Source organism: Citrobacter sp. LJND-P06 (genome assembly GCF_058188415.1).
In genome coordinates this window covers 1,554,221-1,669,563 of the sequence record NZ_CP187317.1, presented here as the reverse complement: position 1 = coordinate 1,669,563, position 115,343 = coordinate 1,554,221, and the positions used below count along the sequence as shown (strand labels likewise).

The following is a 115,343-nucleotide window of genomic DNA, read 5'->3' as shown; positions in this document are numbered from 1 at the left end:
CATTTCAACACGCGCCTGACCCTGCCAGCTATGGCGAAACGCCCACGCATCAATATCCGCGCCAGAGAACTCCCCGGTCAGCGACATCTTCCCGGTCAGAGAGATGGGGTAATTAAAGGCTTTAAGAATGGTTCCAATCTCAACATTCTCGAGACGGGGATGAAACACCGCCTGCGGTTCCTGCGCCCTGGCATCCAGTTCACCCGGCAGCGAAACCAGACCGCCATCGAGTTTCCCTTCTAGCTTATCGATATTCAGCAGCCCTGACTGATTCGACATTTTGGCAGCAACATCGGTAAACGCCATGCCCCGCCAACGGACATCTGCCGCCTGCAACGAAATGTCCGCAGAAAAACCGTGCAAGCCGCTGTACGCCGGTTCATCAATCCGTGATGAGATAACCGGTCTTGCGAGCGTTGGCTGGCTCTGCCCCTGCTGCGTTATACCGTTTGCGCCAGGCACCTCTTCATTATGCGGGAGAAGATTATCAAGATTGAGCTTGCCAAACTGAAGGTCAATCACCCATTCCGGTTTATCATTGAGCGTTATCTCTGTTTTTCCGGTGAGCGTGCTGTCATTGGCCGTTAAATTAAGCTGGCTAAAAGAGAGTTTTTTGTCTTCTTCCTGCCACTGTGCCTGTAATTGTCCTTGCCCCTGAATCCCTTGTTTGGGTAAATCAGCGCCCTGCAATTGCCAGGTAAACTGTTGAATCGAGGCCTCCAGATTATGCGGATAATCAGAAGCATCAACCGTACCATTCAGGGCAAGGTTGAGATCGCGCTGGTCACGGTTGACGCGCCCGGAAAACTCGAACGAACCGCGATGTTGGGTATCCTGGTCCATTTGCAAATGGATATCGCGAACCGTGACCTGCTCATCGTTCTCATGCTGGAAAACCAGCACGCTGTCTGCCACGCGTAAACTGGCGATATCAAACGACCAACCGCGATCTTCAGCAATGTCCGGTAGCGTATTGTCTTTTGGCGCAACCGGCGCGTCTTTGCCAGGCATCGCTTCCGATTGCGGGGTCAGTTGGATCACGGCCCCTTTCAGCATCACCTGCTCAATATTGAGCTGATGGCTCAAAAGCGGCCATAAAGAGACGTCAAGACGCATGTTGTCAGCGCGAATTAACGGCTCACTTGCACCTTGCGCCGTTAAGGTCATCCGCCCGGAGAGGATGCTAAGCTGCGGCCAGACATGCCAACGCAGTGACCCATCCAGTTCGAGTTGATATCCGCTACGCGCAGCAACCTGCTGCACCATATATGCGCGGAAATCATTTGGATTGACCAACATAACTAACGCAGAAAAACCGGCCACCAGCACGACCAGTAAGATCATCAGCGTCGTCAGAAATCGTCTCATGCTATCCTCAATGGATCGGAAAAGGCTTAGTCTTTATCAATCCGACTGGCTACCGCGCCTTGTTGATCGCGATACTTCGCGTCTTCACGACGATTGTAAGGACGCGCTGCGGGGCCGGAAAGCGGCTCGAAGCTCAGGGCGCCAATCAACATACCAGGGCGCAGCGCCAGCGGTAATTTCCCGGAATTGTAAAACTCCAGCACAATACAACCCGACCAGCCGGGATCGATACGGTGCGCAGTCACGTGCACCATCAACCCCAGACGCGCCAGCGAAGAACGACCGTCCAGCCATCCCACCAGATCCGGCGGCAGCGTAACAGACTCATAGGTCACCGCCAGCGCCAGTTCGCCAGGATGCAGGAAAAAGGCCTCGCCTTCTTCCAGCACGATTTCATCGCTCATCACGCGATCCAGCGCGGCGCTCACTTCCGCTTTAGGGCCACTCAGGTCGATAAAGGCGGCCGTGTGGCCACTGAACGTGCGAAACTTATTGCCCAGGCGCACATCGACTGTCGCGCCGTTGATGCGCTCTACAGGAGGACGCGGGTTGATCGACAAACGGCCTTCATCCAGCCAGGCTTCAATATCTCGGTCACACAAACGCATAGTACTTTCTCCTTTTGAGCATCAATCCCTTGACGTCTGGTGCGTCAAGGGCGAACCAGGTTATCACTGAACGGTACACAATTCGCTGAACTTATTCAAAGAACTGACTGATTTTCGCTTTCAGAATATCGATAGCGATGCGGTTCTTACCGCCGCGCGGCACGATAATATCCGCATACTGTTTAGAGGGTTCGATAAACTGCAGGAACATCGGACGGACGGTTTTCTGATACTGCGCCATCACCGAATCCATAGAACGGCCGCGCTCATTGACGTCGCGTTTGATGCGACGCATCAGGCAAATATCCAGCGGGGTATCGACAAAAATAGAGAAGTTCATCTCTTCACGTAACCGCGCATCCGTCAGCAACAAAATACCTTCCAGGATGATGACTTTTTTCGGTTCCACGCGAACTGTTTCTTTCATACGGGTATGTTCAACATAGCTGTACACCGGCAGTTCAATCGGACAACCGCGTTTAAGCGTTTGCAGATGTTGAAACAGCAAGCTGTGATCCATCGCGTTGGGATGGTCATAGTTGGTTTTTACGCGCTCTTCCATCGACAGATGGCTTTGATCTTTGTAATAGCTGTCTTCGGGAATAACGCCAATATGTGCATCACCGACTTGTTCACGCAACTCACGATAAAGGGTACTGGCAATGAGACTTTTGCCGGAAGCGGACGCGCCAGCGATACCGATAATGACGCACTGATGAGACTGATCAGTCATAAATTTAGCGACCTGAATAACCTGGATGTTAGGGAGGGCGGCGTAGAAACGCCAAACGCGGCAATTATAGGGATTTCAGGCGCTCGATACCAGTCGAGATAGCAGATGGCGCAGCGGGTGCTAAATTACGCCCCAATATTTCCCTTTCGCAAATTAAAATGGTCAACTTTAAAGCAGGCAAGAAGGTTATTGCCATTAGTAAGGAATTATTAACCTAATCGTGTCATTTTATGAGCAGTTGGCGTATAAATTGTAAATTGTTTGTACTAGCATAACCACAGATAAAAACTGACGCGTCCGGGTGTTCCGTGACGGTACGGGCTATTCGGATAACGCGGTAATGAGTAAACCATTCCAACATGTTTTAGTTACCCTACCCCATCCTCTACTGCGTCTTGTCAGTTTAGGCCTGGTGGCCTTTATCTTTACGCTGTTTTCGCTCGAATTATCGCGTTTTGGTACACAACTGGCGCCATTGTGGTTCCCGACCTCGATTATGATGGTGGCGTTTTACCGCCACGCGGGCCGCATGTGGCCAGGGATTGCGCTCTCCTGCTCGCTCGGGAGTCTCGGCGCGGCGTTACTGCTTTTTCCTGATACCTCGCTGAACTTTACCTATACCGCAATTAACATTCTCGAAGCCGTCATCGGCGCAATATTGCTGCGTAAACTTCTGCCCTGGTATAACCCATTACAAAATCTGAGCGACTGGATCCGTCTGGCGATTGGCAGCGCGGTGGTTCCGCCTCTGGTGGGCGGGCTCCTTATCTGGCTGCTGGTGCCGGAAAGCGCGCAGTTAAAAGCATCTCTTATTTGGGTTCTTTCTGAATCAATTGGCGCGCTGGCGCTGGTTCCCCTGGGGTTGCTGTTTAAACCACATTATTTGTTGCGCCACCGTGACCCGCGTTTATTGCTTGAGACGCTGCTGACACTGGCCGTCACGCTGGTGCTGAGTTGGCTCTCAATGCAATATCTGCCGTGGCCGTTTACCAGCGTCATCGTGTTGCTGATGTGGAGCGCGGTACGTCTGCCGCGCGTGGAAGCCTTTTTAATCTTCCTCGTGACCGTGATGATGGTGTCATTAATGATGGCCGTCGATCCCTCGCTGCTCTCAACGCCAAAAGCCAACATCATGGCGAACGTCCCCTGGCTGCCGTTTTTAATGATTCTGCTGCCCGCCAACGTGATGACCATGGTGATGTACGCGTTTCGGACTGAGCGTAAACACATTTCCGAAAGCGAGGCGCGCTTTCGCAACGCCATGGAATACTCCGCCATCGGCATGGCGCTGGTCGGTACCGAAGGCCAGTGGCTGCAAGCGAATAAAGCGCTGTGCCAGTTTCTTGGCTATAGCCAGGATGAACTACGCGCGCTCACGTTCCAGCAACTGACCTGGCCGGAAGATCTCAATAACGATCTTGAACAGCTCAATATGCTGGTGCTCGGCGATATCAACAGTTACTCGATGGAAAAGCGCTACTACACCCGGGACGGAGAAGTGGTCTGGGCGCTGCTGACCGTCTCGCTGGTGCGTCATAGCGATGCCACCCCGCTCTACTTTATTGCGCAGATTGAAGATATCAACGACCTGAAGCAAACCGAACGGGTAAATAAACGCCTGATGGAGCGGATTACGCTGGCGAATGAAGCAGGCGGTATTGGCATCTGGGAGTGGGAGCTGCAGCCTGATGTGATCAGTTGGGATAAGCGTATGTTCGATCTCTACGAAATCCCGCAGCACATCAAACCCTCGTGGCAAGTCTGGTATGACTGCGTGTTGCCAGAAGATCGCGATCACGCAGAAAGAGTGATCCGGGATGCGCTCACCGCCCGCCGCCCCTTCAAACTGGAGTTTCGTATTGCGGTAAAAGGCGGCATCCGCCATATCCGTTCGCTGGCTAACCGGGTATTAAATAAAGACGGCGAAGTGGAACGCTTACTCGGCATCAATATGGACATGACCGAAGTGAAGCAGTTGAACGAAGCGCTATACCAGGAAAAAGAGCGCCTGCACATTACGCTGGATTCCATCGGGGAAGCCGTGGTGTGTATTGACGTCGACATGAACGTCACCTTTATGAACCCGGTGGCGGAAAAGATGAGTGGCTGGCAGCAAAATGACGCAATGGGGGTGCCGCTCCTGACCGTGCTGCGCATTACCTTTGGCGACAACGGCCCGTTAATGGAAAACATCTACAGCGCAGACATGTCCCGCTCCGCAATTGAGCAGGATGTGGTGCTGCATTGCCGTACCGGCGGCAACTACGATATCCATTACAGCATTACCCCGCTCAGTACGCTGGACGGTGGCAATATTGGATCGGTATTGGTTATCCAGGATGTCACTGAATCGCGCAAAATGCTGCGCCAGCTCAGTTACAGCGCATCCCATGACGCCCTGACCCACCTGGCGAACCGGGTCAGTTTCGAAAACCATCTGAAGCGTTTGCTGCAAACCGTTCACGACACCCACCAACGCCATGCCCTGATCTTTATTGACCTTGACCGTTTCAAAGCCGTCAACGACAGCGCAGGCCATGCCGCCGGTGACGCGCTGTTGCGTGAGATCTCCGCGCTCATGCTCAGTATGATCCGTTCCAGCGACGTGCTGGCGCGACTGGGCGGGGATGAATTTGGGTTGTTACTGCCAGACTGTAATATCGAAAGCGCCCGTTTCATCGCAACGCGAATGATTAACGCCATCAACGATTACCACTTTATGTGGGAAGGGCGCCTGCACCGTATTGGCGCCAGCGCCGGGATAACGCGGATTGACGAACGCAATTATCTGGCAACGGACGTCATGTCTCAGGCCGACATCGCCTGTTACGCCTCCAAAAACAGTGGCCGTGGTCGCGCCACCGTGTATGAGCCTCAGCAAGAAGAGACTCACAAAGAGCGGGGAATGATGTCGCTGGATGAGCAGTGGCATATGATTAAAGATCATCATTTGCTGATGATGGCGCGGGGAGTGGCATCACCGAGGATCCCTGAAACATGCAGCTTCTGGTTGATTTCATTACGCCTGTGGACCCGTGAAGGCGACGTCGTGGAAGAACAAGCCTTCCGCGCAGGATTGGTTGACCCGGCGCTCAATCATGCGCTCGACCGCCGCGTACTGCATGAGTTTTTCCATCATGCAGCCCAGCCCGTTGCCAGTAAGGGGCTGAGCGTCGCCCTCCCCCTTTCCGCCGCCGGGTTAAGCAGCGCGACCCTGATCGATGAGTTACTCACTCACCTTGAACTCAGCCCGCTCCCGGCACGTCTGCTGCACCTGGTGGTGCCAGCCGATGTCATGATCACACATCCAACTGAAACCACTTCTGCCATTCAAAAACTGCGCCAGGCGGGATGCCGGATTATTTTCAGCCAGGTCGGTCGCGATCTGGAACTCTTCAGCCATCTGACTCCACACATGGCTGACTATCTGCTGCTTGAAAGTGAACTCGCCACCAGCTTGCACGGGAATTTGATGGACGAAATGCTGGTTTCAATCATCCAGGGCAATGCACAGCGACTGGGGATCAAAACGCTGGTCGGCCCGGTGCAGACGCCGGTTATTATGGATGCGCTTTCCGGCATCGGGATTGACCTGATTTATGGCGATATCATTGCGGACGCTAAGCCGTTGGATCTGCTACTTAGCACCAGCTATTTCGCCATCAACTGACGGCTGCCAGCCTTCCGTATACCAGATATGCAACAACGCGTAGGAGCGCCAGGGTTTCCAGCGTTCGGCATAGCGCCGAATCTGCGCGGGCGTCATGCCGGGAAAGCGCTGTTTAATCAGATAATCGTCTGGCAAAAAAATGTCCTTTGCCTGCCAGCCGCGCAGCGCGAAGTAATTGGCGGTCCAGCGACCAATACCGGGAAACGTTTGCAGCGCTTTGACGCCAAGCTCAATGTCAGAGGGCGGCGTGACCGCTAATGCGCCATTAAGCGTCGCCTGAGCCAAATGAACCAACGCCTCACCGCGTTTGAGCGGCATTCCCAGGGCTTTAAGCTCGACCGGGTTCGCAGCGGCCAACGTTTCAGGGCCGGGAAAACAGACATAATCTGCGGCATCTTCCAGCGTCTCACCATAACGGCGAGCCACCTTCGCGGTCAGTTTAGCGGCCATCGCCACACTGACCAGTTGCCCCAGAATCGCCCGCACGCCCTGTTCAAACGCATCAACAGCGCCCGGCAGACGTAACCCTGGGCGTGCAGCCCCCAGTTCGCCAAGCGCATCACTCACCCGCAACGGATCACAGCGAAGATCGAAGAGACACTCGATTTTCGCCAGACATTCTGCTGCTACGGGCTGTAAACCAGGACTCAGGGTAATCTGCAATGAATGGGTCTGAGAGTCTGGCACCGCAGTCAGCAGTCCCCGATGCTCCCCAATAGCCAGACTTCGCACGTAGGACGACGCGCCCACGGTCTCCACGCCATCAACCGCACGCGCGGCGAGAAAACCCAACATCCAGGACCAGTCATACGGCGGTTGCCAGCTCAGGGTATACATTGCGACTCCTTTAACGGTAAGACTTCAGCATAAACGGTTTATCCGCGTTACGCCTTGCTTTCATATTCCAGTTGTCGGGGCGGCAACATTTCGTTAAAGTCACGCCCCTTCTTCACTGGCATGGGGATTTTTCAGTGTTTATTGGTTTTGATTACGGTACGGCGAACTGTTCAGTGGCCGTTATGCAAGATGGGCAACCACGCCTGCTCCGAATGGAAAATAACAGCACGTTGTTGCCTTCTATGCTGTGCGCTCCCACGCGCGAAGCGGTGAGTGAGTGGTTGTACCGCCATCACGATGTTCCGGCAACGGATGCAGAGACGCAGGCGTTGTTGCGTCGCGCGGTGCGCTATAACCGGGAAGAAGATATTGATGTCAACGCGGGCAGCATCCAGTTTGGACTCGCCTCTCTGGCCCAGTACATTGACGATCCCGAAGAGGTTTACTTCGTTAAATCGCCCAAATCTTTCTTAGGTGCCACCGGACTTAAGCCACAGCAGGTTGCGCTGTTCGAGGATTTGGTTTGCGCCATGATGCTGCACATCCGCCTTCAGGCACAAAGCCAGTTGCCCGAATCGATACACCAGGCGGTCATTGGTCGCCCGATCAACTTCCAGGGATTAGGCGGAGACGACGCCAATGCCCAGGCGCAAGGGATTCTGGAGCGTGCGGCAAAGCGCGCGGGGTTTGCGGATGTGGTATTTCAGTATGAACCGGTTGCAGCAGGGCTGGATTATGAGGCCACGCTGCGCGAAGAAAAACGGGTTCTGGTTGTCGACATTGGCGGCGGTACTACGGACTGCTCCTTGCTGTTGATGGGCCCCCAATGGCATCAACGCGCTGACCGCGAAACCAGTCTGCTCGGACACAGTGGATGTCGCGTCGGCGGTAACGATCTTGATATCGCGCTGGCGTTTAAGAACCTGATGCCGCTGCTCGGCATGGGGGGCGAAACAGAAAAAGGCATCGCGCTGCCCATTCTGCCTTGGTGGAATGCCGTCGCGATAAACGATGTTCCGGCACAAAGTGATTTTTACAGCACCGCCAACGGTCGCTTACTGAACGATCTGGTGCGTGATGCGCGTGACGCAGACAAAGTTGCGCTGCTGCTCAAAGTCTGGCGTCAACGTCTGAGCTATCGCCTGGTGCGCAGTGCGGAAGAGAGCAAAATTGCCCTTTCCGAACAGCCCCATGTCACCACGTCGTTGCCTTTCATCAGCGACGAACTTGCAGCAGCGATCAGCCAGCAAGGGCTGGAAGCAGCGCTGAATCAGCCACTGGCAAGAATTCTGGAACAGGTTCAACTGGCGCTGGATAACGCACAGGAAAAACCGGATGTGATTTACCTGACCGGCGGCAGCGCACGTTCACCGCTGCTCAGGAAAGCACTGGCCGAACAGCTACCGGGAATTCCGATTGCCGGAGGCGATGATTTTGGCTCGGTAACCGCCGGTCTGGCACGCTGGGCGGACGTGGTTTTTCGCTAACCATCTCGCAAGCTGAACAGCGTGTGGATTGACTTTATCGTTGCCAACGATTAACGTCAGGAGTGAGGGTATGGGAGAGGTTTCCCCCTCCCCCTGGTGTCTTAGTATGCTGGCAAGCTGATCACTAAGAGTATCACCAGTATGATGACTAGCCTCATCATAACCCTTTCCTTATTTAAGGCCCCTTCCTCGGGAGGGGCTTTCCCGTTTCAGCGTCCTGCTGAAATCTGTGGCTTACCTCCTTCGCCGTGCCGCCACTTTAACGTAATACCCCGCGCGCTCTATTTTTGCCGATAATTGTTGCGTAACGCCTCGCAAAGCCCGTCGCCATTCAGACGAATCCAGACAGTGTTTCATAATTCCTCCATTATTCTCCCTTGTTAGATGGCTAAACTAGTATCATTCCGCGAAACGTTTCAGGATGAGAAACTTATAACGATGAAAGGCAGTAACAAATCCCGCTGGGTGTTCGCTATTGTGGTCGCAACGGTGGCCATTTCCGCAGTCTGGTTCTGGCACAATCGTGGTGAAACACAGGGAACAACGCCGGGTGCAACCGGGCATACACAACATCCCACCGGGCAAGGTCGACGCGGTATGCGCTCCGGCCCGTTAGCGCCAGTGCAGGCTGCAACTGCCGTGGAACAAGCGGTGCCGCGCTATCTGACCGGGTTGGGAACCGTGACGGCGGCCAACACGGTGACGGTACGCAGTCGTGTAGACGGTCAACTGATGGCGCTGCATTTTCAGGAAGGACAACAGGTCAAAGCAGGCGATCTGTTGGCGGAGATTGATCCCAGCCAGTTCAGGGTCGCGTTAGCGCAGGCCCAGGGACAATTAGCCAAAGACAACGCCACCCTGGCGAATGCCCGCCGTGATTTAGCCCGCTTTCAACAACTGGCGAAAACCAATCTCGTTTCTCGTCAGGAACTGGACGCCCAACAGGCGCTGGTCAGCGAAACCCAGGGAACGATCAAAGCTGATGAAGCCAGCGTCGCCAGCGCGCAACTCCAGCTTGACTGGAGCCGTATTACCGCGCCGGTTGACGGGCGCGTCGGTTTGAAACAGGTGGATATTGGTAATCAGATTGCCAGCAGCGACACCACCGGGATCGTCGTTATCACTCAGACACACCCTATCGATCTCATTTTTACCCTGCCGGAAAGCGATATCGCCACGGTGGTGCAGGCACAAAAAGCGGGGAAAACCGTCACGGTTGAGGCCTGGGATCGCACCAACGCACAAAAGCTAAGTGAAGGCGTATTGCTGAGCCTGGACAACCAGATTGATGCCACAACCGGCACCATTAAGATCAAAGCGCGCTTTAATAATCAGGATGATACGTTGTTTCCGAATCAGTTTGTCAATGCGCGAATGTTGGTTGATACCGAGCACAACGCGGTTGTTATACCGACTGCCGCCGTACAAATGGGTAACGAAGGCCATTTTGTCTGGGTATTGAATGACGAAAACAAGGTCAGTAAACATCAGGTGAAACCCGGCATTCAGGACAGCCAGAAAGTGGTGATTAGCGCCGGATTGTCCGTCGGCGATCGTGTCGTCACCGACGGTATTGACCGTCTGACTGAAGGGGCGAAAGTTGACGTTGTGGAGGCGCACTCCGCAACCCCAACTGACGGTAAAGCCACTACGCGAGAATATGGCAAAAAAGGAGCGAACTCCTGATGCAGGTGTTACCGCCAGGCAGAACGGGCGGCCCTTCCCGTCTGTTTATTCTGCGCCCCGTCGCCACAACGCTATTGATGGTGGCAATTCTGTTGGCCGGGATTATCGGCTATCGGTTCTTGCCCGTTGCCGCATTGCCCGAAGTAGACTATCCGACGATTCAGGTGGTGACGCTCTATCCTGGCGCCAGCCCCGATGTGATGACCTCCGCCGTCACCGCCCCCCTTGAGCGCCAGTTTGGGCAAATGTCGGGTCTGAAACAGATGTCGTCGCAGAGTTCAGGTGGCGCATCGGTGGTGACGCTACAGTTCCAGCTTTCACTGCCGCTGGATGTCGCCGAGCAGGAAGTGCAGGCCGCCATTAACGCCGCCACCAATCTGCTGCCGGACGATCTCCCTAACCCTCCGGTTTACAGCAAAGTTAACCCGGCAGATCCGCCCATTATGACGCTGGCCGTCACCTCTACCGCCCTGCCCATGACGCAGGTAGAAGATATGGTCGAAACACGGGTAGCGCAAAAAATTTCGCAGGTTTCCGGCGTCGGTTTAGTGACGCTTTCCGGCGGACAACGCCCGTCAGTACGCGTGAAACTGAATGCGCAGGCCATCGCCGCATTGGGACTCACCAGCGAAACCATCCGTACCGCCATCACCGGCGCGAACGTCAATTCGGCAAAAGGCAGCCTCGATGGCCCCACGCGCGCGGTAACGCTCTCCGCCAACGATCAGATGCAGTCCGTGGATGAATATCGCCAGTTGATCGTGGCTTATCAGAACGGTGCGCCTGTTCGCCTGGGCGATGTCGCCACCGTTGAACAAGGTGCAGAAAACCGTTGGCTGGGCGCCTGGGCCAATAAAGAACAAGCCATCGTGATGAATGTGCAGCGCCAGCCCGGCGCAAATATCATCTCCACCGCAGACAGTATTCGTCAGATGCTGCCGCAACTGACCGACAGTTTGCCGAAATCGGTCAAGGTGACGGTACTGTCAGATCGCACCACCAATATTCGCGCCTCGGTGACAGACACCCAGTTCGAGCTGATGCTGGCCATTGCGTTGGTTGTGATGATTATCTACCTGTTCTTGCGCAATATTCCGGCCACCATTATTCCCGGCGTCGCCGTGCCGCTGTCGCTGATCGGCACCTTTGCCGTGATGGTTTTTCTCGATTTCTCCATCAATAACCTGACGTTGATGGCGCTCACCATCGCCACCGGTTTTGTGGTGGATGACGCCATTGTGGTTATCGAAAACATTTCGCGTTATATCGAAAAAGGCGAGAAACCGCTGGCGGCCGCGCTCAAAGGGGCGGGCGAGATCGGCTTTACCATTATCTCGTTAACCTTCTCATTGATTGCGGTGCTTATCCCTCTGCTGTTTATGGGCGATATCGTCGGGCGACTGTTTCGCGAATTTGCCGTGACGCTGGCGGTTGCCATTCTGATTTCCGCCGTGGTGTCGCTAACGCTCACCCCAATGATGTGCGCACGGATGCTGAGTCAGGAATCTCTGCGCAAGCAAAACCGTTTCTCGCGCGCCTCGGAAAAAATGTTTGAACGCATTATCGCCGGATATGGTCATCTGTTGGCGAAGGTGCTCAACCATCCCTGGCTGACGCTCAGCGTCGCCCTGGGCACGCTGCTCCTGAGCGTAATGTTGTGGGTATTTATCCCAAAAGGATTCTTCCCGATCCAGGATAACGGCATTATTCAGGGAACGCTGCAGGCGCCGCAATCCAGCTCCTTCGCCAACATGGCGCAGCGCCAGCGTCAGGTCTCCGACCTTATTCTCAAAGACCCTGCCGTCGAAAGTCTGACCGCATTTGTCGGCGTGGATGGTACCAATCCGGCACTGAACAGCGCCCGTCTGCAAATCAACCTGAAGCCCCTTGATGAGCGCGACGATCGCGTTTCGCAGGTGATTTCGCGCCTGCAACACGCGGTAGACACCGTGCCGGGCGTGGATCTCTATCTTCAGCCGACGCAGGATCTCACCATCGATACCCAGGTGAGCCGTACGCAGTATCAGTTCACGTTGCAGGCGACATCGCTGGATGCGCTAAGTACCTGGGTGCCGCAACTGGTGGAGAAACTGCAGCAGTTGCCGCAGCTTTCGGACGTGAGCAGCGACTGGCAGGACAAAGGTCTGGTGGCGTATGTCAATGTCGACCGTGACAGCGCCAGCCGGTTGGGGATCAGCATGGCTGATGTCGATAACGCCCTGTATAACGCGTTCGGTCAGCGGCTGATTTCGACGATTTATACCCAGGCAAACCAGTATCGCGTGGTGCTTGAACACAACACGGAAAACACGCCTGGGCTGGCGGCATTAGATTCCGTGCGCCTCACCGGTCGCGACGGCGGCATTGTGCCGCTCAGCGCTATCGCCAGTATCGGGCAGCGTTTTGCCCCACTTTCCATAAATCATCTCGATCAGTTCCCGGTCACCACCATTTCCTTTAACGTACCGGACGACTATGCGCTCGGCGATGCGGTACAGGCGATTCTGGACACCGAAAAAACGCTCAGCTTGCCTGCGGATATCACGACCCAGTTCCAGGGCAGCACCCTCGCCTTCCAGGCCGCTCTCGGCAACACAGTCTGGCTTATCGTGGCGGCGGTGGTGGCGATGTACATCGTGCTCGGCGTGTTGTATGAAAGTTTTATTCACCCCATCACCATTCTCTCTACGCTGCCAACGGCCGGCGTCGGCGCGCTACTGGCCTTGATGATTGCAGGCAGTGAACTGGATGTTATCGCCATCATCGGCATCATTTTGCTGATTGGGATCGTCAAGAAAAACGCCATCATGATGATCGACTTCGCCCTTGCCGCTGAGCGCGAACAGGGCATGGCGCCGCGGGAAGCTATCTTCCAGGCGTGTTTACTGCGTTTTCGTCCGATCCTGATGACGACCCTGGCGGCGTTACTGGGCGCGTTGCCGTTGATGTTAAGTACCGGCGTAGGCGCTGAATTGCGCCGTCCACTGGGCATTGGCATGGTGGGCGGTCTGCTGGTCAGCCAGGTATTGACACTGTTCACCACGCCGGTCATTTATCTGCTGTTTGACCGCTTATCGCTGTCGATGAAAAACCGCTTTTCGCGCCGGGAAGAGGAAGCGTAAATGAAATTTTTCGCCCTTTTCATTTATCGCCCGGTCGCCACCATTTTGATCGCTATCGCGATTACGCTGTGCGGCGTACTGGGCTTCCGGCTGTTGCCGGTCGCGCCGTTGCCGCAGGTAGATTTCCCGGTGATCATGGTAAGCGCCTCGTTGCCGGGCGCGTCGCCGGAAACCATGGCCTCTTCGGTCGCCACGCCGCTGGAACGCGCGCTGGGCCGCATTGCCGGTGTCACTGAAATGACCTCCAGCAGCTCGCTGGGCAGTACGCGCATTATTCTTGAGTTTAATTTCGACCGCGATATCAACGGCGCGGCGCGTGACGTACAGGCGGCGATCAACGCCGCACAAAGTTTGCTCCCCAGCGGAATGCCCAGCCGCCCGACCTACCGGAAGGCCAATCCGTCTGATGCGCCGGTCATGATCCTGACGCTGACATCGGATACCTGGACTCAGGGCGAGCTGTATGACTTTGCCTCAACGCAGGTTGCCCAGACTATCGCCCAAATCGACGGCGTGGGCGATGTGGACGTCGGCGGCAGTTCGTTACCCGCTGTGCGCGTTGGGCTGAATCCACAGGCGCTGTTTAACCAGGGCGTTTCGCTGGACGATGTACGTACCGCCATCAGCGATGCCAATGTGCGAAAACCCCAGGGCGCGCTTGAAGATCAGCACCAGCGCTGGCAAATACAGACCAATGATGAACTGAAAACAGCCGCGGAATACCAGCCGCTGATCATTCATTACAACAACGGCGCGGCGGTGCGCCTCGGCGATGTCGCCACGGTCAGCGACTCGGTGCAGGATGTGCGTAATGCCGGGATGACCAACGCGAAACCGGCGATATTGTTGATGATCCGTAAACTACCGGAAGCCAACATTATCCAGACGGTGGACGGTATTCGCGCGAAGATCCCTGACCTGCAAACGCTGATCCCGGCCTCCATTGATTTACAAATCGCCCAGGATCGCTCTCCGACGATTCGGGCCTCGCTGGAAGAGGTAGAACAGACGCTCATCATCTCCGTCGCCCTGGTGGTGCTGGTGGTGTTTTTGTTCCTGCGTTCCGGGCGGGCAACCTTTATCCCTGCTGTCGCCGTGCCGGTTTCGCTGATTGGCACCTTCGCCGCCATGTATCTGTGCGGATTTAGCCTGAATAACCTGTCGCTGATGGCGTTAACCATTGCGACCGGTTTTGTCGTCGATGACGCCATCGTGGTGCTGGAAAACATCTCCCGCCACCTTGAAGCGGGAATGAAACCCTTACAGGCAGCGCTACAGGGAACGCGGGAAGTGGGCTTCACGGTGCTCTCCATGAGTCTGTCGCTGGTGGCGGTGTTCCTGCCGCTGTTGCTGATGGGGGGATTACCCGGCAGGCTGCTGCGCGAATTTGCCGTGACATTGTCGGTGGCTATCGGGATTTCACTGCTCGTCTCGCTGACCTTAACCCCGATGATGTGCGGCTGGATGCTCAAATCAGGCAAACCACGCGAGCAGAAGCGTAAACGGGGTTTCGGACGTCTGCTGGTCGCATTACAACAAGGTTACGGCAACTCACTGAAATGGGTGTTAAAACATACCCGTCTGGTGGGCGTTGTCCTGCTTGGCACCATCGCACTGAATATCTGGCTCTATATTTCGATCCCGAAAACCTTTTTCCCTGAGCAGGATACCGGGGTGTTGATGGGCGGCATTCAGGCCGATCAGAGCATTTCGTTTCAGGCGATGCGCGGTAAACTCGAAGACTTTATGAAAATCATCCGTGACGATCCGGCGGTGAATAACGTCACCGGTTTTACCGGCGGTTCGAGAGTCAACAGCGGCATGATGTTTATCACCCTGAAGTCACGCGATGAGCGGCATGAAACGGCACAGCAGATCATCGACAGGCTGCGGGTTAAGCTTGCAAAAGAGCCCGGCGCCAATCTGTTTCTGATGGCAGTACAGGATATCCGCGTCGGTGGACGTCAGGCCAACGCCAGCTATCAGTACACGTTGCTGTCCGATGACCTGGCGGCGCTTCGCGAATGGGAGCCTAAAATTCGTAAATCGCTCTCCTCACTTTCGCAACTGGCCGATGTTAACTCCGACCAGCAGGACAATGGCGCGGAGATGGATCTGATATACGATCGCGATACCCTGTCACGGCTGGGTATCGACGTTCAGGCGGCGAACAGTTTACTGAACAATGCCTTTGGTCAGCGGCAGATTTCGACCATTTATCAGCCGATGAACCAGTATAAAGTGGTGATGGAAGTGGACTCGCGCTATACCCAGGACATCAGCGCTCTGGATAAAATGTTCGTGATTAACAATGACGGGAAAGCCATTCCGCTCTCAAGCTTTGCAAAATGGCAGCCCGCTAACGCGCCGCTGTCGGTCAATCATCAGGGGTTATCTGCCGCCTCGACCATCGCTTTTAACCTGCCGACCGGAACATCGCTTTCCCAGGCCACCGACGCTATCAACCGCGCCATGACACAGCTTGGGGTGCCGTCTACGGTTCGCGGCAGTTTTGCCGGTACCGCACAGGTGTTCCAGGACACCATGAACGCCCAGGTGATTTTGATTCTGGCGGCGATCGCGACGGTCTACATCGTGTTGGGGATGTTATATGAAAGCTATGTTCACCCGCTGACCATTCTCTCAACGCTCCCCTCTGCGGGTGTCGGCGCGCTGCTGGCGCTGGAACTTTTTGATGCCCCGTTCAGCTTAATAGCCCTGATAGGGATCATGCTATTAATTGGCATTGTGAAGAAAAACGCCATCATGATGGTCGATTTTGCGCTGGAGGCGCAGAGAAATGGCAATCTGACGCCGGAACAGGCGATATTTCAGGCCTGTTTGCTGCGTTTTCGCCCCATCATGATGACCACGCTGGCGGCGTTATTTGGCGCACTGCCGCTGGTGTTATCAAGCGGAGACGGCTCAGAGTTACGCCAGCCGTTGGGGATTACCATTGTCGGAGGGCTGGTCATGAGTCAGCTCCTGACGCTCTATACCACCCCGGTGGTGTATCTCTTTTTTGACCGTCTGCGGCTACGTTTTTCACGTAAAAACAGCAAAACCGTCCCGGTATAGAAAAATGACAGAACTTCCCGACAGCACCCGCTGGCAACTTTGGATTGTGGCATTCGGCTTTTTTATGCAGTCGCTGGATACCACAATTGTGAACACCGCGCTTCCCTCGATGGCGAAAAGTCTTGGGGAAAGTCCGCTGCATATGCACATGGTTGTCGTGTCGTATGTGCTGACCGTGGCCGTGATGCTCCCCGCCAGCGGGTGGCTGGCGGACAAAATTGGCGTGCGTAACATTTTCTTTTCCGCCATCGTCCTGTTCACGCTGGGATCGCTGTTTTGCGCGGGCGCCAACACGCTTAATGAGCTGGTGATGGCGCGCGTGCTACAGGGTGTTGGTGGCGCAATGATGGTACCCGTCGGCAGGCTAACGGTGATGAAAATCGTCCCGCGCGAACAGTATATGGCCGCCATGACGTTCGTGACGTTGCCCGGTCAGATTGGCCCGCTGCTCGGCCCGGCATTAGGGGGCATTCTGGTGGAGTACGCCTCCTGGCACTGGATTTTCCTCATCAACATTCCCGTTGGGATCGTCGGCGCTATCGCCACATTGCTGCTGATGCCCAACTACACAATGCAAACGCGGCGTTTTGATCTCTGCGGATTTTTTCTGCTGGCCGTCGGCATGGCAGTCCTCACGCTGGCGCTTGACGGCGGCAAAGGCTCGGGGATCTCTTACGCCGCGCTGGCGCTGCTTATCGCCAGCGGCTGCGTGGCAATCCTGCTGTATCTCCGGCATGCGAAGGACAATCCACGCGCCCTGTTTAGTCTGAACTTATTCCGCACTCATACCTTTTCACTCGGTCTGCTCGGCAGTTTCACCGGACGTATCGGCAGCGGTATGCTCCCCTTCATGACCCCGGTATTTTTACAGATTGGGTTAGGCTTTTCGCCCTTTCATGCCGGGTTAATGATGATCCCGATGGTGCTCGGCAGTATGGGGATGAAACGGATAGTGGTACAGGTAGTCAACCGGTTTGGCTATCGCCGGGTACTGGTCGCCACCACCCTCGGTCTGGCGCTGGTCAGTCTGCTGCTTATGGTCACGGCGCTGCTGGGCTGGTATTACCTCCTGCCTTTTGTGCTGTTCCTGCAAGGGATGGTGAACTCAACCCGCTTCTCCTCGATGAATACCCTGACGTTGAAAGACCTTCCGGACGATTTAGCCAGCAGCGGCAACAGTTTGCTGTCAATGATTATGCAGTTGTCGATGAGTATTGGCGTGACCATTGCCGGATTATTGCTGGGGATGTTTGGTCAACAACACTTCACCGCCGGGGCAGGCGAAACGCAAACCGTCTTTATGTATAGCTGGCTTTGTATGGCGTTCATCATTGCACTCCCGGCGATTATTTTTTCCCGGGTTCCTAACGACACACACAAAAACACGGTCATTTCGAGGCGAAAAAGGAGTCTGTGATGAAATTCTGGCGGCCCGGTATCACCGGTAAACTGTTTCTGGCTATTTTCGCCACCTGCATTGTTTTGCTCATCACCATGCACTGGGCCGTACGCATTAGCTTCGAGCGCGGATTTATTGACTACATCAAACAGGGCAATGAGCAGCGTTTGCAACTGTTGAGCGACGCATTAGGCGAGCAGTACCAGTTACATGGCAACTGGCGTTTTTTACGCAACAACGATCGTTTTGTGTTCCAGATCCTGCGCTCTTTAGAACATGATAAGGACGATGACAAACCCGGCCAGGGGATGCCGCCGCACGGCTGGCGCACCCAGTTTTGGGTCGTCGACCAAAATGCCCGCGTTCTGGTTGGCCCCAGAGCTCCTGTCCCCCCCGACGGCACGCGGCGGGCCATCCTCGCGAATGGCATGGAAGTCGGCGCGGTTATCGCCTCCCCTGTCGAACGCTTAACGCGCAACACCGACATTAATTTTGATAAACAACAGCGGCGAACCAGTTGGCTGATTGTGGCGTTATCCACGCTGCTGGCCGCGCTGGCGACCTTTTCACTGGCGCGTGGACTGCTGGCCCCCGTGAAACGCCTGGTGGAAGGTACGCACAAACTGGCAGCCGGTGATTTCACCACCCGCGTCGCCTCCACCAGCACAGATGAACTGGGCAAACTGGCACAGGACTTTAACCAGCTCGCCAGTACGCTTGAAAAAAACCAGCAAATGCGCCGCGATTTTATGGCCGACATCTCTCACGAACTGCGCACGCCGCTGGCCGTTCTGCGCGGTGAACTGGAGGCGATTCAGGACGGCGTGCGGCAATTCACGCCAGAATCCGTGGCCTCGCTCCAGGCCGAAGTTGGTACATTGACCAAGCTGGTAAACGACCTGCATCAACTGTCGATGTCCGATGAGGGGGCACTGGCGTACCAGAAAACCCCGGTCGATCTTATTCCTCTACTGGAAGTTGCTGGTGGGGCGTTTCGCGAGCGTTTCGCCAGCCGGGGGCTGACGTTGCAGCTTTCACTACCCGACAGCGTCTGCGTGTTTGGCGACCGGGATCGCCTGATGCAACTGTTCAATAATCTGCTGGAAAACAGTCTGCGTTACACCGATAGCGGTGGCGGTCTGCATATTTCCGCTGAACAATGCGACAAAGCGTTGCTGTTGACCTTCGCTGATTCCGCGCCCGGCGTTAGCGACGAACAGTTGCAGAAACTGTTTGAACGTTTTTACCGAACGGAAGGCTCCCGTAACCGCGCCAGTGGCGGCTCCGGGCTGGGCCTGGCGATTTGCGTCAACATTGTGCAGGCGCATAATGGCCACATCCGCGCAGCCCATTCGCCTTTTGGCGGGGTTAGCATTACAGTAGAGTTACCGCTGGAACGCGATTTACAGAGAGATGTATGACAGAGTTACCCATTGATGAAAACACACCACGCATTTTGATTGTGGAAGATGAACCCAAACTGGGACAACTGCTTATCGACTATCTGCGCGCCGCGAGTTATGCGCCGACCCTGATCGGTCACGGCGATCAGGTGCTGCCTTACGTACGTCAAACACCGCCCGATCTGATCCTGCTGGATCTCATGCTGCCCGGCACCGACGGTTTAACCCTGTGTCGGGAAATCCGTCGTTTTTCTGAAGTTCCAATCGTCATGGTGACGGCCAAAATTGAAGAGATCGACCGGCTGCTGGGGCTGGAAATTGGCGCTGATGATTACATCTGCAAACCCTACAGCCCGCGTGAAGTGGTCGCCCGCGTCAAAACCATTCTTCGCCGTTGTCGCCCCCACAAAGAGCTGCAACAACTGGACGCCGACAGCCCGCTGATTGTCGATGAAGGCCGCTTTCAGGCCTCCTGGTGCGGTAAGATGCTCGATTTAACGCCTGCTGAATTCCGCTTGCTGAAAACCCTTTCGCACGAACCGGGCAAGGTCTTTTCTCGCGAGCAACTGCTCAATCACCTGTATGATGATTACCGTGTGGTGACCGATCGCACCATTGATAGCCACATTAAAAATTTGCGCCGTAAGCTGGAATCTCTGGACGCCGAGCAGTCATTTATTCGTGCCGTCTATGGTGTTGGGTATCGCTGGGAAGCGGATGCCTGTCGGATTGTTTAACGTCATTCAAAAGGACGAAGGAACTGTTATGGATATAAGACATAGCGCATTACTGCTTGTGCTTTTCTCAGGTCTCACTCACGCAGAAATCTCTGAGCAACAAATTGCCGCCGATTGCGCAAAAATCCCCGACTATGCCCGTCAGGGTGAGCAACTCTACAAAGCGAAAAACTACGTCAAAGCGCGTGAAGCGTTTGAAAATCAGGTAACCAGGAGCGAAAGCTGTCGGCTTGACGACAAAGCCATCGCCACGGCGTACAACAACGTTGCGCTCACCTGGATGCGTGAAGGCCAGTGGCGTAAAGCCCGCGCCTGGCTCATGATCAAACCGGACGACAGCAAGTCTGCCTACAATCTGGGACTGATCAAAGATAAGCTGGCGGCGTTGCCCGCCCCCTCAACTGCGGCGGGTGAATACTGGAATTACGCGGGGCTGGGCTCGTGGGAAACGCTTATCATAAAACCACTGAAAAATAAAGACGAATACCAGGTAGATTTTCAGGGCTATTATTTTGGCATGATGGCGATATATTACGGTCCCAACATGGGCGAGTTTTCTGAGAAGGTCACGCTCAAAAACAATGGCGGCGTCATCGCGCTCAGAGAAGGCGATTATATCCATTGTGACATCGCGTTAACCGTCTCGCCCGACGCTATCGACGTGAAAACAGATGATCCCAACCAGTGCGGTTTTGGTGCTAACGTCAGCGCCGACGGGCGTTATCTTCGCGTTGACTGACGTTCACAAACCCGGCTGGGAAGGCCATGAGCGAAGAAAACGTTAAGACATACCAGCCCCGCAATGTCATCAATTCCACTGATGTCATGGCGACCATTACGTCGCGCAGTGAACAGCGCGGCGACAGCGAAGACATTCGCCGCTGGTTGACTAACCACTTTTATCGCTGGGCTATCGGTAGCTTTCCCCTCGTTTCCCCCATTCGAAACGCACTTGATTATGCCACCTGGTTCGGCGCGCAGACTGAAATGCCCGAATGGTTGCCGCCAAAACTCACCGGCGGCGCAACGTTCTACTACCTCGACCCGCAGCACACGGAATTGCACGCCACGGAGCGCAATTTGGTGGAGTTTCTCTCCCGTCAAAATGACACCCGACTGGCGGGTAAACTGCAGCGAATCAACTGTTTTACCGCTCTGGCGATGCGCGAAGCGGAACATAAAAAAATGCAGCGCCGCCGTCAACAAGGCTGGTATCCCGCCACCCAGGAGGCACTAAAAAGCGTGCTCAGCGTGGCCTGCGGGACGCTGGTTGAAGTTGACGCCACGCATCCGGCGCTGCGCTGCGAAATGGCCTATGAGTCCTGGCACATGCAGCACTGCGTGGGGCAATTTCAGGATAATAACGCCCTGACAGGCGGCTACGGTGACTACTACGCCAGACACATTGAACAGGGGACAATGCGCCTGTTCAGCCTGCGTGACGAAAATAATATTCCTCACGTCACCATTAGCCTGCGGGTAAAACCTGGTGGGCTGGAAATCGAGCAGATCAAAGGCAAACAAAACCGTCATCCGGTGAAAAAATACGCCACCGATGTTTTGCAATTCCTGCGTCACATTGCGCCACAACCGACGCGCCACGCCGACTGCGAAGGTATGGGAATTGTTTACGAAAATACGCCGGAGCATGAGGGCTGGAAATTCATTAACGATATCCACGATGAAAGTTTTCTGCTGAGCGTGCTGCACAATAATTTTCATCTGCTGCGACACGTCACGGCTCCGCCCGTCGCGCTACAGTGGCTGCTGCTACACAGTTCGCCGGGTGAACTACACCAGCTACAGACGATTGACCCCGCGGTCGCCACAGCAGCCGAAATGTTGTACCCACAGCAATTGTGGCATCCCACCGTTGCCGGAAAAAACACCTCCAGCGAACCGTTTGAAATTGAAAGCATCACGCTGCAAACCACCCGCTATTTAACCGCTGATGAGAGGAAATGACGTTGCATCTCCTCCTTTCACTGCTGGTCGCCATCGTATTGATTATCTGGAAATGCAAAAAAGCGGCGCGAAGAAAAACCCCCACTGCGCAAGAGCAAGAACAACAGCGGCTGGCAGAACGACGCCGCGACACCCGTCGCCGCAAATGGGCGCTGGCGCTGGCGGATATTCTCATTTTGCGCAACGGTCTGAAAACGAATGACGTCACGCTGGCGTTGCCAATTGATGAACATAAACGTCAACACCTGGCACAGCAGGTAAAAAAAGAGCTGGGGCTCGCGGAAAATCTGCGTGAAGACGCATTACGCCAGCAGGTTGCGGATATTTTGCAGCGCTGGCCAGCGGGCGTCGGTAAGACGCCACAGGGGTTTTATGAGCAGTTAGCTGCCCGGGGACAGGTGCGTGACGCGCTGGCTTTCGACTGCGCGCGTACCGCCTTTTTAACGCGTTGCATCGCCGGATTAGGCTGGTGTCGCGACGATCAGGCATGGCTGGTTTTACTCCTCAACGCCCAGCGTGCTCAGGACTGCTTTCACAGTTGGGAAGATTACGCTACCGCTTACGTTCGCGCGCGCCAGACATGGCTGGAGCTGCACCACACACCGACGACAATCACCGGGCGCGATCTCCAGGAAGTCATGCAGTATCTGGAAGATCCACTCAGCCACTGGCAAGAATTGCCGTGGAATGACTTTAAAATTTTTGAACTCAATTGAGAGACGAACATATGGAATTGAACGATCGCGTACTCAATGCTACCGCGACAATGTGCAACCACAAAATGGCGGAAAACAGCGGGCAACGGGAGTGGTTCATCGCCGATATCGCCAGTTTCCTGCGCCATAAGCGCTATGATGAGCTGGACGAGCTGTTTAACCATGCGCTGACGGAAAGCTTCACCAGCCGGGAAGCGGAAAAACGCTATTTCCTCGCCTGGACGCAGATGTGTAACTCCCTCTATGATCTGGAGCCGCTCGTTGAAGCCGGAGCAGAAGGCCTGGCGCTTATCAAAGCCTGGCAAAACGCGCGTCCGCGTTCCACACACGCCTGGCTTGCGCAAGTACAATACTGGAACCATCGCGCCTGGTTGTACCGCAGCTACGGCTGGGCGCGCGACACGTCGCACGCCATGTGGATTTGCGCCAGCGCCTGTAATGAACAGATGATGATCGCCGCCATCAACGCTATCGACTGCGATCCGCGCCAGTGGATGGCCGCGTCCCTCGCCAACACCAACGCGCAGGTCTTTGGTTTTCCCGACTGGATGGCCGATTTTCTTGAAGGCAAAGACACCGTCGGCACCGCAGGCGCCCCGAAACTTGCCGATTACCACCAGCGTTCGCCGCAGGAACTTGATGCACTGATGGCCCATTCTGGTTTGTCGCTGGAAAACGCCGTTTGCCCTTCCCTGCCGCGACCGTCTGTGCTGCTGACCGCTGACGATGACTTCAGCCCCAATTACTGGCTCACCGTATGTCTGAGGATTTTCCCAACGGCATACGCTGCATTGGGCGAATATCTTCCGTTTCGCATGCCGCGCTGGAACGGCTCCCATGAAGAAATTACTGCGTTTCTGGCGTCAGGCGCCTGTGCGCATCTCTCTGATAGCGAACGCGAACACCTGGAGCTACTGATCTGGTGGGATGAATATCGCGACCTGAGCGTCAAAGAGATTGACGAGCCAGAGATAAGAATCAAAACCATCGCGAAAGCGCAAGCCGTTGCCTGCCATGCCCGCAATCAGGAAGATCGCCATAATGCGCTGGGGTGGCTGCTTAACTGCTATGACGATTTAGACGATGAAGAGGCGCTCTGGGGCTGCATTCAACACGCGGTGATGGAGAAAAAGAAGTTAGACAATTACTTCACTTATCAGGCCCTGAGGTTTGCGCTACGTGATTTCCCCAACAGCCACTGGATCTATAATTTTATTTGTCAAAATTCAGAGCGTGCTGAAGGTTGGGCGGCGGTGATTTATCGCGGTTATTTCCAGCTCGCGGGACTGTTTGGCTTTGAGCAAAATACCGAACGAGGCAAGGCCTGGCTGGAGCGCGTTTCAGACATACAACACAGCGCGACCTGGAAATGGACGATTCGCTCCTTCGGCTGGCTCAACCGTCCTGAGCATTGCGTACCGTTGGCGGAGGTTGGCGCAAAGCGTAATATTCCCGGCGCGCTACACTGGCTGGCGGATGAATATAACAATCGGGACACTGGCACCCTTGTGCCTTATAAAACCACCACCGCGCTGAACTATTATCAGCATGCCGCACAGATTCTGCGTGACCACATCGCCCAGCGCGACAGCACGCCCTGGCGTCTAATAGCCAATGGCGGCTATAGCGGGTACGAAGCGGATTTACGCGATATTTATTTCAGTCTCGCCATCTGCAATCAGCGACTGTGCATGGAAGATGACGATCCCGCAAAGTGGGCAGGCTACGAAAAAAATCTCCTCGATTATCTCTTAAAGGCGCATCAACTGGGTCACGAACAGGCCTGGGGTTTGTTCCTGCTCAACATTTTTGAAGTTACCGATCTGACGCTGGCGCATTCTCATTTAGCAGTTATCCAGGAAGAGGCTCAAAAAGGGACGCTTCAGGCGATGGTGACGCTCGCGCGATTACACGGCAACAAGCAAGATAAGGTGCTGTTTAATATAAAACAAAGTGCTCGCTGGACTCACTTTGCCGATACGCTGTACCCCGACAATGAGCTGGTCAGAGATTGTCTTTACAGGCTGCATTTCGATACGCGCTGGAAACGCATGCGTTATACCTGGCATACCGTGCGTATCCCGGCCTCGGAATTGCCCGGCCAGGTCAACCCGATGGTGTAGCCGTTTACTCACAGGCCCGCTAGCGCTACAATGCCCGCCCTTAAAGTGGGGGCACTCCCCTAACCGTCCCACCCGTTGGGACGGATCTGACCTGTCATCAGAACGAGAAAACTATGTTTAAACCGGAACTCCTTTCCCCGGCGGGAACGCTGAAAAATATGCGTTACGCTTTCGCTTATGGCGCAGATGCTGTTTATGCGGGCCAACCGCGTTATTCACTGCGCGTGCGCAACAATGAATTCAACCACGAAAATTTGCAGCTCGGCATTAACGAAGCCCATGCGCTTGGCAAAAAATTCTACGTGGTTGTTAACATCGCCCCGCATAACGCGAAACTGAAAACCTTTATCCGCGACCTGAAACCGGTGGTGGAAATGGGTCCGGATGCCCTGATCATGTCCGATCCCGGGCTCATTATGCTGGTGCGCGAGCACTTCCCGGAAATGGCCATTCACCTCTCTGTTCAGGCGAACGCCGTCAACTGGGCAACGGTAAAATTCTGGCAGCAAATGGGACTGACCCGCGTGATCCTCTCCCGCGAACTGTCGCTGGAAGAGATTGAAGAGATCCGCAGCCAGGTGCCTGAAATGGAGATTGAAATCTTCGTTCATGGCGCACTGTGCATGGCCTACTCCGGCCGCTGCCTACTTTCCGGTTACATCAACAAGCGCGACCCGAATCAGGGAACCTGCACCAATGCATGTCGTTGGGAATACAACGTGCAGGAAGGGAAAGAAGATGCGGTCGGTAATATCGTCCACAAATACGAACCGATCCCTGTCCAGAACGTTGAACCGACGCTGGGTATTGGCGCGCCCACTGACAAAGTATTCATGATCGAAGAAGCTCAGCGTCCGGGCGAGTACATGACCGCGTTTGAAGACGAACACGGCACCTACATCATGAACTCGAAGGATCTGCGCGCCATCGCCCACGTTGAACGTCTGACGCAGATGGGCGTACATTCGCTGAAAATCGAAGGTCGAACCAAGTCTTACTACTACTGCGCACGCACCGCGCAGGTGTATCGCAAGGCCATTGATGATGCCGCAGCGGGTCGTCCATTTGACCCGCAACTGCTGGAAACGCTGGAAGGTCTGGCGCACCGCGGTTACACCGAAGGTTTCCTGCGTCGCCACACTCATGACGATTACCAGAATTATGAGTATGGATTCTCCGTTTCGGAGCGTCAGCAATTTGTCGGTGAGTTTACCGGCGAGCGTAAAGGTGAGCTGGCAGCGGTAATCGTGAAGAATAAATTCACCGTCGGCGACAGCCTCGAGCTGATGACGCCGCAAGGCAATGTGAACTTTACCCTTGAGCAGATGGAAAATGCGAAAGGCGAAGCAATGCCGGTGGCGCCTGGTGACGGTTACACGGTCTGGATGCCAATCCCGCAGGATATCGACCTTAACTATGCATTGTTAATGCGTAATTTTGCCGGTGAATCCACGCGTAACCCGCATGCTAAGTAATTAATTCGTGTTATTTTTTCATGATGGAATGATTTTTAGAAACCGATCACATACCGCTTCGTTTATTAAGGGTATTATCCATCCGCTGAAAAACATAACCCATAAATGCTAGCTGTACCAGGAACCACCTCCTTAGCCTGCGTAATCTCCCTTACGCAGGCGTATTTTTTTAAATACTTCAATAAAATAAAAAGATACCTTTCGGGTCACATCTATTTATTGGCCACAACAAAACCTAAAGCCTCGCTCAAGCGGGGCTTTGATATTTTTAGAGAATCTAAAGGGATAGCGGCCCTGTGAGTCCTTATCGCTTATGTTTTGAACGTCTGCGGGGAGCGGAAATACTGATTTGTGAACAGCACAGATAATCAGCCAATACTAAACACCTGCACGTTATCAGTATTATAAAAGCACCTGCTTAGCAGGTACTTTTATGGCTCAAATACAATAAATCAAACTTTACCCAGCAGAATATTCAACATGCGACGTAAAGGTTCCGCCGCCCCCCACAAAAGCTGATCGCCGACTGTCAGAACTGAATAGATGGGTTCATTGTTAAGCGCCATTTTCTTGTAACGACCAATCCCCACCTGAAGAGAACCGCTGATATGAGCGGGAGTCAATTTACTGACACTCTCTTCCTTGTTATTTGGCACATAGCTAACCCAGGGGTGGGCACCCGTAACGAGCTCCATAAATTCTGATTCACTGACTTCACGCTTAAGTTTCATGGTGATTGCAGCACTGTGACAGCGGATCACGCCGACCCGAATACACAAGCCGTTAACCGGGATTGTCCCGGGAGCAAGGCCAAGAATTTTGTTGGTTTCAGCCTCGCCTTTCCATTCTTCGCGACTATTCCCATCCCCTAAGTCACTGTCAATCCACGGAATGATACTGCCCATTAAAGGAGCACCGAAGTTCTGGATTGGCATACCCGTACTGTTAATCAACTCACTCACTTTATTGACTAAAGGAAGCACTGAGTCTGAAGAAGTCAGTTCATCGCTGGATAAAAAGTTGCTTATATAAGCGCTTTGCGCAATTAACTCTCTTACATGCTTAGCCCCGGCACCGGATGCCGACTGATAGGTCATCACACTCATCCATTCAATCAGGTCAGCCTTTATTAGCCCTGCAAGCCCCATCAGACTCAGCGTAATTGAACAGTTGCCACCAACAAAAAGTTTAATACCCTCTTTGATTGCGCGATCAATATTTGTGCGGTTTACGGGGTCGAGAATAATACAGGCTTTTTCATCCATCCGCAGCGCTGAGGCGGCATCAATCCAGTAGCCCGCCCAGCCATGTTCAATTAAAGCAGGATATATTGACTTGGTATAATCCCCGCCCTGACACGTTATGATGATGTCCATTTCTGCAAGCGCATCAATAGAGTTAGCGTCTTTGAGAGTATAGCTAACGCCCCCGATGACTGGGCCGGCGATTCCCGCACTGGAGGTACTATAAAAATGAGCAGAAATACCCTGAAAATCGTTCTCTTCCACCATGCGCTGTAGCAAAACAGAACCGACCATTCCTCGCCAACCAATAATACCAACTTGCTTCATTTACCAACCCCTGAAATGTTATGAAAATGTTAATTTCAGTGCATGTTATATCTCATTCCTTAATTAATGTCATTACGAATTACGTCCCTCCCCCTCATTATTAAAATATTTCATCAAGGGTTAGTCGAAATGATGAGCAACATCAGCGATAAGAACCCGATCCCGGGGTATAAAATATTAAAGGAGATAGATTCGTGTGTTATTCACATGAAAGGGTTAAACGTGAGGATACCGGATGGATAGTTAAGGCCAGAGATTTAAATTAATATAATTTCTTTTTGGAGATAGCAGTTTTTATCTATTTTTTATAATAAAAACATCTGGCCAGATATGTTTTTATAACAGCGTTATAAGATTAAAAAATCTGCCATAATGACAGATTTCTTTAATTTATAATTAGAGATTTGCAACGTTATGATATACTTTTTGAACATCATCGTCATCTTCAAGGGCATCAACAAGTCCTTCAAAGATTTCTAAATCTTCTGGTGAAAGTTCAATTTCTGATTGAGCAATCATTTCTAATTCTGTTGTTGAGAACTCGGTAATTCCAGCCGCTTTCAGAGCTGCAATTCCTTTATGAAGGTCTGTAGATTCGGTATAAATAACGATGTTACCTTCTTCTTCGGTTACATCACGAACCTCAACTTCAGCATCAAGCAAAATTTCAAAAATATGGTCAGGGTCTGTTCCTTTAAATACAATCACCCCAGTATTGTCAAACATATAGCTGACAGCACCTGCCGCACCGATATTCCCGCCTTTTTTATTGAAAATTGAGCGGATATTAGCAATCGTACGGTTAACATTTGAAGTCAATGTTTCAGCAATAATCATTGAACCATTTGGTCCAAAGCCTTCATAACGGCCTGGCACGAATGTTTCATCTCCGCCACCTTTGGCTTTATCAATTGCTTTATCAATAACGTGTTTTGGAACTTGTGCTTGTTTCGCACGTTCAATAACGAATTTTAAAGATGAGTTTGATTCTGGATCTGGATCACCTTGTTTAGCAGCGGCATAGATTTCTACACCGAATTTTGCATATACGTTAGACGTTGCACCGTCTTTAGCCGTTTTTTTAGCAACAATATTGGCCCATTTACGTCCCACTGGAATAGTCCCCTCAAAAATTTATTTACATTACCGGCAGGTTAATAATCTGCACGTTTTTCTGTCACATTATATCATGATATGTAAATTCTCGTCTACGAGAAATAAAAAATTCCGATTTTATGAGATGTTACTTTAATTTCATCAATAGTTAACATTGCGGATAAACTATTTCAAAAACTCTTTCTGGTTCTTTTGTTTTTTACTCTCAATATTGAACTGCAGCAATAATACATAGGACAAGAGAAACAAAAGTGATAATCCAGGCAAAAACACCGACTATTACAGTTGCCGCTGCACTGCTTACAGAGCGCTACAGCCCATTGTGCGAAGCGCCTTATGGATGGTTACTCATCGGCTTACGGGGTTAGTGGTCAGTCCAACGTTGAGGTGATTCTGTCCAGCGCAGGTTGACCTGCTGATGATCTCAGTTAACCAGGCACAGAATCTAAACGGCAGTTGTGAGCGAAGAGCTGACTCGCAAGGCTAAAATGCACATAATCTGTTGGCAGCAGGGAACGGCTTTAAAGAATGATTCACGACATTTTCTGGAAGACTATTTTTGCTTATGAGCAATGAGAGCCAATCTGAGGTGATGCTCAATGAATCCCGCCTTAAAAGCACTATAGCGACGAATATCGTTTTCACTTGCTAATGCCGCAGCACGTTTAATTTCAGCATACTGCTTCGCTATCTTTTTATTTTTAATAAGATAATCTCGAAACGCAAGAAGCTTTATGATGTGTTCATCGCTGATGACAAAAGCATGGACCTGGTGACTGCGTTGCTCCCCACCCTTAGAAAAATATCTGCGATTTGGAATCCCGTATTCTCCACGTGCCATATAACCGGCGCTTTCCATTGCGGGATTTAAGTTATCCAGAGCGTCAAGATCAACGACCTCCAGTAAAATGTCGATAACGGGTTTTGCTGCCATACCAGGTATCGAAGTGCTCCCGACGTGATGGATTCCCGAAATCTTCTTTTTAAGTGCAGTTCGCAGCAGAGCGGACTCCTCAGCAAACAGACTTAACCACTGGGTATTGTATGCAACAACTTCTATTTTTCTCATTGCACCCTCGGCAAATACGCTTTTATTCATTAATGGAGCTTTAAATGACTATTTTCTACCTGGTCGACTTACATGGGAATAGCACCGCTAACCAGCCGGGCATCATATAGACTGCTATAAGCAAAGGCGAGTTGCGTTCAAGGTTTGAATGGTTATTGCAAACATTTCAACTACGGCTTTGGATGAAACAGCTATGCCCGCGCCTGGCACGATGCCGCCCTTCATGTCAGGCAGCAAGCGGTCCAAAATGAATGTTGATGAAGTACGCTTTCGGCTTCAAATAAAACCGGTCGATGCGGTAAATTAACAAAATCGGTCAGAAGACTTGCTCCTCAGTTACCGTTTGAAGGCGATGCGCGCGGTAGCGTTCTTCAAACACTATGACTACACCAGGATAGTGCTTTCCATTCAGCGAATAATGCTGATTACCTAATTGCGGGAAGATGAAGGCGAAGTCGGTACGTTTCATGGATGCACCCAAAAAACCAGCCTGATCGGTTAACCAATCCTTAATCGCTCGCTCCACTTTTCTCGGACACACTTTCTCCTCGCCATCCTCGTTGATCAGCACTTCGCTCGTTGGTATATAGGGAACGATGAAAGTGACAGCGAATCGACGATATGCCTCCCTGTTACTCAAGTCACCGGAGTCTGCCCAGGCCTCTCGCATTGCACGCTCAGTAAAAGTATAACCATCGGAACGAGCACCGATCGACTGCACTGTCTGCTTCGCCTCAATTGCAAAGCTCGTGTTCGGGGACTGCACAAATAGATCGCAACGACCGTGTCGCAGCGAGCCTCTATCGACACCTGGCTCAAGGGTGCGGTGACGCTTCAATGTCGAAAATTCTTCCAGGGCAAGCCAATTTTTGAGAGTCCATGCCGCGCCAGCCAATACGCTTAGCGAAGCCCTTTCGTTGTACCACCAGGGATTATCGTACTCATTGGCAGTGGTATAACGTACGATTGCTTTGACCCAGGCGCTTAGGAGGTTTTCAAGTTCCTTATCACTTCTCTGAACCTCGATCCCTTTAATTGTTTTCGCTTCGCTCACTGCCCTGCACCTGATGGAAAAAGCCCAATGCTATCATTCGCGAAAAAAACCACAATCGCATCGACCTGATTTCTAATAATTAATGTAGTGCGAACTTACAAACTTCCGCTGTTGGCACTTTACCGACCGTCATGTCAGGTAACATCGTCAAAGGCGAAAGCCGCTCATTACTCACGGTGAGTTGCACTTAATCCTGAATCAACGCATCGGTATTTCATCCTGTTCTGAACCTCTCTTTCCCGTTCTGCTCTACACTTTCAACAGATTAATGAAAAAGGCAGATAACGGATGGCAAAATTTCCCGCCAGCTTACTGATCCTGAATGGCAAAAGCGCGGGTAACCCGCTTCTGCGCGAAGCCATTGCGTTGCTGCGTAATGAAGGCGTAGAGATCCACGTGCGCGTCACCTGGGAAAAAGGCGACGCGCAACGTTATGTCGAAGAGGCCCGTCAGTTAGGTGTTGAGACTGTTATCGCGGGGGGCGGTGACGGCACGATCAATGAAGTGTCTACCGCGCTCATCCAGTGTCAGGGGACAAACGTCCCTGCCCTCGGGATTTTACCGCTCGGCACCGCCAATGATTTCGCTACCAGCGTGGGAATTCCTGACGCGCTGGACAACGCCCTCAAGCTGGCCATCGCGGGTACTGCGGTTGAAATCGATATGGCGCAGGTCAATGATAAAACCTGTTTTATCAATATGGCGACCGGGGGATTCGGTACGCGGATCACGACCGAAACGCCAGAAAAACTGAAAGCGGCGCTGGGCGGCGTGTCGTACTTTATTCATGGGTTGATGCGGATGGATACCCTTAAACCAGACCGTTGCGAAATCCGGGGCGAAAACTTTCAATGGCAAGGCGACGCGCTGGTGATTGGCATTGGAAATGGACGTCAGGCTGGCGGCGGACAGCAGCTCTGCCCGCAGGCGCTCATTAATGATGGGCTTTTACAGTTGCGGATCTTCACGGGCGAAGAACTCCTCCCTGCGCTGTTTTCGACGCTGAAGCAACCCGAGGAAAACCCGAACATCATCGACGGCACGTCATCGTGGTTTGATATTCAAGCGCCACACGAAATAACCTTTAACCTGGACGGTGAACCGCTCAGCGGTCAACAGTTTCACATTGAGATCCTGCCCGCTGCGTTGCGCTGCCGCTTGCCACCAGACTGCCCTTTACTTCGCTGAAGCCCTGGTAGACATTCCTCTCCCACCGCGGGAGAGGAATGCGTGACATCAGGCGATGGTCACTTTACTGTCCAGATAGACATCCTGTACGGCATTGATCAATTTCACGCCGTCTGTCATTGATTTCTTAAAGGCTTTGCGCCCCAGAATCAGGCCCATGCCGCCTGCACGTTTATTGATAACCGCAGTACGTACCGCATCACTGAGATCGGTTTCGCCTCCTGCAGCACCACCGGAGTTAATCAGCCCCGCACGCCCCATGTAGCAGTTCGCCAGTTGGTAACGCACTAAATCGATGGGGTTATCGCTGGTAAGCTTGCTGTAGACGCGATCGTCGGTATAGCCGAAGTTAACCGCTTTATAGCCGCCGTTGTTTTCCGCCATTTTCTGTTTCACGATGTCCGCGCCAATGGTGGCCGCCAGGTGGTTGGCCTGCCCGGTCAGATCGGCAGACACATGGTAATCCACGCCGTCTTTCTTAAAAGCAGAATTGCGCAGATACGCCCAGAGCACGGTTACCATTCCCAGTTCATGCGCACGCTCAAAGGCGGCGGAGATCTCTTCAATCTGGCGACGCGACTCCTCCGAACCAAAATAGATGGTTGCGCCGACCGCCACCGCGCCCATATTGAATGCCTGCTCGACGCTGGTATACAACGTTTGATCAAAGGTATTGGGGTAACTCAGTGTCTCGTTGTGGTTGAGTTTCACGAGGAACGGTATGCGGTGCGCATAGCGTCGTGATACCGACGCCAGTACGCCATAAGTGGAGGCCACACAGTTACAACCCGCCTCAATAGCCAGTTCCACAATGTTCTTCGGATCAAAATAAAGTGGATTTGCCGCAAAGGACGCCCCGGCAGAGTGTTCTACCCCCTGATCGACAGGTAAAATGGAGAGATATCCGGTTCCTGCCAGACGCCCGGTGTTGTACAGCGTCTGCATGTTACGCAGGACAGCGGGCGGGCGATTATTATCAACCATCACGCGGTCAACGTAGTCATGTCCGGGCAGATAAAGTTGATCAGAAGGAATGGTCATACAACGATGCTGTAAAAGGTTGTCGGCGTCTTTGCCAAGCAACTGCGCAATATCAGTCATAGCTATGCTCCCGTCATTCCGATTGCGTATCGGAGTGTGTATTGTCCTGACCCGCCTTTTTGCGGGCAGCCATAAGCCTGGTATCAGGTGGGTATTTTTTCCAACTTTAAGGCACTTTTCAGCGCTATCTGCTGGCACGATTCACGTACGAAAAAGTGTTACAGCGGTCAAATTTGCAGCTCAAAGGTATTTTAAAGGTATTATTTAATGGTAGTGTCTGAGCGTACCTTACCTGTCATGAAGGATTTAAAGATGAAAACTACAGTGAAGCTGTCGTTCATGATGTTCGTTGAATGGTTTATCTGGGGCGCCTGGTTCGTCCCCTTGTGGCTGTGGCTGAGTAAAAGTGGTTTTACCGCCGGAGAAATCGGCTGGTCTTACGCGTGTACCGCCATCGCTGCTATTCTTTCCCCTATCCTCGTCGGCTCGTTAACTGACCGCTTTTTCTCCGCGCAAAAAGTGTTAGCCGTGCTGATGTTTGCAGGCGCCGTGTTGATGTATTTTGCCGCGCAGCAAACCACATTTTCCGGCTTCTTCCCGCTGCTGTTGGCCTACTCGCTCACCTATATGCCGACTATCGCATTAACCAACAGCATTGCGTTTTCCAACGTTGGGGACGTTGAAAGCGACTTTCCGCGCATCCGCGTGATGGGGACGATCGGCTGGATAGCCTCTGGCCTGGCCTGTGGATTCTTACCGCAAATGCTGGGTTATAGCGATATCTCGCCGACCAACATTCCGCTGCTTATCACTGCGGGCAGTTCAGCATTGCTGGGCGTTTTTGCCCTCTTCCTGCCGGATACGCCGCCAAAAAGCACCGGCAAGCTGAATATCAAAGTGATGCTGGGCCTGGACGCGCTTATCCTGCTGCGTGATAAAAACTTTCTGGTCTTCTTCTTCTGTTCATTCCTGTTTGCCATGCCGCTGGCGTTTTACTACATCTTTGCCAATGGCTATCTGACAGAAGTGGGTATGCAGAATGCGACCGGCTGGATGACGCTTGGTCAGTTCTCTGAAATCTTCTTTATGCTGGCATTGCCTTTCTTTACCAAACGCTTTGGTATCAAAAAGGTTCTATTGCTTGGTCTTATCACCGCCGCCATTCGCTATGGATTCTTTATTTACGGCGGCGCAGAAGAATACTTCACTTACGCCCTACTGTTCCTCGGTATTCTGCTTCATGGGGTGAGTTACGACTTCTACTACGTAACGGCCTACATCTATGTCGACAAAAAAGCGCCCGTTCATATGCGTACGGCGGCTCAGGGGCTGATTACGCTCTGCTGCCAGGGGTTTGGCAGTCTGCTGGGTTATCGACTCGGCGGCATGATGATGGAAAAGATGTTTGCGTATAAAGAGCCTGTAAACGGTCTTACCTTCAACTGGGCGGGTATGTGGACATTTGGCGCGGTGATGATCGCGGTAATTGCCGTCCTGTTTATGATTTTCTTTCGCGAATCCGATAAGGAAATCACCGCGATTAACGTGGACGATCGCGATATTGCACTGACACAAGGGGAAGTAAAATGAAAGCTGAACGTATTCTCGGCGCGCTTTACGGGCAAGCATTAGGAGATGCGATGGGAATGCCGTCGGAACTGTGGCCCAGAACACGCGTGAAAGCCCATTTTGGCTGGATTGACCGCTTTCTGCCGGGCCCGGAGGAGAACAACGCCGCCTGTTATTTTAATCGGGCGGAGTTTACTGACGATACCTCCATGGCGCTGTGCCTGGCGGATGCTCTGCTCGAATGCGAGGGAAAAATTAATCCTGACCTGATCGGGCGAAACATTCTGGCGTGGGCGGAACGCTTTGACGCTTTCAACAAAAACGTGCTGGGCCCAACATCCAAAATTGCGCTTAACGCCATCCGCAACGGTAAACCGGTTGCGGAGCTTGAGAACAACGGCGTCACTAACGGCGCGGCGATGCGCGTCTCACCGTTAGGCTGCCTGTTACCGACGCATTGTCTGGATACCTTTATCGATGAGGTGGCGTTGGCCTCCAGTCCAACGCATAAGTCCGATCTCGCGGTGGCTGGCGCCGTGGTGGTCGCGTGGGCGATTTCTCGCGCCATTGACGGCGAGCCCTGGGAGAGAATTGTCGACTCACTGCCTGCCATCGCCCATCACGCCCAGCAAAAACGCATCACCACTTTTAGCGCTTCGCTCTCGGCCCGCCTGGAACTGGCGTTGAAAATCGTTCGTGAAGCCAACGGTGTTGAATCCGCCAGCGAACAGCTCTACCAGGTTGTTGGGGCGGGCACCAGCACCATTGAATCCGTGCCCTGCGCCATCGCGATGGTGGAGCTGGCGCAGACCGACCCGAATCGTTGCGCGATCCTCTGCGCCAACCTCGGCGGCGATACCGACACCATTGGCGCAATGGCGACCGCCATTTGCGGTGCATTAAACGGTATTGCGGCTATCTCCCCTGACCTGAAACAAGAACTGGATGCGGTTAATCAGCTTGATTTTGCTCACTACGCCACCGGGTTGACACGCTTGCGTCAAATGCGGGAGGTATCATGAATGCCGCACACCTGCGAGATCTGTTGCCGACCCTGACCACCCGCCGTCCGGTGACTGTGGTTGGCGCGGCGGTCATTGACGTGATTGCCGATGCCTGGGCGCTGCCCTGGCGCGGCTGCGACATTGAGCTAAAACAACAGGGCGTGCATGTTGGCGGCTGCGCGCTGAATATCGCCGTGGCCTTAAAGCGGTTGGGGATTGAAGCCAGCAATGCCCTGCCGCTGGGCCAGGGCGTATGGGCCGACATTATCCGTAGCCGGATGGCAAAAGAGGGTTTACAGAGTCTTATCGACAACGCCGAAGGCGATAACGGTTGGTGTCTGGCCCTGGTGGAGCCTGATGGCGAGCGCACCTTTATGTCGTTCAGCGGCGTAGAAAACCAGTGGAATAGCGACTGGCTGGCGCAGTTGTCCATCCCCCGCCAGAGTTTGCTCTATCTCTGTGGCTATCAGCTTGCCGCCCCGTGCGGTGAACGGCTGGTATGCTGGCTGGAAAGTCTGGACGACGTGACGCCTTTTATCGATTTTGGCCCACGCATTGGAGATATTCCTGACGCATTAATGTCACGGATTATGGCGCTGCGTCCTCTGGTGTCTCTCAACCGCCAGGAGGCTGAAATCGCAGCCGAACGTTTTGAACTCAGTACCGAAATGACCGCCTTTGGCGCTGACTGGCTGGCGCGGTTTTCAGCACCGGTGGTCGTGCGCCACGATAAAGACGGCGCATGGTACTTCAGCCAACATGCTGCGGGCTGCGTCCCGGCGTTTCCGGTCGAGGTCGTAGACACAATCGGCGCAGGCGACAGCCATGCCGGAGGCGTGCTGGCCGGACTGTCATCCGGCTGGTCACTGGCGGATGCCGTGCTGCTCGGTAACGCAGTGGCATCCTGGGTGGTTGGGCATCGCGGGGGAGATTGTGCGCCACGGCGCGAAGAACTACTCCTCGCACACAAAAACGTATAGATCGCTTCGACAGTAGCTGATGCTGTACTCAATGGGCCGTTGTTGTTGATCAAGCGCCACTTGCTTTATCACCAGCACCGGCACTTTGCTGTCCATCTGAATATGTGACTGAAACTCAGCATCCGGCATACGGGCGCTCACGCGAGAACGCGTACGCTGGGGAAAAATGTGCTGGCTGCGGAAATAGTCATACAGTGAGACGCCAATGGCATCCACGTCATGAATAAGATGTACCGGCACCCATGACTCCTCAATAGAAACCGCGTCTTCATCCACGTAGCGAATGCGTTTTAGCAAGAAGACATCACTTCCGCTCGCAATCGCCAGTTGTTGCGCCACCTCATCCGGGCAGGTGACGACGCGTTTATTGACCCACAGCGTATCGGGCTTTTTACCGCGCAACACCACCTGCTGAGAAAAACCACGCGCCTCTTTCAGGGAATATTCAAAGATATTGTTGATTTGCGTCCCGTACCCGCGCGCACGGGTCACCACCCCTTCTTCTTCCAGCGCTTGCATCGCTTTACGAACCGTAATCCGCGAAACGCCGGTCAACTGGCTAAGATCACGCTCACCAGGCAAAATATTGCCATGCTCAAGAGTACCGCTACGCACAGCATTCTTGACCGTTTCTGCAAACTTCATGTAAAGCGGCATATTATCCGCCGCTGAAATTCGTTCGTTCAGTTGCGCAATCAGCCGGGTATGCGATTGTTCCATTTATCTTTTTCCTGGCAGACGAGTCTGTTGCCAGTATACTACCATTACCACCATGCGTGGAAATGATGTACTGGCCCAATCCCCTCACCCACTTCCAGCGTATCTGCCTGAGCCAGCGCCGCAGAAAGCCAGCTTTTTGCCTCCTGCACTGTTTCGGCCCAATTTTGATGACGAGGACGCAGCGCCGCCAGCGCCGCCGACAACGTACAACCCGTGCCATGGGTGTTTTTGGTGTTCACCCTGGGGGCGGTAAAACGCACCTCGCCTTCGCGCGTAAACAGCCAGTCCGGGCTTTGCGCGTCGTCCAGATGCCCCCCTTTCATGAGCACCGCGCCGCAGCCCATCGCCAGCAGCGCACGACCTTGCTCCCGCATTTCCTGCTCGCTTTGGGCATGGTTAGCGTTCAGCAGCGCTGCGGCTTCAGGTAAATTCGGCGTAATAATCGATACCTGCGGTAACAAGCGGGTTCGTAACGTCTCAATGGCGGAAGGCGAAAGCAGCGGATCGCCACTTTTTGCCAGCATGACGGTATCCAGCACCACATTTTTCACCTGATGGCGCTGTAAACGTTCGGCTACCGCCTCAACGATATCGGTTTCCGCCAGCATACCTATTTTGGTGGTATCAATTCGCACATCGTTGAGCACAGAATCAAGCTGCGCCGCGACAAAATCGGGTTCAATTCGGTAGACCGACTGAACGCCGCGCGTATTTTGCGCAACCAGCGCGGTAATGACGGAGCAACCATACGCACCGAGTGCCGAGAATGTTTTCAGATCGGCCTGAATTCCCGCACCGCCGCTGGGATCCGTGCCCGCAATGGTTAAAGCATTTATCCGTTTCATGCGCATTCCTCCGCATTCAGGTTATAGAGAGCATCAAGAAAAGCGGGAATAAAACTGCCAGGCCCCTGACTGCGAGCGGTTGCCATTTCACCCGCTTGTTTCATCCAGCTACAGGCGGAGGCGACATTGTCCAGCGTATTCCCCGGCAATGCGCAACTGGCCGCCACCACCGCGGAGAGAGCACACCCCGTGCCTACGACACGCGTCATCAAGGGAGAACCACCGGTGACACAAACGGTGCGTTGACCATCGGTCACGTAATCCACCTCACCCGTCACCACCACGACGCTTCCGCACTGACGCGCCAGGGCAAGTGCGGCAGGTAACGCCGAGGCGGCGGTATCGGTAGTATCCACTCCGCGTCCGCCCGCAGACATTCCGGCAAGCGCAAGAATTTCAGACGCATTCCCGCGAATAGCGGCAGGTTGCAGCGCCAACAACGCAAGGCAAAAGTGACGACGAAAATCGAGTCCACCCACGGCGACAGGGTCAAGCGTCCAGGGGGTATTGGCCATACGCGCCTGCTCCACCGCCGTGCGCATGGCCTGGGCGCGCGCCTGTGTCAGTGTTCCGACATTAATCAGAAGCGCACTCGCGATGGCGGCAAACTGGCCCGCTTCTTCAGGTTCAATCACCATGGCAGGTGAAGCGCCTAACGCCAGCAATGTGTTCGCCGTAAACGTTTGTACGACGTCATTCGTCATACAGTGCGTGAGGGGAGAAAGTGTTCGAAATTGGTGCAAGGTATGAGCCGCCAGAGCGCGGCTGTGCAGGTCAGGCTGCATGTTCAGCTCCTGCCCGCGTGAAGAAGATGAGACACGAGCAGTGTCAGACTTCCCTACGCTGGCATTATCCAGATCAGGTGGTACGGGTATTTCTCAGCCTTCACGTAGAAGGGCACCCCGAGTCGTTAGTAGTACAAATCGCTTGATTATTAACAGAGTAAGGAAAGCAGTTGGCGATTGCAAGCCCTCGCTGGCAGGCTGATATCCAGCCCTGCTTCAGGGTCAGCAAGAAAGCATAAACGGTAAATGACGCCAGCACGCATCATGCCCATTTTTACCGTCAATATTTCATCCAAAAAAACACCTTCTTGCATTCATTAAAGCGTAACGATGACGTTATGGAGCATACTATCCGTGATTAATATCATGCATATTTTTTACATATCAATATCACTTACCCCACTTTAAGCCACCTAATAGAACCACTCTATCTAAAATATTAACACCACGTATCATCAATAAAATTCAAAATAGCAAATCAGAAAAAACAAAATAAAGTATCAGAAAGAAATAATAACCTTGGTTACATACAGTTCATTCTTAGATTAAATATAATTCAATACTCATTACGTTTATTCTCTAATCTTCTATTGAGCTGGATAACAGTAGATTTTCACCCCCCAAACTTTAGCTATTCGTGCCATGCGTGATCTGCGTCAAGGTTTAACCTATCACGTTGCTGGATAGTTTATTCGCGTTACTAAAAAAGGAAATTAGTCACCTCTCGGTAAGATATTGTCTGGAAGAGACAAAGATCGTCTCAACGCTTAAAAATAATAGTAAAAACACTTATGTTAATTTCTCGTAGGAATGTTTTAATGAAATTTGTTAAATCTGCAGTTTCTGTCGTTGTTTTTAGCGCCCTCGCCATTTCTTCTGCTCATGCTGCCAGCGTTGGTTATATCGGTACGATGGACGGTACAAATACCTTTATCGCTGTTCAAGGGGTTGATGAGTCGGTTAAAACATACGATCTGGATCAGATTCAAAATAATACCGACCGCATTACTTCCGTTGATGCTGATTTAAACAGTACGAAAGATGCTGTCATTGTCGTAAACAAAAAAGTGGATGATGTTCAAACCCAAGCCGATTTACATACTGGCCAAATTGCCTCGAATAATCATCAAATTGGTATTTTATTCAACACCAAAGCGGATCAAAGTACTGTTGATAGTGAAACGGCTAACCGCTTAAGTGGGGATAAGAATTTGCAAACGCAAATCACCACCAACAAAGACGACCAGCAACAAGTGAATCATGCGTTGTTGAATCAAAATATTCACGAAGACAACCGCATTAAAGCGCTCGAAGATGCCCCTAAACCAAAAGATGGCAAAGACGGGCGCGATGGCGTCACCACCACAGTGACGAAAGTCGATACCGCGACACAATCGAAAGTTGCCAGTAATAGCCAGGCGATTGCGAGTGCCACGCAGCAATCGGCAAATGTCGCTCAAGACCTTCAGGATGCGAAAAAGTTTTTCGCTCAACAGCAAGCCAACAGCAATGCGCAGTTCAATTCGTTAAAAGATGAAGTCGACAATAACAAAAAAGAGGCCCGTAGCGGCGCAGCTTCAGCGATCGCAATTGCGTCAATGCCACAGGTTCAGGCAAGCCAGGCCATGATGGTTTCTGCGGGTGTGGGTTCTTTTAAAAATGAACAAGCGTTAAGCGTTGGCGCCTCTTTCCACGCAGGCAGCAGCACCATTATCAAAGCAGGCATTAGCGATTCAACCAATAATGATTTTGCAATGGGTGCGGGCGTGGGCATCGGTTTCTAATACTGGCACTCCCCTTTATAAAACAGGGGATGGCATGAAGACATATTTCAAATAAGTAAAGGTATATGATGAAAGGTATTCTTATTCTGGCGGCCACGTGCGCTATTTTGAGTGGCTGCTCGACCGCGGCTTCTCGTATGGCGGAATGTGAGTCTCAGGGCGTCAGTCGTGATGCTTGTTATATCGCAGATCAAAACCATCAATCGGCAATTAACGCCGCGGCGGAGAAACAAGCGTTAGAAAATGCCAACGCGCTGTACAGTAATAAAACCGAGCAGACTCACCACCATCACAAAAACGCCAATAGCGAGGGCTATTAATGAAAACGCTGATTATATCTCTGGTTCTGACTACGCTGGCCAGCTCTCCGGCTTTTGCTATCAGCCATTCTTATCGCGATAAGCTGGAGAAATCGGGCTGTACGCAAGTCGAGGATGCTGCCGGTACCTGTGGTCATCACCAGGCTGCTTCTGATAGCCAAACAATCATCCGCCACTATGACGGTTTAAAGATCGTCTGGAAAGTTAATGAGAGCGTGACGGTAGATGATAAACCGGCGGCGGTGATTGAATCAGGGGGATACGGCGCCACATGGCAACAAGGGATCTATAAAATCATTACCTATAAAAATCATAAAATTGCCGTAATGAAGAATGACCAGTTTGCTGGATATGCAAAATAAGCAATAACACGCTTAAGGATGAGCAATAATAAAATAAAATCATTAATCACCTGCTTTTAACAAGGATATCGAGCGACGCCGTCTGCATCATGCGATGCAAACCGAAAATTGACCTGGATGATTCTTAAAACCACTGTTCACAAAAAGGGCTACGGGTGAGTGATACCGTTTATTGCCACTTTCGTTTACACTTTTTACGAAATAATAGGTGTAATTACAAAAAAATGCTTGTCACACATACCACGCAGTGGGAATGATACACGGCTAAATTTTGTGACCCGATAGAGTGGAAAGTGGAGAGTATATGGGTATGAAGAAAATGATGTTGATGGGCGCCCTGATGATAGCAACCAGCACCGTCTGGGCCGCTACAGGAGCCAAAACAGGCATCGCTCAGTACGAATTAAGCGGATTTGTTGCCGACTTCACCCATTTCAAACCCGGGGATACCGTCCCGCAATTGTACCTTACTGATGAGTACAAGATTAAACAGTGGCAACTGCGCAACCTGCCTGCTCCGGATGCGGGAACTCACTGGACTTATATGGGCAGCGCTTACGTTCTGGTCAACGATACCGATGGCAAAATCGTGAAAGCCTACGACGGCGAGATTTTTTATCATCGATAATCAAATTTTCCCCCTCTTTTCGGAGGGGGAACTCAGAAACCGTTTTCTTTATTATTCACCGCAAATCCATTCTTACGCGCTCTCCCCTGGCTTACTTCGCGTTGCGTTTTGATATCGCACATGTGCGTTACCTTTAAAAAAAGATAAGCGAAACGGAAAATATGGCAGGTTAAAAACGTTCACCACACCCAATTACTATTGATGTGGCGAACGGATGAGTGACGTAACTTAGCGAATATTAGACCGCACGGAAGGCAATTTCGCCCGGAATAACCTCGCCCTGCCAGTACAGTTGCGCGGCAACACGGTCAGCCAGTTCCCGGTACATCGCTGTGAATTCACTGTCAGGACGGCTAATGACCGTCGGCGTTCCCCGATCGAGGTCTTCACGCAGGCTAATATGCAGCGGCATCTGTCCCAGCAACTGAGTACGGTACTGCTCCGCCAGCTTCTGTGCGCCGCCCGTGCCGAAGATCGGCTCATGATGACCACAGTGGCTACAGATGTGCATACTCATGTTTTCAACAATGCCCAGCACAGGCACTTCGACCTTCTCGAACATCACAATGCCTTTTTTGGCATCGATAAGCGCAATGTCCTGCGGGGTTGTGACGACCACAGCACCCGTCACCGGAATGTTCTGAGACAGCGTCAATTGAATGTCACCGGTTCCCGGCGGCATATCCAGCACCAGATAATCCAGGTCAGGCCACAGCGTCTCCTGCAACATCTGCATCAGCGCTTTGCTGGCCATTGGACCACGCCATACCATGGCATTATCTTCTGTCACCAAATACCCGATAGAGTTCGTCGCCAGCCCATGAGACATGATCGGCGCCATGTGGGTGCCATCAGGTGACGTTGGACGTTGGTTTTCCGCACCGAGCATCGTGGGAATAGACGGGCCGTAAATATCCGCATCCAGAATGCCGACCTTCGCCCCTTCCGCCGCCAGTGCTAATGCCAGGTTCACCGCGGTAGACGATTTGCCCACCCCGCCTTTACCGGAACTGACCGCGATAATGTTCTTCACGCCGTTAATACCCGGCTGGTTTTTCACGCGCTTAAGCGTCGCAATCTTGTGCGACAACTTCCAGTCGATCGCTTTTGCGCCCGTGATCCGCAGCAGGTCGCCGCTACATTGCTCTTTTAACACCTCAAACGCGCTGTTCCAGACAAACGGCATGACCAGCTCAACGTGCAGCGTGTCATCCATCCAGGCAACGTGATGCAACGCTTTAAGCGTTGTCAGATTATGCTTCAAGGTGGGGTGCTGAAAATTCGCCAGCGTCCCGGCGACCATAGCGCGCAAGGTTTCTGGTGATTTGGCCTGGGATTGTGCGTTCATCCCGACTCCTTTTTGTTGTTCTGAAAAAACAATTGTAACTACCTAGTCTACTCCAGTGGTAACAAATATTCATTTATGGATAAATGCCCTTATCACTTGGCGTAGTTATTCCCTTTCAGGTAACATCAGAACCCCCTTTTAATAGAGAAGAAGTAATACCTACTATGACTCAAGTCGCGAAGAAAATTCTGGTAACGTGCGCGCTGCCGTACGCAAACGGCTCTATCCACCTCGGCCATATGCTGGAGCACATCCAGGCTGATGTCTGGGTCCGTTACCAGCGAATGCGCGGCCATCAGGTTAACTTCATCTGCGCAGACGACGCCCACGGCACGCCAATCATGCTGAAAGCTCAGCAATTGGGTATCACGCCTGAGCAGATGATTACCGAAATGAGTCAGGAGCATCAGACTGATTTCGCAGGTTTCAACATCAGCTATGACAACTACCACTCGACGCACAGCGACGAGAACCGTGAATTGTCCGAGCTGATTTACACGCGCCTGAAAGAGAACGGTTTTATCAAAAACCGCACCATCTCTCAGCTTTACGATCCGGAAAAAGGCATGTTCCTGCCGGACCGTTTTGTCAAAGGCACCTGCCCGAAATGTAAAGCGGCTGACCAGTACGGCGATAACTGCGAAGTGTGTGGCGCGACCTACAGCCCAACTGAGCTTATCGAGCCGAAATCCGTGATTTCCGGCGCCACGCCGGTGATGCGTGACTCTGAGCACTTCTTCTTTGACCTGCCCTCGTTCAGCGAGATGCTTCAGGCGTGGACCCGCAGCGGCGCGCTCCAGGAGCAGGTCGCAAACAAAATGCAGGAATGGTTTGAATCCGGTCTGCAACAGTGGGACATCTCCCGCGATGCGCCGTACTTCGGTTTTGAAATTCCGAATGCGCCGGGCAAATACTTCTACGTCTGGCTGGATGCGCCCATCGGCTACATGGGTTCATTCAAGAACCTGTGCGACAAGCGCGGCGACACCGTCAGCTTTGACGAGTACTGGAAGAAAGACAGCGATGCCGAACTGTACCACTTCATCGGCAAAGATATTGTCTACTTCCACAGTCTGTTCTGGCCCGCGATGCTGGAAGGCAGTAACTTCCGCAAACCGACGAACCTGTTTGTTCACGGCTATGTGACGGTGAACGGCGCGAAGATGTCAAAATCGCGCGGCACCTTCATTAAAGCCAGCACCTGGCTGAACCATTTTGACGCCGACAGCCTGCGTTATTACTACACCGCGAAGCTCTCTTCCCGTATCGATGATATCGACCTGAATCTGGAAGATTTCGTGCAACGCGTGAACGCCGATATCGTCAACAAGGTGGTTAACCTTGCGTCGCGTAACGCGGGCTTTATTAACAAGCGTTTTGATGGCGTACTGGCTTCTGAACTGGCCGACCCTGAGCTGTATAAAACCTTCACCGACGCCGCAGCGGTGATTGGCGAAGCGTGGGAAAGCCGTGAATTCGGTAAAGCAATCCGTGAAATCATGGCGCTGGCCGACGTCGCCAACCGCTACGTTGACGAACAGGCACCGTGGGTCGTTGCGAAACAGGAAGGCCGCGACGCCGACCTGCAGGCAATTTGCTCAATGGGTATCAACCTGTTCCGCGTGCTGATGACTTATCTGAAGCCGGTTCTGCCAACGCTGACCGAACGTGCGGAAGCGTTCCTGAATACCGAACTGAGCTGGGATGCCATGGCGCAGCCGCTGCTCGCTCACAAGGTCAATGTCTTCAAAGCGCTCTACAACCGCATCGAGATGAAACAAGTCGAAGCGCTGGTGGAAGCGTCTAAAGAAGAAGTCAAAGCGCTGAGCACGCCGGTAACCGGCCCGCTGGCTGACGACCCGATTCAGGAAACCATCAGCTTTGATGATTTCGCCAAAGTGGATTTGCGCATTGCGCTTATCGAAAACGCCGAGTTTGTGGAAGGTTCCGATAAGCTGTTGCGTCTGACACTCGATCTTGGCGGTGAGAAACGTAACGTCTTCTCGGGGATCCGTACGGCGTATCCTGACCCGCAGGTGCTGATTGGTCGCCATACGGTGATGGTCGCCAACCTGGCGCCGCGTAAAATGCGCTTCGGCATCTCTGAAGGGATGGTAATGGCCGCAGGTCCTGGTGGAAAAGACATTTTCCTGTTAAGCCCGGACGAAGGCGCGAAGCCTGGACAGCAGGTGAAATAATCTGCATAAAAAACGCTGCTTCGGCAGCGTTTTTTTTATGTCGGTAGCACAGGCCGGATAAGCGACGCCGCCAATCGGCCTGTAACGTTTAGGCTTTTTTCGCGTGCTCACGCACCGCCAGCCCGCGCAGAAAATAACGCAGGAACTGATCGCCGCATTCACGGAAGTTTTTGTGGTCAGGGGCGCGCATCATGGCGGTGATCTCCGGCATCGAAACGCGGAACTTCTGCTCGGTCATAATGGCGAGGATATCATCGGTTTTCAGCGCAAACGCAATACGCAGCTTCTTCAGCATAATATTGTTGTTAATGCGACGTTCGACCGCCAGTGCTGGAGCCGACTCATCACGTCCACGCTTTTCATAAATCAGACCGTTCAAAAAGCACGACGTTAAGATGTCCGGGCAACGTACGAAACCCTCTTCATCTTCTTTACGCAGCCAGGGAACCAGTTGTTCCGCCGTTACTTCGGCTTCCCCCAGCGCGAAAATACGCACCAGATCGTTATTGTTGATTTTCAGGATGTAGCGGACGCTGCGTAAAATATCGTTACTGACCATAGTGCCTTCGGTGGTGATGAAAAATAAAAAATGCGGGGGTTAAGTCTCTACTCTAAGCAGTTCGCGTTGCAGCAAGGCGGCAAGCGAGCGTAGCTGCAACTTGAAGCGCGACGAGTATACATGATTTACAGCCCCAACGCCTCTTTCAGGGTCTTTAAATAGCGACGGCTGACCGGCACCGTCTGCCCGTTACGCAACAGCAGTTCAGCCTGACCGTTATCCTCAAGGCGGATCTCCTGCAAATGCGCCATGTTGACCAGATACTGGCGATGACAGCGCAGCAGCGGCGTGCGGCTTTCCAGCGTTCTGAGCGTCAGCTCGGTAAAACCTTCTTTGCCTTCGCGGCTTGTCACATAGACGCCGCTCATCCGGCTGCTGACGAACGCCACATCATCCAGTTGCAGCAGGTAAATCCGGCTATGTCCGGTACAGGGAATAAATTTTAACGCCTGCTGATTTTCCGGCAGTACAGAAACATCCTGCTTGCTCCGCTCCTGGCGCAGACGCGCCAGCGTTTTCTCCAGCCGTGTTTCTTCGATCGGCTTGAGCAAATAATCAAACGCATGTTCTTCGAATGCTTTAACGGCGTACTCGTCAAACGCCGTCAGAAAGACGATATAAGGGCGGTGTTCTGGGTCAAGCATCCCGACCATTTCCAGCCCGCTGATGCGCGGCATCTGAATATCCAGAAACAGGACGTCAGGGCGCAGTTTATGCACCGCACCAATCGCTTCCACCGCGTTTGAACATTCACCCACAATGTCGATATCACTCTGAACTTGCAGCAGAATCCGCAGATTTTCCCGCGCTAACGGCTCGTCATCCACAATCAGCACTCTAATCATGCGTGTTCCTCCAGAGGAAGTCGTAAAGTTATTCGGGTAAACCGATCGGGTTCACAGGCCACGCTGATGCCGTAGTCGTCGCCAAATCGCTCCCGCAGTCGTTTATCCACCAGGTTCATACCGAGGCCGCTGGCATTGTTCGTGGGCTCATACAATCCAGCATTGTCTTCAATATCCAGCATCAGATATTGCCCTTCACGGCGCGCAGTTATGGAAACCTCGCCGGTTCCCAGTAGCTGGGACGTTCCATGTTTGATGGCATTTTCTACGATGGGTTGCAGGGTAAATGCAGGCAGTTGTTGGTGCGCTAGCGCGTCCGGCACGGTCAGCGTCACTTGCAGACGAGACTGGAAGCGGGCCTTCTCGATCTGCAAATAGGCATTCACATGCTCAATCTCATCGGCGAGGGTAACAATCTCCGACGGGCGTTTTAAATTTTTGCGAAAGAAGGTCGAAAGGTACTGAACCAACTGGCTTGCCTGCTCGCTGTCGCGGCGGATCACCGCCTTAATCGTGTTGAGCGCGTTAAACAGAAAATGCGGATTCACCTGCGCGTGCAGCAGTTTGATTTCCGACTGGGTAAGCAGCGCCTTTTGCCGCTCATACTGACCCGCCAGAATCTGCGCCGACAATAGCTGGGCGATGCCCTCGCCCAGCGTGCGGTTGATCGAGCTGAAGAGACGATTTTTCGCTTCATACAGCTTAATGGTGCCCATGACCCGCTGATTCTCTCCCCGTAGCGGGATAACCAACGTCGACCCCAATTTGCACTGCGGGTGCAATGAACACCGGTACGGCACCTCATTGCCATCGGCGTAGACCACCTCTCCGGTTTCAATCGCCTTCAATGTATACGTCGATGAGATAGGTCTGCCGGGCAAATGGTGATCATCGCCAATACCGGTAAACGCCAACAGTTTTTCGCGATCGGTGATCGCCACCGCGCCAATATCGAGCTCCTGATACAGCACCTGCGCCACTTTCATGCTGTTCACTTCGTTAAAACCCTGACGCAGAATACCCTCGGTGGAGGCCGCCACTTTCAGCGCGGTCGCCGAAAACGCCGACGTGTATTTTTCAAACATGGCGCGCTTGTCGAGCAGAATACGCATAAACAACGCCGCCCCGACGGTGTTGGTTACCATCATCGGCGCCGCAATGTTACTGACCAGATGCAGCGCATCTTCGAACGGGCGGGCAATCAGCAGAATGATCAGCATCTGCACCAGTTCAGCGATAAAGGTAATCGCCCCTGCCGTCAGCGGGCTAAAGACTTTATCGGTTCGGCCACGGCGAATCAGCACGCTGTGCACCAGGCCGCCCAGCAGTCCTTCGACAATGGTCGAAATCATGCAACTGAGCGCCGTCATACCGCCCATTGAGTAACGATGCAAGCCACCGGTTAATCCCACCAGCCCACCGACGACCGGCCCGCCCAGCAAACCGCCCATCACCGCGCCAATAGCACGCGTGTTGGCGATGGAATCGTCAATATGCAGGCCAAACCAGGTGCCCATAATGCAGAAAATAGAGAAGATGATATAGCAGAGGAATTTATGCGGTAAGCGAACCGTAACCTGCATCAGCGGGATGAACAGGCGCGTTTTACTCATCAACCACGCAATAACCAAAAACACGCACATCTGCTGAAGCAGCAGCAACACCAGATTGAACTCGTACATACCCGCTAACCACACATCACTTAAAAGCGCGTAACATACATTGAGTCCGCTGAACTTTCTTTGAACTGTTGCATAAAAACATCAATTCGTGAGAACGATCACTCAAAAGCACGCGACTGCGCACAATTTCACCCCCTGAGCGGACAAAAAACAGACAAACCTACCTGGTTCGCAAAAGAGCGTCTACAGTAAAACTGGGACCTCGCGAGCAAGGGTGAGACGATGGCGCTTTACACGATAGGTGAAGTGGCTTTGCTTTGTGATATCAACCCTGTCACATTACGCGCGTGGCAGAGGCGTTACGGATTGTTGAAACCGCAACGAACCGACGGTGGTCATCGCCTGTTTAACGATGCAGACATCGACAGGATCCGTGAGATCAAGCGCTGGATAGACAACGGCGTGCAGGTCAGCAAGGTCAAAATGCTACTGAGTAATGATAATATCGATGCGCAGAACGGCTGGCGCGAACAGCAAGAAACTCTGTTGCACTATTTACAAAGCAACAATCTGCAAAGCCTCAGGCTGTGGATCAAAGAACGCGGTCAGGATTACCCCGCCCAAACGCTTACCACGCACTTGTTTATTCCCCTGCGCCGACGTTTGCAATGCCAGCAACCCACCCTACAGGCGCTACTGGGGATTCTCGACGGCGTACTAATTAACTACATTGCGATTTGTCTGGCCACTGCCCGCAAAAAACAGGGAAAAGACGCGCTGGTCGTCGGCTGGAATATTCACGATACCACGCGATTGTGGCTGGAAGGCTGGATAGCCTGTCAGCAGGGATGGCGCGTTGACGTGCTGCCCCATTCACTGAATCAGTTGCGCCCGGAACTGTTTGATGGTCGAACCTTACTCATCTGGTGCGGCGAAAACCAGACGCCTGCCCAGCAGCAGCAGCTTGCCGAATGGCTTGCGCAGGGTCACGATATTCATCTCCTCGGCATTTAATGGTTCATTAACAAATACGCTTTATCATATAATCGCTCCGTTAACATAAGGAGTGCATAATGAGCGTAGCTAAAATCGGTGTTATTACCCTCTTCCTGCTGATGGCCATCGGTGGCATTGGCGGCGTCATGCTCGCAGGTTATACGTTTATTTTGCATGCCGGGTAAGGTATTGCCCGAGCCGTTCAAAAACGCGATCGACAATGATGGCCGCGAGCGCCACCAGTACTGCCCCCTGAATCACATAGGCCGTGTTAAACCCGCTAAGCCCGATGATAATGGGTGTACCCAGCGTGCTGGCCCCTACCGTTGACGCAATGGTCGCCGTTCCGATATTGATAATCACCGACGTCCGAATACCGGATAAAATCACCGGCGCCGCCAGAGGAAGCTCAACGCTGCGCAACTGCTGCCCACGGCTCATCCCCATTCCACGCGCCACGCTGACCACGCTCTGTGGGATCGCCCCCAGCCCCGCCAGGGTGGCCTGCAAAACCGGCAACACGCCATACAGGATCAAGGCGAGGATCGCCGGTTCCTGACCGAATCCCATCACCGGAACCGCGATTGCCAGCACCGCCACCGGGGGAAAGGTTTGTCCAACCGCCGCCAGGGTTTCGACCAGTGGGCGAAATTCGCACCCCCACGGACGCGTCACCGCAATCCCCGCCCCAACCCCTACCGCCACGGCAACCACGCTCGAAATCCCCACCAGCCAGAAGTGCGCCAACGCCAGCGCGAGAAAACTTTCCTGCTGATACACCGGGCGCGGTAATTGGGGAAACAGCGCGCCAAACAGCGCCTGACTGTGCGGCAAGCTCACCAGCAACAGCAGAAAAACGGCAATGAGCCATAACAGCGGATCACGCAGACGTTTCATGAGGCAAGGTCTTTGAAAGTAAATCGCGAAAATGGAGCGTCCCGCTGGGAACGCCCTGCTTATCAACCACCGGCAAGACGTCGCATCCACCCGCCACAAAAGCGGAAAGCGCATCACGCAACGTCATCTCTTCTGCCAGCGCCTCTCCAGCCAGCCGCTCCTGACGCCGGACAAAATCGCCCACACGACGCAGCGACAGCAGTCGCACGCCAAGTTCGCTGCGACCAAAAAATGCCTGCACGAAATCACTGGCGGGAGACATCAGCATCTCCAGCGGCGTTCCCTGCTGCACCACTTCGCCGCCATCCATCAGCACCAGATGCTCAGCGAGGCGTAATGCTTCATCAATGTCATGCGTCACCAGTACGATAGTGCGCCCGAGCAGACGATGAATGCGGGTCATCTCATGCTGTAACGCGCTGCGTGTCACCGGATCCAGCGCGCCGAACGGTTCGTCCATCAACAGCACCTGCGGATCGGCTGCCAGTGCGCGTGCCACGCCTACCCGCTGCTGTTGCCCCCCGGAAAGCTGGTGGGGGTAACGCTCACGCAGACCCGTCTCTAATCCCAGAAGCGCCATCAATTCTTCTACGCGGTCATCAATTTGCGAACGTGGCCATTTCCGCAGTTGTGGCACCGTGGCGATATTCTGCGCCACCGTCCAGTGTGGAAACAGTCCAATCGACTGGATGGCGTATCCCATACGTCGGCGCAGTTCCAGCACCGGCAGGCGACGAATCTCTTCTCCGGCAAAGCGGATCCGCCCACTGTCATGTTCCACCAGTCGGTTAATCATTTTCAGCGTGGTGGATTTTCCTGAACCAGACGTTCCAATCAGCACCGAAAAACTGCCCTCACGAAAGTGCAGGTTGAGATCGCTGACGGCCTTTTGTTCGCCAAACGATTTGCTGACATGGCTAAATTCAATCATCATGTTTGACCTTCAGGAGTGCGTCCAGTAAATCGAACAGCGCATCGATAACTATCGCCAGCGCAACGACCGGAACGACCCCCAGCAAGACTAAGTCAACGGCGCTACTGAGCAATCCCTGAAACACCAGCGCGCCAAATCCTCCGGCGCCGATAAGCGCGGCGATCACCGCCATTCCGACGGTCTGTACCATCACCACCCGTAAACTGCGCAGGAAAATCGGCAGCGCCAGGGGCAACTGAACATGGATAAAACGCTGACGAAGACTCATCCCCATGGCTCTGGCGCTTTCCAGAACCTCATGCGGCACCTGATTAAGCCCTGCCACCACGCCGCGAACCAGCGGCAATAAGGCATACAGCACCAGTGCGATCAGCGCAGGCGTCAGGCCGGTGCCCGCCACTCCCACGGTTCCCAGCCAGGGAAAGTGCTTCACCAGTCCGGCAAGCGGCGCAATCAACAGGCCAAACAGGGCGACGGAGGGAATGGTCTGGATAACATTCAGTACTGCGAAGACTGCCCCCTGACGCGCGGCTGAGAAATAACAGCCGATCCCCAGCGGTACGCCAATCAGCAACGCAGGCACCACCGTACCGAACAACAGCGTCAGGTGCTGCGCAAAAGCATCATCAAAGACATCCTGACGGTTGGCGTACTCTTTCAATAACGAGAGATCGTTGAACGCGCCAGAAACCAACAGCGCCAGCGGCACTACCGCGATTTGCGCGTGCAAAATCCAGCGCCACAGCGGGTGTACGGTAATGCGCCGAATGGCATCGCTACAGGCCAAAAGCGTAGAACCCAGCGCCAGCCAGAAACCGCTGCCGAGGCTGGTTCGCGCCAGCGGGCTACCCGTCTGGGCCAGATGCGTCGCCGCAGTGCCCGCCACGATGAGCACGCCCGTGAGCAGCAGTTGCACCACCACCAGCGTAGCGACTGCGCCGCGTTGACCGGGGAACAAACACAGGACGAGCAGGAGCAGAAATCCCCCAGGCAGTCCCCATGTCATGTCCGGCCAGATATCCCAGAGCTGACGCCCGTCACCTGACATCAGTCGGTTCGGGGCGTAGTTCACGAAAGGAAGCGCAGCAGCAATGGCGGTCAGAAGAACCAGCAGCAACAGCACGCGATTGAGACTGACGTTTGACACCTTACGCATCGCAGACAAATTCAGTTACTTCACCCACCCTTTTTGCTTCAGGTAGTCTGCCGCCACTTTTTTCGCATCCAGCCCTTCAACGGCAATGCTGGCGTTTAATTGCTGCAACGTTTTCTCATCCAGACTGGCAAAGACCGGCTGTAGCCATTCGGCGATTTGTGGATGCGCTTTCAGCACCGCGTCACGAACCACCGGCGCGGGAGCATAAATGGGTTGAACACCCTTAGGGTCACTCAACGTTTGCAGACCCAGCGCCGCCACCGGCCCATCGGTGCCATACGCCATTGCCGCATTGACGCCGGAGGTTTGCTGGGCGGCGGCTTTAATCGTGACCGCCGTATCGCCACCGGCCAGCGACAGCAACTGGTTTTGATTCAGTTTAAAATCGTAGGCTTTTTCAAAAGCGGGAAGCGCATCAGCGCGCTCGATAAATTCAGCAGACGCCGCCAGCCTGAACTCGCCGCCCTCTTTCAGATAGCGTCCCAGATCGGCAAGTGAAGTCAGTTTGTATTTTTCTGCCACGTCCTGACGCACGGCGATAGTCCACGTATTATTCGCAGGTGCGGGCGTGAGCCAGACCAGTTTATTTTGCTCCGCGTCCAGCTTTTTGACTTTTTCGAAACCGGCCTGGGCGTTCTTCCACGCCGGATCGTTTTCATCTTTGAAGAAGAAAGCGCCATTACCGGTGTATTCAGGGTAAATATCCAGCTCCCCGGAAGTGATCGCCCCGCGCACCACGGGCGTGGTGCCCAGTTGCACTTTATTGACGGTTTTAACGCCGTGGCTTTCCAGCACTTGCAGAATAATATTGCCGAGCAGCGCCCCTTCGGTATCGATCTTCGACCCGACGGTGACAGGAGATGCAGCCTGTAATGGCAAGCTCACTGCCGCGACCAGCGCCAGTGAGCTCAACCATAGCTTTGAGATTGTCATGTCGCTTTCCTCACTCTTTTGCTGCCCTTTTCAGAGACTTGAGGAAAAAGCATAGACGAAAAGTCAGAGGTTAACCTGGCGATTGCGGGTTATCAGGCAATCTCAGCGGGACAGTCAACAGGCTGGCGGCAAAATAGAGAATGGCGATCACCCACAGCGTCCCCTCCACGCCCAACGGCCCGACGCACAGCGTCACAATAAACGGCCCGGCGAAATTACTTAACCCGGAACCCAGGTTCAGGCACGAAATGGCCGCCCCTTTATTTTGCGGCAACAACGAGGGGATCAGCGCGCTCAGTGGCCCAAACGCCCCCAGCCCAATCGCATAAATCGCCAACGCCAGGAACAGCGCCAGTTCGCTATGACCGAACAACACCGGCGCATAGCAGACCGCCAGCGAAGCAACCCCACACAGCGTGCCGGAAAACCACACCACCGTATTTCGCCAGCCAATGGTGTCGCCTAACCAGCCAAACAGATAACTGGAGAAAATATTGATGACGTTGACCAACCCCCAAATGGTCAACCACTCCGCGATGCTGAAGCCAAAGCGAGGCAGATAGACCGGCATCAGGATCACCAGCGAAAACTTACCAATGTCGTTGATGGTTTTTACCACCACCGCCAGACGCATTTTCGGTTCGCGCGCCAGTACGGTTATCCCTTCGAGTAGCGCCGGCCCCAGCGCCTGCCCCCGCTGCCAGTCGGGACGATCGCGGTTCAGCACTAACGCACAAAACGCGCCACACAGGACAAAAACAAAGCCACTCAGCAGCGTGTTGGTTTCCCCCCATTTCGCAATCATCAGGCTTGAATACCACGGGCCGACGATGGTCATACCGACACCAAAAGCAATCCAGAACCAGGACACCGCGCGCCCGAGGATCCGCGTCTCGCAGCGTTGGTTGATCCACACCAGAAACGAATAGGCGAAAAGCGGATATGCGACGCCGCGCAGCGCATAGGTGGCGACCATCAACGGGTAGTTGTTTTGCGGTAAGGCGAAAAAGATAAACGGTACAGAACCGATAAAGTACACCGCCGTCGCGACCCACATTAAACGGCGTAATCCCAGAACCCCGGCGCCGATGCCGGAAAACCAGGAAACGGCCGCCACGCACAGGCCAAATATAGAGGACAACAGGCTGATATCAAACGCAGAGAATCCCCGCTGTTGCAGCATTGAGGAGAGCCAACTTTGTTCTATTGTTGCGCCCGTAATAAAAAGAAATACGCCGATAAATCCCCAGCAAAGTTCGCGAGGTAATCCCATCCGCGCCCATAGCCCTTGTTGCATCACCAGGCTCTGTTCAGTCATTTTGTTCTCTTCCAATAGCAGGCGGACATTGCTGTCCGCCCCGGTCTTCAGGCATTTTTCAGTTGGGCCGCAGACTGTGATTTCATGTGGCTGCGGTTAATGTACCCAACGGTATTTTCCCCCCAGCACTGCTCGTACGGCATCCCGGTCAGGCTTTCGATAACGGCTTTGTTTTCAGCGCTAACGGTCGCTTTGCTTTCGCCACGCTTGAGACGGGCCACCTCTTCATTGAGGATCGCGTGAGTGCGGCTATTGACCTTGAACTGGAATGCAGACCAGATCCCCCACAGGGTGAGGAGCACCGGCAGGACAATCATGATTATCATGATCATATTGATGGCAGACTCTGGCTGGTTGGTTTGCCCGGAGACAAAACCGGCCATCTGCAGCGCCACGCCGACCAGGAAAATGGACAGCGCCTGGGAGGCTTTACGCAGCAGGCTCATGAACCCGGCAAAGATCCCTTCACGACGATTACAGGTGAGGATTTCATCCACGTCGGCCACAAAGGTGTAGTTGTTCCACGGAATGGCATAAATGCCGCCGCGCGCCAGACCGGCAATACCTGCCGCCAGATACAGCATCGCCATGCTGGTTGAGCCGTTCATCCAGGTGACGGTAAACAGAATGAACGCCAGTACGGCCAGCGCCCCCTGAGTGGCAAACGCGCGTGAAGGCGAGAAGCGCAGCGTTAACCAGGTCGCCAGACCCACGCCAAAGAATTGCAGACCGTTGATCATGCCCAGCAGGTTTGACGCCGTCACAGAAGAGGTCATCAGCGCGAACACCACAAAATAGGTGAACACAGAGTTGAAGATATCCTGGGCAACAGAACCGCCCAGATACATCCCCAGATGCGAACGGAAGGTTTTGATTTTCAGCGTGGAGACGAAATCGTAGTAAATATTGTAAATACGGGTGCCGAGAGGCTGTTTTTCCGTCTCATCAATTTTGCGCTCGTTTTGCTCGATCTCTTCCAGAGAGCGTTCCCAGGTGCCGAAGTACACAAAGAACAGCACAATCATGAACGAAACGGTGAAGATAGCGCCCGCATAGAAAAACGAGTCTGACGAATCTGCGCCAAAGTAAGAGATCAGTCGTCCTGGCAGGAACGCCGCAGCAAAACCGGCAAGCTGTGCGATGTACATACGCGCACTGGTCAGTTTCGAACGTTTGTTAAAGTCAGACGTCATCTCCGCAGAAAGCGTGTCGTACGGGATGATTATCATGGAGTAGACCACTTCAAACAGGATGTAGACCAGCAGATACATCCAGTAGTTGAAGCCTTCCACCCACAGCAGGCTATACACCGACACCAGCGGGATACTCAGCAGCAGGAAGAAACGGCGGCGGCCAAAACGACGGCCCAGACGCGTTTTATGGAAGTTGTCCGAGATGTAGCCCATTAACGGGCACATGATCACATCAACGATACGCGCCACGGCAAACAGTGAACCGGCCTGAATTGGCGTCAGCCCACAAAACGTGGTTAAAAAGAACAGCAGCCATGCGCTCACCAGAGTGAAGGCGCCGGAGCCAATCACATCTGCAAGACCATAGCAGACGTAGTTGTGCATCTTTATTTCACGAGCTTTTTTTATCATTTTCTATCCCCGGTCACTGAGAAGGCATACAGAGCATTTCCCTCATACAGAGGGAGAATCCGTCAGGCAGTCCTGAACGTTGAGCAATACGATAGGTTGTGGGTGCCAGTGAGCAGGCAGCGTTGCAGGGCGGCGAACGGCGATGCCCGACAACCGCAATCCCGTAACGCCGTTGGCATAAAACACGGGTAATCCGCCGGGGAAAGCTTCAACGCCGTGGGCGCGACCGGTCTGCGGGTTAACGTTGTAGGCATTGTCCAGTCCCATTCCCGTTGGGCGTTCTGGATTGCACGGCGGGCGAATGTCGTAGAACCCCTGTTCTTCTGAGGTGCTGACCCGTTGTTCGATACTGACCCCATTGAACATGACATCGCGGATCATCCCTGCCGTTTCGCTGTGCAGGTTAATCGCCCCTTCCGCAGTCCCTGCCAGGTTGCTGAAGGTGATGTTTGAAACGATGCCAGGCGTAATGTCAGGCGCGCGATGGCGCACAGAAATGTAGACCGGATCGGCTTTACCCCAATGGCAAGGGTGAGCATGACAGCAGTCAAAAAGAATGTTGCTGAACACCATCTGCTGAAAACGTCCACCGTCACGCGACACCAGGCCAATCCCGCGGTTTGATTCAAAAATCGTGCAGTTGGACAGGGTGATATTTTCGATATCGGCGAACGTTTCGGTGCCAATCTTGATGGCGCAGCTTTTCGAACGTACGATGCAGTTATTCACTACCACGTTGCGAACAGGCTGTTGCAGCGAGGCGGGCTTGTTGGTGGTCTTCAGACAAATACCGTCATCGGCTGCGCTGAAGTAGCTGTCGCTGATATGCACGTGCTGGCAACTGTCGATATCCAGCGCGTCGGTGTTCGGCAGCGTCAGGGAGTTATCAATCGTCAGATTGCGAATATAGACGTGGTTGCAGCTCACCAGATGCGCAGTCCACATCGGTGAGTCATACAACGTAATATCGCGAATGCGGATTTGTTCGCACCCTTCCAGCACCAGCAGACGTGGGCGTTGGTTTTTCGGCAGTCGATAGCCTTGAGAGTCCGGCTGCGCGGCAAACCAGTTGGCGGCCTCGCCGTCAATGCGACCTTCGCCACTGAGCGTGATGTGGTGCTGGCCACGGGCATAAATCAGCGCCATGCGCGACAGCTCAGCCATCGTGACCGTTTCTACCGCCTGATAATCCTCAGCACAGGCACTTGCACGCAGGCTCGCCCCGGCCTCGAGGTGCAGCGTAAAATTCGAAGGAAGTACCAGCGTACCAGTGCGATAAATGCCAGGCGTGAGGGTCAGCGTACCGCCGCCCGCCCGACCAATCTCGTCAATCATTTGCTGAAGCTGCGTGGTGACTACCGTGTTACCGGTTTTATCAAGCGAGCTATTTTCTAAAGAGAGCTTCATAGTCCTACCTGTCACAAGTGTATTGGACGGCATTTAACGAAGTTTTTCTCTCTCGCGCCCGCGACGAAAACCGGCTTTTTGACGTAACAGTGAAACGCTTCACGTCTGGGGGGGTGGGGGGAATAAAAATTTGAACGCGCGCACATAACGCGACAGCGACTTCACCTGAGAGGTGATCTAACGCACTGTTTTAAGGTAAATGAAGGGAGCAAGGGATCGTATGTAGAGGTCATTCTTCCTCATTCGCAATAAATACCGACGGCCATCACAATTCAATAAAAATCAAAAGAATCGCTATTGCAAACAAGAAAATGTTCAATGCAGAGAATAAAAAGGCTGGTTTCCCAGCCTTTTTGTTCACAGGTTACAGCAGTTCAAACTCGCCTTGTTTTACCCTGGCGGAATCCACACCGATGAAGACGTTAAACTTACCGGGTTCAGCGTCATACTTCATGCTTTGGTTCCAGAACTTCAGTGCGTCGATGTCAATCGGGAAACTGACAGTCTGCGTTTCTCCCGGTTTCAGCGTGATTTTCTCAAACCCTTTTAGCTGTTTCACCGGGCGGCTCAGGGAGGCCGTCACATCCCGCAGATACATCTGAATCACCGTGGCACCTTCACGCTTGCCGGTATTGGTGACCTGCACGCTGGCGGTGACTTTGCCATCACGTTTCATCGTCGGGGAGGAGAGTTTCACCTCCGACAGCGTGAATGTGGTGTAACTCAACCCATAGCCAAACGGATACAGCGGGCCGTTCGCCTCATCAAAATAACGCGAGGTGTACTTGTTCGGCTTGTCGGCATTATACGGACGACCAGTGTTCAGGTGGCTGTAGTAAACCGGGATCTGCCCGACAGAGCGCGGGAAGGACATCGGTAACTTACCGGAGGGGTTATAGTCGCCAAACAGCACATCGGCGATGGCGTTGCCGCCTTCCGTACCGGCAAACCAGGTTTCCAGAATCGCATCGGCCTGCTGGTCTTCTTTCACAAGCTGCAACGGACGCCCATTCATCAACACCAGCACCAGCGGTTTGCCCGTCGCCTTCAGCGCCGTAATTAAATCACGCTGGCTTTGCGGAATATTGATATCGGTACGGCTGGACGCTTCGTGAGCCATCCCCTGGGCTTCCCCGACCACGGCAACCACAACGTCAGATTGCTTCGCGGCGGCCACCGCTTCATCAATCATCGTCTGCGGCGAGCGTGGGTCGACTTTCACCGCCTCTTCATACAGATTGAGGAAATCAACAATGCCTTTATCGTTGGTAATGTTCGCCCCTTTGGCGTACACCACTTTGCCTTTATCGCCCAGTACATTTTGAATGCCCGTCAGCACCGTCACGGACTGATCGGCAACGCCTGCGGCAGACCAACTGCCCATCACATCACGTTTGCTGTCGGCCAACGGCCCTACCACCGCAATGGTGCCGGATTTTTTCAGCGGCAGCGTTTCAAGCCGGTTTTTCAGCAACACCAGACTCTCGCGGGCGACCTCACGCGCTTCCTTACGGTGCAGACGGCTTTCCGCGTTGGTGTCCTGCGGGTCAGTCTCTTTTGCCCCCAGATGGCTGTAAGGATCGTTAAACAATCCCATATCGTACTTCACGTTGAGGACATGACGCGCGGCATCGTCCAGCTCAGCCATGGTCACTTTGCCAGACTTAATCAAACCTGGAAGGTATTTGCTGTAATACTCATCGCTCATACTCATGTTGATACCGGAGGTGATCGCCACACGCACGGCATCTTCAGGATCGGCGGCGGTACCGTGCCTAATCAGCTCTTTGATAGCCCCATGGTCGGAAACGGTGATGCCTTTAAAGCCCCACTGATCGCGCAATACTGTTTTCAGCAGCCAGGCATCAGAGGTCGCGGGCGTGCCATTTAACGAGTTAAGCCCCACCATCACCGCGCCGCTTCCGGCGTCCAGCCCGGCTTTGTACGGCGGCATATAGTCGTTGAACAGGCGCTGCGGACTCATATCCACCGTGTTGTACTCTTTACCGCCTTCAACCGCACCGTACGCGGCAAAGTGTTTCACGCTGGTCATCACCGAGTAGCGATCCGCCGGGCTTTTGCCCTGCATCGCTTCAACCATGGTTTTGCCCATCGTTTCAGTCAGATAAGTATCTTCGCCAAACCCTTCGGACGCCCGGCCCCAACGCGGATCGCGCGAAACATCCACCATCGGCGCCCAGGTCATATTCAGACCATCATCCGCCGCTTCATAGGCCGAAACGCGTCCCACGGTGTTGACCGCAGCCAGATTAAAGGAGGATGCCAGACCGAGGCTGATAGGAAAAACGGTACGCTGGCCGTGCAATACGTCATAGGCAAAAAACAGAGGAATTTTCAGGCGGCTGAGTTCCATGACCTGATCCTGCATTTTGCGGATATCCTGGCGGGTGACGGTATTAAAAATCGCCCCCACCTGCCCGTCTTTGATCATGTCGCGGATGGCTTCTTTGGGATTGTCCGGCCCCACGCTTATCAAACGGAGCTGACCAATCTTTTCATCAACGGTCATTTTGGTGAGCAAATCGGTGACGAACGCGTCCCGCGCTTCAGGCGTTAAAGGATGATTGCCAAACAGCGACTCCGCCAACGCTGGCTGCATGGCCAGACTCACCGCGACACCTACAGAACATAGCCATTTCATGTTGTTTCTCTCTTATTTTTAGCCCGCAGAGGCGGCGAAAATATAGCAAAAACCGGAGTTTGGCATAAGCCTAAACGGGTGAGAAAAAGAAAGCTAAGGTTATTCTCTGATTTTTTCGAAACATTCATGAATAAAATCGTCATACAAAGCGCTATGCTTAACACCGATATTTTGTCCCACCACAAGGAGTGGAAAATGTCTTCCATTACAACAACCGATAATAACGATCTTATTCAAGAGCTCGCCCGCCTGGTGGGTCATTCACACCTGCTCACTGACCCGGCTAAAACCGCCCGCTATCGCAAGGGCTTTCGTTCCGGACACGGCGACGCGCTGGCCGTGGTTTTCCCAGGCTCGCTGATGGAACTCTGGCGCGTGCTCAATGCCTGCGTCAACGCCGATAAAATTATTCTGATGCAGGCCGCCAATACCGGGCTGACCGAAGGTTCCACCCCCAGCGGCAATGATTACGACCGTGACATTGTCATTATCAGCACCCTGCGCCTCGACAAACTTCATCTGCTGGACAAAGGCGAACAGGTGCTGGCATACCCTGGCACCACCCTCTACTCGCTGGAAAAAGCGCTTAAGCCTTTTGGGCGTGAACCGCATTCGGTGATTGGTTCCTCGTGCATTGGCGCTTCCGTCATCGGCGGTATCTGTAATAACTCGGGGGGCTCGCTGGTACAACGTGGCCCGGCCTACACCGAGATGTCACTGTTCGCGCGCATTGATGAACAGGGTAAATTGCAACTCGTTAACCATCTGGGTATCGATCTGGGCGAGACGCCGGAGCAGATCCTCAGCAAACTGGATGACGAGCGCGTCAAAGATGAAGACGTACGCCATGATGGTCGCCACGCACACGACCACGATTACGTCACCCGCGTGCGCGATATTGACGCCGACACCCCCGCGCGCTACAACGCCGATCCGGATCGTTTATACGAATCCTCCGGTTGCGCAGGCAAGCTGGCCGTATTCGCCGTACGTCTGGACACCTTCCCGGCACAAAAAAATCAGCAGGTCTTCTACATCGGTACCAACCAGCCGGACGTATTGACGGAGATCCGCCGCCATATTCTGGCAACGTTTGAGAATCTGCCGGTTGCCGGTGAATATATGCATCGCGACATCTATGACATCGCCGAAAAGTACGGCAAAGATACGTTCCTGATGATCGACAAGCTCGGCACCGACAAAATGCCGTTCTTCTTCACGCTGAAAGGCCGTACCGATGCGGTGCTGGAAAAAGTAAAATTTTTCCGTCCGCACTTTACTGACCGCGCAATGCAGAAGTTCGGCCATCTGTTCCCGAGTCACCTGCCGCCGCGGATGAAAACCTGGCGCGATAAATACGAACATCACCTGTTGTTAAAAATGGCGGGTGATGGCGTTGCGGAAGCGCAAAGCTGGCTGACGGAGTTCTTCAAAACCGCCGAGGGTGACTTTTTCGCCTGTACGCCGGAAGAAGGCAGTAAGGCGTTCCTGCACCGTTTTGCGGCGGCAGGCGCGGCCATTCGTTATCAGGCGGTTCATGCGGATGACGTAGAGGATATTCTGGCGCTCGACATTGCCTTGCGCCGCAACGACACCGAATGGTATGAGCACCTGCCGCCCGAAATCAGCGACCAACTGGTGCACAAACTCTATTACGGCCATTTTATGTGCTACGTCTTCCACCAGGATTACATCGTGAAGAAAGGCGTCGATGCGCATGCGTTAAAAGAGCACATGCTGGAACTTCTCCGCCAGCGCGGAGCGCAATACCCGGCGGAACATAACGTAGGGCATCTGTATCAGGCACCGGAAACGCTGACGCGTTTTTATCGTGAAAATGACCCGACGAACAGCATGAATCCGGGTATCGGTAAGACCAGTAAGCAGAAGTTCTGGAAGTGATGCGATTGCCTGGGAGCGTAACGCTCCCGGGCATACTGAGACGTCTTAATCGTTCTGCGCCGTTTGCTCGTTCTTACTGGCACCCGCGGCGGCCATCTGCGCGGCTTTTTGCTTCTTATAACTCAGCGCCGCTGGCGGAACCGGCATGACCTTGCCGGTTTCAATCCACGTCCGTAAACGGCTGGCATCGGCAAAGTGCGTGTATTTACCGAAGGCATCCATCACCACCAGCGCCACCGGTTTGTTGTTAATGGTGGTACGCATCACCAGGCAGTGGCCCGCTGCGTTGGTAAAGCCTGTTTTGGTCAACTGAATGTTCCAGTTATCGCGATACACCAGATGGTTCGTGTTGCGGAATGGCAGCGTGTAAGCCGGGTTGGCAAACGTGGCCATGTCTTCACGGGTCGTGCTTAACTGACCCAGCAGCGGATACTGTTTGCTGGCAATCAGCAGCTTTGTTAAGTCGCGGGCCGTCGAGACGTTATGAATGGACAACCCCGTCGGTTCCACAAACCGCGTGTGGGTCATGCCCAACGCTTTGGCTTTGGCATTCATCGCTTTGATAAACGCGTTATAGCCGCCCGGATAATGGTGCGCAAGACTTGCCGCCGCGCGGTTTTCCGAGGACATCAGCGCCAGCAGCATCATATCCTTACGGCTGATTTCACTGTTCAGACGCACGCGGGAGTATATCCCTTTCATTTCTGGCGTCTGGCTGATATCCACTTTCAGTTTTTCGTTCAGCGGCAGTTGCGCATCAAGCACCACCATCGCCGTCATTAATTTGGTTATCGACGCAATCGGACGCACAAGGTCGGGATGGTTCGAATAGATGACTTTGTTGGTATTTAAATCAACAATCATCGCGCTACCAGACGCAATCTCAGGTTGAGATGCTGTTGCGGTAGCCGCCGTTTTCGCCACAGCCTGCGGCGCAAAAGGGACAGCCAGCATCAGGGCAAGGCTTAGTATTGAAACTCGGAATTTCAGCATGATGAGATTTCTGATAAGGGTTCACGCACGTCACAACGCGCACCGCCGGAGTTAAGTATAAACTCAAGCTAGCTCAGGCATCATAGCGACAGGGCTGGTTTGCCGCCACAGAAGAATCGTCAACAAATGCTGCGTTGCTGACTTTTACGCCAGCAACGCCATTGAAGAAGAGTAAATCAGAATAACCGGTACCCGTAGCCCCACAGGATAACCGTGATGGCTAACAGGACTTCCAGCACCAGCACGCCGATAGCCAGCGTCGAACTGGAAAAGCTCAACCCTTCCTCTTTGTTAATGTTCAGGAATGTCGGGACACCGAGGTACAGCAAATACCCGGTGTAGAACAGCGCGATGGTACCGATCAGCGCGCACAGCCATACCAGCGGATAGAGCGCGACAAAACCGCTCAGGAAAAGCGGCGTAGCGACATAGCCGGCAAAGACCATGCAGTGCGCCAGAGAAGGACGTTGCGGATAGTTTCGCGCCATCCACCAGATGACCCGGCCCATTACCGCAACCCCTGCCAGCATGACCGCGTAAAAAACAATGGCCAGTGCAAAACCGGTGAACAAAGAGAGCTGAAACACATTGCCGTCGCCAAAATTCCAGCCAATTTGCGTGGTGCCAATAAATGCGCAAATCACCGGGATTGCCGCCATCATCAGGACATGGTGGGTGTAGTGGTGCGAAATGGTTTCGTTCTCACTCTTGATCACGTGCATTTCACGATCGGGATGGGAAAACAGCCCCCAGACATGGTTCATACCGTCCCCCTTCTTGTCAGCTCCGGACTTCAACACTTCAAGTATAATTCAGCTTTCGATTATTTTGTGTACAGCCCACAAATACCGGTTCGCTGAACGGGCGCTTTTACGGTCATAAAAGTTCATAAGGTGTATGCTAAAGATTGTGGAGGTCATACCGACGTATGGATATAAACAGTCTTATCGCGCATTACGGCTATGCCGCGCTGGTCATTGGCAGTCTGGCCGAAGGCGAAACCATCACCCTGTTAGGGGGTGTCGCTGCACATCAGGGGTTGCTCAAATTTCCGTTGGTCGTCATCTCCGTTGCGCTCGGCGGCATGATCGGCGATCAGGTGCTTTATTTAGTGGGCCGACGATTTGGCGGAAAACTTCTGCGCCGCTTCTCGCGTCATCGCAGCAAAATTCATTACGCACAAAAGATGATCCAACGTCGCCCTTATCTGTTTGTGATCGGCACACGATTCATGTACGGATTTCGCGTCATCGGCCCGCTTCTGATTGGCGCCAGCCATCTGCCGCCAAAGATCTTTCTGCCGCTGAATATTCTGGGCGCGCTGATTTGGGCGCTGCTGTTTACGGCTCTGGGCTATCTCGGTGGCGAAGTGATTGCGCCCTGGCTGCACCATCTCGATCAACACATCAAACATGGGGTCTGGCTGGTGCTGATCGTCGGACTGGTGGTGGGGACGCGCTGGTGGCTGAAACGGCGCAGCAGGCAAAAAACGCAATAAATGCAGCCGACAGCGCGTGCTGACGGCTGCTGACGGTCAGGTTGTGTGGTAGCCCCCGCCTAATGCGCTGGTCAGTTGAACAGAGGCATCAAGCCACTGGCCTTGCAAAATCAGGCCATTGCAATGCTCGCGTAGCGCCGGGATCTTCGCCTGGCTGACCAGGGTACCGGCAACGATACCGGCATTGAAACGCGCCTGCGCCAGTCCAACAACCCGCTGAGCATCATGTTCAATCTGCATCTGGTGCTGATTTTTTGCCGCCATCGTTTCAACCTGGCTTGCCGCACGCGTTACGTCATTTACCGCGTCAACCACCGCTTTGTTGTAATTCGCTACTGAGAGGTTACTCTGCGCCCTGGCGATATCAAGATTCGCATTCAGTCTGCCACTGTCGAATATCGGCAGCGTCAGTCCGGCAGTGACGCCCATTTGTTGTGCCGAACTGCGGAAAAGGTCGCTCATGTGCAAAGCATCCTGCTGCAGGAAGGCCATCAGGTTGATGTCAGGATAAAAGGCCGCTTTTGCCGCGTCGATGCTGCCCAGAGAGGACTCAATGTACCAGTGCGCCGCCTGCAGATCCGCCCGACGAGCCAGTAATGAATACCCTAACTGCGCGGGTAATGCGCTTTCCACCTTCGGCAGCGCAGCCACGTGCAGCGCCAGCGGTGTGGATTGTTGATGGGTTAGCGCCGCCAGCCTTGCCTCAATGATCTTCATTTTACCGGCGGCATCATTGAGCTGTTGCTGCGTTTTGCTGTCATCAATGTCCGTCTCCACGCCTTCCACCGAGGAGGTAATACCGTTTTGATACAACTGGCGGTCAGCCGTAATAATATTCTTTTGCTCTTGTTCAATCTCCGTTAACACGTTGCTCAGCGCCGCCTGGGTTTGCCACTCCCAGTATAAACGCGTCACCCCGCTCGCCAGCAGTTGACGGGTCTGTTCTTGTTCGGCTTCACGCGCTTTAACGACGCCAATCCGCGCCGTCACTTCTGCCCGGTTCTTACCCCACAAATCCAGGTTCCAGCCTGCCGTTAGCCCAAAAGTCCCGTTGGTGTACCACGGGCCGGTCGTACCCGCAGCGGGATCGCTGCTGGCAAAGGGCCCCATCACCCCTTCGGCTGACATTTTCTGCCGCTCTGCATTCGCCGAAAAATCGACCTGCGGCCCGTCCTGCGTTTCAACGGCTTTGGCCTGCGCCTCCGCTAATTGAATGCGCTGCTCTGCTACCTGCATATCGGGCGCATGTGCCAGCGCACTCTCGATCAGCGCATTCAACTGAGGATCCTGATATGTCTGCCACCACTGGCTGTCCGGCCAACCGTTTTTTAATGCTGCCGGTAATGCAGATTCGACGTGTGAAGCAGGCATCTGCTGCGCCAGCGTCTGGCGGTTGTCGTGCATCGGGGCGCATCCCGCAAGTGCAACAAATAGCGGCAAACACGCGGTCGCGACAAAAGGAGAATAACGATTCATGGGGGTGTTCTGGTAAGAAAAGGTGTGCAGAGATTACGTGGTATCGCGTCTTTTTTTTTAGTTACGCGTGGCAATACATCTTTGGAAAATAAAAGAAATAATCAGAAAAATATATTCAGCTTAAATGAATATTTAAGAATCATTAAAGTGATAAATACAACCCCCATTTCGTTTCCCTGATTTGCCAATGCGCCATCGGCCATGTCTCATGGCCGCAGCGACGCGATATCAATGGCCTGGATCGCGCGGGCAATATCCGGTGAATTATTGAGAGAGCGAATCTCCTGAAACAGCGTGGTCGCTTCGGAATACTCTTTACGTAAATACCCCAGCCACTGTTTGATGCGCGCCACGTGATACAGCCCGGTATCACCTTGCTTTTCCAGTCGGCTATATTTCTGCAACAGGACAACCACGTCAGGCCACGGCATACGCGGTTCGTTATATTTCACAACACGGCTCAGGTTAGGAATATTTAATGCCCCTCGCCCCATCATGACCGCGTCGCAACCGCTTATTGCCATACAGTCCTGCGCACTTTGCCAGTCCCAGATCTCACCGTTGGCGATAACCGGAATCGTTAACCGCTGTCGGATTTCGCCAATCGCCTGCCAGTCAATGTGCTCCGCTTTATACCCTTGTTCTTTTGTGCGCCCGTGAACCGCCAGTTCGCTTGCGCCAGCCTGCTGTACCGCATCGGCAATTTCGAATTTTCTGTCGCCGCTGTCCCAGCCCAGACGCACTTTAACCGTCACGGGCAGATGTGCCGGTACCGCCTCACGCATCGCCTTTGCCCCCTGATAGATAAGCTCAGGATCTTTGAGTAAGGTTGCACCGCCGCCGCTGCCATTAACCAGCTTTGACGGACAGCCGCAGTTAAGATCAACGCCATACGATCCTAACGCCACCGCGCGCGCGGCATTTTCCGCCAGCCATTGCGGATATTGTCCCAGAAGCTGAATACGCACCAACGTGCCCGAGGGTGTCCGGCTGGCATTGAGCAGTTCCGGGCAAATGCGGTGGAATACTTTCTCAGGCAGGAGTTGATCCACCACGCGCAGAAATTCCGTGATGCACAGATCGTAGTCGTTCACGTCGGTCAGGAGCTCGCGCACCAGAGAATCAAGCACGCCTTCCATCGGCGCCAGCAAAACACGCATATCGTTACCCGCAAAAAAAGAGGCGCTATGGTAGCGTCTCTCCAGGGCGGTTTAAAGTGTCTCCGCTATGATCTTTATAACGCAACGTTCCCGTTGTCTATATTCACTATGCTCAGAATTCATGATGTGATCGGTAGCACATTTTAAAGTTTAATTGTATGATGAATCCCTCTCATCAAGGGCGTTTACTATGAGTAAATCACTGAATATCGTCTGGCAATATTTACGCGCATTTGTGCTGATTTATGCCTGCTTATATGCGGGTATTTTTATTGCGTCGCTGCTTCCCATTACGATTCCCGGCAGCATCATCGGCATGTTGATCCTCTTCGTTTTACTGGCGCTGCAAATTCTGCCGGCAAAATGGGTCAACCCGGGTTGCTACGTGCTGATTCGCTATATGGCGTTACTTTTTGTTCCCATTGGCGTGGGCGTGATGCAGTACTTTGACTTGCTGCGTGCGCAGTTCGGGCCCGTCATTGTTTCTTGCGCGATAAGTACGCTGGTCGTCTTTCTGGTGGTTAGCTGGAGCTCGCATATTGTGCACGGCGAACGAAAAGTGGTTGGGCAGAAAGGATCAAAACAATGATGTCGTACATCTGGTGGTCGTTACCTCTGACACTGGCGGTGTTTTTTGCCGCGCGTAAACTGGCGGTGCGTTTTAAAATGCCATTGCTGAATCCGCTGCTGGTCGCCATGGTGGTCATCATTCCTATACTTATCCTCACCGGGACGCCTTACGATCACTATTTTCAGGGCAGCAAAGTGCTGAACGACCTGCTGCAACCTGCGGTGGTCGCGCTGGCCTATCCGCTGTATGAGCAGTTGCACCAGATCCGCGCGCGCTGGAAATCCATCATCACTATCTGTTTCTTTGGTAGCGTGGTCGCTATGGTGACGGGCACGTCGGTGGCCCTGTTGATGGGCGCCACGCCTGAAATCGCCGCCTCGGTATTGCCTAAATCGGTCACCACGCCTATCGCGATGGCGGTGGGGGGGAGTCTTGGCGGCATTCCGGCAATCAGCGCCGTATGCGTGATATTTGTCGGGATCCTCGGAGCCGTGTTTGGTCATACGCTGTTAAACGCCATGCGAATCCGTACCAAAGCCGCGCGTGGACTGGCAATGGGCACCGCATCGCATGCCCTCGGCACCGCACGCTGTGCGGAGCTGGACTACCAGGAAGGCGCCTTTAGTTCGCTGGCGCTGGTGATTTGCGGGATTATCACCTCGCTTTTGGCTCCCTTTTTGTTTCCCGTCATTCTGGCGGTAGTGGGCTAAAATTTGCGATGCGTCGCGCATTTTCCATTTAAGTTTCATAAGTTGCACACGTAATGAGATATGAATCACATATAAAGCGGTAACAGGCCCGTACACTACGATTCCATTACATTGTTATGAGGCAACGCCATGCATCCACGTTTTCAAACTGCTTTTGCCCAACTCGCGGATAATTTGCAATCAGCGCTGGCTCCACTTCTGGCGGATAAGCATTTCCCCGCCATGCTGAGTGCAGAGCAGGTCTCGACGCTGAAAAGTGAATCGGGGCTGGACGAAGACGCGCTGGCTTTCGCGCTCCTGCCGCTGGCTGCCGCCTGCGCGCGTACCGACCTTTCCCATTTTAACGTTGGCGCCGTGGCGCGCGGCGTGAGCGGGACATGGTATTTCGGTGGGAACATGGAGTTCCTGGGCGCCACCATGCAGCAAACCGTTCATGCCGAACAAAGCGCCATCAGCCACGCCTGGTTACGCGGTGAAAAAGCCCTTGCCGCCATTACCGTCAACTACACCCCTTGCGGTCACTGCCGTCAGTTTATGAACGAACTGAACAGCGGACTGGATCTGCGCATTCACTTGCCAGGCCGCGAACCACACACTCTGCGTGACTATTTGCCAGACGCTTTCGGTCCGAAAGATCTGGAGATCAAAACGCTGCTGATGGACGCGCAGGATCACGGCTTCGCGCTGCAAGGCGACGCGCTGACTCAGGAAGCGATTCGCGCAGCCAACCGATGCCATATGCCCTACAGCCAAGCCCCGAGCGGCGTGGCGCTGGAGTGTAAAGACGGGCGTATTTTCACCGGCAGTTATGCTGAAAACGCGGCGTTTAACCCGACGCTGCCGCCTCTGCAAGGCGCATTAAACCTGCTGAATCTGAACGGTTACGACTACCCGGATATCCAGCGTGCCATTCTGGCCGAGAAAGCGGATGCTCCGTTGATTCAATGGGATGCCACTGCCGCGACGCTGAAAGCGTTAGGCTGCGACAATATCGAGCGCGTACTGCTGGCGTAAATCGCTGTGCCCGGAGGCGCACGCTTACCGGGCCTGAATCGACATGCCGCTTCCGGCAACGTTGCGGTATGTCGAAAATCCCCGCAATCAGACCACCGATTCTTGCGCAACGCCGCCGGGTAAAGTAGCCTGATTGAAATTTCTTCCTTTTATCGAGTTCTTCGCAATGTTAAAGCGTCTGTTTTACAGCCTGTTAGTCCTGGTCGGCTTGCTGCTGTTAACTGCGCTTGGCCTCGACAGATGGATGAGCTGGAAAACCGCCCCGTACATCTACGACGAATTGCAGGATCTCCCCTATCGCCAGGTCGGCGTGGTCTTAGGCACCGCCAAATACTATCGCACCGGCGTGATTAATCAGTATTACCGCTACCGTATTCAGGGGGCGCTAAACGCCTATAACAGCGGAAAGGTTAATTACCTTCTGCTTAGCGGCGACAATGCGCTGCAAAGCTATAACGAGCCGATGACGATGCGTAAAGATCTCATCGCGGCAGGTGTTGATCCTGCGGATATCGTGCTCGATTACGCAGGCTTTCGCACGCTGGATTCCATTGTGCGCACCCGTAAAGTCTTTGATACCAACGATTTCATCATCATCACTCAGCGCTTTCACTGTGAACGCGCTTTATTTATTGCGCTGCATATGGGAATTCAGGCGCAGTGTTACGCCGTGCCTTCGCCAAAAGATATGCTCACCGTCCGGGTGCGCGAATTCGGCGCGCGTTTTGGCGCGCTGGCCGACCTCTATCTCTTCAAGCGTGAACCACGCTTTTTAGGCCCGCTGGTGCCCATTCCCGCCATGCATCAGGTTCCTGATGATGCACAGGGTTATCCGGCAGTAACGCCTGAGCAACTGCTGGAATTACAAAAGAAACAAGGAAAATAAGCGTGGAAGACAAAACCCTTTTTATCGTGATTGGCGTACTGATGGTCGTCGTCTGGACTTTTCGGCAAGGACTAAAGGGGCTACGCTCTGGCGTTGTCGAGAAAACGGTTAAAGGCTCGCAAGAGCCACTCTTAATTCAGCGTTCTGCTGAACCCACGACGTACTGGATCTATATCAGCGTCTATTTTGGACTTTCGCTGGGCGCACTGCTGGTGGGAATTTGGTTAGTCTTTATCAAATAAAAAAAACCGGTGCAGAACGTCTCTGCACCGGTTTTTCGCTTGATGAATTACTTCTTACGGGCGTATTTCAGGGAATCCAGCGCAACCGCGAAGATAATGATGCCGCCCTTAATGATGTACTGCCAGTAAGGGTTCACGCCGATATAGGTTAAACCGTAGTTGATGACGGTGAAAATAATCACACCGGTCACCACCCCGAAGACGGTTCCTACCCCACCGCTGAACGACACGCCGCCGACCACGCACGCCGCAATCGCATCCAGTTCGTACATAAAGCCGAGGTTGTTGGTCGCAGAACCGATACGACCGGCTTCCAGCAAACCACCAAAAGCGTAGAACACGCCGGACAATGCGTAGATCATCAGCAGGTTCAGCGCGACGTTAACACCCGAGACTTTTGCCGCTTCCGGGTTACCGCCGATAGCAAAAATGTTTTTGCCAAAACGCGTTTTGTTCCACAGCACCCAAACGAACGCCACGGCAATCAGCGCATAGAAGGTGATGTAAGAGAGTCGGAAGGTACCCAGCGCAATAAAGCCCTGCGCGAAGGTCGAGAAGCCGCTATCAAAGCCAGAGATTGGCGATGCCCCGACGAAGTCGTAGTAGAGGGAGTTGATACCGTAAACGATGATCATCGTGCCAAGCGTGGTGATAAACGGTGTCACATTGAGGTAGGCAATAATAATGCCGTTCACCAGACCGATAATGGCCCCCACCGCACAGACGATCAGGATCACCAGCGCAATCGGCATGGTCGCCATTTCAGGAAAGACTTTGTTTGCGTTTTCCATCGATTGCAGCAACGTCGCCGCGACAACCGCCGCCAGCCCGACCTGACGACCCGCTGACAGGTCTGTCCCCTGGGTGACAATCAGTCCAGCAACGCCCAACGCGATGATGATACGGACGGAAGACTGCGTCAGGATGTTACTCAAGTTCAGCAAACTTAAGAATGTGGGGTCCTGGAAAATAATAATGGCCAGTAAGACTAAAAGAACGACGTAAATTCCGCCTTCTTTTAGATAAGTAAGAAAACTTTTCTTATTTAACGCACTCATGAGGAGCCCCTGATCTTAAAGGTGCAAAGACGCAAGACGCAGAATTTCGTTTTGCGTAGTCGTTTTGGTGTCAACAATTCCAGCAACGAGACCGTTACTCATTACCAGGATACGATCTGTGATCCCTAACAATTCTGGCATCTCAGAGGAGATAATAATGATTCCCTTCTCTTTCTTTGCCAGCTCCGCGATCAACTGATAAATTTCAAATTTCGCGCCCACATCGATCCCGCGCGTAGGTTCGTCCAGCATTAATATTTCTGGCTGAGTTAACAACCAACGGCCAATAATGACTTTTTGCTGGTTTCCACCCGAAAGAGAACCAATTTGCGTACGATGGCCCGGCGTTTTTACCCGCATAGAATCAATGACCCATTGGGTATCACTCTTCATCCGCGAGTTGTCCAACAAACCGACTTTATTCTTGTAATTATGAATATTGGAAATCAAAGAGTTGAAGCCAATATCCAGATAAGCATAAATACCCGTCGAACGGCGTTCTTCCGTCACCAGCGCAAAACCATGGTTAATGGCTTCATTGGCATTGTGGTTGTTAATTTTTTTGCCATGCAACGTAATGGTACCAGACGATTTTTCGCGGATACCAAACAGCGTTTCAACGATGTCCGTACGTTTTGCCCCGACCAGACCGGCAATCCCGAGGATCTCCCCTTTATGCAGATCAAACGAGATGTCGCGGATTGAAGGCTGACGTAACGACGTCAGATTACGCACTTCCAGAATCACTTCGCCAGGCGTGTTTTCTTTGTCCGGGAAGCGCTGGTTCAGCGAGCGCCCGACCATCATGGCGATGATTTTGTCCATATTCAGCCCTTCCAGCGGCTGCGTCGCAATCCACTGGCCGTCGCGCAGGACAGTGACCTCATCACATAACTGGAAAATTTCTTCCATTTTATGAGAGATATAGACAATACCGCAGCCGCGATCTTTCAGCTTACGGATAATGGTAAACAGATGATTAACCTCTTTCTCAGTTAATGAAGAGGTAGGTTCATCCATAATCACGATTTTAGCGTTATACGAGAACGCTTTCGCAATTTCGATCATCTGCATTTGTGAAACGGATAACGTCCCCACTCGCGCCCGTGGGTCGATATCAATATCCAGCTCATCAAATATCGCTTTGGTATCGCGATACATTTTGTCCTGATCAACAAACATGCCTTTGGTGGGATAACGTCCCAGCCACATGTTGTCCATCACGGAACGCTGCAATACCAGGTTTAATTCCTGGTGAACCATCGAAATGCCATTCTCCAGTGCTTCTTTGGCAGAATGGAAATCGATTTCTTTGCCCTGAAATAAAATGCTGCCAGAATCTTTTTGGTAGATTCCAAAAAGACATTTTAATAATGTTGATTTCCCTGCACCGTTTTCTCCCATTAATGCATGAATGGAATGGGGGCGGACGTTTAAATTGACATTATCAAGTGCCTTAACGCCGGGGAAAGACTTGTTGATGCCGCTCATTTCTAACAAGAATTCGCCTGACGACTGAGTAGTAGTGCTGACCATAATTATACCTTGTTGGCCTCGCAGAGTGCGTTATTAAAGGGCGCAAGAAATTTGCGCCCGAGAAAACGGATAACAACGATTATTTTTTGGTGAACTCAGCCAGATTATCTTTATCAACACCTACGTAAGGAACGCGAACAATTTTGTTCTCAATTTTCCAGTTGGTGCCTTCAGCAGCGGCTTTGCCGTCTGCCAGGTTTTTCGCCAGATCGAAGGTCGCTTTCGCCTGGTTGTTGGCGTCGTTCAGCACGGTACCTGCCAGCGCGCCGGATTTCACCAGAGCCAGCGCTTCAGGCAATGCATCCACACCAAATACCGGTACGCTGGTTTTGTTGTGCGCTTTCAGGGCTTCGACAGCCCCCATTGCCATGGCGTCGTTGTTGGCGATAACCACTTCAATTTTGTTGGCGTTCGGGCCAGACAACCACGCATCCATTTTATCTTTCGCCTGCGCGGTATCCCACATTGCGGTATCTAACTGCAACTGCTCAGTTTTGATGCCTTTATCGTTCAGCTCTTTGATAACGTAGGTGGTACGGGCTTCAGCATCCGGGTGGCCCGGTTCGCCTTTCAGCAGAACAAACTGAATTTGGCCATCTTTGTTCAGATCCCAACCCTGATTCGCCTGCCAGTGTTTTGCAATCAGGTCGCCCTGAATAATTCCGGATTCTTTAGAGTCAGTGCCGACGTAATAGGCTTTGTCATAGCTGTCCAGCGCCTTACGGGAAGGTTCTTTGTTGAAGAAGACAACCGGGACATTCTGACCACGCGCTTTATCAATCACAGTGCCTGCCGCCGCCGGGTCAACCAGGTTGATCGCCAGTGCTTTCACGCCTTTTGCCAGCAGAACGTCGATCTGGTCGTTTTGTTTAGACTGATCGTTCTGGGAGTCATTCATCAGCAACTGTACGTCAGGTGCCGCTTTGGCATCTTGTTCGATAGCCTTACGTACCACAGACATAAAGTTATCGTCATATTTGTAGATCGTTACACCAATGCGGGTATCAGCAGCGTGCGCAGCCGCGCCGAATAACATGCTTGCCATCACAGCAGACAGAGTCAACACCTTCTTATTCATGGTATCTCCGGTTTTATTATGCAGGGTAGTACTTGAGAAAAATGCTCGGCAGGGCAGAACGTTAATGAAGTGTTACTGAACGCCGAAGCTCACTTTTAAAAAATCTTTATTCCGTGCCCGGTAACGCTCCAAAAATAGGCTTTAATTATTGCTTAAAGCGCTAACGCAGCGGTAAAACTGATTGCTCACCGTTACATAATAGTTACAACGCTTCAAACGGTGCCATCATAGCCATCACATTGTTAAGATACTGTGAATTTACTCACATATTGAAAGCGGTTACATACAACGACATTTTTAGTTAGTGATCGGCGCCGCATTCTGCCGCAACGCCACGGAATGCCGACGCACCAGAGTCGGCATAAAACAGTGCGTTGCCGACACATCTAACGTGCCTGCTGCCCCCTGTAACGCCAGCTCAGTCGCCATTTTTGCCATTGACGCAATCGGGTAACGCACCGTCGTCAGTTGCGGGTCGGTGTAACGTGCGATGGGAATATCATCAAAACCGATAATCGACAGGTGCAGCGGGATGGCAATACCGTTGTCTTTCAACGCGGTAAGCGCACCAGCGGCCATGTTGTCATTGTAGGCAAACACGGCGGTGAGTTGCAGGTTACGCCCCAAAAGTTCAACCATGGCGGATTCGCCACCCGGCATGTCAGGCGAGCCTGTGCCAACCCAGCTCTCAGGAGGGGTGATCCCCTGCTCTGCCAATGCGGCTAACCACCCTTCTTTACGCATCGCGTCATCTTCAATACGGTGGCTGGAAGCCAGATAGCCGATGCGTTGATGACCATTATTAAGCAGCATCCGCGTGGCCATTTTTGCGCCGCTGATATTGTCCAGACAGACGCAGCGGTGGGCATAGCCGGGGATAAGTCGGTTGATCAGCACCATGCCGGGGATCTGATCCATAAATTCGCTCAGTTCCCGATCGCTTAGTGCTTTGGAGTGGACTATCAGGGCGTTGCAGCGTTGGCGGATCAACACCTCAATGGCATGGCGTTCTTTTTCAGCCTCGTGGTAGCTATTGCCAATCAGCACATATTTATGATGTTGCTGAGCCACCAGATCGACCGCTTTTACCAGCGCGCCAAAAAAGGCATCCGAGACATCCATCACCACCACGCCGATGGTGTCGCTCACCTGCGTTGCCAACGCCTGAGCATTTGCATTCGGACGATAACCCAGTGAGGTGACCGCTTTCATGACGGCGTCACGCGTATCAGGACTCACCAACGTACTGTTATTCAGTACACGAGAAACGGTCGCCACAGAGACACCCGCCTGACGTGCCACATCACGAATGGTTATCATATTCACTACCCTGTTTGAAATTGCCGTTGCTCACAGACACCCCTTTTGCAGGCGGCTATTTTGTCAGCGACGCGGGGAGGACTGCGTGAGTAAGGTCACAGGGTTGGAAACGGTTACATGCGTTTTGTTAATGAATGTGATCCAGATCGTTATCTGGATGATCGAGATACGGATGCCCCTGACGAACGTAGGGTCAATTGACGCCACAGCCATTCTACCGGCCCCTGACGCCAATAACGCAGCCAGATGACGGAGAAAAGCAGGTTCACCAGCCACACTGGAACCACGAACAGCAACAGCCCCAGTCGGTCAAATTTCATAAACAAGCCGAAATGATAAAACAGCGTGGTGCAGATAAGCGTTTGCAGGAGATAATTACTCAACGCCATTCGGCCTACGCAGGCAACGGCAATAACCAGTTTGCTGCGGCTCAATTGAGGCCAGAAGCCAAATATCAGCGACGCGTAACCCAGCGTTTGAAACGGTGCGCTCAGCTCTCGCGGCGCCTGTAACAGAAAACCGCACCAACGCCAGGCCCAGTCCAGTTGCCATTGTGCGACGATGGCGGGCAGATTAATCACGACCCCGGTGACAATCAGTAGTGCGCCCGTTCGCCGGTAGTGATGCAGGCTGTACTGACCTTTCAGCCAGCCACTTCGCATTAACGCCGCGCCCAGCAACATCATCCCTGCCAGTTGCCAGCCATACTGCGCCCCCAGCGCCAGCAAACTGTTCGACAGCCCATCAATTCGATTACTGATGGCTTCCACTCCCCCGTTCAGCTTCCAGTATTTTTCATACAACAGCGCAGAAGCATCCGGGGTCCAGGCCCGGCTTATCTCATTGCCCGAGATGGTTCCCAGCAGCAGCAAAACACCGATTCCTGCCAGATAAAGCACGACGCCGGTATTGAACAGGCTCTTCACGGAGGGCGCGTCGCGCACCAGTCGCCAACAAATCAGCCCCACAAGACCGTAGGCCAGCAAAATGTCGCCATCCCAGAAAAACAGGGCGTGAATAAATCCCAGCAACACCAGTAGCGTCAGACGTGACTGGATCCAGTGTTTGCCGCGCGGCAGTAGCATTTGCAGCCCGGCACCGAACAACAGAGCAAAGAGTGTGAGAAATTTGGCCTGCGCAAAAAGATCGAGGACAGCCCAGGTCCAGGCATCCGCAGCGGTAATATCGCCGTACCAGGCGGGATTGAGATACGCGGCCTTTGGCAAACCAAAGGCGCTGATATTGAGAAGCAGAATGCCCAGGATGGCAACGCCACGAATAAAATCCAGCGTGACATTACGCTCCATAGCCTGGGCCTTAATCAGTTGTGGTGACGAACAGCGCGCAGGAACTCCTGGCGGGTATTCTGGCTGGATTTAAACAACCCGCCGAGCGAGGTCGTCGTCGTTGCGCTGGTCGCATCGCGGATTCCACGCGCTTTGACGCAGTAATGCACTGCGTCAATCGATACCGCCACATTGTTAGTACCGAGTAATGTTTGTAGCGCCGTCAGAATTTGCTGGGTCAAACGCTCCTGAACCTGCGGGCGTTGGGCAAAAAACTGCACGATACGGTTAATTTTCGACAGGCCAATCACCGACTCTTTCGGTATATAAGCCACCGTTGCCTTCCCATCAATGGTCACGAAATGGTGTTCGCAGGTACTGGTCAGGGTGATATCACGTACCGTTACCATTTCATCGACCTTCATTTTATTTTCAATGACGGTGATTTTCGGGAAGTTGGCGTAATCAAGACCGGAGAAAATCTCATCGACATACATCTTGGCGATACGGTGAGGCGTCTCCATCAGACTGTCATCGCTCAAATCAAGATTCAATAACTGCATGATCTCAGTCATGTGGCCTGAGATAAGACGTTTGCGCGTTTCGTTATCCATCTCATGCACGGGCGGGCGCAGCGGGGTTTCCAGACCACGCGCAACCAGCGCTTCATGAACCAGGGCCGCTTCTTTACTGAGTGATGGCATTTCTTTTTCTCCTGCAGGTGTGGCGCCTTCGCCCTACGTGGGGCAAAGTTTTTAAGCTGTATGACAGCCCAAACATTGTGCGTGAGGCCGCGCACATAATCCAGTATTCACAGTGATAATTATTGAAATTGACGCTGCCTTTCATCACCTGGATTTCACACGACTCCCCTGACCGACAAACCTGATGGCTCACGATGCCTGAGTGTTAATGTAAAGTTGTGTAGATGATGAAGCATGTTAGCTAAATGCGGAAGTGAAAGTTACTCACAGCACAATGAATAATCTGTATTATGGGGAGTTCACAACGCACAACACAACAGGAGCCACGCATGGAAATGCTCGAAGAGCACCGCTGTTTTGAAGGCTGGCAGCAACGCTGGCGGCATGACGCCAGCACGCTGAATTGCGCGATGACATTCAGTATTTTTCTTCCCCCTCCCCGAGATACCGCGCCGCCTCCCGTGCTGTACTGGCTGTCAGGGTTGACCTGCAATGATGAGAACTTCACCACCAAAGCCGGTGCGCAGCGCATCGCGGCAGAACTGGGGATTGTGCTGGTCATGCCAGACACCAGCCCGCGTGGTGAACAGGTCGCCGATGATGCACAATACGATTTAGGTAAAGGTGCCGGATTCTACCTGAACGCGACGCAGCAGCCCTGGGCCACCCATTTTCGCATGTATGATTATCTGCGCGATGAACTGCCATTGCTGATCCAGTCGCAATTTAACGTCAGCAGCCGTTGCGCTATCAGCGGACATTCAATGGGCGGGCATGGCGCGCTCATCATGGCGCTGAAGAATCCCGGTAAATACACCAGCGTTTCCGCTTTTGCGCCCATTGTGAATCCGAGTCGCGTGCCGTGGGGAGAAAAAGCCTTTACCGCGTATCTCGGCGAAGAGCGGGCGCAGTGGGCCGAATGGGATAGCTGTGCGTTAATGTTGGCCAGCAAACCCGAACACGCCATTCCAACGCTGGTGGATCAGGGCGATAACGATCAGTTCCTCGCCGATCAGCTCCAGCCTGCGGTACTGGCGGAAGCGGCTCGCCAGACGTCATGGCCCATGACACTGCGCATTCAACCCGGCTACGATCACAGCTATTACTTCATTGCCTCTTTTATTGAGGATCATCTGCGGTTCCATGCGCAGCATTTGTTGAAGTAATTTTGGAGGGCGCCTGCCCTCCTTCTTCTCCCGCATATCTTCATTTTTCCTTCACATTCCCGCCATATTTACATTTATCTATCTTATTGATTTAAAACTACTTCAACTCAAATTTACACAAACACAAATGATTCCAATTATCATTTGTGTTTACAAAAAATCATTCTTTTGTACAATTCTCCCGCCTCATCTACGTAAAGAATACTTAAAAGACAAATACATACAGTCGTCGTGGCTTTACACATGACACGCAGTTTTTTTATTCATTTAATGGAATGATACAAATGACCATACCTCACGTTAAGGCCGTTGCTGTCGCAGTAAGCGTCGCTAGCCTCCCATCACTCACCCATGCTGCTGACCAGGACACCGTCGTTGTTACCGCGACGGGATTTGAGCAGAAGATTCAGAACGCCCCTGCCTCCATCTCTGTGATTACCAAACAGCAGATTGAGGATAAAGCCTACCGCGATGTCACCGATGCGCTAAAAGATGTCCCTGGCGTGGTCGTGACCGGCGGCGGGAGCAGTAGCGACATCAGTATTCGTGGCATGGCCTCGCAATACACGCTTTTCCTGGTCAACGGCAAGCGCATCAGTACCCGCGGCACGCGACCGAACAGCGATAACGCCGGGATTGAACAAGGCTGGCTGCCCCCACTGGAGTCTATTGAGCGGATTGAGGTGATTCGTGGACCGATGTCATCGCTTTACGGCTCTGACGCGATGGGGGGCGTTATCAACGTGATAACCAAAAAAGTCTCCAATACCCAGGGCTGGACCGGTTCTCTGCATGGCGATGCCACCTTCCAGGAAAACAGTGATTCCGGCGATCTCTTCCAGACTAACGCCTATGCATCGGGTCCGTTAATTGACGGATTGCTGGGCGCTAAAGTGACAGGTCTGCTGTCACGCCGCGCCGAGGATCAGATAGTCAATGGCTTTAATGAACAGCGCCTGCGCAACGGCGGCCTGACGCTTAACTTCACGCCAGATGAAAAAAACGATGTTGATTTCGACATTGCGCGTGAATTGCAGGATCGCGACAGCACGCCGGGCATGTCAATGGCGGAAGTCACCTGCCGTGGCACCACCTGTAAACCCAACACCAAAAGCGAAAACCGCTACGAGCACACCACGTACTCATTAACGCACAGCGGCTATTACGATGACTTCAACACCACCAGCTACGTTCAGCAGGAAGAGACCAATAACCCGGGTCGCGAGATGAAGTCTTACAATACGATTTTCAACAACCAGAACCAGATATTCCTCGGTGCCCATACTCTGACGCTGGGCGGACAATACCGTTATGAAAAGCTCCGCGATAACGGAAACCAGTTGCAGGCAGCCGATGGTCTGAACAAACTGACGCGCTGGAGCTGGGCGCTGTTTGCTGAAGATGAGTGGGCGATAACCGACACCTTCACGCTGACCGGTGGCCTGCGAATGGATAAAGATGAAAACTACGGCGACAACTGGACGCCGCGCGGCTACGGTGTCTGGCATCTGGCAGAGCAGTGGACAGTGAAAGGCGGCGTCTCTGCGGGCTACCGCGCCCCCGACCTGCGCCAGTCTTCAGCAAGCTGGGGACAGGTCACTGGCGGTGGTCGCCTGAATGGCATCATTGTGGGTAACCCGGATCTGAAACCCGAAAAAAGCCTGAGCGAAGAAATTGCCCTGCTGTGGGATAACGGCGACAACCTCAACGCCGGCGTCACCCTGTTCAACACTGATTTCAAAGACAAGATAACCGAAGTTCGCCGCTGCAATAGCAGTGCCGATCCCGCCTGTACTATCGGCGATGAAACCTACGACTTCGTCAGCGATCGCGTCAACGTTGATGAAGCAAACATGCGCGGCGTGGAATCGACGTTTGGCTGGGAGATAACCTCCGATTTGAACTGGACGGCGAACTACACCTATACCGAATCTGAGCAGAAAAGCGGCCAGTTCTCGGGTAAGCCATTGAACAAGATGCCGAAACACATGTTCAACACCACGCTCGACTGGCAGGCTACGCAGGATGTCGGTTTCTGGAGCCGCCTGAACTTCCGCGGTAAAACCTCTGAATACCTGAGCCGTACGTCGATGTCGCAGGGAACCCCTTCTTATACTCAGGTTGATGTGGGCATGCGCTACAACGCCAACAAGAATCTGCTGGTGACCGCCGGGGTCTACAACGCGCTGGATAAGCAGATCGATTACGATACCTATGACACGATTCTCGATGGTCGTCGTTATACCGTCGGTTTAACGTACAACTTCTGAGTTCAGTACAGCAAAAACCCCGGCATCTCTGCCGGGGTTTGTCTTACTCATCATTGCCGAAAGGCTGCGCAAACGCTAAACCCTGCCGACAACTGACTCTCACTATTTCTTGAAACGTTCCGGGAATTGCATTTCGCTGTAACGAACGAAGCGCGTACCTCTGGTCAGTTTGTAGCCGAACCAGATAATCAGGAACAGCGGAATACCGATGTAGGTCGCCGCCACGCCGCCCCAGTCAATGGTGTCTTTCAGGAAGGCTTCGTAGTTCTGACCCAGCGTAATCGTCAGACACAGCACGAAGGCAAAGATCGGCCCCAGTGGGAAGAAACCTGAACGATACGGTAAATCCTTAATATCATGCCCCTGCATCACATAACCGCGACGGAAACGATAGTGACTAATGGCGATCCCCAACCAGGCGATAAAGCCCGTCATCCCGGAGGTGTTCAGCAGCCACAGGTAAACCGTCTGGTTGCCAAACATCGAGGTCAGGAAGCACAGACCCGCAACCACCGTTGTTGCATACAGCGCGTTACGCGGTACCCCGCCACGAGAAAGCTTCGCGAAAATACGCGGCGCTTTACCGTCGCACGCCAGGGTGTAGAGCATACGGGTAGACGCATACATACCCGAGTTACCCGCCGACAGTACCGCCGTCAGGATAACTGCGTTCATTACCGCCGCCGCAGAGAGCAGACCCGCGTGCTGGAATACCAGTGTGAACGGGCTGACGCTGATGTCTTTCACGTCGTTACGCAGCAGACTCGGGTCAGTGTACGGAATGATCAGGCTGATTATCAGAATGGCGAACACATAGAACAGCAGGATACGCCAGAACACCTGACGCACTGCGCGCGGAATGTTCTTCTCCGGATCTTCTGACTCACCCGCAGCGATACCAATCAACTCGGTACCCTGGAAAGAGAAGCCGACGATCATCGCCACACCGATCATTGCCGCAAAGCCCCCGGCAAACGGCGCATCGCCCGTCGTCCAGTTACTCCAGCCTACCGGCTCTACGCCTTTGAAGATACCGAAGATCATCATCACGCCAACCACGATAAAGATAATCACGGTGGTCACTTTGATCAGCGAGAACCAGTATTCCGCCTCACCAAATCCGCGCACGGAAATGTAGTTCAGCAAGAAAATGACGCACAGGAACAGCGCACTCCAGATCCAGCCTGGCGTGTCCGGGAACCACCAGCTCATCACCAGTTGCGCCGCCACAAGGTCAACCGCAATGGTTACGGCCCAGTTGTACCAATAGTTCCAGCCCAGCGCGAAGCCAAAGCCTTCTTCTACGTAGTTCTGACCGTAGGTCGAAAACGAACCGGAAACCGGCATATACGCGGCCAGTTCACCGAGACTGGTCATCAGGAAATACACCATCAGGCCAATCAGAATGTAGGAGAACAGCGCGCCACCCGGGCCCGCCTGAGAAATCGTTGCACCGGATGCAACGAACAAACCTGTACCGATGGAACCACCAATGGCGATCATCGTCAGGTGGCGCGCCTTCAGTTCGCGACGTAACGCGGGCGCTTCTGTGGTTTTAATTTCGGAAACCATGTGAAAATGCTATCCATCCAAAAAATGAGGCGCGATTGTAGCAGACGAATGACATTCCTTCCGGCACAAATGCGTTGTTATAAGAGACCTTCATGATGAGCAGTCAGTTATAAGTAAAGCAGTAATATCGCAGTAGCACAAAAGCGCGCGCAAAGAGGCCGTACCTGGACGCAAAACAGGCGATAACACAGGAAAAGCGGGTGACCTCCTTTCCCGGTTCCGTGTTTTTTGACGGGATCCGTTTTCTCACAAAACCGACATTTTACTGCAACCATCGCCACCCGAATCACCCCGACAAAGCGAGTATTCTGCCTGGCCGTCATCACATTGAAGACGTTACCGACCTGCAATATATCTACTGCAGGCGCCAGCATAAGCCTATTGATAACACAACTAAAAAAACAACATTACAAAGGTGGCTTTCGCTCCCTTTAATAAATCCTTCAGTTCTGTTGGCGTATGCTGGCGCGACCTCGTCTTCTCCTTATCCGATTAGAGTAAAATCATTAATATTGATGCTGTTAGAGTTTACGTTTTCTAACGTAATGACATTGCCATCAAGAGGATTGCCGATGGTAATGACGGTACTGTTACCGGATCCCCCAGCAATCGTGACGCGGCTGGCAAAATTCGCTACACCAATGCCTAATGAACTCAGATCGAGGTAGTCCTGTCCGCCGCTGGGATTACTATCGAAACCGTTGGTAATACGGTCTCGCCCAAAGCCTGCACTAAAGACGAAGGTGTCATTTCCGGCCCCCCCGGTCATGATATCAGCGCCCTGGCCACCCTCGAGTCTATCGTTACCCACTCCGCCTATCAGGTAATCGTTGCCGGCCCCGCCCTGAAGGTTATCGATACCCTCACCACCATCAAGGAAGTCATTTCCTGCCCCACCGTTCAGTTGGTCGTTTCCTCCTATCCCATACAAAAAGTCATTACCGCTGCCACCATTGATGGTGTTGGCAATGGTATTCCCTCTGCCGGTAAAAGCGCCTGTCCCGGCGAACACCAGTGTTTCAACGTTATTGGTCAACGTGTAATTTTGGAGGGTGGTCTGGACAACATCCGTCCCACCATTAAGAGCTTCCTTGACACTGTCCATGGTATTATCAACCAGATAAACGTCATCTCCGGCCCCCCCCGTCATGCTATCGGCACCCTGGCCTCCCTCGAGTCTATCGTTGCCCGCTCCACCTATCAGGTTATCGTTGCCAGCCCCGCCCTGAAGGTTATCGGCACCGTCACCACCATCAAGGGTGTCATTTCCTGCCCCACCGTTCAGTTGGTCGTTTCCTCCCATCCCATACAAAAAGTCATTACCGCTGCCACCCGTGATGGTGTTGGCAATGGCATTCCCTTTGCCGGTGAAAGCGCCTGTCCCGGTGAACACCAGTGTTTCAACGTTATTGCCCAACGTGTAATTGTTGAGGGTGGTCTGGACAACATCCGTCCCGCCATTAAGACCTTCAGTGACAACGTCGCCAGTATTATCAACAATATAGGTATCATTACCGAGACCGCCCACCATCACATCGGCGCCAGTACCGCCGTTGAGCGTGTCGTTGCCGGCCCCACCGTTGAGCGTGTCGTTGCTGCCCCCACCATTGAGGACGTCATCACCAAGTCCACCATTGAGAACGTCAATGCCGTTCCCACCATTGAGGACGAGGTTGCGGTTGGCAACGACCGGCGGATTATCGAGCTGACTCGTCCCGAAGATGTTCTCGGGAAGATTGGTCAGGCCCGTGTTGCGTGCCACGATCCCGGCAAAGCCCTGCTCCTCGATGGCCTCGTAGAGATCCAGATGCTCCACGCGGTCGAGATAGTACAGCCGGTCACCTTCCTGGATCCGGTCAAGTTGCTCGTGGATGATGACCCAGAAAGTCTGACCAACCACACCGCCATTGATGTGCTTCTCGGCGAGTCCACCAACGAACAGATCAACTCTGTCGATGCCTTTGACGGTGTTTCCGTTAACAAATTTATAGCCAGGGTTCGCCGCCAGGAAGTCTGCAATTTGAGCATCTTCCAGCACGAGGTCTGGATAGGCCTGCTTGAATTGCTCAATGACTGTATCGCTGAGATCGTTCCGTGCCTGGAAGTCCTCCCACGAACTGTAGGGTGTGAGATCGCCAGCAAAGCTGACCGCCTCCTTCACATACGGATCGAGAGAGGACATCAGGTCGGCCCGGATCTGGTTCATCGAACCCAGACCGACGTCCCACTCGCGGGCGACGTCGAAGGCGAACACGTCAGCACTCATACGAACGAGGTCATTTCGGACAGCATCGACGATATTGACGTCGACTTCTTCCGCTTGCTGGACAACACCACCGGCAATGATCCCGGAGACACCCAACTGCTCATAACCAGGCTTGGGAGAGTAAGGCAATTGCCCACTGGGGAGGATGAACGCACTCGTATCGTTGGTCGGGTTGAGGAACGCGTCGAACAGCGGTACCTGCGTTGCATTGCCCTGAGCGTCGAGCACCGTCAGCGTCTGCCCTATCAGCGAATGACCGAACCGGTAAGCTGCAGTCGCGAACTCGTGGGAGACTCGTGCATCCACTTCCGGATTGTACCCGGCGAAGCCGTGATCGCCCTCGCCTCTCATGCCCCCAAGCAACTTGTCGGCAAAGTCGGTGTAAATAACGCGCTGATACTCAGCCTCGTTGATTATCTTGGCGGCCTGGAACAGTTCTTCAGCGGTTCCCTCGAATCCGGCTTCGAGCAATCCGTTGACATGGAAGTTGTGATTGCGCTCCCAGATGTTGTGGACCGCAGTGAGTGCGATGTTCTCGTTCGCACGTCCATCACCCGCTACGTAGTGGTCGAGCAGATTGATAAAGGGGTTGGTGTCGAGCAGCAGCGCGAAGCCACTTCCCATGAAATTAGACGTCATGGCAGGAAGCATCGACTTGTTGATAACGCCATTGCTGTCGACCAGTCCGGCGAAGTACTCCCGGAAGGTCACGCTATGGTCGCCCGGCAGCGAGCTGTCGGTGAACAGCGTGTTGTTGTTCCAGTGATGCAGGATCAGTTCGCTCAGCGTGGGCAGCAGCTTGAAATTCGGATTTGAGGGATCCACTCCACCTTCCAATAGCTTGCCCGTAAACCCGCCCTGTCCGTCGCCTTCTCGCAGGAACTGGCCGACGAGTTCGTTCGAGCCATAAGTTTGGTTCTGGTCAGCAAATGGCGATGTCTTATTGAGATGCTGCGGGATGCCATTGGCATCAATGCTGTCAACGGTGCCGCGAGTCAGGTCAGCAGGATTCGGCACCGAGCCCGGAGCGCCAATCTGGATCGTTCCGTTACCTCCCTTACCGAGGAAATCGAGGCCGTGATCGAAGTACTGACCGAAGGCCGTGAACAAGCTGTTCACACCGGCAGCGTTGCCGGAAAGGTTTGCTTCCTGTGCGCCAAGGATATTACTGACGGCACGCGGATCCAGCCCGGAAAACAAGGGATTGATGTCGCGGTTGTGAGTCGTCTCATTCCAGGCGCCGTAATGCGCGTCGGTGAGTCGTATGAACGGCTGATCGGCCGAACCATAGTCAAGGTGAACACGGTTATTGCCGGTGCCTTCGAGATCGCGGATCCCGAGCGCATCGTTGTCTTCACCGCCTTCACGCCCGTTGACCAGATTCTTCAGGTTGGCGACATCACTGGCGTTGAGCGGGAAGGCACCGTCGCCGCCGACATCATCATCGCCATCGTCATCGTCATCCTCCGACGTTTCCTTGCTCGCTAAGATAATGGGATCGGCAGATTTCGACAAGGTGTTCATGCCGTCAGGCACTGTGCTCGTGTCCAGGGTCTGCGTAGAAGGCCTGGATTTCGGCGCAAGCTCAACAGCCTCCTGCGGCGATGGCGTGCCAAATACACCATCCAGACCGGTGCTGATGACCGGATCGGTACCTTTGTTCACGTCAACTGCGGGTAAGATGTTGGCGGTCTGGTTACTGATAACCGATCGCGGCGGATCTATAACCGACCCTATCCCGGCGTATCCCGTTTGAAACGCGTGATCAAACACGCGCAGGAAGGAATAGTCTATGGCATTAAACTTGTGCTGCCCTGTGACCAGGTGGTTAACGCTACTATCGAAAGTTCGAATACCGAATGGAAGCAGAGGGTTGGTGAGTAAATTAAAGTGGACACCGTCGACATACGCTTGTGCTATAGAGGTTTGCAGGAGGATAAATTTAGGGTCATGCTTATTAATATCGGCCATGTTCATTTCTCTCAAGAATGATTATGAAAGGGCACGAAAAGGCGAAGCCTGTATGCGGCACTCGGATTACGGGCCTGAAATTGCTAACTGCGCGAGTAGGCAGAGCGGCTCCGAAGTCAGGGTGAACGACCTAAATCCCCCCTTTCACTTCATAATAAGACCCTATGATGGATATGCTCAGCTCCCACAGGAAAATCGCAACGACTTACTTTGCCAAAGTGATAACAGGCTTCAGACAAGCGATCCCCTGATATTTAATAAAGCCATAAAGTTAACAACCGTCAATAATATTAAACAGCGAAAATGAACCACCGATAATTAACCGATCAACGATGCACTGACAGCCGCGTTTTAACTCTCCAGCAATACAACACTATAGGTGAAATTTCCCAGACGAATATTGAATAAATCATTAAGAAAAAATAAATTATTAATGTCGCCATGCTAAAATCAATAATATAAAAGTTTATATAATAATTCTGAAATAATACGTTATTAGTACCGCTTCGTTGACATACCGAAACTAACTTATATTTACATGTCATCAAAATCATAAACGAAGTCATTAGGTGTGATGTGACCTTCCCCCAAAATTAGAGACGACCGTCAGTGAGTCATGTCGGTTTATTTACCTTTCATTTTTCCGTTTCGCCTGCCTGCTGCAAACTCTGATGACGTCGGATAATTCAGTGCTGAATGTGGGCGATGGATATGATCAGCGCCCACTGGAAAATCGCGACGACTTACTTTTCCAACGTGATAACTGTCAATTACAGGAAAGTATTCAAAGCATTGATGGCCAGCCAGGATGCTCACTTTTTCGGGGTGATTCTGGTGGCGATGGTTGCAGGTCTTACGCTGGCGCTGCCGGGAACCCATGCTGCTCGATGTCTGGCACTGCGCGAAAACCACCGATATCTGCAAACAGCATGGGCTCGTCCCCATCCGGTTTCTTAGCTTTCCGGTTGAATAACGCAGTAGCGTAAAAAACGCTGCAGCGCATTGGACAAATGTTTCTGCCGATGGTGAATGCGCCACAAGGTGCGGTTCAAACCCGGTAATGGCACCGGCACTTCGACCAGTTTTCCGCTTTCCAGTTGTTCTTCAATCACCCGACGTGACAGGCAACTGATCCCCAAACCGTGGCGCACGGCATGTTTGATCGCCTCGGAATTGCCCAGCTCCATCGCCATCTGGAATCTCGGTAGATGCGACAACAGCAAATAATCAACAATTTCCCGCGTACCTGAGCCGCGCTCACGCAGGATCCAGGGTGCTGCCGCCAGTTGCGCCAGCGTCACCGGCCCCTGAACCAACGGAGACGTTGGCGCGGCAAATACCACCAGTTCATCTTCCAGCCACGGTTCGGAGACAATTTCCGTACTGTGGCAAGGCCCCTCAATAAGACCAATGTCCACACGAAAATCCAGTACCGCATTGATAACATCCTGACTGTTGCCGACGCTCAGTTCCAGCGGCAAGTCGGGGAAATCCTGCCGATAGCGGGCAATCACTGCCGGTAAAATGTAATTGCCAATGGTGCTGCTGGCATACACGCGAATGGCGCCATTATCTTCGCGAAACAGTTGCTCGATTTCGACAGTCTGTTCGAGCAACGCCAACGCGCGCGGGTATAACAGACGCCCGTGCTCGTTAACCACCAGCCGCTTCCCTACCCGATCAAAGAGCTGAACGCCAAGCTGACCTTCCAGATCGGTCAGCGCTGCACTCACCGCAGACTGCGACAACGACAACATCACCGATGCCTGGGTTGTCGAACCGCTTTTCAGTACTTCAGTAAAGACTTCAAGTTGTCGCAGCGTGATGTGCATCGTTGTTTTCCACCCGGGCAGCGCCTGCTTACCACTTATAAAGATTAATTATAAATATATAATCAATTTTATTTTTAAACCAGTTCGCCGTACTCTTTTCTCCAACTAAAGGAGAAGGTTATGACAGAACTCACCTTACAGAATCATCGTCGTACAGTGTGGCATTTTCTTCCAGGGCTCGCCCTGAGTGCAGTAATCACTGGGGCTGCCCTGTGGGGTGGCTCCATTCCCGCCATCGGTGGCGCTGGTTTTAGCGCCCTCACCCTGGCCATTTTGCTGGGGATGGTAATCGGTAATACGGTCTATCCGCAGATCTGGAAACAGTGCGACGGCGGCGTACTGTTTGCCAAACAACATTTATTGCGTCTGGGGATCATTCTTTACGGCTTTCGTCTGACCTTTTCGCAGATTGCTGATGTCGGCATCAGCGGCATTGTGATTGACGTATTGACGCTCTCCAGCACCTTTATGCTGGCGTGTTTTCTGGGGCAGAAAGTCTTTGGACTGGATCGCCACACCAGTTGGCTGATTGGCGCCGGGAGCAGCATTTGCGGCGCTGCCGCCGTACTGGCGACCGAACCGGTCGTGAAAGCGGAAGCGAGTAAAGTGACCGTTGCCGTTGCAACCGTGGTTATCTTCGGCACGCTGGCTATCTTTCTCTATCCGGCGATGTATCCACTGCTGGCGCACTGGTTCAGCCCGGAGACGTACGGAATCTATATTGGGTCGACCATGCATGAAGTTGCGCAGGTGGTTGCGGCAGGACACGCGATTAACCCGGATGCGGAAAACGCGGCGGTCATTGCGAAAATGCTTCGTGTGATGATGCTGGCTCCATTCCTTATTCTGCTGGCTGCCCGGGTGAAACAACTGTCACCTGCCAGCGGTTCGGAAAAAAGCAAAATCACCATTCCGTGGTTTGCCGTGTTGTTCATTGTGGTTGCCATCTTTAACTCATTCCACCTGTTACCGCAGGCGGTCGTGAGTATGCTGGTGACGCTGGATACGATTCTGCTGGCAATGGCGATGGCGGCACTGGGTCTGACCACCCACGTCAGCGCCTTGAAGAAAGCAGGTGCCAAACCGTTGCTGATGGCGCTGGTGCTTTTCATCTGGTTAATCGTCGGTGGCGGCATGATTAACGTTGCGATCCATAGCCTGATGGCATAAACCACTACATCCTCCTCCTGTTAACCCGCTATCATTGGGGAATGCTTTTTCTCCCCTGTGGGGTTAACAGGAGTCTTTCATGAAATATATTGGAGCGCACGTCAGCGCTGCTGGCGGTCTGGCAAATGCCGCGATTCGCGCCGCGGAAATCGAAGCAACGGCATTTGCGCTTTTCACAAAAAATCAGCGTCAATGGCGTGCAGCACCGCTCACGACTGAAACCATTGATGACTTTAAAGCCGCCTGCGAGAAATACCACTTTTCCTCTGCACAAATCCTCCCGCACGACAGCTATCTGATCAACCTCGGCCACCCGGTCAGCGAAGCGCTGGAAAAATCACGCGATGCTTTTCTTGATGAATTGCAACGTTGTGAGTTACTCGGACTCTCACTCCTGAACTTCCATCCAGGCAGTCACCTGATGCAGATCCCGGAAGACGAGTGTCTGGCGCGCATTGCACAATCCATCAATATTGCCCTGTCACAAACCGAGGGCGTCACCGCGGTGATTGAAAATACGGCAGGCCAGGGCAGCAATCTTGGTTTTAAGTTTGAACATCTGGCCGCCATCATTGATGGCGTGGAAGACAAGTCGCGCGTTGGCGTTTGTATTGATACCTGCCACGCTTTCGCCGCAGGCTACGATCTGCGCAGCGCCGCCGAGTGCGAGAAGACCTTTGCGGAGTTTGAACGCATTGTCGGGTTTAAATACCTGCGCGGTATGCATCTGAATGACGCCAAAAGCGCCTTCGGTAGTCGCGTCGACCGCCACCACAGTTTAGGCGAAGGCAACATTGGTCACGATGCATTCCGTTGGATAATGCAAGACACGCGTTTTGATGGTATTCCCCTGGTTCTCGAAACCATCAACCCCGACATTTGGGCACAAGAGATTGCCTGGCTGAAAGCACAACAGACTGAACAAGCGGTGGCGTAGTCACCCTCAGGCAATAAATAACAAAAAAGGGCAGAGAAATCTCTGCCCTTTGTATGTACGTTTTCTGGTAAAAATCAGGCGGTTTTCGCAACAGCCTCTGTTTCCGGGCGCTTCAGGAAAGCATATCCCAGACCCGCCACCAGCGTACCGGCAACAATAGCCATCAGGTATCCCAGCACCGGCGTAATTGCCCCTGGGATCAGCAGAACAAACAGGCCGCCGTGCGGTGCCATCAGTTTCGCGCCGACCGCCATCGAGATAGCGCCAGTCAATGCGCCACCGACGATACAGCATGGCAGAACACGCATCGGGTCGCGCGCGGCGAAAGGAATCGCACCTTCAGTGATGAAGCACAGCCCCAGCACTAACGCGGCTTTTCCCCCTTCACGCTGCGCCGTATCAAACTTGCTACGCGCCACCAGCGTCGACAGACCCAGCGCCAGCGGTGGAACCATACCTGCCGCCATAATCGCCGCCATCGGCGCATAAGTTTGTGTACTGAGTAGGCCAACACCAAACGCATAGGCCGCTTTGTTGACCGGGCCGCCCATATCGGTACACATCATGCCGCCCAGGATAGCGCCCAGCAGCACCGCGTTCGCCGTCCCCATCGTTTGCAGCCAGTGCGTCAGCCCTTCCAGAATACCGGCAACGGGTTTACCGATGAGGTAGATCATCGCCAGACCGACCACCAGACTGGAAAATAACGGAATGATCAGGATAGGTTTCAGCGCTTCCATACTCTGCGGAAGCTTCAGCCTGGTGCTAATCAACTTCGCAATGTAACCGGCCAGGAAACCAGCGATGATCCCGCCAATAAAGCCAGAACCGGTGCTCACTGCCAGCATACCGCCGATAAGACCCGGCGTCAGACCCGGGCGATCCGCAATTGAAAAGGCGATGTACCCGGCGAGAACCGGCACCATCAACGCGAAGGCTGAACCGCCGCCAATCTGCATCAGCGCCGCCGCCAGCGTCCCTTGTTCTTTAAATGCCTCGATACCAAATGCGAAGGACAACGCAATACATAATCCCCCCGCAACCACCATCGGCAACATATAAGACACGCCGGTCAGCAGGTGACGATATGCCCCCGCCCCCTCTTTCTTACCTTCCGATCCTTTCGCCTGCGTGTTCCCTGCGGGCTGATACGGCACGGCCTCAACAACCGCTTTATCCAGTTCCTGCGCTGTTTTTTTCAGCGCCAGACCGGTTGACGTACGGTACATCGGTTTTCCCGCAAACTTGGCAAGGTCAACTTCAATATCCGCCGCCACGATCACCAGATCCGCCTGCGCCACCTCTTCCGGGGTGATGGCATTGCCGGCGCCAACAGAACCACGGGTTTCAACTTTAACCCACCATCCGCGTTTTTTCGCTTCGGTTTCAATGGCTTCTGCCGCCATAAACGTATGGGCGACACCTGTCGGACACGCAGTCACTGCCACAACCCGTTTCGGGCCGCTGGCGGCAACCGCAGGAGCCGCCGCTACCGGCGCGCTGTACGGTTTAGCATGACCTTTCGCTTCGCTCAAAAAGAGTTCCGGATGGGCGACAGCGCGTGCGATATCACCCAGCCAGACTTTTTTACCGTTCAGCGCACTGTCATTTGGAACAGTTTCGCCTAAAACGATGGCCAGTTCGGCATCATTCGGATTGTCGATAATTTCCAGTTTTGCTTTACGCGCCGCCGCTCCGAGCAGGGTTTTCGCCATATAAGCGCGAGCCTGGCCAAGATTAGCGTCAATAATCAGCAGCGTTTTCATTCTGCTTCTCCTGCTGTCAATTAAACGGTTGTAAGTCGACCCTCGCCATCATTGCGGCCAACTGAGGACGATCGGTGATGCCCACATTGCTTTGGCTTACGGCCAGGGCAGCAACCGCTGTCGCCAGACGTAACGTATGTTCACTAGACTCGCGCATCAGCAGGCCATAAATCAGACCGCCAACCATCGAATCCCCCGCGCCAACGGTACTCACCACCTCGACAGACGGTGGTTTGGCGATCCACTCACCTGACGCATTTACCCACAACGCGCCTTCTGCCCCCAACGAAATCACCACGTGAGCGATCCCTTGTTCGCGCAGGGCGTGTGCGGCGTCGATAACATCTTTCATTTCTGGCAGCTTACGGCCAGCCCAAATCTCCAGCTCACGGCGGTTGGGTTTTACCAACCATGGCGCCGCTTTCAGCCCGGCGACTAACGCTTCACGACTACTATCAAAGATAATGCATGGACACTGACTGCGCAGACGAGTCATCCAGTCAGTGAATGCCTCAGGGCTGACGCCGGAAGGCAAGCTGCCGCTGACGCAAACCATATCGAACTGACCCAACCAGCTTAGCGAATCATTAACGAAACGCTCCCAGTCGGTTGGCGTCACTTCAAAACCGGAGAAGTTGAAATCGGTCACTTCACCGTCTTTCTCGGTCAATTTGACGTTAATGCGGGTACGGCCCTGCACCACCTGGAAACGGTTAGCAATGCCCAGCTCACTGAACAATTGCTGAAAGCCGTCCTGGTTATCTTTGCCGAGGAAACCGCCGACCGTGACATCGATACCTAAATCTTTCAACACCTTGGCGACATTGATGCCTTTACCCGCCGCATGCAGGCCCGTGGTCTTGACAAGGTTAACTTCGCCCCGCTCAATTTCCGGGCAAAAACCCACCAGGTCATACGCCGGATTCAGGGTGATGGTAGCAACACGTCTGCTCATTATGCGCCCTCCCCAAGACCTGCCGCGATGGCATCGCCAATCGCTTTCAGCGCCTGTTCAGCATCGGCACCCTGGGCGGTAAAACGCAGGCGATGGCCTTTTTTCACACCTAACGCAACTACTTTCATCAAACTGCGTCCATTCGCCGGTTTTCCGGTTCCATCAAGATTTGTCACGGTAATTTCACTATTAAATTGTTTAATGGTATTGACTAACAGGGTGCCAGGACGGGCATGTAAGCCGTGCTCATTGCGCACGACAAACTCCGCGTTCAGCACATCATCAGTCAATGCTTCATCGCTGGTCAGCAACGCCAGCATTGTTGCAGCGTCGGCTTTCAGCAATCGGTCAGCTTTGTTGTCCAACAGCAGGTAGCCAAGACGCTTAAGAACCGCGACAGGCTGATCGTCGTTCATCGCGACGGTCACCAGCATGGCCGCCGACTCGCCCTGCACGTCAAATTCGCGGGTTGCGCGGCTGACGGCGATAGCGCTACGCACATTGCCTGTCGCGCTGTCATTCAGCCAGATCCCCTGGCCCAGGTTCATGGGGTGCTCGTTAATGGTGTTCGCGACAAATGCCGCATCCACTGCCCCGGCTTCTTTCAGACGCGCCGCATTAAGCGCCTGTAGCGTCACCAGATCGCGGGCCTCGACGTCCAGCATCAGGGTTTCGTTATCAAGCTTTAGCTGTTCACTCTGCTTTTCTCCCATCAGCAATGCGCGCAGCTCATCAGCCGTTGTGGCTGATTTCAGCAGTTCAGCTACCGAATCATCACTCAGCACGTGCGTCAGTTGACGCAGCAGCCCAAGATGTTCATCGGAACTGGCGGCAATACCTATCGCCACATAAGCGACCTGCCCCTCTCCCCAGGTTACGCCCTGTGGAAACTGAAACACCTGAACGCCGGTTTTCAGCACCTGGTCGCGAGTGTCTGTGGTGCCATGTGGAATAGCGATCCCATTACCGAGGAAGGTGGATGTCTGCTGCTCACGCGCCAGCATGCCGGCAACGTAACCTTCCGCCACATTGCCCGCCTGCACTAATGCTGCGGCAACCTGACGAATGGCCTCTTCTTTGTTTCCGGCTTGCTTGCCCGGGTGAATATCCTGAACAGATAACTGGAACATGGTTCTCCTCTCCTGCTGAATTGAAACGATTCAGCCATTATGAGAAAAAAGACGCTGATCTGGTTTATCATGAACAACAAGACAGCGCTGAAACGTTTCAATAAGTCTTGCTCTTTTTACGTCAGCACGCAAGTAAAGTTACACATTTGATGATGGAAATTAGATATAAACCACATTTCCGTCGCCATATTGCATGCTTTGCTGACGCAAAAACCCGCAGTAGCGCCCAAATTTCAGCAGCGTCAGCATCAGGCATAAAAAGAGTGAAATGCCATTTTGATTTTTCGTGGCGATTTTGATTTAGGCATCTGTTTATTTATTAGCGAGCAGCGTAAACTCCGCGTCTCGTCACATAATTGATAGAAAAACATGCATAACACCCCCGTTGTCGCCACGCCGAAAACGTTTGATTTGACGTCGTGGGCGTTTCTGCTCGTCGCGTTTCTCACCGGTATCGCCGGTGCATTACAGACGCCAACACTCAGCCTCTTTCTGACAGACGAAGTTCATGCCCGTCCGGCAATGGTTGGCTTCTTTTTTACCGGGAGCGCAGTGATCGGCATTCTGGTCAGCCAGTTTCTGGCCGGGCGTTCGGATAAGAAAGGCGATCGCAAAAGTCTGATCGTGTTTTGCTGCGCATTGGGGATGCTGGCCTGTGTGCTGTTCGCCTGGAACCGCAACTACTTTATTCTGCTGTTTGTCGGCGTTTTCCTCAGCAGTTTTGGCTCGACCGCCAACCCGCAAATGTTCGCTCTCGCCCGCGAACACGCCGACAGGACGGGTCGTGAAGCCGTGATGTTCAGCTCCATACTCCGCGCGCAGGTTTCGCTGGCGTGGGTCATTGGCCCGCCGCTGGCCTATGCGCTGGCGATGGGATTCAGCTTCACTGTTATGTACCTGAGTGCGGCGGTGGCGTTTATTGTCTGTGGCGTGATGGTATGGCTGTTTTTACCTTCTATGCGCAAAGAGGCGCCCCTTGGAACCGGCACCCTGGAAGCCCCTCGCCGTAATCGTCGCGATTCTTTGCTGCTTTTTATTATTTGCACATTAATGTGGGGCACCAACAGTCTCTATATCATTAATATGCCACTGTTTATCATCAACGAATTGCATCTGCCTGAGAAGCTGGCGGGCATCATGATGGGCACGGCGGCAGGGTTAGAGATCCCGACGATGCTGATTGCAGGATATTTCGCTAAACGGCTGGGCAAACGTCTGCTGATGCGTATTGCTATCGTTGCCGGGTTCTGCTTTTACGCCGGGATGTTGCTGGCACACTCCCCTGCGGTGCTGCTCGGCTTACAATTGCTGAACGCCATTTATATCGGGATATTGGGCGGGATCGGCATGCTCTATTTTCAGGATTTAATGCCGGGCCAGGCGGGGTCAGCCACTACGCTCTACACCAATACAATTCGCGTCGGCTGGATTATTGCCGGTTCTCTGGCGGGCATTGCGGCAGAACTCTGGAGTTTTCATTCCGTATTTTGGTTCGCCCTGGCGATGATCGTCGTCACCATGGGCTGTCTGCTGCGTATTAAAGATGTTTAAGGCGCCGTAAGCGCTTCCAGCGTGATCAGAAACGTCATCGCCTGTTGTGCTGACTGACCGCACATTTCTGCACTGGGTTGTAACCCCGCACAGACTTTTGGGCGCAGCGGAGAAGCAAAAATCTTACAGCGCAGTCGGTCGTCAAGCTGAATACAGGGAGTGTTCGCTGGCTTGCCTAACATATAATTATTCACTGTTTAAAATTCACATTCCTGCTGTTAGCATCAGGTCTATCTGATCAATCAATACCATCCGAAGGGAATCACACTCAATGAAACCCAAGCTATATTCGTACGTGCGTTTTTCATCTGTGAAACAACGGGAAGGTAACTCCCTGGAGCGTCAGCAAGATACCGCTCTAAAAATTGCGGCCCGTTATAATCTCGAACTTGATACAACGGCTTTCCACGATCTCGGCATGTCTGCGTTCAAAGGAAAAAATGCTCATGAAGGGAAGCTATCGGAGTTCATCAAGCAGATTGGGGCGAAGGTTCCCGTTGGCTCGTGGCTAGTCGTCGAAAATCTTGACCGCATTAGTCGTGATGATGCCTGGAGCGCTTTGGATATATTCAAGAACATACTTAGCAGGGGGATAGTCGTTGTTACTGGCATGGATGAGAAGGTCTATAAGTACGCGGACGTAAAGAATAATCCAACCGATTTAATCATTTCATTGTTGATGTTCACACGCGCCCACGACGAGTCGTTGACAAAAAAGAATCGAGTTGAAGCCCAGGCCCGTTCGTTGATACGACACAACCTGACAAGAGAATCGGGAACACCAGCAAAAGCAATAGAATCAGTCGGTCAGAATGTTTGGTGGGTAGATACAAAATCAGGATACGTTACTCCACATCCTCTATATTTTACCGCAGCTCAGAAGATTATCGAACTTAAACAAAACGGTGAAACTCTTCTTGGAATCCAACGATATCTTAACGAACATTACCCTGCCCCTAAAAAGAGGGTTTATAAAGACCAGACAGGTCAAGCGCTGACACCCAAAACTGAACAATGGGGTAAACATTTGATCAGGACATTTTTGAACCCCACTGTTCACGGACAAAAAACCTTTACGCTGGATAAACGTGATGAATCAGGTGTCATCATATACGATTCCGAATCAGATGAGCCGTTAAAAGAAACATTCATTATCCCTGATTACTACCCTGCTCTTATGTCGGAGGTGGACTACTTGACACTTTCGAAATTAGATCGACACCGCGCCATCACTCGTAATTCATCAAAATATCCAGCAGGTAATCCTGAACCAGAAATCCCGCTACTCTCAGGTATCGGTATTCTTTTTTGCGGAAAATGTGGTTCTTTCATGTTCAAATCTGGTTCAAGTGAAAACAAGTACCGTTATATATGTGGTTCAAAAATCGTTCAGGGTAAACCTTGCGGTAAAAAAGGTTTTACGTCATACCAGCTTGAGCACACTGTTTTGCAACTAATCGCTGATCACGTCTGGAACAACCACCAAGAAGATAAAACGGCTTGGTACGAATCTGAGATTGAAAAGGCATCTGAAGCTGTTAAAAAGCTGCTAAAGCTGGCAACTTTGACAGATGACCTCGAAGAATTGGCAGATCAGATTAATGCCAATAAACAGAAAAAAATAACGCTTGAGCGAGAATATCAACAGTACAAAATCAGCCGCTCAGAAATTCAAACTACTGGCTGGGATCAATTCCGAAATTTCGATGTTCATGACACTAAAAACCCTGATCGTAAGCGAATTAGGCTGAAGATAAAGCAAGCTATCAAACGTATTGATTGCTATGACATTGATGGGCGGTATGGTCATTTTGAAGTAACCTTCGCCGACGAGACAAAACAGAGAATCGTGATTAAGTTCAATCGAAACCGATCACCTGGTGTTTCGTATGTAGAAGCACAGACAGTAAATGATCATGACTTACTAAAAATGCAAGGACTTGTGTTGCACTCCTTCATTGATGAACTGATTTCACCTGAAAAATTTGCACAGCATATTAAGGACAAGCATGAAGTCAGCATTCTAAACCCGACGTTTATAACCAAGCTGGAGGATGGTGTAAACCAAAACGAAGGTAATGGATTGGCTATCAAGGTAGCTAGCACTACAAGTAAATCGTATGCAACTGTCAACGGTATTAAATACGAGATTAACTCGCTGGAAGACTTAGAAAAACTTTTACAGTAAATCACTCTCCCCTTGCATACCTGTCAAGGGGAAGCCTACCAACGCCCTCAATAGCCCTATCTCCGTTTCCGTTATATCAAAGCAATCTCGGAATTATACACACCACAATCGATCGTTTTTATAGATCGATTTTACGTTATTGATAGATTTTATAGATCAATGTAAGATCATGATTCTTCGAGTAGTGTTTCTCACTAGCAAGACTCACGGGATGGTGATCTGCCCCCGATGGAGTGCAATAGAAAGAAGGTATCCAGAATGACTATCCTTATAAAAACGTTAAAAATCATGGCATCAGGCGTTGTTCTCATTTCAGCTATAACCGCCGCCTCCAGTACCGTCTATTTCTTGCCAGAGGCGAAATCAGCAGGTGTCGCCAGCAACGACAAAAACGCCCTGATGTTTCTCGGAATGGACAGGGATGTAAATCTGAAGGGAATATGCTTCGCGATAACAAAGCAATCATCCTCGATCGTGCCGCTGGTAGATATCACTGCTACAACTGATAACGGCAGATTCACGATGCACGGACTACGCCCAAAGAATAACGACGATACGAAGGAATTAGTCTGTTCACTTGGTTCAGAAGCTGGGGATTTCTTGACTGGCATTGCGAAGTCAACCACCGTCAACGTGAAACTAGATTTCAATGGCGAGATCCGCAGTTACAGTTTCAACACTACAGAGTTCAGAAAAATACTGACTGCCAATGGTCAAGGTGTGTGGGACAAAGCAGCTAAAGACTACGCTCAGGGAGTTCGCGCACCCATTTTCTATAATAACAACCGCGAAGCCACCAAAAACAATGCAGTAACCTCAAATGTCGATACACACAGTTATAAAGCAAGCGATGAGAAACTAAATTCGGTCTGGAAAAACCTTAGCCCTGAAACTAGAAAACGATTACTCCCTTCCCAAAGAGAATGGATAAAGCAAAAATCCGGTTGCAATAATGAACAGAAATGTCTTACCGACATGACGAACAACCGTATTCGTGAACTAGAGTCTGAAAATGAAAAATAATGCACTGACTTTGGTTTTAAAAAACGACTGGATAACTTCGTCTTCTGGTCAAACCTATAACGGGAAATACATGGTTGGACATTTTCACTTGACAGATACGTTTATCGTTGAATATATGAAGCTGATACATGGAGTCGAAATACCTGTTTCATGGATCAGCAGCTGCTTCACTAATACATCAGATACCAATACCCGTAAGGTTATGTATATGGAAGGCTGCGGTATGTTATCTAACGATACAATGAATGAGATCCGTAATGCAGTTAAGTCCCCAACTGACAACGTGAAAATATACCGTAATGGGGAACATATTGTTAAGATAGAAGTTATGGAAAAGCAAAATGAGAGCACACTCTAAACGTCACTTTAAAAAATCGATTGCAACTGTCGCCATCTCCTTCGGGCTTTATGTGTTGAACGGATTATTAATAACACCATGCCAAGCCAGTACATCCGAATCAATACAGGTATCAAACGGAGGCTCAACTTATTTTCAACAAAAAGAACAACCATCTAAACCATCAATAATCGATATACTTCCAAGGGCGTATACTACCGGGGAAGTTTATGCGCGGTTTAAAGAACACGAATTCAGGGCAACGAATGATTTCAAGAAGTGTCGTTTGATGGTGATTGGTAAAATTAAAAGCATCGGTACAGCCACTTTCAGTAAAAAACCGTTAGTAACGTTATATGTCCCTGATTCGAATGAAGGATTAAAATTCATTTTCGAAAATACGGATTATGATAACGATAAAGTTGCTGCGTTAAACGTGGGAGATACTGTGATTATTGCCGGAAGGAATGCACGCCCTGGAACATTTGAAGGTATTTTTTTAGATGGTTCGCAAATCATGACGGGTATGATTTCAAAGAAGAAAAGGCAAATGCTGGCTGTAAATGGTGGAGTCTATGACCGGGAAATTTGCCATAAGTAACGTTCTATAGGATTTTCAAATGCAGGGGCGAATCCCCCCCTGCATTACTCGCCAACGGATTAAGTTATTTAATCAATACATGTTCTGCTGTTTAGGATTCGATAAAAAAGTATACCCGACCGATAAGTCAGCTTTGTATCCCATTTCATCAGGCACCAGGGGCGGTGGAATGCGGGTTGTAGCCCACAATGTATCCCATTCTGTATCTCATTTGTAGTAGGTGTGTATTTGCTTCTGATCTGACTAACCATTAACAAGTTTCTTGCACATCTACAGCAATGTAACTGGAACAAGTTTACGGGACATTTTGTGTCACGAGAGTCATAGTTAACACTAAGATTACGCTTCTCTATTAGTCAAACCATGACTTGAACGTGTACTTGTCCCGCGCTTCCTGCTCTGACATCCCTGTGTAAGCAAAGAACTTTTTAAAGTCTGGTTTCTTAATTGGTTCTATACACTTCAAAAACGCCGCTTGTTTGTTCTCATAAGTCGGCACACCTCCCCATTCCCTGACTCGACTTAACTCAATGTTGCTTTCTGCGATAGCAGGGAACTCAGATAGAAAATGATAAAGTTCAACGATTACATGGTCTATCAGCGCGATAGAGATTTCAGTGATATCAATGAAGCCACCACATAATTTTTTCCCAAGCGTCAACTGAACATGCTCGAGCGTCAGAATGTCGCCATACATCGAAATCTTATCTTTAACCTGTTCGTTCAGCTCGTTTCTGTATCTGAGTAAGCCCATTGCCTCGTTATAGTTCCCGAACATAGCCCCAACCCTGACACTGTTTCGCCACGTTCCCCTTAACTCTTCTGGTGGTGGGGTTCTAATCTTCATCCGAAAAATACGATGCTTAATTTTCCATACGATCGACTCAAGCAGTTTTTTGTTTGCTGTCGGTATTTGGCGTATAAAATACAAGCTGTTTGTACTAAATGTTACATCGTCAAACTTTGTGATTATCGTTGTAAAGACACCAGCTCTGACAAGTGGCTCATCGCTGTCTATCTCGAGGTAATTGGTTTTGATGGAAACTAAGTTACTCAAGCAATCTTGTGCAAGCGCTACGGCCTGTATGGAAGTAATCAAATTATCCCTGGCAATTTTTTGTAGCTCTTGCCTTTTGTTGATGTAGACCGCTGACAATCCCCCTAAGAAGGCTGAAGCAAATGCCATCGCAACGGGGAACACGTAATCTTTCATATAATCAGTTGTTGGTCGTAATGATTCAATGGCTTTAGATATATCGCTGGTGTGCTGGTTTAGAATTAGCCAGTCAGTGAATGTCATGATTTTTCCACCGTGTACTCGTAATGCATTTTCTCCTCAGACCCTATTTTGAAATCAGGATTTGCTTGCATAATGAAACACCACAAACCAAGAGCCTTACCTTTGTAATCCTTGGGAATCTCAACAGAGAATACGTCAGGGTCAGCTTTCGGAGTTATAGCAGTCACTTCTTGCTCATATACGGTATGCTCGTTAAATGCTTCAGTTATCATTGAGCTGAGGCTACCAAACATGGCAAAACCATTGCGTTCAACATCCTCTGATGAGTCAGGATTAAACGTGAAGCGCACACTGTGAAGTTTCCCGTTATCATCCATTATTCCCTCAGGCTCACCACATCCCCAAAGACCGAACCGCATCAGATAGAAGGCAATATTCTTCTCTTCGTGGTCTTCAATCTCTTTTTCGCCACAGTACATCTTTACGTCACCGCAAATGAAACTCGCACGATTGTCTTCGTCAACAGAGGCGTCTTTAGTCCTGTCAGCTACCAGTTCGAAAACAAGTGGGGGTTTAGTCCCAACGGTCACGTCACCGAGCATTGCCATTTCATTTTTAGCAAGGGAATGTATCGGTGTTGTTTGGTACTTCTGTTTAAGTTCAATAAATGAACTCACCGGCAGCAATGTCCACATTCTGAGACAGCGGTAATAGATAGCAAAATACAATGGGACACCGTTTAGCTCACTATAGCGTTGAAGTTTTGCTACGTAGTCCTTTCTTAGTAGGTATGTTGATGTAGGGCTGGGGAGGCTGCTGTTTTTCACCTCAACGAATATCTGCCTACCATCCTTCAGGACAAGCCTGTAGTCAGGTAGTAAAATGTCGGCATCATCAGAAATGACGTCACCAGTGTCTTCAGTTTTTATCAGGCGACACCCATGCAACCCTGCGGCAATTTGACCAAAACACGCTTCCATGCGTTTACCGTGAAGTAGTATCTGATTTTCCTGAGAAGCCTTGAGCGATTCGCCAAACTGCTCAAGGAACGTTTCAGTGTCCTCTGGCGATTTCAGTTTGTAGTCATGTTCACGGCTGAATGCTGTAAATACTTCCAGAGCTTCGAACTTCCCAGGATTTCTGACAAGGCGTTTCATCATTTGATATTCAGTGTTTTTAGGGGGTTACCTAAAGTTACACCTGAACAACAATGATGCGCAACAGCACTAACAAGGAAGCCCATATTGAGACGCGATTGGAGAAAGTGTTTAGCGTAGATTTTTGACGTACCCTGTTTTGTACCGTCAAGCCCCCCAAATATCCGCAATGAAATTGCTGTGAATATATCTCTTTCGGGTATACCTGATAAAGACCATGACACAAAGTCTCAATAGGGTTAAATTTAACTCTATTGACAGCAAAAAAACGTAATGTATCATATGGGTATTAATGTGATGCTTAAAAGAGAATCCATAATGAACGTCCGTATCTACTGCCGTGCATCTACTGAAGGCCAACATGCTGATCGTGCATTAGTTAGCTTGCGCGAATTTGCGCAAAGCAAAAGCTGGTCGGTTGCCGGAGAATACATTGAGAATGCAAGTGGTGCGAAGCTGGAGCGTGTTGAACTAATGAATCTACTGGCGGAAGCACAACCTGGTGATCTACTTCTTATTGAAGCGATTGACCGTCTCAGTCGTCTTCAACATGAAGAATGGGCTGAACTCAAAGCTACGCTGAACAGTAAGGGGCTGGTGATCGTATCAATGGACTTACCGACCAGTTGGCAGATGGTTGAAATGTCCGGTAGTGACCTAACCAGCGGCATTCTGAGAGCAGTCAATGCCATGCTGATCGATATCCTCGCGACAATGGCACGACAAGATTATGAAACCCGTCGTAAACGCCAGGCCCAGGGGATCGCGAAAGCAAAACAGGCAGGTTTGTATACGGGGAAAGAAAAGGATATGCAAGCCCGTGAAGTGGTACGCGAAATGTTGGCACAGAACGTTAAACCAGCCCACATAATGAAAGCTGCTGATATAAGTCGTGCAACGTTCTACCGGATCAAAAAGGAATTGGTAAGCTAGTTCAAATAAGTGTATCAGCTCGGACTCGAACTGACAGTTACCGCAGACAGAGTACTATCAAATCTGACTGTCCGCTCTGAGCGAGGAGCAGATTTCGGGGGGATTACCATGAGCGAACAGTCGAATAATTTTCTGTTCGATCTCGCCCGACAGCGAGGTCTGGTGCTTCTTCAGCAGTTGAGGCTCGAAAGTCCCGTTGCGATCGTGTGTAGTGGCGAGTTCGAAACGGCCAGTCGTCGCTTTAATGGTCTTTTTGCCAGTGCCGTTTTTACGGTTTGCTTCCACATAAACAGCGAGATGAGAGTCAAGTTCAGCGACCAGAGCAGCTTCCGTTAACTGTTTTATTAACGGGGTTAAGATACCATCCTTTCCTGTTAACGCTTGACCGGAGTGGAGGGCATTAAGTGCTTTGTCAAAATCGAACGGCCGGGACATGCGCCATTCCTTTTTTGAAGTATATTACTGGAATGACACAGAATTTCTAACGCACTCTATAGATCTTCATTTATTTTCGGATTAATATCATCTATTGAATTTATCTTCGATATATTCTTGAGTTCAGTAAGGTATTGAGGCTCATTTTCAAGAAACCAGTGGAGTATTTTAGGGCTTGACAGCAAAGAATCAATATAGGATCTGGCGATCGAAAACTTTAGAGTATTCGCCCCATATTCATTTTTTATCTTGCTAGTTTCCTCTTTGGTTACAGACATTTCTCTTTCAAGACGTCGCATTGCTTGTTTGGCTTGATTGTTTTTAAGCGGTTGTTTTATTTCTTTTGCTAGTAAATGCTCCGGAGTGTTATCAAGCATCGATACAGCCAGCCCTCGAGAGTAGTTATCAAAGCCTATCATTGATTCAACTGCTTCAATTTGTCTGATTGGCTTCATCTTTCTCAAAATGGAAAATGTAGTTCTAGGGACAGGTTTATCTGATAAGAGAGAAATAACTATAGGGTCGATCCCGGTTAAAAGATTTGTTTTCCCTATAATATTATCAACGGAGATTCCCAGCACAGCACTTAGCTTTTCAACAGAAACTTTAGTTAAAGCCTTTTTTATCATTTTATATTCTTGTATAGGGTTCATATGATTGACGTGTTTGTTGGGAGTGAAAGTATCATCTAAAGTTGATATTATACATGCGGCCTTTTCAATTCCTAATTCTTTCATTGCTTCAACTCTTAAATGTCCGTCTAGAATTCGAATTTCATTCTCTTTTTTATCGAAGTATACCAAGATCGGTTCAACTAATTCAAGTTCTGCAATAGACGTTTTTATCTGCTGATATTTAATTGAGTTCTTAATGTTATGGATAAGAGGTTTTGAGGGTATTAGTTTATATACATCTAACTGCATAAATTCATTTAAAAAGCTTTGCTTAATCATTTTTGTTATCTCCATCGATTGCAGCAAGAATATGATTAGGTATCTCTACAAATTTTTCTTCATATGCTAATTTTATAAACGAATCATGTTGTAGCAATTTGGTGAATATTTCGCTTATTACTGTCAGTTTTTCTTTTATAAAATCAGAATGCTCTAAGATAGATCTATGTTCATGTATCACATTTTTATACATTTTCATTAGTTCATCCGTAGTCATTCGCCTGCTGTCTTTTTTTTGTGAGAAAGAGATTATACTATTTCCTTTTCTTCCTTCTTGTCGTTGGTTAAGAATACCTCTTATCTTTTGTATGTCTTTTGTCTTAATTAGTTTTTTTTCATATGCATCTACTAATAACCTCTGGGATTCTTCATTATTGCATTTAGAAAACTCTACAGCTAGATAAAGTGGGATTTCACCTCTATCTGCTGCACTCAGTAATTTATGCTCCCCTTTTTCCAATAATTTTCTTATGTAAGAAACCCAGCTTCCTGAGTAGCCGAGTATTTCTGCTATCTCACTGTCACTTAACCCTTTTTTATTCATTGTTCTTACTACTTCAAGCAGCTCATTTGAGCGAGGTTTTCTTCTAACTATGTTTTCAGCAAGGCTCATGATATAAGCATCTTCTTCGCTGATGTCTCGAATGATTGCTGGCACTAAGGGTTCCCCTAACCCTAATATGGCTTCTATTCTTCCTTGGCCGCATACAAGTGCATATGAATATAAAGGATCCTCTATACGCCTCACAGTGATAGGTTTACTTAATCCTCTTTTATTTATACTCTCTTTTATTCCATCATGAATGAATTTATTACGGGAGCGTGGATTTATGATTTTTATTTGATCTATGCTGATCATTACTATCTGATGTGGGAATGTTCTAGGCTGCATATGGTTTCCTTATTTGTATTCTCTTTAATAGGCGGTAAAATAAATTAAGATCGTTATATCTATACATTTCAAACAATGCAGGATTGTTTTCTTTAATAATCAATTTAGTGAAGTTAAAGTCTAATCTTGGCAAAATGAAATAATCTACTGGCAGCTTATTCTCGCTATCCATTCTTATAACTATAGTTATGTCTGGAGTATGATTGGGTTCTAGCCGTATTTTCCAGCGAAGTCTCCCTGATTTTAGTTTCTTACATTTACATATGATCACGGAAACGGACATATTGTAATTTATTACAAATTCTTGTGTATTAGGTTCCTGTTCTATCTTACAATTGCAATTCTCTATTTCAGTTTTGAATATTTCAATTAACTCTGAATAAAACACTCTTAATTGATTATTAATTTCAAGATAGGTGTAGTCATGTTCAGGCTTGTACTCTATCAATTGGTATGCTCGTATCAACCCACCAAATCGACTTTTGTAAATTGATGATGAAGGACCAAAGTCATCTTCATCAATAATTACACCTGATAATTTTCCATTTTCCTTTAGTTTTAGCCTTAAATATTCAAGAAGCTCCTCATTTGTTATGTTTTTAGAACGAGCCAGGATGATCTCTTGTGCTTTCAAAAACTTCTTGATACTTACAACTTTCTTATAAGCTTTATTGCACCTAACCCACTCCTCTTTTGGATTTTTAACTGTTTTTGTTTTTAGTTTGCTAGATGTTCTGTTATAAACATTATTTCCTATGTACTTCTCATTTGTAAGTATTGTGTGAATCTTACCGCGAGTCCATAGTGTACCATTTTCTGCAGGTGTTCCATTTCTATTCAGTTTGTCTGCAATAAGAAACTCTGGAATGTATTGCTCTATAAACATGTCATAAATTAAATTTACTATTCTTACCTCTTTTGCTGGGCCAGGAGCAAGTATTACTCTATCAGTTTGTATACTTTTGCGTTTGCCGTAAGAAAGAATTTCTTTTATATTCCCTTTTTCATCAATTAAGATTCTACATAATCCATATCCGGCTATTCCTCCTTGGTGATACCCATGTCTGATTAGATTTGCTTGCCCGAGAAATACTTTATCAGAAATGTTTTTACTTAAACTTGCTGCCGCAGCTCTCCTCAGATTTAGCATGACTGAGGCTTCCAGAGGGAACTCTTTTGTCGGCAAAGGTTCTGCACAGAATATCAGCTCAACGCCATGCATCCGAAATAGGTGAGTATAGTAGGCCGCTTCATCAGTTTCCTGAAAACGTCCGAATCGGCTTACATCGTAGAGTAAAATTGCCTGTATGCTTATGATGCCCTCGATAACATCGTATACAAGCTTTTTCAATGAGTCTCTACCGGCTATTGATACTCCGCTTTTCCCGGCATCATCGTAGGTGTGCAGGATTTCCATATTATGATTCTCGGCAAACTTTGCTATGAAGTCTGCTTGATTATGGAGAGAATACTGCTGATGATCTGTTGACATCCTAAGGTACTGAGCTACTGGGATTTTTTGAAGGAGATCTTCATTATTTATCATTTTATCTCCTGTTTTGAATTTGCCATTTAGTTATAAGATGGTTAAATTTTAGACGTTTTTTCTGTGGTTACTAAATTTGAACGGTACGATAAGAGTAGATTATGATGGTTTTTTCCTAACCACCTGTTTTTAAGGATTAAAATTATATTGAGGTTCTGGTTTCTACGATATGACGGAGGTGTTAGGTTTTATGAGGAGGTTTAAGGACATGGGTGTTTGGTCATTGGATCTGCTTCATGCATATTTTCTCCGATAAAAATTTTACCAACATCAGATTGACACACACGTCTTACTCAACTGAGCCAGTTGCTACCGAGGAGTAAAGCGCCCACTAAAATTTTGCCACGATACGAGAGCTTGCCAAAACCTCTCAACTTCCGCTTTTAGCACAGGGCGGAGTGTCAAATTGGGAGAGGATCTGCGCCAAAGCTGTGTCAGGCCGAATCTAATACTTTTTCTTCGATTCTGACCAGACAATGCTCATTGAACAAAAAGTTCTGCCACTTGTGAAAACATAAAACACTCGCTTCAAATTTTGAAATTATGTCCTGAATTACGAGCGAAGCGAGTTCCGTCAAGCGAAGTGAAGACGGATAGTTTACAACTGGTTAAAAACCAGTCCAAAAACTACATTTTTCTCTATATATAAAATATAATAATATAATTATGTAGTTTAGTTGCTAACACTCACTACGTTCGTGTCCTTCGCTTCGCTCGGAATTTTGAAGTAATGTATAGCAATGCAAATATCATTGAGCTATCAAGCACCTGACCGAAGCAAAAAGTTAATCAGGTATTGGTCACGCTCTCAAACGTCCTGAGCGCGATTCTAAGCGCTTTTCATGACATGGGTAATGCAATCGTATAACATGCAAAGAAAAGCGCACTACGGGCTTCCTGTGCGATATTTACGAACCCAGTGTTTTACGACTCAATTTCGATGTTGAGTACATGCGTGTTCCCTTCCCTGTTTGCAACTTACCGCGTTCTTTTGCCAGGTAAGATAGCCAGAATATCGGACCTTCAAGTGATGAAGGATATTCACGATGAATGACGTAGTGATCGGGATAGTCCTTCGTAGCTTTAGACAAGTTTACCAGCGTTGCTTTACCACCTGTCAGTTTCATCCAGATTTCCGTAATAATACCAGCGATCCCTCTTTCAGGAGTTCCAAACCACCTTACCGAACGATGTGGAAGTGCAATCCAGCAATGGTAATGGGGCTGTGATGCCTTTTCCTGTTCGCAAACCCAACCGTACGCAAAATCGATAATAGGTTCCGATAAACCGTTGTTCCCTGACTCCAGGCGGGCACGTAATCGTTTGAACAGTTTGCGTATGTATTCGTTAGAGCGAAAAGGTTGAGCCAATCGAAGACTGTATCCTCTTTGAAATTGGGGAGCACAGCAATGAAACGATACAGGAAAACCAGTGTGTAAGATCTGGAAGGATGATGAATCACGAACGAAGAACATTACAGCTTTAAACAAATACAATTAACGTATATTCAGATCACTGTCTTTTACCTTACCAAATCTACCGACCTAATTATTACCGACGAGTCGCGTAGCGACGAAGTTTCACGAGGCGAAGCCGAAGTGACACACAGCATTTTTGAATGTTAACAGTAAGACTATCACTTGTTCGCTTCGCTCACTGCGTGATACTTCGTCGCTACGCGACTCGTAGTAGTTATATTATGTTATTAAAAGTTCTGATTAGGCTGATCCCTGTCATCCGTTCGCTACGCTCACGTCTGAACTCGCTTCGCTCGAAACCTTTCAGAATTATTGCTTGGGTATGATTTCAACGAGGCGCAGCCGAAGTTGCTATATATTATAGGTAAAAATAAAACCCATACAAACCAATGAGTTACAAGTATACACGTCTTTTTCATGTCTCTTTTAAGGCGTTTTAATGCAAATAAAAACTTATATATATCAACAAGTTAAAAATACATATCTTTGCATGTCGCGTTTTTTGGGACATGCAAATTTTGATTGTCCACGAAAGATGATAAATAATGGCATCAACAACGAATCTAGGTAGACGAAACCATGAATTTACACTTTACAATTTTTCCCAAAAGAATACAAAAAGAACCCTATTTCCTTCGCGAATCCACGGTAAAACTGAACCGAGTTGGCAATAACCGAGTAAAATCGCAATTCATTTTTAAACGTTCTTTCAGCCAAATAGCACTCATTCTGGACCTCGATAAAAGTGAAGTAGACCGGGTCAGAAAAATTAAACAACGGCTTCCTGATCATAAATTGATAGGGATTGCCCGCTGGATCATTGCACCACTTGAAAACAGCCAATCGGCTTTATGTTATCTTTTTGTCTGTGAAGACAATGTCGCGTACCTATCTGCACCTGAGATGGTTTTTACTAATGACATCATATCAATAGACTCATCAACCAGACGTTCGGTCTATAAAACAACTTACAACCTAACTAACCCCGATACGAAATATGGGTATATTAACCTTCGTTTTCATTCTGAATACAAACTGGTTACAAAAAGACGTGGTCCATCAAAAACTAAAAAATTATCCGAAGGTAAACCGCCTTCTGACTATGCATCTTTGTTGGTTGAGTATGAAGCTTTACGCAAGGAAGTCGAGCGGTTAAAAAAATATGATAACGCAGAATGAAATTATAGATGGAAACTGTTCCCAATCGAAGGTGCTGTTGCTTCCTCTAACTGGATAAGGTAAATAAAAGCTTCTTCACGGTTCGTAGAACACATATCTATCGACGGTTGTAGACTGCCGCATACTTTAGGGCGCAGGGGTGAGCCAAAGATGCTACATAGGTTATCCTCCGATAACTGAACACATCTTACATTAGCTGGTTTCCCCTGTGGCATTCCCGGAATTGGACTTGAAATCGAAGGTGCAGTACAACAAGCCCCGCAATCGATACGACACTTCATTATAGAATCCTTGCTCATCCCCCACTCAATTATTGACAGTAACAGAATGTCCTACTGACTGGTAGCCTGCCATCTATATCTATGCTTTCAGAATGTAGCCGTTAACTTCTAATGTATTGAAAAAATAAGTAAAAACATAAATTCGTTCCCATGCATTTCTTAACCTATTCTTTTTTTCAGTGTAAAATCTTGCTCAGAAGTACTGTCATGCAACTTATTACATGGAGTTACTATGGGCTTTTATGTTAAGAAGAGCATTCGCGTTGGACCGATGAGATTCAACCTATCCAAATCAGGAGTCGGTGCATCTATTGGTATAAAAGGACTGAGGATTGGTACTGGCCCAAGAGGAAATTACATCCACATCGGCGCTGGCGGGGTCTATTATCGTGCTTCGCTTTCACCAAGTATGATCCCACAGGACGGCAAGAAGGTTCAACGTGTACCTGATGAATCCCCAGTAGAACATGACAATACGCATGCACCTCTTGAGGAAATCGAGTCATCTCATATCTCGGAAATCGTTGATTCCAATTCCCGAGAACTGCTTGAAGAGTTGAATAACAAACGTAAAAAGTTACAAATATGGCCCTTCGCTATTTTCCTTTCGATTGCAATTTTACTTTACGGTTTTTCACAGGCATGGCCTGAGTGGTGCCTGGCAATAGGATTTATCGCAGGGGGAGCTGTTTCCGTTTTTGCTTACATGTACGATCAGCTAAGAAAGACCACTGTTCTTTTTTATGACTTTGATGACGAAATGATGGCATGTTACCAGCAACTTCATGATAGTGGGGCTATGCTTGCAAGCTGCTCAAAGGTATGGCATGTAGAAGCTTCTGGAGCTGTTTATGACCCTAAATATCATGCCGGAGCAAGTAACTTGCTACGTAGAAAAACAACCTCTATCAGCAAATCAAATCCTCCCTTCGTTAAAACAAATATTGAGACGATTGCCATCAATGTAGGTCGTCAAACATTACATTTCTTTCCAGATAGAGTACTCGTTTTTGACCGTGACGGTGTCGGTGCTGTTAGTTATGACCAACTATTCATTAACGTTGGTAATAGTCAGTTCATTGAAAGCGAAAGTGTGCCCGGAGATGCCTTAGTCGTTGGCAGGACATGGAAGTATGTTAACAAATCGGGTGGTCCTGACAGACGATTTAAAGACAATACAGAAATTCCTATATGTCTATATGAAAATCTTTCGTTCACAAGTCATTCTGGACTAAATGAGTTATTACAGCTGTCTAAAATTGGGTATGGGGAATGTTTTTCACATGCAATTGAAACACTTAGCAAGAAAGTCATATCTTCTTAGTTAAGTCGTTTTTATACTGTGAATAATTGACTATTGGGCTTGCCGTCTGGCATACCTGGGATGGGGCTGGAAATCGAAGGGGCCGTGCAACAGGCTCCGCAATCCGGACGGCATTCCATACTGTTTTCTCTTTTATTAACCACCGGATCGAAGGCAGCGAACAGTATCACCTTTTTTGCACCAGCAAAAGTGTGAATTCCGCTTGCCTGAATGACCGGGCGCGAGTAGTTTGACGCGATATTTTTGACATTCTTCATAACAGGATTTTTTCGATGCCAAGAGCGAACGAAATTAAAAAAGGTATGGTACTGAACTACAATGGCAAGCTGCTGATTGTAAAAGATATTGATATTCAGTCCCCTTCCGCCCGCGGTGCTGCAACACTGTACAAGATGCGTTTTTCCGATGTGCGTACTGGCCTGAAAGTCGAAGAACGTTTCAAGGGCGACGACATCGTGGATACCGTGACCCTGAGCCGTCGCGGCGTTGATTTCTCTTACGTCGATGGCAACGAATACGTGTTCATGGATAAAGAAGACTATACCCCGTATACCTTCACCAAAGATCAGATTGAAGAAGAGCTGCTGTTCGTCCCGGAAGGCGGCATGCCTGATATGCAGGTTCTGACCTGGGATGGACAACTGCTGGCGCTTGAACTGCCGCAGACGGTGGATCTGGAAATTGTTGAAACAGCACCTGGCATTAAAGGCGCTTCAGCAAGTGCCCGCAACAAGCCCGCGACGCTGAGCACGGGTCTGGTGATTCAGGTTCCTGAATACCTGAGCGCCGGAGAAAAAATCCGCATCCATATTGAAGAACGTCGCTATATGGGTCGCGCTGACTAAGTCAGCAGCACCATAAATGCAAAAAAGGGACGGCGCATTCAGCACCGTCCCTTTTTTATTGTTGATTTACAGCAGATCGCGGAACTGCGTTTGTTTCAACGCCAGCTCAACCCCACGAACCTCAGCCAGCCCTTTCAGACGGCCAATCGCAGAGTAACCCGGGTTGGTTTTCTTGTGCAGATCGTCAAGCATCTGATGACCATGATCCGGGCGCATCGGAATGGGACGCAGATCGCCCGCCTTCTTACGACGCTGCTCTTCCGTCAAAATCGCCGAAACCACGGCAACCATATCGACGTCGCCTTGCAGATGCGCGCCTTCGTGGAAGGTTTTCGGATTATCTTCGCGGCATGTGGAACGCAGGTGGGTAAAATGAATACGATCGCCGAAGGTTTCAATCATTTTCACCAGATCGTTATCAGCACGCACACCGTAAGAACCGGTACACATCGTAAAACCGTTGTAAACGCTGTCGACGGTCTCTTTCAACCACTGCATGTCCTCGATGGTAGAGACAATACGCGGCAGTCCGAGGATTGGGCGCGGCGGATCGTCCGGGTGTACCGCCAGTCGTACTCCCACCTCTTGTGCAACCGGTACGATTGCGCGCAGGAATACCGCCATGTTGTCACGCAAATCGTCTTTGCTGATACCATCATATTCCGCCAGGCGCGCGCGGAACTGATCCAGCGTGTAGCCTTCTTCCGCGCCCGGTAAACCGGCGATAATATTGCGCGTCAGCTTCTCAATATCCGCGGCGGTCATGGCATTGAAGTACGCCAGCGCCTGACGCTGTTCTTCTTCTGTGTAATCGGCCTGCGCGCCTTCACGTTTCAGAATGTGCAGTTCAAACGCGGCAAAGGCAATCTGGTCGAAGCGCAACGCTTTAGAGCCGTCCGGTAGCTGATACTCAAGGTCGGTGCGCGTCCAGTCGAGGATCGGCATAAAGTTGTAGCACACAGTATCAATCCCGCACGTCGCCAGGTTACGGATACTCTGCTGATAGTTTGCAATCCACGTCTGGTATTGCCCGGAGCGGGTTTTGATCTCTTCGTGCACCGGGATGCTTTCCACTACCGACCAGGTCAATCCTTTTTCCGCCAGAATCGCCTGACGCTTTTGAATTTCTTCGACTGGCCACACTTCACCATTCGGAATGTGGTGCAATGCGGTCACAACGCCCGTTGCGCCAGCCTGACGCACATCATCAAGTGATACCGGATCGTTAGGCCCGTACCAACGCCAGGTTTGTTCCATTGCTTCACCTCACAAGTTGTTATACCAAATTAATGTATCTGCATGACGACTACCATACATGCATCTCGCTAATGATCAATACGCCCCCCATGTTTGATTGATCCAGCTCACATTCCCCGGATAAACACGGCATACCAATTCAACTTTCTGTCATATAACTTTACACTGGCGTTGTTAATTTATGGTTAATCAGGTGTACGCTTAATGAAGACTATTGCTTCCGTTCGACTCCCGGAAAATGTGCTGTTGCCACAATACGACCGCCAGCAGTTGCAAACGCGGATCGTCCATTTTGGCTTCGGCGCTTTTCACCGTGCCCATCAGGCGTTATTAACGGACAGGGTTCTGAATTCACTCGGCGGAGACTGGGGAATCTGTGAGATTAGCCTGTTTAGCGGCGATCGGTTGATGAGCGACCTGCGCGCGCAAGATCACCTCTATACCGTGCTGGAAAAAGGCGCACACGGCAACCAGGCCATTGTTATCGGCGCCGTTAATGCGTGTTTGAACGCCAAACTGGATTCACTTGCCGCGATTATCGAAAAATTTTGTGAACCGCAGGTGGCGATCGTTTCGCTGACGATCACCGAAAAAGGCTACTGCATCGATCCGGCAACCGGTTCACTTGACGAGACGAACGCCCGAATTCTCCACGATATGCAGAACCCGTCGGCGCCCCATTCAGCGCCAGGTATTCTCGTTGAAGCCCTGCACCGCAGACGTGAGCGCGGG

At 51.5% G+C, this 115,343-nt stretch carries 95 protein-coding genes, 4 pseudogenes and 1 riboswitch (2 of these 100 running past the window's edge); of the genes and pseudogenes, 46 read left to right on the top strand and 53 right to left on the bottom strand.

Going from position 1 to position 115,343, the window contains the following annotated elements; all coding sequences use genetic code 11:
• The 3 genes from asmA to udk form a co-directional block, all read right to left on the bottom strand.
• Window positions 1-1,368 carry the 5' portion of an outer membrane assembly protein AsmA gene (asmA, locus tag ACO7SM_RS07945; RefSeq protein ID WP_490470372.1) on the bottom strand. It extends 486 nt beyond the left edge of the window, so the window shows 1,368 of its 1,854 coding nt (coding positions 1-1,368); its start codon is at window positions 1,366-1,368; the stop codon falls past the left edge of the window.
• Between the two features lie 26 nt (window positions 1,369-1,394).
• On the bottom strand, window positions 1,395-1,976 hold the full coding sequence (dcd, locus tag ACO7SM_RS07940; RefSeq protein WP_276294671.1) for a dCTP deaminase: 582 nt from the start codon (window positions 1,974-1,976) through the stop codon (window positions 1,395-1,397).
• Between the two features lie 91 nt (window positions 1,977-2,067).
• Window positions 2,068-2,709 carry a uridine kinase gene (udk, locus tag ACO7SM_RS07935; RefSeq protein ID WP_271445020.1) on the bottom strand — a complete coding sequence of 214 codons (642 nt, stop codon included), beginning with the start codon at window positions 2,707-2,709 and terminating at the stop codon, window positions 2,068-2,070.
• 340 nt (window positions 2,710-3,049) lie between these two features.
• Here udk and ACO7SM_RS07930 point away from each other — a divergent pair, with 340 nt between their 5' ends.
• Window positions 3,050-6,379 carry a diguanylate cyclase gene (locus ACO7SM_RS07930; protein ID WP_490470371.1) on the top strand — a complete coding sequence of 1,110 codons (3,330 nt, stop codon included), beginning with the start codon at window positions 3,050-3,052 and terminating at the stop codon, window positions 6,377-6,379.
• On the opposite strand, the gene alkA is transcribed toward ACO7SM_RS07930, so the two are convergent.
• A complete protein-coding gene (gene alkA / locus ACO7SM_RS07925) occupies window positions 6,347-7,216 on the bottom strand; it encodes a DNA-3-methyladenine glycosylase 2 (protein ID WP_490470370.1) in 870 nt (289 codons plus the stop codon). The two genes, ACO7SM_RS07930 and alkA, sit on opposite strands and share 33 nt — an antisense overlap.
• A gap of 134 nt (window positions 7,217-7,350) precedes the next feature.
• Between alkA and yegD the strand changes: the two genes are divergently transcribed.
• On the top strand, window positions 7,351-8,703 hold the full coding sequence (gene yegD / locus ACO7SM_RS07920) for a molecular chaperone (protein WP_490470369.1): 1,353 nt from the start codon (window positions 7,351-7,353) through the stop codon (window positions 8,701-8,703).
• Window positions 8,704-8,804: 101 nt separating this feature from the next.
• On the opposite strand, the gene ACO7SM_RS07915 is transcribed toward yegD, so the two are convergent.
• Window positions 8,805-8,861: a type I toxin-antitoxin system Ibs family toxin gene (locus tag ACO7SM_RS07915; RefSeq protein ID WP_223882170.1), complete on the bottom strand. Its 57-nt coding sequence runs from the start codon at window positions 8,859-8,861 to the stop codon at window positions 8,805-8,807.
• A 280-nt stretch (window positions 8,862-9,141) separates the two neighbouring features.
• Here ACO7SM_RS07915 and ACO7SM_RS07910 point away from each other — a divergent pair, with 280 nt between their 5' ends.
• The 11 genes from ACO7SM_RS07910 (at window position 9,142) to trhP (ending at window position 26,407) form a co-directional block, all read left to right on the top strand.
• Entirely contained in the window at window positions 9,142-10,389 is a 1,248-nt protein-coding gene (locus ACO7SM_RS07910; RefSeq protein WP_490470368.1) for an MdtA/MuxA family multidrug efflux RND transporter periplasmic adaptor subunit, read from the top strand.
• Window positions 10,389-13,511, top strand: a complete 3,123-nt coding sequence (locus tag ACO7SM_RS07905; protein ID WP_490470367.1) for an MdtB/MuxB family multidrug efflux RND transporter permease subunit — start codon at window positions 10,389-10,391, stop codon at window positions 13,509-13,511. Before ACO7SM_RS07910 ends, ACO7SM_RS07905 begins: the two co-directional genes overlap by 1 nt.
• Entirely contained in the window at window positions 13,512-16,589 is a 3,078-nt protein-coding gene (mdtC, locus tag ACO7SM_RS07900; protein WP_490470366.1) for a multidrug efflux RND transporter permease subunit MdtC, read from the top strand.
• A 4-nt stretch (window positions 16,590-16,593) separates the two neighbouring features.
• Window positions 16,594-18,006, top strand: coding sequence for an MFS transporter (locus ACO7SM_RS07895; protein ID WP_490470365.1), 1,413 nt, complete (start codon window positions 16,594-16,596; stop codon window positions 18,004-18,006).
• Window positions 18,006-19,409, top strand: a complete 1,404-nt coding sequence (gene baeS, locus ACO7SM_RS07890) for an envelope stress sensor histidine kinase BaeS (protein WP_490470364.1) — start codon at window positions 18,006-18,008, stop codon at window positions 19,407-19,409. The genes ACO7SM_RS07895 and baeS overlap by 1 nt, the downstream gene beginning before the upstream one ends.
• On the top strand, window positions 19,406-20,128 hold the full coding sequence (baeR, locus tag ACO7SM_RS07885; protein ID WP_490470363.1) for an envelope stress response regulator BaeR: 723 nt from the start codon (window positions 19,406-19,408) through the stop codon (window positions 20,126-20,128). Before baeS ends, baeR begins: the two co-directional genes overlap by 4 nt.
• Window positions 20,129-20,156: 28 nt before the next feature.
• Window positions 20,157-20,867: a tetratricopeptide repeat protein gene (locus ACO7SM_RS07880; RefSeq protein WP_490470362.1), complete on the top strand. Its 711-nt coding sequence runs from the start codon at window positions 20,157-20,159 to the stop codon at window positions 20,865-20,867.
• Between the two features lie 26 nt (window positions 20,868-20,893).
• On the top strand, window positions 20,894-22,093 hold the full coding sequence (locus ACO7SM_RS07875; RefSeq protein ID WP_490470361.1) for a cytoplasmic protein: 1,200 nt from the start codon (window positions 20,894-20,896) through the stop codon (window positions 22,091-22,093).
• The gene (locus tag ACO7SM_RS07870) at window positions 22,090-22,809 is read left to right on the top strand and encodes a DUF1266 domain-containing protein (RefSeq protein WP_490470360.1); all 720 of its coding nucleotides are present in this window, start codon (window positions 22,090-22,092) and stop codon (window positions 22,807-22,809) included. The genes ACO7SM_RS07875 and ACO7SM_RS07870 overlap by 4 nt, the downstream gene beginning before the upstream one ends.
• Before the next feature lie 11 nt (window positions 22,810-22,820).
• Window positions 22,821-24,932 (top strand): DUF4034 domain-containing protein, encoded by a 2,112-nt coding sequence (locus tag ACO7SM_RS07865; RefSeq protein WP_490470359.1) that lies wholly within the window; start codon window positions 22,821-22,823, stop codon window positions 24,930-24,932.
• A gap of 113 nt (window positions 24,933-25,045) precedes the next feature.
• On the top strand, window positions 25,046-26,407 hold the full coding sequence (gene trhP, locus ACO7SM_RS07860; protein ID WP_490470358.1) for a prephenate-dependent tRNA uridine(34) hydroxylase TrhP: 1,362 nt from the start codon (window positions 25,046-25,048) through the stop codon (window positions 26,405-26,407).
• A 452-nt stretch (window positions 26,408-26,859) separates the two neighbouring features.
• Here trhP and asd read toward each other — a convergent pair whose 3' ends face one another.
• From asd to ACO7SM_RS07840, 4 genes are all read right to left on the bottom strand, one after another.
• Window positions 26,860-27,978 carry an aspartate-semialdehyde dehydrogenase gene (gene asd / locus ACO7SM_RS07855; RefSeq protein WP_490470357.1) on the bottom strand — a complete coding sequence of 373 codons (1,119 nt, stop codon included), beginning with the start codon at window positions 27,976-27,978 and terminating at the stop codon, window positions 26,860-26,862.
• A 396-nt stretch (window positions 27,979-28,374) separates the two neighbouring features.
• The gene (locus ACO7SM_RS07850) at window positions 28,375-29,091 is read right to left on the bottom strand and encodes a YebC/PmpR family DNA-binding transcriptional regulator (RefSeq protein ID WP_490470356.1); all 717 of its coding nucleotides are present in this window, start codon (window positions 29,089-29,091) and stop codon (window positions 28,375-28,377) included.
• Between the two features lie 556 nt (window positions 29,092-29,647).
• The gene (locus ACO7SM_RS07845; RefSeq protein ID WP_490470891.1) at window positions 29,648-30,163 is read right to left on the bottom strand and encodes a GrpB family protein; all 516 of its coding nucleotides are present in this window, start codon (window positions 30,161-30,163) and stop codon (window positions 29,648-29,650) included.
• 316 nt (window positions 30,164-30,479) lie between these two features.
• Entirely contained in the window at window positions 30,480-31,217 is a 738-nt protein-coding gene (locus ACO7SM_RS07840) for a hypothetical protein (RefSeq protein ID WP_490470355.1), read from the bottom strand.
• 288 nt (window positions 31,218-31,505) lie between these two features.
• Here ACO7SM_RS07840 and yegS point away from each other — a divergent pair, with 288 nt between their 5' ends.
• Window positions 31,506-32,405, top strand: coding sequence for a lipid kinase YegS (yegS, locus tag ACO7SM_RS07835; protein ID WP_490470354.1), 900 nt, complete (start codon window positions 31,506-31,508; stop codon window positions 32,403-32,405).
• 48 nt (window positions 32,406-32,453) lie between these two features.
• Here the strand turns inward: yegS and fbaB are convergent, their stop codons facing one another.
• A complete protein-coding gene (gene fbaB, locus ACO7SM_RS07830; RefSeq protein ID WP_490470353.1) occupies window positions 32,454-33,506 on the bottom strand; it encodes a class I fructose-bisphosphate aldolase in 1,053 nt (350 codons plus the stop codon).
• A gap of 252 nt (window positions 33,507-33,758) precedes the next feature.
• Here fbaB and ACO7SM_RS07825 point away from each other — a divergent pair, with 252 nt between their 5' ends.
• Genes ACO7SM_RS07825 through ACO7SM_RS07815 form a run of 3 tightly spaced genes read left to right on the top strand, consistent with a single transcriptional unit; the run spans window position 33,759 to window position 36,999 of the window.
• A complete protein-coding gene (locus tag ACO7SM_RS07825) occupies window positions 33,759-35,036 on the top strand; it encodes a nucleoside permease (RefSeq protein ID WP_490470352.1) in 1,278 nt (425 codons plus the stop codon).
• Window positions 35,033-36,037, top strand: a complete 1,005-nt coding sequence (locus tag ACO7SM_RS07820) for an ADP-ribosylglycohydrolase family protein (RefSeq protein WP_490470351.1) — start codon at window positions 35,033-35,035, stop codon at window positions 36,035-36,037. Before ACO7SM_RS07825 ends, ACO7SM_RS07820 begins: the two co-directional genes overlap by 4 nt.
• Window positions 36,034-36,999, top strand: coding sequence for a PfkB family carbohydrate kinase (locus tag ACO7SM_RS07815; protein WP_490470350.1), 966 nt, complete (start codon window positions 36,034-36,036; stop codon window positions 36,997-36,999). Before ACO7SM_RS07820 ends, ACO7SM_RS07815 begins: the two co-directional genes overlap by 4 nt.
• Here ACO7SM_RS07815 and ACO7SM_RS07810 read toward each other — a convergent pair.
• The 4 genes from ACO7SM_RS07810 to ACO7SM_RS07795 form a co-directional block, all read right to left on the bottom strand.
• Window positions 36,973-37,719 carry a GntR family transcriptional regulator gene (locus ACO7SM_RS07810; protein WP_490470349.1) on the bottom strand — a complete coding sequence of 249 codons (747 nt, stop codon included), beginning with the start codon at window positions 37,717-37,719 and terminating at the stop codon, window positions 36,973-36,975. The two genes, ACO7SM_RS07815 and ACO7SM_RS07810, sit on opposite strands and share 27 nt — an antisense overlap.
• 44 nt (window positions 37,720-37,763) lie before the next feature.
• A complete protein-coding gene (thiD, locus tag ACO7SM_RS07805) occupies window positions 37,764-38,564 on the bottom strand; it encodes a bifunctional hydroxymethylpyrimidine kinase/phosphomethylpyrimidine kinase (protein ID WP_490470348.1) in 801 nt (266 codons plus the stop codon).
• Window positions 38,561-39,349 (bottom strand): hydroxyethylthiazole kinase, encoded by a 789-nt coding sequence (gene thiM, locus ACO7SM_RS07800; RefSeq protein WP_490470347.1) that lies wholly within the window; start codon window positions 39,347-39,349, stop codon window positions 38,561-38,563. Before thiM ends, thiD begins: the two co-directional genes overlap by 4 nt.
• 33 nt (window positions 39,350-39,382) lie before the next feature.
• Window positions 39,383-39,479: riboswitch (TPP riboswitch) on the bottom strand.
• 19 nt (window positions 39,480-39,498) lie between these two features.
• Entirely contained in the window at window positions 39,499-39,645 is a 147-nt protein-coding gene (locus tag ACO7SM_RS07795; protein WP_490470346.1) for a hypothetical protein, read from the bottom strand.
• 522 nt (window positions 39,646-40,167) lie between these two features.
• On the opposite strand from ACO7SM_RS07795, the gene ACO7SM_RS07790 reads away from it, so the two are divergent.
• The 4 genes from ACO7SM_RS07790 (at window position 40,168) to ACO7SM_RS07775 (ending at window position 42,443) form a co-directional block, all read left to right on the top strand.
• A complete protein-coding gene (locus ACO7SM_RS07790) occupies window positions 40,168-41,133 on the top strand; it encodes a YadA C-terminal domain-containing protein (RefSeq protein ID WP_490470345.1) in 966 nt (321 codons plus the stop codon).
• 65 nt (window positions 41,134-41,198) lie between these two features.
• Window positions 41,199-41,453, top strand: coding sequence for a hypothetical protein (locus tag ACO7SM_RS07785; protein ID WP_490470344.1), 255 nt, complete (start codon window positions 41,199-41,201; stop codon window positions 41,451-41,453).
• Window positions 41,453-41,815, top strand: coding sequence for a hypothetical protein (locus ACO7SM_RS07780; RefSeq protein WP_490470343.1), 363 nt, complete (start codon window positions 41,453-41,455; stop codon window positions 41,813-41,815). Before ACO7SM_RS07785 ends, ACO7SM_RS07780 begins: the two co-directional genes overlap by 1 nt.
• Window positions 41,816-42,119: 304 nt before the next feature.
• Window positions 42,120-42,443 (top strand): RcnB family protein, encoded by a 324-nt coding sequence (locus tag ACO7SM_RS07775; RefSeq protein ID WP_490470342.1) that lies wholly within the window; start codon window positions 42,120-42,122, stop codon window positions 42,441-42,443.
• A gap of 238 nt (window positions 42,444-42,681) precedes the next feature.
• On the opposite strand, the gene apbC is transcribed toward ACO7SM_RS07775, so the two are convergent.
• Complete coding sequence (gene apbC / locus ACO7SM_RS07770; RefSeq protein WP_490470341.1) at window positions 42,682-43,791, bottom strand: iron-sulfur cluster carrier protein ApbC; 1,110 nt, start codon at window positions 43,789-43,791, stop codon at window positions 42,682-42,684.
• Window positions 43,792-43,955: 164 nt separating this feature from the next.
• Here apbC and metG point away from each other — a divergent pair, with 164 nt between their 5' ends.
• Window positions 43,956-45,989 carry a methionine--tRNA ligase gene (gene metG / locus ACO7SM_RS07765; RefSeq protein ID WP_490470340.1) on the top strand — a complete coding sequence of 678 codons (2,034 nt, stop codon included), beginning with the start codon at window positions 43,956-43,958 and terminating at the stop codon, window positions 45,987-45,989.
• 88 nt (window positions 45,990-46,077) lie between these two features.
• Here the strand turns inward: metG and ACO7SM_RS07760 are convergent, their stop codons facing one another.
• The 3 genes from ACO7SM_RS07760 to ACO7SM_RS07750 all read right to left on the bottom strand — a co-directional run bounded on the left by ACO7SM_RS07760 (window position 46,078) and on the right by ACO7SM_RS07750 (window position 49,075).
• A complete protein-coding gene (locus tag ACO7SM_RS07760; protein WP_490470339.1) occupies window positions 46,078-46,548 on the bottom strand; it encodes a YehS family protein in 471 nt (156 codons plus the stop codon).
• Between the two features lie 125 nt (window positions 46,549-46,673).
• Window positions 46,674-47,393: a two-component system response regulator BtsR gene (btsR, locus tag ACO7SM_RS07755; protein ID WP_490470338.1), complete on the bottom strand. Its 720-nt coding sequence runs from the start codon at window positions 47,391-47,393 to the stop codon at window positions 46,674-46,676.
• Window positions 47,390-49,075, bottom strand: coding sequence for a LytS/YhcK type 5TM receptor domain-containing protein (locus ACO7SM_RS07750; protein ID WP_490470337.1), 1,686 nt, complete (start codon window positions 49,073-49,075; stop codon window positions 47,390-47,392). Before ACO7SM_RS07750 ends, btsR begins: the two co-directional genes overlap by 4 nt.
• Before the next feature lie 222 nt (window positions 49,076-49,297).
• On the opposite strand from ACO7SM_RS07750, the gene mlrA reads away from it, so the two are divergent.
• Both mlrA and ACO7SM_RS07740 read left to right on the top strand, forming a co-directional pair.
• Window positions 49,298-50,029: an HTH-type transcriptional regulator MlrA gene (gene mlrA, locus ACO7SM_RS07745; RefSeq protein WP_490470336.1), complete on the top strand. Its 732-nt coding sequence runs from the start codon at window positions 49,298-49,300 to the stop codon at window positions 50,027-50,029.
• A 59-nt stretch (window positions 50,030-50,088) separates the two neighbouring features.
• A complete protein-coding gene (locus ACO7SM_RS07740; protein ID WP_192612784.1) occupies window positions 50,089-50,196 on the top strand; it encodes a protein YohO in 108 nt (35 codons plus the stop codon).
• Here the strand turns inward: ACO7SM_RS07740 and ACO7SM_RS07735 are convergent.
• The 8 genes from ACO7SM_RS07735 to bglX form a co-directional block, all read right to left on the bottom strand.
• Window positions 50,177-50,908, bottom strand: a complete 732-nt coding sequence (locus ACO7SM_RS07735; protein ID WP_490470335.1) for an ABC transporter permease — start codon at window positions 50,906-50,908, stop codon at window positions 50,177-50,179. The genes ACO7SM_RS07740 and ACO7SM_RS07735 overlap by 20 nt on opposite strands.
• Window positions 50,892-51,839, bottom strand: coding sequence for an ABC transporter ATP-binding protein (locus tag ACO7SM_RS07730; protein ID WP_490470890.1), 948 nt, complete (start codon window positions 51,837-51,839; stop codon window positions 50,892-50,894). Before ACO7SM_RS07730 ends, ACO7SM_RS07735 begins: the two co-directional genes overlap by 17 nt.
• Complete coding sequence (locus tag ACO7SM_RS07725; RefSeq protein ID WP_490470334.1) at window positions 51,832-52,998, bottom strand: ABC transporter permease; 1,167 nt, start codon at window positions 52,996-52,998, stop codon at window positions 51,832-51,834. Before ACO7SM_RS07725 ends, ACO7SM_RS07730 begins: the two co-directional genes overlap by 8 nt.
• A 15-nt stretch (window positions 52,999-53,013) precedes the next feature.
• Window positions 53,014-53,931, bottom strand: a complete 918-nt coding sequence (gene osmF, locus ACO7SM_RS07720) for a glycine betaine ABC transporter substrate-binding protein OsmF (RefSeq protein ID WP_490470333.1) — start codon at window positions 53,929-53,931, stop codon at window positions 53,014-53,016.
• 70 nt (window positions 53,932-54,001) lie between these two features.
• On the bottom strand, window positions 54,002-55,249 hold the full coding sequence (locus ACO7SM_RS07715; protein WP_490470332.1) for an MFS transporter: 1,248 nt from the start codon (window positions 55,247-55,249) through the stop codon (window positions 54,002-54,004).
• 47 nt (window positions 55,250-55,296) lie between these two features.
• Entirely contained in the window at window positions 55,297-56,853 is a 1,557-nt protein-coding gene (locus ACO7SM_RS07710; RefSeq protein ID WP_490470331.1) for an MFS transporter, read from the bottom strand.
• Between the two features lie 42 nt (window positions 56,854-56,895).
• Window positions 56,896-58,260: a glycoside hydrolase family 28 protein gene (locus tag ACO7SM_RS07705; protein WP_490470330.1), complete on the bottom strand. Its 1,365-nt coding sequence runs from the start codon at window positions 58,258-58,260 to the stop codon at window positions 56,896-56,898.
• A 364-nt stretch (window positions 58,261-58,624) separates the two neighbouring features.
• Window positions 58,625-60,922 (bottom strand): beta-glucosidase BglX, encoded by a 2,298-nt coding sequence (gene bglX, locus ACO7SM_RS07700; RefSeq protein ID WP_490470329.1) that lies wholly within the window; start codon window positions 60,920-60,922, stop codon window positions 58,625-58,627.
• Between the two features lie 195 nt (window positions 60,923-61,117).
• Here bglX and dld point away from each other — a divergent pair, with 195 nt between their 5' ends.
• Window positions 61,118-62,824, top strand: a complete 1,707-nt coding sequence (gene dld / locus ACO7SM_RS07695; protein WP_490470328.1) for a D-lactate dehydrogenase — start codon at window positions 61,118-61,120, stop codon at window positions 62,822-62,824.
• A gap of 45 nt (window positions 62,825-62,869) precedes the next feature.
• On the opposite strand, the gene pbpG is transcribed toward dld, so the two are convergent.
• Window positions 62,870-63,817 (bottom strand): D-alanyl-D-alanine endopeptidase, encoded by a 948-nt coding sequence (gene pbpG / locus ACO7SM_RS07690; RefSeq protein WP_490470327.1) that lies wholly within the window; start codon window positions 63,815-63,817, stop codon window positions 62,870-62,872.
• Between the two features lie 176 nt (window positions 63,818-63,993).
• A complete protein-coding gene (locus tag ACO7SM_RS07685; protein ID WP_276294611.1) occupies window positions 63,994-64,581 on the bottom strand; it encodes a Yip1 family protein in 588 nt (195 codons plus the stop codon).
• A gap of 164 nt (window positions 64,582-64,745) precedes the next feature.
• Here ACO7SM_RS07685 and ACO7SM_RS07680 point away from each other — a divergent pair, with 164 nt between their 5' ends.
• Window positions 64,746-65,315: a DedA family protein gene (locus tag ACO7SM_RS07680; protein ID WP_490470326.1), complete on the top strand. Its 570-nt coding sequence runs from the start codon at window positions 64,746-64,748 to the stop codon at window positions 65,313-65,315.
• A 36-nt stretch (window positions 65,316-65,351) separates the two neighbouring features.
• Here ACO7SM_RS07680 and mdtQ read toward each other — a convergent pair whose 3' ends face one another.
• Window positions 65,352-66,791 (bottom strand): multidrug resistance outer membrane protein MdtQ, encoded by a 1,440-nt coding sequence (gene mdtQ, locus ACO7SM_RS07675; protein WP_490470325.1) that lies wholly within the window; start codon window positions 66,789-66,791, stop codon window positions 65,352-65,354.
• 206 nt (window positions 66,792-66,997) lie between these two features.
• Entirely contained in the window at window positions 66,998-67,951 is a 954-nt protein-coding gene (dusC, locus tag ACO7SM_RS07670) for a tRNA dihydrouridine(16) synthase DusC (protein ID WP_490470324.1), read from the bottom strand.
• 190 nt (window positions 67,952-68,141) lie between these two features.
• Here dusC and ACO7SM_RS07665 point away from each other — a divergent pair, with 190 nt between their 5' ends.
• From ACO7SM_RS07665 to ACO7SM_RS07645, 5 genes are all read left to right on the top strand, one after another.
• The gene (locus tag ACO7SM_RS07665; RefSeq protein ID WP_490470323.1) at window positions 68,142-68,540 is read left to right on the top strand and encodes a CidA/LrgA family protein; all 399 of its coding nucleotides are present in this window, start codon (window positions 68,142-68,144) and stop codon (window positions 68,538-68,540) included.
• Window positions 68,537-69,232, top strand: coding sequence for a CidB/LrgB family autolysis modulator (locus ACO7SM_RS07660; RefSeq protein ID WP_490470322.1), 696 nt, complete (start codon window positions 68,537-68,539; stop codon window positions 69,230-69,232). The genes ACO7SM_RS07665 and ACO7SM_RS07660 overlap by 4 nt, the downstream gene beginning before the upstream one ends.
• A gap of 129 nt (window positions 69,233-69,361) precedes the next feature.
• Window positions 69,362-70,246: a cytidine deaminase gene (gene cdd / locus ACO7SM_RS07655; RefSeq protein ID WP_490470321.1), complete on the top strand. Its 885-nt coding sequence runs from the start codon at window positions 69,362-69,364 to the stop codon at window positions 70,244-70,246.
• 166 nt (window positions 70,247-70,412) lie between these two features.
• Window positions 70,413-71,132, top strand: a complete 720-nt coding sequence (gene sanA, locus ACO7SM_RS07650) for an outer membrane permeability protein SanA (protein WP_203361241.1) — start codon at window positions 70,413-70,415, stop codon at window positions 71,130-71,132.
• A gap of 2 nt (window positions 71,133-71,134) precedes the next feature.
• Window positions 71,135-71,374 (top strand): DUF2542 family protein, encoded by a 240-nt coding sequence (locus tag ACO7SM_RS07645; protein ID WP_490470320.1) that lies wholly within the window; start codon window positions 71,135-71,137, stop codon window positions 71,372-71,374.
• A 47-nt stretch (window positions 71,375-71,421) separates the two neighbouring features.
• On the opposite strand, the gene mglC is transcribed toward ACO7SM_RS07645, so the two are convergent.
• The 6 genes from mglC to folE form a co-directional block, all read right to left on the bottom strand.
• On the bottom strand, window positions 71,422-72,432 hold the full coding sequence (mglC, locus tag ACO7SM_RS07640; RefSeq protein WP_490470319.1) for a galactose/methyl galactoside ABC transporter permease MglC: 1,011 nt from the start codon (window positions 72,430-72,432) through the stop codon (window positions 71,422-71,424).
• A gap of 15 nt (window positions 72,433-72,447) precedes the next feature.
• Window positions 72,448-73,968 (bottom strand): galactose/methyl galactoside ABC transporter ATP-binding protein MglA, encoded by a 1,521-nt coding sequence (gene mglA, locus ACO7SM_RS07635; RefSeq protein WP_490470318.1) that lies wholly within the window; start codon window positions 73,966-73,968, stop codon window positions 72,448-72,450.
• A 79-nt stretch (window positions 73,969-74,047) separates the two neighbouring features.
• Complete coding sequence (gene mglB / locus ACO7SM_RS07630) at window positions 74,048-75,046, bottom strand: galactose/glucose ABC transporter substrate-binding protein MglB (RefSeq protein WP_490470317.1); 999 nt, start codon at window positions 75,044-75,046, stop codon at window positions 74,048-74,050.
• Window positions 75,047-75,343: 297 nt separating this feature from the next.
• The gene (gene galS / locus ACO7SM_RS07625) at window positions 75,344-76,366 is read right to left on the bottom strand and encodes an HTH-type transcriptional regulator GalS (protein ID WP_490470316.1); all 1,023 of its coding nucleotides are present in this window, start codon (window positions 76,364-76,366) and stop codon (window positions 75,344-75,346) included.
• Window positions 76,367-76,515: 149 nt separating this feature from the next.
• Window positions 76,516-77,673, bottom strand: a complete 1,158-nt coding sequence (gene yeiB, locus ACO7SM_RS07620; protein ID WP_490470315.1) for a DUF418 domain-containing protein YeiB — start codon at window positions 77,671-77,673, stop codon at window positions 76,516-76,518.
• Between the two features lie 14 nt (window positions 77,674-77,687).
• Entirely contained in the window at window positions 77,688-78,356 is a 669-nt protein-coding gene (gene folE / locus ACO7SM_RS07615; protein ID WP_490470314.1) for a GTP cyclohydrolase I FolE, read from the bottom strand.
• Between the two features lie 329 nt (window positions 78,357-78,685).
• Between folE and fghA the strand changes: the two genes are divergently transcribed.
• Entirely contained in the window at window positions 78,686-79,522 is an 837-nt protein-coding gene (gene fghA / locus ACO7SM_RS07610; RefSeq protein ID WP_490470313.1) for an S-formylglutathione hydrolase, read from the top strand.
• 284 nt (window positions 79,523-79,806) lie between these two features.
• The gene (locus ACO7SM_RS07605) at window positions 79,807-81,792 is read left to right on the top strand and encodes a ligand-gated channel protein (RefSeq protein WP_490470312.1); all 1,986 of its coding nucleotides are present in this window, start codon (window positions 79,807-79,809) and stop codon (window positions 81,790-81,792) included.
• Window positions 81,793-81,894: 102 nt separating this feature from the next.
• On the opposite strand, the gene lysP is transcribed toward ACO7SM_RS07605, so the two are convergent.
• Window positions 81,895-83,364, bottom strand: a complete 1,470-nt coding sequence (lysP, locus tag ACO7SM_RS07600; protein ID WP_490470311.1) for a lysine-specific permease — start codon at window positions 83,362-83,364, stop codon at window positions 81,895-81,897.
• 484 nt (window positions 83,365-83,848) lie between these two features.
• On the bottom strand, window positions 83,849-87,601 hold the full coding sequence (locus ACO7SM_RS07595; protein ID WP_490470310.1) for a peroxidase family protein: 3,753 nt from the start codon (window positions 87,599-87,601) through the stop codon (window positions 83,849-83,851).
• A 705-nt stretch (window positions 87,602-88,306) separates the two neighbouring features.
• On the opposite strand from ACO7SM_RS07595, the gene ACO7SM_RS07590 reads away from it, so the two are divergent.
• On the top strand, window positions 88,307-88,558 hold the full coding sequence (locus tag ACO7SM_RS07590; RefSeq protein ID WP_490470309.1) for a hypothetical protein: 252 nt from the start codon (window positions 88,307-88,309) through the stop codon (window positions 88,556-88,558).
• On the opposite strand, the gene yieE is transcribed toward ACO7SM_RS07590, so the two are convergent.
• Complete coding sequence (gene yieE, locus ACO7SM_RS07585; RefSeq protein ID WP_490470308.1) at window positions 88,555-89,433, bottom strand: DNA-binding transcriptional regulator YeiE; 879 nt, start codon at window positions 89,431-89,433, stop codon at window positions 88,555-88,557. The two genes, ACO7SM_RS07590 and yieE, sit on opposite strands and share 4 nt — an antisense overlap.
• Before the next feature lie 120 nt (window positions 89,434-89,553).
• Between yieE and ACO7SM_RS07580 the strand changes: the two genes are divergently transcribed.
• On the top strand, window positions 89,554-90,603 hold the full coding sequence (locus tag ACO7SM_RS07580) for a YeiH family protein (protein WP_192612810.1): 1,050 nt from the start codon (window positions 89,554-89,556) through the stop codon (window positions 90,601-90,603).
• 79 nt (window positions 90,604-90,682) lie between these two features.
• The gene (gene nfo / locus ACO7SM_RS07575) at window positions 90,683-91,540 is read left to right on the top strand and encodes a deoxyribonuclease IV (protein ID WP_490470307.1); all 858 of its coding nucleotides are present in this window, start codon (window positions 90,683-90,685) and stop codon (window positions 91,538-91,540) included.
• Between the two features lie 74 nt (window positions 91,541-91,614).
• Here the strand turns inward: nfo and fruA are convergent, their stop codons facing one another.
• Genes fruA through fruB form a run of 3 tightly spaced genes read right to left on the bottom strand, consistent with a single transcriptional unit; the run spans window position 91,615 to window position 95,391 of the window.
• Window positions 91,615-93,306: a PTS fructose transporter subunit IIBC gene (gene fruA / locus ACO7SM_RS07570; RefSeq protein ID WP_490470306.1), complete on the bottom strand. Its 1,692-nt coding sequence runs from the start codon at window positions 93,304-93,306 to the stop codon at window positions 91,615-91,617.
• Window positions 93,307-93,322: 16 nt separating this feature from the next.
• Window positions 93,323-94,261 (bottom strand): 1-phosphofructokinase, encoded by a 939-nt coding sequence (gene fruK / locus ACO7SM_RS07565; RefSeq protein ID WP_192612813.1) that lies wholly within the window; start codon window positions 94,259-94,261, stop codon window positions 93,323-93,325.
• Entirely contained in the window at window positions 94,261-95,391 is a 1,131-nt protein-coding gene (gene fruB, locus ACO7SM_RS07560; RefSeq protein ID WP_490470305.1) for a fused PTS fructose transporter subunit IIA/HPr protein, read from the bottom strand. Before fruB ends, fruK begins: the two co-directional genes overlap by 1 nt.
• A gap of 369 nt (window positions 95,392-95,760) precedes the next feature.
• Between fruB and setB the strand changes: the two genes are divergently transcribed.
• Entirely contained in the window at window positions 95,761-96,942 is a 1,182-nt protein-coding gene (gene setB, locus ACO7SM_RS07555; RefSeq protein WP_490470304.1) for a sugar efflux transporter SetB, read from the top strand.
• On the opposite strand, the pseudogene ACO7SM_RS07550 reads toward setB, so the two are convergent.
• Window positions 96,939-97,118: pseudogene (locus ACO7SM_RS07550) on the bottom strand (YkgJ family cysteine cluster protein); the annotation flags it as partial. The gene setB and the pseudogene ACO7SM_RS07550 sit on opposite strands and share 4 nt — an antisense overlap.
• 95 nt (window positions 97,119-97,213) lie before the next feature.
• Here ACO7SM_RS07550 and ACO7SM_RS07545 point away from each other — a divergent pair.
• The 4 genes from ACO7SM_RS07545 to ACO7SM_RS07530 all read left to right on the top strand — a co-directional run bounded on the left by ACO7SM_RS07545 (window position 97,214) and on the right by ACO7SM_RS07530 (window position 101,091).
• Window positions 97,214-99,130, top strand: coding sequence for a recombinase family protein (locus tag ACO7SM_RS07545; protein WP_046481650.1), 1,917 nt, complete (start codon window positions 97,214-97,216; stop codon window positions 99,128-99,130).
• A 258-nt stretch (window positions 99,131-99,388) separates the two neighbouring features.
• Complete coding sequence (locus ACO7SM_RS07540; protein ID WP_192468788.1) at window positions 99,389-100,153, top strand: lysozyme inhibitor LprI family protein; 765 nt, start codon at window positions 99,389-99,391, stop codon at window positions 100,151-100,153.
• Window positions 100,143-100,511: a hypothetical protein gene (locus tag ACO7SM_RS07535; protein ID WP_174771312.1), complete on the top strand. Its 369-nt coding sequence runs from the start codon at window positions 100,143-100,145 to the stop codon at window positions 100,509-100,511. Before ACO7SM_RS07540 ends, ACO7SM_RS07535 begins: the two co-directional genes overlap by 11 nt.
• A complete protein-coding gene (locus ACO7SM_RS07530) occupies window positions 100,495-101,091 on the top strand; it encodes a hypothetical protein (protein WP_174771311.1) in 597 nt (198 codons plus the stop codon). Before ACO7SM_RS07535 ends, ACO7SM_RS07530 begins: the two co-directional genes overlap by 17 nt.
• Window positions 101,092-101,443: 352 nt before the next feature.
• Here the strand turns inward: ACO7SM_RS07530 and ACO7SM_RS07525 are convergent, their stop codons facing one another.
• A complete protein-coding gene (locus ACO7SM_RS07525) occupies window positions 101,444-102,391 on the bottom strand; it encodes a hypothetical protein (RefSeq protein WP_119174415.1) in 948 nt (315 codons plus the stop codon).
• Window positions 102,388-103,491, bottom strand: a complete 1,104-nt coding sequence (locus tag ACO7SM_RS07520; RefSeq protein ID WP_225624047.1) for a hypothetical protein — start codon at window positions 103,489-103,491, stop codon at window positions 102,388-102,390. The genes ACO7SM_RS07525 and ACO7SM_RS07520 overlap by 4 nt, the downstream gene beginning before the upstream one ends.
• Before the next feature lie 315 nt (window positions 103,492-103,806).
• Here ACO7SM_RS07520 and ACO7SM_RS07515 point away from each other — a divergent pair, with 315 nt between their 5' ends.
• The gene (locus ACO7SM_RS07515) at window positions 103,807-104,421 is read left to right on the top strand and encodes a recombinase family protein (protein ID WP_174771310.1); all 615 of its coding nucleotides are present in this window, start codon (window positions 103,807-103,809) and stop codon (window positions 104,419-104,421) included.
• A 102-nt stretch (window positions 104,422-104,523) separates the two neighbouring features.
• On the opposite strand, the pseudogene ACO7SM_RS07510 reads toward ACO7SM_RS07515, so the two are convergent.
• The 5 genes and pseudogenes from ACO7SM_RS07510 to ACO7SM_RS07490 form a co-directional block, all read right to left on the bottom strand.
• Window positions 104,524-104,856: pseudogene (locus ACO7SM_RS07510) on the bottom strand (transposase); the annotation flags it as partial.
• Window positions 104,857-104,912: 56 nt separating this feature from the next.
• Window positions 104,913-105,809 carry a plasmid partitioning protein RepB C-terminal domain-containing protein gene (locus tag ACO7SM_RS07505; protein WP_174771309.1) on the bottom strand — a complete coding sequence of 299 codons (897 nt, stop codon included), beginning with the start codon at window positions 105,807-105,809 and terminating at the stop codon, window positions 104,913-104,915.
• Entirely contained in the window at window positions 105,802-106,701 is a 900-nt protein-coding gene (locus ACO7SM_RS07500; RefSeq protein WP_174771308.1) for a ParB/RepB/Spo0J family partition protein, read from the bottom strand. The genes ACO7SM_RS07505 and ACO7SM_RS07500 overlap by 8 nt, the downstream gene beginning before the upstream one ends.
• On the bottom strand, window positions 106,691-108,247 hold the full coding sequence (locus ACO7SM_RS07495) for a recombinase family protein (RefSeq protein ID WP_490470303.1): 1,557 nt from the start codon (window positions 108,245-108,247) through the stop codon (window positions 106,691-106,693). The genes ACO7SM_RS07500 and ACO7SM_RS07495 overlap by 11 nt, the downstream gene beginning before the upstream one ends.
• Before the next feature lie 908 nt (window positions 108,248-109,155).
• Window positions 109,156-109,596 (bottom strand): annotated as a pseudogene (locus tag ACO7SM_RS07490) (YagK/YfjJ domain-containing protein); the annotation flags it as partial.
• Window positions 109,597-110,304: 708 nt separating this feature from the next.
• On the opposite strand from ACO7SM_RS07490, the gene ACO7SM_RS07485 reads away from it, so the two are divergent.
• Window positions 110,305-110,904 (top strand): hypothetical protein, encoded by a 600-nt coding sequence (locus ACO7SM_RS07485; RefSeq protein WP_046481664.1) that lies wholly within the window; start codon window positions 110,305-110,307, stop codon window positions 110,902-110,904.
• 2 nt (window positions 110,905-110,906) lie between these two features.
• Here ACO7SM_RS07485 and ACO7SM_RS07480 read toward each other — a convergent pair whose 3' ends face one another.
• Window positions 110,907-111,185, bottom strand: a complete 279-nt coding sequence (locus tag ACO7SM_RS07480; protein WP_052746920.1) for a YkgJ family cysteine cluster protein — start codon at window positions 111,183-111,185, stop codon at window positions 110,907-110,909.
• Window positions 111,186-111,417: 232 nt separating this feature from the next.
• Here ACO7SM_RS07480 and ACO7SM_RS07475 point away from each other — a divergent pair, with 232 nt between their 5' ends.
• On the top strand, window positions 111,418-112,509 hold the full coding sequence (locus tag ACO7SM_RS07475) for a DUF4236 domain-containing protein (RefSeq protein WP_046481666.1): 1,092 nt from the start codon (window positions 111,418-111,420) through the stop codon (window positions 112,507-112,509).
• Window positions 112,510-112,544: 35 nt separating this feature from the next.
• Here ACO7SM_RS07475 and ACO7SM_RS07470 read toward each other — a convergent pair.
• A pseudogene (locus tag ACO7SM_RS07470) lies at window positions 112,545-112,628 on the bottom strand (YkgJ family cysteine cluster protein); the annotation flags it as partial.
• Between the two features lie 153 nt (window positions 112,629-112,781).
• Between ACO7SM_RS07470 and yeiP the strand changes: the two are divergent.
• Window positions 112,782-113,354 (top strand): elongation factor P-like protein YeiP, encoded by a 573-nt coding sequence (gene yeiP / locus ACO7SM_RS07465; protein WP_203360641.1) that lies wholly within the window; start codon window positions 112,782-112,784, stop codon window positions 113,352-113,354.
• A 66-nt stretch (window positions 113,355-113,420) separates the two neighbouring features.
• Here yeiP and uxuA read toward each other — a convergent pair whose 3' ends face one another.
• Entirely contained in the window at window positions 113,421-114,611 is a 1,191-nt protein-coding gene (gene uxuA, locus ACO7SM_RS07460; RefSeq protein WP_490470302.1) for a mannonate dehydratase, read from the bottom strand.
• A gap of 204 nt (window positions 114,612-114,815) precedes the next feature.
• Between uxuA and ACO7SM_RS07455 the strand changes: the two genes are divergently transcribed.
• Window positions 114,816-115,343: the start of a mannitol dehydrogenase family protein gene (locus ACO7SM_RS07455; protein ID WP_490470301.1), read on the top strand. 939 nt of this gene lie beyond the right edge of the window; only the first 528 of its 1,467 coding nucleotides appear in the window; the start codon lies at window positions 114,816-114,818; its stop codon lies beyond the right edge, outside the window.

Bases quoted from the DNA above. Each gene is read 5' to 3' on its own strand.
- dcd (WP_276294671.1), bottom strand. From the start codon at position 1,976: ATGCGTTTGTGTGACCGAGATATTGAAGCCTGGCTGGATGAAGGCCGT.
- udk (WP_271445020.1), bottom strand. From the start codon at position 2,709: ATGACTGATCAGTCTCATCAGTGCGTCATTATCGGTATCGCTGGCGCG.
- ACO7SM_RS07930 (WP_490470371.1), top strand. From the start codon at position 3,050: ATGAGTAAACCATTCCAACATGTTTTAGTTACCCTACCCCATCCTCTA.
- alkA (WP_490470370.1), bottom strand. From the start codon at position 7,216: ATGTATACCCTGAGCTGGCAACCGCCGTATGACTGGTCCTGGATGTTG.
- ACO7SM_RS07910 (WP_490470368.1), top strand. From the start codon at position 9,142: ATGAAAGGCAGTAACAAATCCCGCTGGGTGTTCGCTATTGTGGTCGCA.
- ACO7SM_RS07905 (WP_490470367.1), top strand. From the start codon at position 10,389: ATGCAGGTGTTACCGCCAGGCAGAACGGGCGGCCCTTCCCGTCTGTTT.
- mdtC (WP_490470366.1), top strand. From the start codon at position 13,512: ATGAAATTTTTCGCCCTTTTCATTTATCGCCCGGTCGCCACCATTTTG.
- ACO7SM_RS07895 (WP_490470365.1), top strand. From the start codon at position 16,594: ATGACAGAACTTCCCGACAGCACCCGCTGGCAACTTTGGATTGTGGCA.
- baeS (WP_490470364.1), top strand. From the start codon at position 18,006: ATGAAATTCTGGCGGCCCGGTATCACCGGTAAACTGTTTCTGGCTATT.
- baeR (WP_490470363.1), top strand. From the start codon at position 19,406: ATGACAGAGTTACCCATTGATGAAAACACACCACGCATTTTGATTGTG.
- ACO7SM_RS07880 (WP_490470362.1), top strand. From the start codon at position 20,157: ATGGATATAAGACATAGCGCATTACTGCTTGTGCTTTTCTCAGGTCTC.
- ACO7SM_RS07875 (WP_490470361.1), top strand. From the start codon at position 20,894: ATGAGCGAAGAAAACGTTAAGACATACCAGCCCCGCAATGTCATCAAT.
- ACO7SM_RS07870 (WP_490470360.1), top strand. From the start codon at position 22,090: ATGACGTTGCATCTCCTCCTTTCACTGCTGGTCGCCATCGTATTGATT.
- ACO7SM_RS07865 (WP_490470359.1), top strand. From the start codon at position 22,821: ATGGAATTGAACGATCGCGTACTCAATGCTACCGCGACAATGTGCAAC.
- trhP (WP_490470358.1), top strand. From the start codon at position 25,046: ATGTTTAAACCGGAACTCCTTTCCCCGGCGGGAACGCTGAAAAATATG.
- asd (WP_490470357.1), bottom strand. From the start codon at position 27,978: ATGAAGCAAGTTGGTATTATTGGTTGGCGAGGAATGGTCGGTTCTGTT.
- ACO7SM_RS07845 (WP_490470891.1), bottom strand. From the start codon at position 30,163: ATGAGAAAAATAGAAGTTGTTGCATACAATACCCAGTGGTTAAGTCTG.
- yegS (WP_490470354.1), top strand. From the start codon at position 31,506: ATGGCAAAATTTCCCGCCAGCTTACTGATCCTGAATGGCAAAAGCGCG.
- fbaB (WP_490470353.1), bottom strand. From the start codon at position 33,506: ATGACTGATATTGCGCAGTTGCTTGGCAAAGACGCCGACAACCTTTTA.
- ACO7SM_RS07825 (WP_490470352.1), top strand. From the start codon at position 33,759: ATGAAAACTACAGTGAAGCTGTCGTTCATGATGTTCGTTGAATGGTTT.
- ACO7SM_RS07820 (WP_490470351.1), top strand. From the start codon at position 35,033: ATGAAAGCTGAACGTATTCTCGGCGCGCTTTACGGGCAAGCATTAGGA.
- ACO7SM_RS07815 (WP_490470350.1), top strand. From the start codon at position 36,034: ATGAATGCCGCACACCTGCGAGATCTGTTGCCGACCCTGACCACCCGC.
- ACO7SM_RS07810 (WP_490470349.1), bottom strand. From the start codon at position 37,719: ATGGAACAATCGCATACCCGGCTGATTGCGCAACTGAACGAACGAATT.
- thiD (WP_490470348.1), bottom strand. From the start codon at position 38,564: ATGAAACGGATAAATGCTTTAACCATTGCGGGCACGGATCCCAGCGGC.
- thiM (WP_490470347.1), bottom strand. From the start codon at position 39,349: ATGCAGCCTGACCTGCACAGCCGCGCTCTGGCGGCTCATACCTTGCAC.
- ACO7SM_RS07790 (WP_490470345.1), top strand. From the start codon at position 40,168: ATGAAATTTGTTAAATCTGCAGTTTCTGTCGTTGTTTTTAGCGCCCTC.
- ACO7SM_RS07785 (WP_490470344.1), top strand. From the start codon at position 41,199: ATGATGAAAGGTATTCTTATTCTGGCGGCCACGTGCGCTATTTTGAGT.
- ACO7SM_RS07780 (WP_490470343.1), top strand. From the start codon at position 41,453: ATGAAAACGCTGATTATATCTCTGGTTCTGACTACGCTGGCCAGCTCT.
- ACO7SM_RS07775 (WP_490470342.1), top strand. From the start codon at position 42,120: ATGGGTATGAAGAAAATGATGTTGATGGGCGCCCTGATGATAGCAACC.
- apbC (WP_490470341.1), bottom strand. From the start codon at position 43,791: ATGAACGCACAATCCCAGGCCAAATCACCAGAAACCTTGCGCGCTATG.
- metG (WP_490470340.1), top strand. From the start codon at position 43,956: ATGACTCAAGTCGCGAAGAAAATTCTGGTAACGTGCGCGCTGCCGTAC.
- ACO7SM_RS07760 (WP_490470339.1), bottom strand. From the start codon at position 46,548: ATGGTCAGTAACGATATTTTACGCAGCGTCCGCTACATCCTGAAAATC.
- btsR (WP_490470338.1), bottom strand. From the start codon at position 47,393: ATGATTAGAGTGCTGATTGTGGATGACGAGCCGTTAGCGCGGGAAAAT.
- ACO7SM_RS07750 (WP_490470337.1), bottom strand. From the start codon at position 49,075: ATGTACGAGTTCAATCTGGTGTTGCTGCTGCTTCAGCAGATGTGCGTG.
- mlrA (WP_490470336.1), top strand. From the start codon at position 49,298: ATGGCGCTTTACACGATAGGTGAAGTGGCTTTGCTTTGTGATATCAAC.
- ACO7SM_RS07740 (WP_192612784.1), top strand. From the start codon at position 50,089: ATGAGCGTAGCTAAAATCGGTGTTATTACCCTCTTCCTGCTGATGGCC.
- ACO7SM_RS07735 (WP_490470335.1), bottom strand. From the start codon at position 50,908: ATGAAACGTCTGCGTGATCCGCTGTTATGGCTCATTGCCGTTTTTCTG.
- ACO7SM_RS07730 (WP_490470890.1), bottom strand. From the start codon at position 51,839: ATGATTGAATTTAGCCATGTCAGCAAATCGTTTGGCGAACAAAAGGCC.
- ACO7SM_RS07725 (WP_490470334.1), bottom strand. From the start codon at position 52,998: ATGCGTAAGGTGTCAAACGTCAGTCTCAATCGCGTGCTGTTGCTGCTG.
- osmF (WP_490470333.1), bottom strand. From the start codon at position 53,931: ATGACAATCTCAAAGCTATGGTTGAGCTCACTGGCGCTGGTCGCGGCA.
- ACO7SM_RS07715 (WP_490470332.1), bottom strand. From the start codon at position 55,249: ATGACTGAACAGAGCCTGGTGATGCAACAAGGGCTATGGGCGCGGATG.
- ACO7SM_RS07710 (WP_490470331.1), bottom strand. From the start codon at position 56,853: ATGATAAAAAAAGCTCGTGAAATAAAGATGCACAACTACGTCTGCTAT.
- ACO7SM_RS07705 (WP_490470330.1), bottom strand. From the start codon at position 58,260: ATGAAGCTCTCTTTAGAAAATAGCTCGCTTGATAAAACCGGTAACACG.
- bglX (WP_490470329.1), bottom strand. From the start codon at position 60,922: ATGAAATGGCTATGTTCTGTAGGTGTCGCGGTGAGTCTGGCCATGCAG.
- dld (WP_490470328.1), top strand. From the start codon at position 61,118: ATGTCTTCCATTACAACAACCGATAATAACGATCTTATTCAAGAGCTC.
- pbpG (WP_490470327.1), bottom strand. From the start codon at position 63,817: ATGCTGAAATTCCGAGTTTCAATACTAAGCCTTGCCCTGATGCTGGCT.
- ACO7SM_RS07685 (WP_276294611.1), bottom strand. From the start codon at position 64,581: ATGAACCATGTCTGGGGGCTGTTTTCCCATCCCGATCGTGAAATGCAC.
- ACO7SM_RS07680 (WP_490470326.1), top strand. From the start codon at position 64,746: ATGGATATAAACAGTCTTATCGCGCATTACGGCTATGCCGCGCTGGTC.
- mdtQ (WP_490470325.1), bottom strand. From the start codon at position 66,791: ATGAATCGTTATTCTCCTTTTGTCGCGACCGCGTGTTTGCCGCTATTT.
- dusC (WP_490470324.1), bottom strand. From the start codon at position 67,951: ATGCGTGTTTTGCTGGCGCCGATGGAAGGCGTGCTTGATTCTCTGGTG.
- ACO7SM_RS07665 (WP_490470323.1), top strand. From the start codon at position 68,142: ATGAGTAAATCACTGAATATCGTCTGGCAATATTTACGCGCATTTGTG.
- ACO7SM_RS07660 (WP_490470322.1), top strand. From the start codon at position 68,537: ATGATGTCGTACATCTGGTGGTCGTTACCTCTGACACTGGCGGTGTTT.
- cdd (WP_490470321.1), top strand. From the start codon at position 69,362: ATGCATCCACGTTTTCAAACTGCTTTTGCCCAACTCGCGGATAATTTG.
- sanA (WP_203361241.1), top strand. From the start codon at position 70,413: ATGTTAAAGCGTCTGTTTTACAGCCTGTTAGTCCTGGTCGGCTTGCTG.
- mglC (WP_490470319.1), bottom strand. From the start codon at position 72,432: ATGAGTGCGTTAAATAAGAAAAGTTTTCTTACTTATCTAAAAGAAGGC.
- mglA (WP_490470318.1), bottom strand. From the start codon at position 73,968: ATGGTCAGCACTACTACTCAGTCGTCAGGCGAATTCTTGTTAGAAATG.
- mglB (WP_490470317.1), bottom strand. From the start codon at position 75,046: ATGAATAAGAAGGTGTTGACTCTGTCTGCTGTGATGGCAAGCATGTTA.
- galS (WP_490470316.1), bottom strand. From the start codon at position 76,366: ATGATAACCATTCGTGATGTGGCACGTCAGGCGGGTGTCTCTGTGGCG.
- yeiB (WP_490470315.1), bottom strand. From the start codon at position 77,673: ATGGAGCGTAATGTCACGCTGGATTTTATTCGTGGCGTTGCCATCCTG.
- folE (WP_490470314.1), bottom strand. From the start codon at position 78,356: ATGCCATCACTCAGTAAAGAAGCGGCCCTGGTTCATGAAGCGCTGGTT.
- fghA (WP_490470313.1), top strand. From the start codon at position 78,686: ATGGAAATGCTCGAAGAGCACCGCTGTTTTGAAGGCTGGCAGCAACGC.
- ACO7SM_RS07605 (WP_490470312.1), top strand. From the start codon at position 79,807: ATGACCATACCTCACGTTAAGGCCGTTGCTGTCGCAGTAAGCGTCGCT.
- lysP (WP_490470311.1), bottom strand. From the start codon at position 83,364: ATGGTTTCCGAAATTAAAACCACAGAAGCGCCCGCGTTACGTCGCGAA.
- ACO7SM_RS07595 (WP_490470310.1), bottom strand. From the start codon at position 87,601: ATGGCCGATATTAATAAGCATGACCCTAAATTTATCCTCCTGCAAACC.
- ACO7SM_RS07590 (WP_490470309.1), top strand. From the start codon at position 88,307: ATGGATATGATCAGCGCCCACTGGAAAATCGCGACGACTTACTTTTCC.
- yieE (WP_490470308.1), bottom strand. From the start codon at position 89,433: ATGCACATCACGCTGCGACAACTTGAAGTCTTTACTGAAGTACTGAAA.
- ACO7SM_RS07580 (WP_192612810.1), top strand. From the start codon at position 89,554: ATGACAGAACTCACCTTACAGAATCATCGTCGTACAGTGTGGCATTTT.
- nfo (WP_490470307.1), top strand. From the start codon at position 90,683: ATGAAATATATTGGAGCGCACGTCAGCGCTGCTGGCGGTCTGGCAAAT.
- fruA (WP_490470306.1), bottom strand. From the start codon at position 93,306: ATGAAAACGCTGCTGATTATTGACGCTAATCTTGGCCAGGCTCGCGCT.
- fruK (WP_192612813.1), bottom strand. From the start codon at position 94,261: ATGAGCAGACGTGTTGCTACCATCACCCTGAATCCGGCGTATGACCTG.
- fruB (WP_490470305.1), bottom strand. From the start codon at position 95,391: ATGTTCCAGTTATCTGTTCAGGATATTCACCCGGGCAAGCAAGCCGGA.
- setB (WP_490470304.1), top strand. From the start codon at position 95,761: ATGCATAACACCCCCGTTGTCGCCACGCCGAAAACGTTTGATTTGACG.
- ACO7SM_RS07545 (WP_046481650.1), top strand. From the start codon at position 97,214: ATGAAACCCAAGCTATATTCGTACGTGCGTTTTTCATCTGTGAAACAA.
- ACO7SM_RS07540 (WP_192468788.1), top strand. From the start codon at position 99,389: ATGACTATCCTTATAAAAACGTTAAAAATCATGGCATCAGGCGTTGTT.
- ACO7SM_RS07535 (WP_174771312.1), top strand. From the start codon at position 100,143: ATGAAAAATAATGCACTGACTTTGGTTTTAAAAAACGACTGGATAACT.
- ACO7SM_RS07530 (WP_174771311.1), top strand. From the start codon at position 100,495: ATGAGAGCACACTCTAAACGTCACTTTAAAAAATCGATTGCAACTGTC.
- ACO7SM_RS07525 (WP_119174415.1), bottom strand. From the start codon at position 102,391: ATGACATTCACTGACTGGCTAATTCTAAACCAGCACACCAGCGATATA.
- ACO7SM_RS07520 (WP_225624047.1), bottom strand. From the start codon at position 103,491: ATGATGAAACGCCTTGTCAGAAATCCTGGGAAGTTCGAAGCTCTGGAA.
- ACO7SM_RS07515 (WP_174771310.1), top strand. From the start codon at position 103,807: ATGAACGTCCGTATCTACTGCCGTGCATCTACTGAAGGCCAACATGCT.
- ACO7SM_RS07505 (WP_174771309.1), bottom strand. From the start codon at position 105,809: ATGATTAAGCAAAGCTTTTTAAATGAATTTATGCAGTTAGATGTATAT.
- ACO7SM_RS07500 (WP_174771308.1), bottom strand. From the start codon at position 106,701: ATGCAGCCTAGAACATTCCCACATCAGATAGTAATGATCAGCATAGAT.
- ACO7SM_RS07495 (WP_490470303.1), bottom strand. From the start codon at position 108,247: ATGATAAATAATGAAGATCTCCTTCAAAAAATCCCAGTAGCTCAGTAC.
- ACO7SM_RS07485 (WP_046481664.1), top strand. From the start codon at position 110,305: ATGAATTTACACTTTACAATTTTTCCCAAAAGAATACAAAAAGAACCC.
- ACO7SM_RS07480 (WP_052746920.1), bottom strand. From the start codon at position 111,185: ATGAAGTGTCGTATCGATTGCGGGGCTTGTTGTACTGCACCTTCGATT.
- ACO7SM_RS07475 (WP_046481666.1), top strand. From the start codon at position 111,418: ATGGGCTTTTATGTTAAGAAGAGCATTCGCGTTGGACCGATGAGATTC.
- yeiP (WP_203360641.1), top strand. From the start codon at position 112,782: ATGCCAAGAGCGAACGAAATTAAAAAAGGTATGGTACTGAACTACAAT.
- uxuA (WP_490470302.1), bottom strand. From the start codon at position 114,611: ATGGAACAAACCTGGCGTTGGTACGGGCCTAACGATCCGGTATCACTT.